The sequence below is a fragment of the Paenibacillus jiangxiensis genome, assembly GCF_046098255.1.
Lineage (GTDB): Bacteria > Bacillota > Bacilli > Paenibacillales > Paenibacillaceae > Paenibacillus > Paenibacillus jiagnxiensis.
This window is the reverse complement of record NZ_JBJURI010000019.1, coordinates 1-115,343: the sequence shown is the minus strand read 5'-3', so window position 1 is coordinate 115,343 and position 115,343 is coordinate 1. Positions and strand designations below refer to the sequence as shown.

Genomic DNA, 115,343 nt, shown 5'->3' with positions numbered 1-115,343 from the left:
GTATTCTGGACTTCAACCTAAGCTATGTGTTTATGGGCATCCTGGTATTTGTTGGGCTGGGAGGTATGGCTGCAGCAATGGACAGCAGGCCGGTAAAACGGCTTTCTCTAAAGCCTGCCGCTTTCAGACCACTGTACAGCGGGGTCATTGGAATTGTAGCGATCATCCTTGTATTCACTGGTTTACGCTTTATTCAATCAAGTAATGCATCCATGGAAGCCAGACAGGTTGCTCGTACGAGCCAATCTTTTGATCAGATTCAGGCAGCAGCTAATGAGGATTTATCCATCCGACCGACGCATCCGGATTCACTGATCCTGCTATCATCGCTATATCAAGCGGCATATAAGCAAACTAAGGACGAACAGTTTTATGCGGCTGATGAAGACTTGTTGCAGCGAGGCTTAAAAGCGGAGCCTTTTAATAAAAGTATGACTTCTAATCTAATGTCTCACTATCAGTTAAAGAACGACAACGAGAAGGCTTTTGAGATCCTGCAGGACAAGATTTCGAACTATAAATGGGATATTACGTGGTACAGCAATCTCATCCAACAGGCCTTTACTTTAGGCTATCAAGCGAGAGAACAGAGTGATACTGCGAAACAGCAGCAGTACTTTGAAGCAGGCTTGAACGCATACCAACAAGTGCTGGATGGAATTGCACATATCAACTCTTTACCTAAGAGCATTATGATTGCAAAGCAGTTTAATGTGACGCCTGAAATTGCCTTAAATACAGGCAAAATTCAGTTTATGTCCAATAAACCTGCCGAAGCGGTAGCGACCTTGCAGCCTCTTCTGAACGAAGATCTGAGTAACGCTACAAATAAAGAAATCGCCCGCTATTACGTCGCCGCCACCCAGAAGCAAGGACAGGTAGATCAGGCTTGGTATGACAAGCTAATTCAAGGCGATGCAAATGAAAAACAGCAGGTTGATGATTTGGTTACACTAAAGCTTCAATAAATGTGGAACATAAGAAAAACATCTTTCAAGCTACTTCACAGAAGACAAGAAAAAGGTCTCTCCCTAAGGAGTGACCTTTTTCGCTTGATCCACTTTCTCAATAATCCGTTTCATATAATCAAGGACATCATCCTTCAGTTCATTGTGCTTGAGTGCATAATGAATAGTGGTTTCAATGAAGCCTAATTTTTCCCCTACATCATGTCGATTTCCGTCAAATTCATAACCAAGGATCGGGCTATGTTCTCCTAATTCTCCCAAAGCATCTGTAAGCTGAATTTCACCGTTTACTCCCGTTTTTTGCTGCCCGAGCAATTCGAAAATATCTGGAGTCAAAATGTATCGTCCCATAATAGCCAAATTCGATTTCGCATCCTCCTCTTTTGGTTTCTCCACCAACCGTTTCGCTTCGACGATTTTATCTTCGAGAGAAGTGCCTTCCACGATACCGTAACGGTTTACTTCGTTCCAAGGAACCTGCTTGACCCCTACCACAGCGCGCTGATAGCGGTCAAAGACGTCCATCATCTGCTTGAGGCAGGGAACATCGGATTCAACGATATCGTCCCCAAGGAGGACGGCAAAAGGCTCATCTCCGATAAACTTCCGGGCACACCAGATTGCATGACCCAGTCCTTTCGGTTCCTTTTGGCGTATGTAATGAATATCTGCCATCTCAGAAGGCTTGCGCACCTCATCCAGCAGCTTCCACTTTTCTTTCTCAGCCAAGTTGTACTCAAGTTCAAATGAGGAATCAAAATGGTCCTCAATTGCTCTTTTTCCTTTACCCGTAACAATAATAATATCCTCTATTCCCGAGGCAACAGCTTCCTCAATAATGTATTGAATGGTCGGCTTATCAACAATGGGAAGCATTTCTTTAGGCATCGCTTTGGTTGCGGGGAGAAATCGTGTACCCAGGCCAGCGGCTGGGATAATGGCTTTACGAATTTTCTTCATGTGACTGCTCCTTTGTCTCAATCCATATCAAGTTGTTAAGCATACATGGATCTATTATAGCAGGTATCTACTAGACTGTAGCAAATCATATTTAATACAGTAAATATCATAGAATAATTCTAAAAATATTAAGTGGATCTGAAGTTAAAAAAAGAACATCTGCCTCCTTAGCAGATGCTCTAATAAAATTTCACACTCTACTTCACCAGCTGTCCTCTCGTTACTCCAAGCTGGTTGGTGGCTTTCAGCGTCCTCCATACCTGGGTGCCGCTGATTTCGCCGCGCAAGGCGCGTTTGTAGAGGTCAATGACCTCGTGCACCTGTTCCGGCGTCTCTTCCAGGAACTCTACACGGAAGCGGGAGACACCAAGGTCCATGAAGTTGGACAGGTACTCGGCGCCGGACTGCTCGATGGCGTTGTAGACCGTGTTGCGGCAGCCCTCGTCTACGCGGACCGGATGGGACATGCCAATGCGGTCCTGCAGCGAGACGCGGTGCTCCTCACACGGACGGCCGCAGTTGGTGTAGTCCGTGCCTTCGCTCAGAAAGGTGCAGTAGACGCAATGCTCGGTATGGAACATCGGCAGATGCTGATGGATGACCACCTCCATTTTGTCCGTACGTGACCGTCCCAGCAGATCAACCATCTGCTGAATGTTCAGGTCATACGATGGCGTTACGGCGTCGCAGCCGGCCTCCAGGAAGAGGTCGACCGCCTTGTGGTTCGCGATATTCAGCGAGAAGTCGCCGATCAACTTCGGATGCTGCGCGTCCGGATTCTCGCGGCGGTGCTTCAGGTAGAAATAGAGCGCACCTGTGTTGCGCACCAGCACCGCATCCGGCTGAAGGCGCAGGATGTTGTTGTGGTAGCCGTTTTCGCCGGGCATATGGATGCGCGGCGTAACCAGCGCAATCTTGCGTCCAGCGGCGTGCACGGCTTCAACCGCTGCCGGGAACTGCTTGATGAACTCGAAGTCGGCGTAAATAAACTCCACGCCGGCTTCGAGCGCAGCCTCCACCTGCGGGAGGCTGCGGCACAGCGCGGTCAGCTCCGCCTGACCGCGGGCCACCGGCGCTGCCGGCACGGCCGCATCGCCGTATACCTGGGCCGCCCGTTTCACATAAACCGGCGGCTTTGGCCGTTCGCCCGCGAGCTGTTCCACCGCCTTACGGCGGATGTTGTTAAGCTCGCGCATCGGCACGATGACGTCCCCATGCAGGTGGACGTCCAGTGCCTCAAGCTGGAACACGGTTCCGCCCAGACGGCCGAATTGCTCTTCGAGCAGCTCGGCAGTCATGGGACGCTTCTGGGCGATCTCCAGTTCCAGCTCGGAATCGATGCGGACCGTTGTGCCTTTCTGCACGTCGGTCCACCATGTCGTCAAAGGCTGGCCGGGATGGCCTACAGCCTTCACATGCACCGGGAAGACGCGGTACGGCTTCTCCGTCTCGAATGTCTGGCGCAGGCGCTTATCCAGCGCCGGGTCGTTCGTCTTCCAGATGCGGTCGCCGACATGAAGACGGCGCAGGTCTACATCGTTCCGGCCTGGCACGATATCGATCACCCAGCCTTCGCCGGCTTCGCCTTCCACCTTGACGCCTTTGCGGCGAATGTCGTAAACGCGTCCGCCTTCTTCCTTCTTCGTTGGATCACCGGCATCAAATACGATGCCGTCCCCACGCTTGAGCGGTGCCTCAATCCGGCATACGACAGCATCGCGCAGAATCTTCTCCACACGTCCGAGATAAACGCCGCGGCTTTTCGGGAACGTTCCGTCCACCAGTTTTTTATTGTTGGTTCCGTCCAGGAAACCGTGTGTAAAACCACGCGAGAAGCTCTGCTGCAGCTCGCGGATTTCTTCTTTGCTCGGCTTTGTATTGTCACCATCGAAGTACCGGTCAATCGCCTTGCGGTATTTGCTGACCACGTTAGCTACATATTCAGGCGACTTCAGTCGTCCTTCAATTTTAAAGGAGGTTACACCAGCCTCGATCAGCTCCGGCATAATATCGATCGCTGCCAAATCCTTCGGCGATAGCAAATAAGCCACGTCTCCCATCGGCTTCTGCTCGCCATCGACCATCAGATCATACGGCAGGCGGCACGCCTGTGCGCACTCGCCGCGATTGGCTGACCGTCCGCCCCACATTTCAGAGGTCAGACATTGGCCCGAGTAAGAGACGCACAGTGCCCCATGCACGAAAACCTCCATCGGCAGCCTTGCCTGCTCACCGATTTTCTGGATCTGCTTCAGATTATTCTCCCGTCCAAGCACAACCCGCTCCATATTAAACGGCTTCGTAAATTCCACCGCCTCTGGAGAAGTGATGGTCATCTGTGTGGACCCGTGAATCGGGAAATCCGGCGAGATCTCGCGGATCATTTTCACAAGGCCCAGGTCCTGCACAATCACCGCGTCCACGCCCGCATCGATACAAGCATCAATAAGCTCCTTGGCGTCCTCCATTTCATTCTCAAAAACGAGGATATTAAAGGTCAAAAAGCCCTTGGCCCCATAGCTGTGCAGGAATGCCATAATCTCCGGCAGCTCATCCATCCGGAAGTTATTGGCGCGTGCCCGGGCATTAAACTTCTCTACACCGAAAAAAATCGCATCCGCCCCGTTGGCCACGGCCGCCCGCATGCAGTCCCAGTCACCCGCCGGGGCCAGCAGCTCCACGTCTTCTCTTCGCAATTGCTGTCTATCCATAAAATCCTCCCTGATCGGCGCCTGCTGCGCCCGAATTTCTTGTTTTTAAGTTTACTGTTTCATATAAAGAAAAACGTCTATCGACGTACTTTTCAAAGTATCTAAAAAAGAACGATGTACAGCAGGAATGTGCTGCCTCATCTTTCATTTTGTACAAATCAGCGACATTATAACTAATCTAGTGTACCAGACTGTGCTGCTTCCTTCTACTCTTTCCAGACATTCCTTTCAGAAAATTTGCAGCTGGAATGAGTATCTGGAGAGAGAATAGTTTCGAAAAAGGATAGTGCATTCCTATATCCCCGAAATTCTTCCGCTATAGACACAATTGATAATTAGGGGCAAGAGTTATTGAAGGAATGGTTCGTTCCCAGAACGTCTATCAACTTGCAAAAAAGGACCTCATCCCCCACTTAACTGTGGAATTCGAGGTCCTTGCACTTATTTATTAATAGAGTTATTCCCGTACCGTACAAAACACTTTTGGGACAGCCTCAGCCTAAGTCGTACAACAGCACTATTTATAATGTTAATCGACGAACTTGAACGAATTTAATGCGGAATTCAGCGCAAGCGACTGTGCCGCCGTATTGTTCGCATCATTCAGCGTCGTGGACAGAATATAGGTGGCACCGTTATGCTCCAGCAAAATTTGGTGGCCGGTATAGCTGATGCCGTTATCCGTTTGATGGAAGGTGAACGAAACGGCCGGTGTTCCGGCAAAGTTGATGTCTTTCACTTCCTCGGCTTTCAAGTTCGTGTGATTTTCCCCTTCGTTGTCATAGAAATCCTTAAGCTGGGATACCGTCATTTCATACGGTTGGTCTTCATCAATTCGGATGGAGAAACTGCCGCCGAGGAACTGGTATTCAACATCCGCGGACTCAAAGCGTTCGCTCACTGGCGTCCAGTAGGCCGGTATGTCCACCGAATATCCGTAAGCCTGTGATATTTTACGGTCAGATTTCGTCTTATCTGTCAGATACACGTCCTCTTCGAGCTGGCCGAAGTTGGAGGAAACCACACTGAAGTCGATGTCCATATTGCGAACCAGCAGCTCAAACTGATCCTGCCCTTTGCCGTCATTGTCCGGGAACGAGTATTCCGCAAGGTAGCGGTAACTGTTCTCCTGGAGCATTACATCGTACTCTTTCACCCAGCCGTTCCCGAAATTGTAACGGTATTCATGGATTAAAGCGTTCTTGCCTGCCACTTCCAGCGGATATGTTTTCTTGACCTCATAAGCGGAGGATGTATATGAATCCTTCAACCAGGACTGCAGCTGCGTTACCCATTCTTCCAAAGAAGAGCCCTGCGGGGCCGAGGTTACTGTAAGCTTGAGCTTGGAACCGTCCCGGCCCTCATACAGCATGCTGCTGTTGTCCCCCGTCCAGCCGGCCGGAATTTTCAAGGCAATGCCGTAATCGCTGTTATATACATCCTTCATGCCGCCTTCAATGGTGGAAATATCCTTAATGGCCTTGTCATTCGCGTCAAAGGAGGTTTTGAACGAATTCAGAAGCCCCGCATACTTATTGAGATCCTTGTAGTTGGCGGCGGTTGAATCGGTAAGATATACAACATATACCTGCCCATGGTCATAGTACTGCCTGTTCTCCCAGAGTGAACCGTCCCCATCCTTCGTTATGACGCGTGCATAAGGCACATCCGCATCCGGATAGGCTTTGCGGTCAATAATCGTCTCGCCGGTTTCCTTTGCGTTCTGCACGAGCTGCTGAAGCAGGTCATCTGCATCATACGGAACCGGCTGCGGGGCGGCATGCACCTCCATATAATAGGTGCCGTCCTCGCTCATGAAGGTGGCGACACTTTCGTCTTCGCCGCTTTGGCCAATCATCAGTCCTGTCGGATAGCTCATCGACCAATTGTAATAGCTGTTGCCGACCTTTGTCTTCCCTTCATCGTTATCGATTGTCGGAACCTCCGGCTCTGCCGCTGCTCCGCCCGCGCTGGCCTCCATGCGGACAACGAGGCTGCCGCCGCCCATTTTCAGGCTGCCGCCCAGGCCTTCCGCCACAGGTCGCAGCGGTACCATGAGCGTACCGCTGCTCATTTCCGGTGCTGCAGGCAGTTTAATCTTCTGGCCGTCTACCCATGCCGTCCGGCTGCCGATCGTCATTGTGACCGTATGAGGGCCGCTCATCACCTTGACCACATCGCTTTGCTCAAGACGAATTTGACTGTTAAAGGCTTTCTTGAACACACCGACAGGCACCATCGTCGTGCCGTTCTTGGTATATGGTTTTGCAATGGCAATATTTTGGCCGTTAAGCACGGCTTTCGTGCTTCCAGTCTGCAGGCGAAGCTCAGCTAACTCACCATCCGCCGCAGCAGGCAGCACCGGAAAGAGCAGACTCAGGGCAGTCAGACCGACTACAAGCCTGCGGGCAATTTTCTTTTGGAATGGATTCATGCTCTTACCCCTATAAATGCATATTTTTAGTACATTCAGTGAACTGGCAATACGCTTCATTCGGCAGGCCCGGAGGATTCAGCCATCGCCGCCTCCAGCATACTGCCGTCGTCTCTGCTCAGCTTCAGCTTGCGTTCAACGATATCCCCGTCTGATTGCATGAGGAGTGTAACGGTCTGGCCTGGCTGAAAGCTCTTCATCAGCTCATTGATATCAATGATGGACGTCATACGTTTTCCGTTGATGCTGTAGAGCTCATCGCCCTCGGCAATCTGCGCCTGCCGCGCTTCCGCTGAAGCGACCCCCTTCACGGTAAGCGGATCGTCTGTCGGAAGGCCAACGATAGCGGACCAGCTTTCCTCAAGCTCCAAGCCAAGGCTTGCCCGCCGTACCTCCCCGTATTTAAAAAATTGGTTGATGACATATTTAACCGTATCTGCCGGGATCGAGAAGCCCATATTCTCAATGCCTACTGCGGAAAATTTCATCGTATTAATGCCGACGACCTGCCCTTTCAGGTTGACCAGCGGTCCGCCGCTGTTGCCAGGGTTAATGGCCGTATCCGTCTGAATCAGCTTGTAAGAGGCGTTGACCCCGCGATTCAGCCCGCTAACGACGCCCGTTGTCGCTGAGTTACGCAGGGAAAAAGAGATCGGTGTCCCGATGGCGATCACCTGCTCCCCGACCTGCAGCTGCGCGGTAGAATTCGCAAACACCGCCGGCTTAAGATTGTTTGCGCTAATCTTGATTACAGCCAAATCGCTGACCGGATCGCTAAAGCGTTCCGTAATGCCATAGGTTTTGCCGTCGGATGTGACAACCAGCACTTCGTCCAGTCCGTCAATAACATGCGCGTTCGTCACGATCCACCCGTTGCTCTTGATAATAACGCCGGTGCCGTGAGCCAGATTGTAGCGGTCGCCGCCGGAAGAAGCATCCGAAGAAGCCGGACGGCCGATAATGCCAACCACTGAGGGCGAAACCTTTTCTACAACCTGTGGAATCGTACCGGTAGACAATGTATAAGTCCCGCTGGCTCCGTTGTAAGTGCCGCTTGTCCCCAGCGCTTTATTGAGGTCATTTACATTGACATAAATAGAGCCGTTGATCTTTTGCGCCTTTAACGCCTTTTCGCCCGCTGCCGCAGCCTCCGTACCGCTGCTGCCCAGAAGTACAACTGCCCCCAGACCTGCAGCGAGCCAAGCATTCCCCTTTGTTCTCATACTTCACCTGTTTCCTCTCTCACCGCCATGCCTGATATTCAGCACTTGCGGCCTGACTATGTATCTAGGTTTATACTAATCTATTTTACCGTAAAATTCTCCTCAATTTCTTTACAGATGCACATCTGTGAAAGAGCAAGAATAGATTGGTATAGATAGTATGAAATTACCATAAAATTGACATGAAAAACAAATCAAAATAGTCCTATTTTTTTGATTTAGCGGAAGTTTTTCTTGAGATATTAGGAAGGTTATTCAAGGAGGTTTTTCACGTTCCAATATCTTTAAAAAGCCCGCAGCCACCCTTATTCCTTTAGTGACTGCGGGAGGAACCTGATGCTGCGTTTACCCTGCACAATGATAGCTTTGTAATCTATTACTCCAGACTCTCCAGTCTACGAATCTTTCTCTATAACTGGTGGCAGAATCTTGATAAAATCCAGAACAAGGCTGTCGCTTCCAGAGGTTCTGCTAATCAGCGCATAGCCTTCAGGAATTTTAAATGCCAAATCCCCATCATACACAACCCGGAAGTACGGATCCTCACGATAATGCGTAGAGGCCTGCCATTTGGCTTTTCCTCGTGCATCCAGCCCTGTAATGACGATGCCATGCATGGTCAGCCCGCTTTCGCTGTCAATGATGTCATATTGATCCTCTATGCGGACCAACGTCTGGTCATCGGGGATATAGGCAGTGTCTGCGCCATATTCCGGAGACAAGCTCACTGGCTGAAACCGGTGATTGAACACAAGTGTCTGCTTAACATGTTTCTTCTTTCCCCGTTCGAACTCTCCGGTTACAGCAATCCGGCCATCATTCAGCTTTTGTATTCCCGATATCTTCATAGCGTTGCCAAGCTTCAGACTTATCCTGTTCTGCTCTTTGCCGTACACATCTGCCAGAACGACCGCGGGACCACGTCCACCACGCCCGCCGGTCTGGTTCAACACCATGGTATAACTGCTCCCATTGCCAATAAGCCAGCCTTTTTCTATATGGCGCGTCACTTTATGCCAAAGAAATTTGCCTTCCCGATCATATTTGCTGACCGCGAACTCATCCGCTGACTCATCAAGCGAGGAGACCAGAAATCCGCCGTCCTGCAAAGGCTCCAGACCGATTCGGGTATCCGTGCTGCTGCCGAAGAGTTCTTCCGTTTGCAGGGGATATGACCACTCGGTATCCCCTCGGCGATCCGTACGAATCGCGAACAGTTCCCTGTCTGACTGCTCATTTATATAATCTGCCAGCCACAGCTGTCCTCCGTCAGCAGTTTCACGCTGTATGCCTCTGCCTGACCTGGAGCCGGCTTGCTTGTTCAATGTGATAAAATGTGTCCACAACGGTTCAAGCTCGGTGTCCAGTTTGTTATATGTCACTTTAAGAACACTGGACGCTTCGTCATTCTCCATCTGGAGAATAGCAAAACCTCCGCCTGAGACAGGCTGAATGTAATTTTGCTCATAGCCCTCATCGTCGAAAGGGCCGATTGCAGTGCTTGTTGCAATTTCAGCTTCCAGCGGTACGCCTGCCGCCGCTCCTGCCATACCTGACAGCGTGGTCGAAGACCCGATTACCAGCACCGACAGCGCAACTCCGGACAAAAGCTTCATCCATTTCTTCCCTCGGCCAGCTGCTCCATAAAAGTTCAACTTCGCTACCATCCTTTCCGTATGTACCGTCCAATTGACAGCTGTTAGTTTGCTCCCGGACACGCCGGAAGCCCTGTGTCCGATCCGATGCCTCTCTATATTCCATACGGCGAAGCTTCTCTCCTGCATGACCAGCAGCCCTTTTACCGTTAATTTTAGGCCTATTGTCACTCCTCCAAAAGCATATACGTTGTCCGGATACATATATATGTATGCGAAAAAATCGCAGACATGAAATTATTTACCCTTCTCCCTGGCCGCCAAAACGTCTTTTTTGCAAAAAGAAAAACCCTGTATAACCCGGACCGGTTTCCGTTCGAGTATAACAGGGTGACAGTCAATATTATGGGTTCACTCAGCCAAGCTCGGCCGCGAGCAACGCTTTACTTCTTTCCGTATCCCGTTCCAGCACAGGCTTCAGGTATTTGCCGGTATAGGAGGCTTCTACCTGCACCAGTTCCTCAGGCGTACCTGTAGCTAAAATGGTGCCGCCTCCGCTGCCGCCTTCCGGCCCCAGGTCGATCAGATAGTCCGCCGTCTTGATGACATCAAGGTTATGCTCAATGACCAGAACGGTTTCTCCCGAATCCACCAGGCGGTGCAGCACCTTGAGCAGACGGTCTATATCGTCCACATGCAGTCCCGTAGTCGGCTCGTCCAGTATATAAATCGTTCTGCCGGTGCTTCGTCTATAAAGCTCGGAAGCCAGTTTTACCCGCTGCGCCTCTCCTCCGGACAGGGTTGTCGCCGGCTGGCCCAGCGTAACATAACCGAGACCGACATCCAGCAAGGTTTGGATTTTACGGTGTATTTTAGGGATATTCTCAAAAAACTTGGTCGCATCCTCGACGGTCATTTCAAGAATATCCGCGATGCTTTTGTTCTTGTATTTCACTTCAAGCGTCTCGCGGTTGTACCGTTTGCCTTTGCAGACCTCACAAGGGACATACACGTCAGGCAGGAAGTGCATTTCAATCTTGATAATGCCGTCCCCTTTGCATGCTTCACAGCGTCCGCCTTTAATGTTGAAGCTAAAGCGGCCTTTTTTGTATCCACGCACCTTCGCTTCATTGGTCTGTGAGAACAGATCGCGGATATCGTCAAAAACACCGGTGTAGGTTGCCGGATTGGAGCGCGGCGTGCGCCCGATCGGAGACTGGTCGATATCAATCACCTTGTCGAGGTGCTCCAGCCCACGGATTTCCTTGTACTGTCCAGGACGTACCCGCGCTCTGTTCAGGTCACGGGCCAGTGTTTTGTATAAAATCTCGTTAACAAGCGTAGATTTGCCGGAGCCGGATACGCCCGTTACCGCAGAGAATACCCCGAGTGGAATCTTGACGTTGACGTTCTTCAGGTTGTTCTCCTTGGCTCCCCGTATCTCCAGCCACTTATCCGACGGCTTGCGTCGTTCCGGATTCACCGGAATGAATTTGCGTCCGCTGAGATACTGGCCTGTCAACGAGTTGGGATCGTTCATGATTTCTTCCGGTGAGCCCTGTGCGATAACCTGTCCACCGTGGATGCCTGCTCCCGGACCGATATCAATAATGTAATCGGCGGCAAACATCGTATCCTCGTCATGCTCAACGACGATCAGCGTATTGCCAAGGTTGCGCATATGCTCAAGCGTCTGGATCAGCCGGTCATTGTCACGCTGATGGAGTCCGATGCTGGGCTCGTCCAAAATGTAAAGCACACCCATCAGACTGGAACCAATCTGGGTAGCAAGCCGGATGCGCTGTGCCTCTCCCCCTGACAGCGTGCCTGCAGCACGGCTCATTGTGAGATAATCAAGCCCCACATTGACCAGGAAGCCCAGGCGGCTGTTGATTTCTTTCAGGATCAGATTGGCGATGGACCGTTCCTTCTCGCTGAGATCCAGCTTTTCAAAGAAACTGCGGGCTTCTCCGATCGAAAGGTTCGTGACATAAGCCATATTTTGCTCGTTGATGGTCACCGCAAGGCTCTCCTTCTTGAGCCGGTGTCCCTTACAGGTGCCACAGGGCTTGGATCCCATGAAGCCTTCGATGAATTCACGAATCCCCTCGGAAGCCGTCTCACGATAGCGCCGCTCCAGATTAGGGATAATCCCCTCGAAGGCAACGTACGCCTCCTTGCGCTGACCAAAGTCATTCTCGTAAACAAAGCGGACCTTCTCTTTGCCAGAGCCATACAGAATAATGCTCATCTGCCCTTGGGTCAGCTCGCTGACCGGCACGTCCTGTGGAATGTCGAAGTGCTCGCAGACCGATTTAAGAAACTGCGGATAATAATTGGAAGTGCCTCCGCTCCAAGCTTCAAATGCCCCCTCCTCGACGCTCTTACGCGGATCGGGAATGAGCAGCTCCGGATCGACGATCATCTTGACACCGAGTCCGTCGCAGTCAGGGCATGCTCCGAACGGGCTGTTGAACGAAAACATCCGCGGCGCAAGCTCTTCGATACTGAAGCCACAAATCGGGCAGGCAAAATTGGAGCTGAAGCGCAGCTCCTCCTGTCCCATAATGTCAACCAGCAATTGACCGCCGGACAGCTTCAGCGCTGTTTCGATAGAATCCGCGAGCCGAGCCTGTACGTCCTCTTTGACGACGATCCGGTCGACAACCACTTCGATCGTATGCTTTTTATTTTTCTCCAGTTCGATTTGCTCCGAAAGATCCCTCAGCTCGCCGTCCACGCGAACGCGAACAAAACCCTGCTTGGCAATTTCGGTGAACAGGCTTTTATGTTCTCCTTTACGGCCGGATATGACCGGTGCCAGAATCTGCAGGCGCGTTTTCTCAGGATATTGCATGATCCGGTCCACCATCTGCTCAACCGTCTGGGAGGTGATTTCAATACCGTGTTCCGGACAATGCGGCCGGCCGATCCGCGCAAAAAGCAGGCGCAAATAATCATAAATCTCCGTTACTGTGCCTACTGTCGAACGCGGATTGCGGCTCGTCGTCTTCTGGTCAATGGAGATGGCCGGGGACAGCCCGTCGATGGAATCCACATCCGGCTTCTCCATCTGCCCCAAAAACTGGCGGGCATACGCCGACAAGGACTCAACGTAGCGCCGCTGCCCCTCAGCGTAAATCGTATCGAAGGCAAGCGATGATTTACCCGAACCGCTCAGCCCGGTCAGCACGACAAACTTGTCGCGCGGAATGGTGACATCGATGTTCTTCAGATTATGTGCCCTCGCACCTTTGATGATGATGCTTTCATTCGCCAAAAGTTTCATCTCCCTTTTATACAGCACATTCCGGCCATTAAGCCGGACTGGCAGTCCGGAACAGCCGCTGCTTTATGTAAAGGGAACGACCAGGAATAGCGGCCGTTCCCATCAAAATAATAAACAGATCTGCATCTGCTGATATCCTAGCGCAGTGATTCCTTACTCCGCTTGCAGCTCCAGCAGGGCGTCGCGCAGCTCCGCCGCACGTTCGAACTGCAGGTTCTTCGCGGCTTCCTTCATCTCTGCCTCAAGACGCTGGATAAGCGACTGCCGTTCCTTCTTCGACATCTTGCCCGAAGGGCCGGGAAGATAATCATTGCGGGACTCAGCAACCTTCGTCGCTTCGATGACATCTCTGACCTTCTTGCGGATCGTCTGTGGAGTGATACCATGCTCCTCATTGAATTGGATCTGGGTTTCCCGCCGTCTGGCCGTTTCCTTGATAGCCCTGTCCATAGAATCCGTCACCTTGTCGCCGTACATGATGACAAGGCCCTCGCTGTTGCGGGCCGCCCGGCCGATCGTCTGAATCAGGGAGCGGTCGGATCTCAGGAAGCCTTCCTTGTCCGCATCCAGAATGGCCACCAGGGAAACCTCGGGCAAGTCCAGCCCTTCCCGCAGCAGGTTGATGCCGACCAGCACGTCAAAGGTGCCGAGCCGCAGATCGCGCAGAATGGACATCCGCTCCAGCGTTTTGATCTCGGAGTGCATGTAGCGGACCTTGATTCCGACTTCCTTCAGATAATCGGTCAGGTCTTCCGCCATCTTCTTCGTCAGGGTCGTGACGAGCACCCTTTCATCCTTCTCGACCCGCGTACGGATTTCCCCGATCAGATCGTCAATCTGCCCTTTGGTCGGACGGACTTCAATTACAGGATCGAGAAGACCTGTAGGCCGGATGATCTGTTCAACCATAGTGTTGCATTTCTCCAACTCGTACGGTCCCGGTGTGGCAGATACATAGATAATCTGTTTTACCTTGTCTTCAAATTCCTCAAATTTGAGCGGCCGGTTATCCAGTGCGGAAGGCAGCCGGAAGCCGTGCTCCACCAGCACCGTCTTCCGGGCCCGGTCCCCGTTGTACATTGCGCGGATCTGGGGCAGCGTCACGTGGGATTCATCGATGACAATCAGCATGTCATCCGGAAAATAATCCATTAGTGTGTAAGGAGTTGCCCCCCGCTCACGGAACGTCAGCGGCCCCGAGTAGTTCTCGATGCCGGAACAGAAGCCGACCTCCTTCATCATTTCAATATCATAACGGGTGCGCTGCTCCAGCCGCTGCGCCTCAAGCAGCTTGCCTTCCGCCCGCAATAGGGCGAGACGTTCCTCCAGCTCCTGTTCAATGTTCACCAGCGCTACCCGCATTTTCTCTTCACGGGTAACGAAGTGAGATGCCGGGAAGATCGCCACATGCTCGCGTTCGCCCAGCAGCTCCCCTGTAAGCACATCAATCTCCGTAATGCGTTCAACTTCATCTCCGAACAGCTCGACCCGGATCGCATGCTCCCCCTGGGACGCCGGAAAAATCTCAATGACGTCTCCGCGCACACGGAAAGTACCCCGCACAAAATTAATGTCATTGCGCTGATATTGGATATCCACCAGCCTGGACAAAATTTCATTGCGGGGTTTCTCCATTCCTACGCGCAGGGACAGCAGCAAGCTGCCGTATTCCTCCGGAGAACCGAGACCGTAAATGCAGGAGACGCTCGCCACAATGATGACGTCACGACGTTCAAACAGCGAGCTGGTCGCCGAGTGCCGAAGCTTGTCGATCTCTTCATTGATACTTGAATCCTTCTCTATATAAGTGTCGGAAGACGGAATATACGCTTCCGGCTGGTAGTAGTCGTAGTAGCTCACAAAATAATCAACAGAGTTGTTCGGAAAAAACTCCTTAAACTCGCTTGCCAGTTGGGCAGCGAGTGTCTTGTTGTGCGCAATCACCAGCGTTGGCCTTTGCAGCTTGGCAATGGTCTGCGCAATCGTGAATGTTTTCCCTGTTCCTGTCGCACCAAGAAGCGTCTGATGCTTCTTCCCCTGGTGAATCCCTTCGACCAATTCAAAGATCGCCTTGGGCTGGTCGCCTTGGGGGGAAAACTCCGACTGAATTTCAAAAGTCTTGCTGCTGACAACAATATCGCTCATTGCCCTGCATCACCCTTATCGTCTAAAATGGAAGCACTGGAAACTGCAAATTTCGATTCAAAACATCTATAGTATTCAAAAGTATTCAAAAACAGACGGCATTTGCCGTTTAAAAACTATAGATTGTTGTTAATATCGTGTGAATGCAATCCTTCCGCATTCGAGGCAACCTCTTCTATGTCGATATTTCCCGAGAAATGAAACGGAAAATATATGTTGAATAAGAATGTTTGTTCCCGTACCATTATAACTCTTTCGGGTATGGGATGCAAACGTAAAGTCTGGATAGGAGTGAACATAGTTGGATATCACAATACTTCTTGGAATTGCTGCAGGCCTGGCCGCTCTGATCGGAGGTTTCATGCTGGAGGGCGGACATTTCTCCGGGCTGCTGCAGTGGACGGCCGCCCTGATCGTTTTTGGCGGAACAGCCGCGGCCGTCGTTATAAGCTATCCCGTCTCCAAGCTGCGTACTATACCGGAAGCGCTACGCATTGCTTTTGGAAAGGAGCCGCTGGACAAGGGCCAGCTTCTGGAAGATATTGTTGCGATGTCGGCGATTGCGCGCCGTTCGGGTGTGCTTGCGCTTGAGCGTTCGTCGATGGATCACCCCAACGAATTCCTCCGGGAGGGCATTCAGCTCGTCGTTGACGGTACGGATCAGGAACAGGTGAAAGAGATTCTGGAAGTGGGGCTTGACGCTGTGGAGCAAAGATATGAAGGGTACGCCAAAATATTCGATTCTGCAGGCGGATATGCGCCAACCATGGGAATTATCGGTACGGTCATGGGGCTGATTCATGTGCTGGGCAGCCTGACCGAGCCTTCCGAGCTGGGCCCTTCCATCGCGTTGGCTTTTACAGCTACCTTATATGGAGTGGCCAGCGCCAACCTGATCTTCCTGCCTATCGCATCCAAGATTCGGGCGCGCGGCGAGGATGAACTTAGTACACTGGAGATGCTGATGCAGGGAATTATCGCGGTGCAAAACGGCGAGAACCCGCAGCTTGTGCGCAAAAAGCTGGAGTTCCACCACCGTCCGGACAGACGGGCGATTCCGCCCACCGACTCCAAGGAGGCCCTGAATGAGAGCACGCGCTAGCCGCCGGCGCCGCGGTCAGGAGCCCGGAAGCAGAGACCGTTGGCTGATCACTTACGCCGATCTGATTACTCTGCTGCTTATATTTTTTGTCATGATGTTTGCTATGAGCCGGCTGGATACGACAAAATACGATGATATCACGCAGGCCCTGCAGAATACGTTCCATACAGGGGATTCCATACTTGAAATGGGCTCAGGCCTGACCGGTAAGGCGGACGTAAACACAACACGCAATCCTCCATCTGATACGGAAAACAAGGGAAGCGAGGGGACGGATACGCTCAGCCAGCGCGAGCTGGCTTTCAGGAAGCAGGAGCAGGAACTGCAAAACCTGATGGGGGTCATTCAGAAGTATGTGGAGGACAACAATCTCCAGAACCAGATTTTCGTTGCGGATGAGCCGCGCGGGATTTCCATTACACTGAGTGACCGTTTCCTGTTTGATTCGGGACGGGCGGCGCTTAAACCCGGCTCCGCTCCCACGTTGGCCAAACTCGCCAGCCTGTTCCGCAATCTGGACACTCCTGTAAGCATTGAAGGCCACACGGATAATACGCCTGTGGGAAGCGGCTCCGTCTACCGCGATAACTGGGATCTGTCAGGCGCACGCGCGCTGTCGGTGCTGCGGTTTTTCATCGACCGAGAGCAGCTTGACCCGGCACATTTCCAATATGCCGGGTATGCCGATACACGTCCCGTAGGAGATAACTCCACCGCCCCCGGACGCCAGAAGAACCGCCGCGTGGAGATCACCGTGCTGCGGCAGCTGCAGCAGTGAGATAAATGTAAGCCTCTGTATCCTGTCGAATGTCTGATGGATGCAGAGGTTTTTGATTTTGGCTCGCCATTTATATTAAGGTAGTTAAGTGTACAAGTTATTTGTGAGGAGGGATCTGATTGAGACGTCGTGCATTTGAGCGACCAACGGAGCATTATGATGAAAGCGTATCCCATATTGATGAGCAGATTTGCTCGCTGTTAATGCAGCGCAAGGAAATTGCAAACAATCAACCTGGTTACCCGCCGTTCGAGGTTATTGCTAAATGGGCGGATTCCTACGAACTCTATGAAGACTTTCTTAAAATGCTATTCGGCGTATTGCTAAGTGAGGAACATTATAAACCGATTGTCGAGCCGGCCGGATTCATAAAGCTGATCCCTGTATTAAACTACAAGGAGCATGAGGAGTTCTTCTATACGATCAGCTCCGTACGACAGTACAGCAACGCCAGTGTCATAAACCTGGATATCGATTGGGACGAGACTAACGAGCTTCTTGGACACAGCAAGGAATTCAGCAACATTGAGCTGCACCTGCCGGAGCCATACAGCTGCCGTTTTCATAGTGGCGTAAGCAACGAAGGGCACGCTTCCTATAGCTATGTCGTATCTCCTCCACTGCCGGACGATCTTTCCGGTATCAGCTTTGTTTTTAGAAAGTTCAGTGATCCCTTCAAGCGTGAGACTGCGAGTTGTGAGATCGAGATCGTGATTAGAGACTGACTGATTAAGAAAGCATGGAAACCGCAGAGCAGCGGACCACAGCGCCCCTATTTAGTTCAAAAAGCGGCTCAGCAGCACATGAGTGGACCGTATAGCCTTTATTTGTAGAAAAACCACCTTGTACTGTAAGGATTTACTCCAATAAGGCCCCCTGAGTCCACATTCAATCGAATTAGCGCCTAATTGGTGGGAATAAAGTCTCCTCGGTCCAAAGACTTGGGGAGATTTCGCGTGAATAAGCGAATGGATTAATAGTAGGGACATGCACGCAGCAGCGGAGAGGACGAAGCGATTCCGAAAAAGCGGAGCGTTCGCCTTTGGCCCCGAATTTCTTCCTTGTAAATTATAATCCATAGAAATTTGGGGCCAACAGCGATTGTAGGAATGCTTCGTTCTCGGAGCGCCTTACAACAACAAAAAGGAGCGCCCAGGCCGGTCAAAGCCTGTTGGGACGCTCCTCCATCTTACAAATCCACCGGATTCTGCGCTCGTCCCGGCAGTCCTTCCACCGACTCCCGCGCTTTTCTGCGGCGGGCGCCGGTGCGCATGGCAATCACTTGATAGATCGAGGCTTGCCGTGTTGGCACCGACCAACCTTCATCAGCATCCGGTGCAAACACCAGCCCCAATTGATGATGGTCTCCTTCATACAGCCCTCGCTGCAGGAATTTGCTCTCCCCCCGCAGATTGCGGATCTCCAGTTTGCAGAACGCCGCATTTATCCGAAGAGCCTGATGCAGGTCCTCCCTGGACCGGATCAGCATACCATTCACCCGGTAGACAGATTCTCCTGCGATAATGTCAAGCTCGTCGGCAGGACTGCCCGGAAGCACAGCCAGGACACGCAGCCCTTCTTCCGGATGGACATACAGGGGACTGAGCTGGCTCTCCTCGAAGCTGTCAAACCAGACAAGCGCTTCATGTGCCAAAAAGGAGAAAAGCGCCGCAACCAGCATTAACGGGCTCCACCACCCAGCCAGCAGACTGAGCGCCAGCAGCACCAGGCTGTACAGGAGCAGCCGTTTGGCTGAGTTGGCAGCTTTATGGAGGGGCAGACGCCCGGTCGTTAACCCGCTAAAGCCGATGATCACGGGCAGTGCGGCGAGCATATACCCCGTCTGATCGCCGAACAGCGTTGGCCAGGGGAGCGTAAGCCCTCCCTCCTGCACGGGAACGAGCAGAAGCAGCGGCACAGGCCAATAATCCTCCATCCGGTAACCCCCAACCAATCTGCCGCGCTTGCCTTCAAAGTACATTGGAGTAGCCGACGTTCCGCGCTTCCAGAGAAGCAGCAGCGCTTCCGCTATATGCAGAACCGCAACCAGCAGCAGTAATGCGGGCATGTCCAGACCACGAATCACAGCTGCCACGTTCCCCAGCCACCCTTCAGGCTGCCAGCCGTCTGCCAAGCTAACGACAAACTGGACAACGCCGAGCATTCCTGCCGCATAAGCGAAGCACAGATAACGCACCCGCAGCAGCATGAGCAGGCCGGTGCATACCCATAAGCTGATTACAGCCCCTGTTGTGAGGTGAGCGCCAATGAACAATCCAATGGCCGAGACGAACAAACCTGCTGCCAGTCCGCTCCAGATCGTACGCCAGGTCTGTGGCCACCAGCCGTGCAGCCTCGTATGAAACAGCTTCCGCTCCAGCAGCATTTGCCGACGGTAGCCCAGGGCAACGACGATAATTGAAATATAATAAAACGGCTGCGTCAGCAGCTGCAAGCATGCATTTAATACGTTCCATCCCCATTGTGCAGCCCATTCCAAAAGCTATTCACTCCTCCCGCTGGTACCCTGTTCACAGACAGGTAATGGTTGTCTACCCTGATGTATGTACGGGACATATACGAAATCTACAAGAAAGGAGGCTGTTTCCAGCCTCCTGCTGCCTTATTTTGAATTCGACGCGCTTGCCGCAATTTCCTTCCGGATTTGTTGAATTCCACGCTTCAGCTGTGTATCGTTTTCCGGATTACGGATATTCTCAATCAGAGCGGCCTCAAGCTTGCTGGCCGTTTTTGCATCAATAGTTCCGCTAGCGGTCAGTCCCGCTTGTTTCTGGAATCCTTTGACGGCTTCTTCCGTCGGTTTATCGAAATAACCGTCCTCGCGGCCCGGATTGTAACCGAGGCCCTTCAGCATGATCTGCGCATTCTTCACATCCGTATTGTTCATGTTGTATTCAAGCAGCTTCTCTTTGCTGAGTGGTGCTACACTAAAGTATTCAGGCTGGGATACCGCAATATTCGGTGCGATGCCCTTCTCGTGAATCCAGGTGCCGTTAGGCGTCAGCCACTTGGCTATCGTAATTTTGAGCAGGCTTCCGTCGCCCATTTGCTTGTCATAGCTCGTCTGGACGGTGCCTTTGCCGAACGAGTTTTCACCGATCAGGGTAGCGCCCGCTGACTGCTGCAGAGCACCCGCCAAAATTTCAGAGGCGCTGGCGCTGCCTTTATTCATCAGAACAGTAACAGGATAAGGCTTGCTGGAGCCCTTGGAAAGTTCCTTCTCCCGCTTCTGGTTCTTGTCCTCCACCTGTACGATCGTTTTGCCCTTAGGCACAAACTGCTGCGCAATATCAATGACAACGGAAAGCACACCGCCCGGGTTGTTGCGCACGTCAATGACGAGACCCTTCATATTCTGCTTCTCCAGCTTCACCAGTTCTTCCTTGAACCGGTCTGCCGTATTCAGAGAGAACTGGGTAATTGTGATGACACCGACTCCATCCTTCTCCATATGGGCAGTGACGGTTTCCAGATCAATATCATCACGAACAATCTTGTATTCGAGCGGATCCGTCGATCCGCCCCGCTGGATCTTGATTTTTGCTTCGCTGCCCTTTGGCCCGCGGATTTTGGATACGGCATCATTCAGGTCAAGCCCTTCCAGTGATTCGCCGTTCACGGATAAAATAATGTCCTGTGCCCGCAGGCCCGCCTTCTCGGCCGGTGAGCCTTTGATCGGAGTGACGATGACGACCTTTCCATTCTCGGAAGAAACCTCGGCTCCGATTCCCGTAAAAGAGCCTTCGATCGATTCTTCGAATTGTGCAGCCGTTTCCTTGCCCATATAGGAAGAATACGGATCATCGAGCGCTTCCATCATGCCATTAATAGCACCGTCCACCAGCTTGGTCCTGTCGACATTTTTATAAAACTGCCCTTCGATCAATCCCATCGCGGTTTGAATTTTTTTCATATCATCCCGCTGTGAAGCATTCCCCGCAAGGCTGGCCAGCAAACCTTCACCCGGCTCGCTTCCTGCCCCCCCGGAATATCCTGTATAAGCAAAGGTCAACAGGCTGCCCCCAAGCAGTCCGATCACCATTAGCATTACCGCCGTGCTTTTTTTCAACACGAACCGTTCACCCGCCTTTGTATGTTTTTCCATGAAAACCATTCTTATATTATGTCTTATAGCCAGCGAAATAACCCCTAAAACTGTGCAGGCTATGGCGCAGCTAAAAAAAGGGCCGCTCTCCCATTATCCACTGATCGAACGGATATTTCAAATAAGCATACTTCTGGCGCAGGTTGAATATCCACCATTTTACAAACAAACCCTATTTATAACCGGTTAAGGGCTCACGGGTATAAATAGGGCTGCTTTTCATATTATAAATAATTCCACGGATTAACAGGCCTGTTGTTCTCGCGGACCTCAAAATGACAGTGCGGTCCGGTCGAGTTGCCCGTAGAGCCGACTTCCGCAATTTTCTCTCCACGTTTCACCGTCTGGCCTGTTCTAACGTTAATCCCGCCATTGCGAATATGGCCATACAGCGTCCATAAACCGTTGCCGTGGTCGATGACGACGGTATTGCCGTAGCCGCTCCACCACTCTGCCACGATAACCACACCGCCCTCAGCAGCATGAATGTCCGTTCCCTGAGGAGCTGCAAGGTCTATCCCTGTATGCATTTTACCGACCTGGCCGGTAATGGGGTGGGTACGGGGACCGAATCCGGATGACAGGCGGTAGCCACTGACCGGCATGGCCAAAACTCCGCTCCCTCCCATATAGGAGCTCGCTGCCGCCGTGCTGCCTGCCGAACGTTTGGCAGCCGCAGCCGCGGCTGCGGCCCGGGCTCTGGCTGCGCGGGCGGCTTGTTCAGCCTGCAGCTTATTCTTTTGCTGAAGCAGCGCAGAGCGTTTGCCCGCGATCTGAACGAGCATTTGATCAGATTCTTCCGAAATCTCATCAGCCTCAATGATCTGCTCATTATAATTCGCAATCAGACGCTGCTTTTCCGCTTCCTTGGCGTCAAGCTGTTTCTTCACGTCCTGCTTGATCACATACAGGCTCTTGGCATACGCATACTGAGCGTCCAGCTCTTTCTTCTTGCTGACGACAAGCGCTTTGTCCTTCTTATGCTCGTCCAGCAGAAACTGGTCCTGATCCACGATCGTTTTGATCGAATCGACCCGGGTAATAAAATCATTAAAGCTCGTGGATGACAAAAGCACATCCAGATAGGATACGGTGCCATCCGTATACATCAGACGCACACGGCTTTCCAGCGTTTTCTCACGCGCCGCAATCCGGTCGGTGGCCTCCTGGATTTCCCGCTTCGTCTTCCGCAGATTATCTTCCGTATTTTCTATATCCACAGCCACACGGGTAAGCTGCTCGCTCACATCGTTAAGCTGCTCCAAGACAAGCTTCAAATGTTGCAGCGCTTTATTCTTGTAATGCTGGGCTTTCTGCTTCTGGGCGGCAGCATCATCCTTCTGCTGTTTGGCCGATTGGGACTGGTTGTTCAGCTGGTTCAACTGCTTATTAATATCCGAAATACTGCCGGCTTGCACGTTGCCAGACTGGAAGACCAGCGCAGCCGTTAGGACTGCGGCCATAACAGAGACTGTTTTCTTCAACTTATACTCCCCATCCTTTGTTCAAAATGATGCCGGGACAAGCCCGCTAAAAATCGACAATGAGTACCTGCGACAGTATCTACAGCCCGCCACCGGCGGACATTATACCTTCAAAAATTTACGGATGGACAGCGTGCTGCCCAAAATGCCCACCAGGACACCGAGAATCAGCAGCAAACCGCCAAGCTGGAACCACAGCCCGCTGAGCGGCAGCAAACGGAACATGGCCAGTGATAAATCCTGGCTCATGCTTGCTTCCAGGCGGCTGTAGCCTATAAAAAGGATGGCTATCGTAACAAGCGATCCGATGGCGCCCAGAAGCGCCCCTTCTATAAAAAACGGCCAGCGGATAAAGAAGTTGGTCGCCCCTACAAGCTTCATAATGCCGATCTCGCGCCGCCGCGCCAAAATCGTGACACGAATAGTATTGGAAATCAGAAACACGGACATGAGACCGAGTCCGGCTACAAACACAAATCCGACATTGCGGATCAAACGGGTGATCTTGAACAGCGTTTCCACCGTACCTTCACCGTATCTGACCTTGAGGATCGGCTTCTCCGGATGCTTCTCATTCAGCGTCTCGATCTTCTTTGCAACGTTAGGAACGGTCGTGGGTTCGAATACCTCGATGACGATTTTGTCCGGAAGCGGGTTATTGTCCTTGTCAAAACCCTGCAGCAATTCTTCGCCGCCTTCTCCCATATCGTCTTTGAGCTCTTTCAGCCCCTGATCCTTTGGAACGAATTCGGTTTTGCTCACCTCGGGCATGGAGCCGATCTCCGTCATCAGCGTCCCTCTCAGGGAATCCTCCACATTCAGCTCCAAAAACACGTTAATACGAACCTGGCTGTCCGCCTCGTCGACAAGTGAATTGACGTTCAGCACAAGCAGAATGAACACGCCCAAAATGATAAGCGACACAATTATGGACGTAATGGATGCCACAGACATCCAGCCATTGCGGAATACGTTCTTGAATCCTTCCCGCATATGCCGCAAGAAGGTGTTATAAGTCATACCCGTATTCCCCTCTCACCTGGTCTCGCACGATATTGCCATGTTCAATTGCGATAACGCGCCTGCGCATGGAGTTCACGATATCTTTGTTGTGGGTCGCCATAATGATGGTCGTACCGCGAAAATTGATTTCATCCAGCAGCTGCATAATCTCCCACGAGGTCTCCGGATCCAGGTTGCCGGTAGGCTCGTCCGCTATGATGACGGAAGGATTGTTCACGATGGCGCGCGCGATGGCAACGCGCTGCTGCTCACCACCGGAGAGCTGCGATGGATCACGGCCCATCTTGTTCTTCAGACCGACCAACTCCAGCACTTCCGGAACCCGCTTGCGGATCAGGCGCTTCGGCGCTTCTATGACCTCCATCGCAAAAGCAACATTCTCATAGGCGGTCAGCTTCGGCAGCAGCCGGAAATCCTGAAATATAACACCGATGTTCCGGCGCACGTAAGGTATCTTGCGGGGTTTGAGCTTGCCGATGTTGAATCCGTTAACAGAAATTTGGCCCTTGGTAGGAACTTCTTCTCTATAAATAAGCTTCATAAACGTCGACTTGCCCGCACCCGACGGACCGACGAGATACACAAATTCATTGCGGTCAATTTTGACCGATACTCCTTGAAGCGCGTGGGTTCCGTTGGGATAGGTCTTCCACACGTCCTGCATTTCAATCACTTCATCACTTCCCGCTGTATTTTTGCACTGTTGACTGTACTTATGAAGAGACGCAACCGGCTATAAACAAAAAAACACCTAACCCAGATTATTTCGACAGCTTTCCTTTAAAACCTTTGCGAAAAGCTGAAATTTATCAAACTAAGTCTTATTGTAACAAATTTGTTACCTGTTGAGTAGACGGAATTTTGCCGTTTTTTGCATAATTCGTGACATGTGATTTTTCCAGAATTCGCACATATACATAGAATAAAAAAATTTCCGGCCAGGCCCGGAGATGTGCATGATGGGAGACCGGTGTATGAGAAAAGCACATTACATCATCATTGTTGTTTTGTCTGTTATACTGGCAGGTTCCCTGGTCTATGGGGGACTTCATTTATACGCCGACCGGAATATCGTGCCAGAAGGGGTGACGGTAGGGGGGCACAACGTCGGAGGCATGAAGCTGGATGAAGCGGCAGGTCGTGTCCGTTCGGATCTGCAGGCGCTGGAGGCCATACCGCTCGTGCTTGCCGATCAGGAGGCGGGTGCCCCGGATGTACGGATGACGCTTGGTGAAGCGGGTGTGACCTACAATGCGGATTACTTCCTGAAAGCCCTGGAAGGATTAAAGCAAGGGAATCTGCTGCAGCGGGCCCGGGCCCGCGCCTCCTTCCCCGACTCCTGGCATATTGAAGCCGTACGCAGCCCCGAAGTACTGAAAGAGAAGCTTAACGCCGAATGGGAGAAGTCGCGTTACGGTGAGGCGGTAAATGCCGTCCGGCGGATTGAAGCCGATGATACGGTGAAATACATCCCGGAAGTATCGGTCTATCGGATTCAATGGGCTGATCTGAATGCTGAACTGGACGAGTTGCTTCCAACCGATTTTTCCATACTGGAACAATCGGGCGCAAGCGGCATAGAGCTCACCATCCCCTTGGCCATCAAAGAACCTGAGACAACGGTAGAAGGCCTGAAAAAAGAAGGCATTGAGCGGCGGATTACCCGATTCACGACCAGCCTGCGCGGCAGCTCGGCAGGGCGGGTATACAATGTGGCATCGGCGGCGAGGGCCGTTGACGGCATGATCCTCGAGCCTGGCGGCATTTTCGATTACGGAAAAGTCATCGCCGCGGCGGAAAGCAAATACGGGTTCCGGGAAGCCCCCGTCATCGTCAATGGGCAGTTGCAGCCCGGCATCGGCGGCGGTATTTGCCAAGTGTCAAGCACGGTTTATAATGCAGCTTTGCGGACAGGCCTTGAAATTGTAGAGCGCCGCAATCACTCTCTGCCTGTCAGCTATCTGCCCAAAGGACTGGATGCCACCTACGCCACCGGCTCCATTAACTTCCGCTTCAGAAACAACACGGGCAAGCACCTGCTGCTGCGGGCCGGCGTCCGGGATGGTGTGCTGACCGTCAAGTTTTTCGGCACCTTCCCTCCCAATGTCTCCTACCGGCTCGAATCGCGGACCATTGAGGTACTGAGCCCACAGGTAAGCTATGTAAACAGCGGTCTTCCGGGCAGCGGGCAGCAGCTGATCCAGGCGGGCAAGCCCGGTTATATTGTCGATACATACCGGATAAAGCTGATTGAGGGTAAACCCGTCGAGAAGGTCAGGATTTCACGCGACACGTATAAGGCGCAAAAGCGGATCATCGCCGTCGGCAGCGGAAACGGGAAACCCGCACCCAATACCGAGAGACAGCACCCCTCCGGCGACCAACTGATTGAGGATGGCGTTCGTGGAGGAGCCTCGAAATGAGCGACAAGAAAGCCGGGCTTTCAAGACCCGGCTTTCGTTATACCTTTTCAAAATATCCTTTCAAACTGGGACAGCATAACCTTGCTTTAATGGTTGGTTTTACTCATCAGTACTGCCATCGTCAGCGTTGTCGCTGTCATCCTCATCATCGGCTGTACTGTCCCCATCATCCGCAGAAGTATTGCCATCCTCATCTTCGTCGGCCACTGTAATTTCAACCGCCGTGCTTTCATTGCCGTCAGCATCTTCAGCAATGACCGTCAATACTGCCCCCTCCGTCACTGCCGATACGGTGATATCAAACTGTCCTTCGTCATCCGCTGTTCCGCTGCCAAGCAGCGTGTCATTTTCAGAATACACACGGACTGTCGCATCAGGATCAGCCGTACCAGTAATGCTGAGATCTCCGCTTTCCACAGTATCTACATCCGGCGCCGTCACTGTTGTATCCGCAGTATCTTCGCTGTCATCGGCAGACGTATCATCCGTATCGGCAGAAGTATCCGTGTCCTCCGCAGGCTGGCTATCCGTGTCTGCATTAGTGTCTTCGCCCATCTCTGTGCTGTCCGTGTCCTCTATATTTGCCGGCGGAATCACGGAATTCTCATTTTCGCTGTAAGTATCATCGATAACGCTTCCTGTATTTTCATCAGGAGCTATGATATTGTCCGTGTCGTCCATCGTATATCCGGAAGCCGCATCCAGCAGCACTACCGCCTCAGCGCGTGTTAATGGCTTCTCGGGTTTAAAGGTGCCGTCCGGATATCCGTTCATATATCCCGAATCGATAACCGCCGCTACACTGCCTTTGCTCCAGGAAGCGATCTTATCATAGTCGGAGAAGCCACTCAGGGAGCTTGCCGAACGTGGTGTCAGGCCATTAACCTTGGCAATAATCGCCGCAGCCTCCTGGCGCGTCACCTTTTCATTTGGACGGATCGTGCCGTCAGAATAACCGCTGAGGTAACCGGCCTGTGCGGCGGACATCATGGCATTATATGCCCAGCCGCCCGCAGAGAGATCGGAAAAGGCTGAACCTCCTCCGTATGTCGAAACCGTTACCGACGAAGCAGGCAGGATAAAAGTGCGGTTAACAAGTGAAATGAACTCAGCACGGGTGATGCTTGCGTCAGGTTTTACCGTCCCGTCATTGTAACCACTGAGGTAGCCTATCGCCACCCAGCGCTTGACCTGATCACCGGCCCAGTGTGCGCTCAGGTTTTCAGTTGCCGCAGATGCGCTGCTGAATGCGCTCAGTACCAGTCCGGCTCCGAGCGTTCCTGTCAATACTTTGCGAAAATGCTTTCCCATTCCTTTTACATCCTCCTTTTGGATTTGGTTTGCGAGAATGCCTCAATCCTTTTTAAACCAATTTAGCAGATTTCCAATCTCCGAAAACCCTTTATTCTGAAAATGATTCGATCATACCATTCCCGTGAACCAGCTAAAATCCATATAGATACCGGGACTTAAGATGCTATTTTCAGCCTCGCTGAACCCTGATGAAGCCATGCAAATTTCTTTTCCCATTGAATTTACTAGGGTTTTTAATTTCATATTTGCGCAATTTCATGATCTGTCAAAAATCGAATTCCCTCAGGACACCGATCATGAAATCCGCTAAAATAGTCCATGTAAACGCTTATCCATTTGACAAAATAACCTTAATTATGAGGAGGATCTACTTTAATGGCGCTGATTGAATGCCGGTTTTACTCGGAAACGCTTGGGCTGAGCACATCCATGACGGTCATTCTGCCGCAGCAGACCCGCTCCCAGATCGGACTGCAAAATGCGGAAGGACACGGACCCCATCCCACCCTTTATTTGCTGCACGGTCTATCTGACGATGATTCCATCTGGCTGCGCCGCACCTCCATTGAAAGGTATGTCGCCCCGCTGGGAATTGCGGTCGTGATGCCCCAGGTCCACCGCAGCTTTTATACGGATATGGCTGAAGGTAGCGCATACTGGACATTTATTAGCGAAGAGCTGCCTCAGCTCGCCCGGTCTTTCTTTCCGCTCTCCGGCAAGCGGGAGCACAACTTTGTGGCCGGTCTGTCCATGGGCGGGTACGGCGCATTCAAGCTTGCGCTGCGGAACCCGGACAAGTTCGCTGCAGCAGCCAGCCTGTCAGGCGCTCTGGATTTGCAAAAAACGCGGACCTCACCGCAGCTGAGTGTCATTGAAGCCGCGGAATGGGACCGGATCTTCGGCAAAACTCCCATCCAGGGCACGGATAACGACCTGTTTGAGCTGCTGACTCGCCTTGACCGGGCAGAGGGTGAGAAGCCGCTGCTCTACCAGTGCTGCGGAACGGAGGATTTTTTGTATCAGGAGAATTTGAACTTCCGGGAGGCTTGCAGGAAGACGAGCCTTAAGCTTACTTATGAGGAAGGCCCAGGGGAGCATGAATGGGGCTATTGGGATGCCAAAATACAGGACGTGCTGGCATGGCTGCCTTTGAGACACCAATAGAGTGGTGCACCTGCAAAAGGCTGATACATCTGCGACTGATTTTATCGAACAGTGCGAAATATGGGAAACCCTTTCTGGCAAAGGGCTTCCTTTTTTTGCCCAAAAATGAACATTCTTTATCAAAACGAAATAAAAATTAAAAATAAACTATTGATTGGTAATCAATAGAAGCTTATATTCATACATAAAGAAATATAAAAGCGGAATTATATTTCGTTTGGAAAACGAATAGGAAAGGAATCTGACATGAGAACTATGGATGAACAGGATCAACCTCTGCTCGACACGATCGACCGCAAAATCATTTCCATCCTGCATCAAAACGCCCGCATCTCCTATACGGACCTTGGCAAGGAAATCGGCCTTTCCCGTGTCGCCGTGCAGACCCGCATTCAGGCGCTGATGGATAACGGTGTTATTGAGCGTTTTACAGCCGTCATTAATCCTGAGAAAATCGGCATTTCGGTGTCGGCTTTTTTTAACGTCGAGGTGGAGCCGAAGCATCTGCAGCAGGTGGCGGAAATTCTTGCCGAGGAGCCCGCAGTCACAAGCCTGTACCACATGACAGGCCCAAGCAAGCTGCATATGCACGGCTTGTTTGCCAATCATCAGGAGATGGAGCTTTTTCTGAAGGAAAAGCTGTACTCCCTGCCGGGCATTACCGGAGTGGATTGCCAGGTGCTGATTCAGCGCTACAAGAGCCGTATGGGCATGCGCTTATAAAAGGACAAGGAAGGAATCTGTAAAACCATGAGATCATCAGGAAAAACCTACTGGAATTTGTCTGCCGCCATGATCCGCACCGGCATTCTCGGTTACGGGGGCGGTCCCTCTGTCATTCCGCTGATCCGTTACGAAGCGGTCACCCGCTACAAATGGCTGGAGGACGACGAATTCGGAGAGACATTGGCGATTGCCAACGCCCTGCCCGGACCAATTGCCACCAAAATGGCAGCCTACCTCGGTTACCGGCAAAAAGGCGTGCTCGGCGCTATCATTGCAGTTCTCGCGCATATTTTGCCAAGCTCCATTGCCATGATTGCACTGCTGTCGGCTGTTCAGTTTCTGAGCACCTCGAAGGTCGTGGCAGGCATGATTGCGGCAGTCACCCCGGTCGTAGCGGTGATGCTCGGGACGATGGCTTACGAATTCGGGGAAAAGGCCGTCAAGGGGCTGGGTAAATATGTGGGAGTTGCCTTTTTTACCGTTTCCCTGCTGCTTCTTCAGGTCATTGAAATTCATCCGGCCATTGTAATCGTCCTGTTTCTCGCCTATGGCGCCGTGCATTTCCGGCTGGTTGCGAAGCTGAAGGCCCGCCGCAAGGAGAAGGAGGATGCCCAATGATGGAATGGCTGCAGCTGCTGCTCGGATTTTTTATTGCCAATGTTCTGGGATATGGCGGAGGCCCAGCTTCCATTCCATTGATGTATGAGGAAATCGTGCCCCGCTATCATTGGCTTGATGATCAGGCATTCTCCAACATGCTGGCGCTTGGCAACGCCCTGCCCGGGCCGATAGCCACCAAAATCGCCGCCTTTGTGGGCTATGATGTGTCCGGCTGGTTCGGCGGATTGATCGCACTGGCCGCCACCATAGTCCCTTCGGCTGCCGCGCTCATCATCCTGCTGCGCATCATGGCCAAGTATCGGCAGTCTCCCGTAGTCAAGGGCATGACGCTGCTCGTGCAGCCGGTTATCGCGGTGATGATGGCCGTGCTCACCTGGCAGATGGGGGCTACCTCATTTGCTTCCATTGGTATTTGGCAGACACTCGGCATTGCCGCTGTAGCCTTCTGGGCCATGAATCTGCGCAAGATTCATCCTGCGCTGGTGATTGTAGCAGCATTCGTGTACGGCGGTTTGGTGCTGTCGCACATGGTGTAGATTGAACCCCATATTCTAGATTGAAGCCATAGTCTAGATTGAAGCCATGACCTGGACTGAAGCTGGTGTCTGGATTTGAAACTGAACCGAAGATGCCTTGGGACCTCACAGCCTTTATTTGTGAACTTTTGTGCTCTCAGACGAGGTTCGCGGACCGTAGAGGCCTTATTAGCCGAAAATAGTTTCTACGCAGCACTAGCGTTGCAACAAATCTGACAAAGATACATTTTCTAACCGCAAAACTATTCTAACGGATGCCACAGCCGCTATTGGCTCCAAGAACGTTGATTTCAAATTATAGCGGTTGCCATGGAGCTTATTTCGCTTGACTGGAGCATTTTCGCCTAGATTAAGGAAAATAACATGGATCACGACCGTTAAAATTTGAAAAGGTCTTTTTTTCGTAAAATAGAAGCTGCTACACCCGTTAGATTTCCGGCTGGCGCACGATCGGCTCGAAACCTGAGCTTTTGCGGGAAATCTGAAAAGGATCAGGGCTACAAGTTGTCTTGCGCAAGAGTTAATGCAACGCTAGTGTCTGAGCAGCAGATTTTTGTATAAATAGCTGCGCCTCTGTCCGCATGCCAAAAGGTCAGTCTGTCCACGTTCCAAAGCTAAACCTGCCTCAATAGAAAAAGGAAGAAGCCCAAGGTGCCAAACTGAACTTTGACCCTACAGGCTTCTTCCTTGTTTGCTTCAACTATTATCCTCTAACTGTTATGCTTCTACATTACCCCGGCGAAGCTCCAGCCATTGGACTGTAGCCTGCAGCGTCTTCTCGCTGCGCGCAATCGCATCCGCAACCTGCGTTGTAGCGGTTCCGCCGTATACATTGCGGGCGTTCACCACTGCTTCCGGCTGCAGCACGGCATAAATACGGTCGTCAAACAGCTCGGAGAACTGCTTGAACTCTTCCAAAGTCAGGTCGAGCAGGTATTTACCGTTCTGAATGCAGTACAGTACCGTCTTGCCTATGACCTCATGTGCCTGGCGGAAAGGAAGTCCCTTGCCGACCAGAAAATCCGCGATATCCGTCGCATTGGAGAAGTCCTGGTTGACCGCCTGCCGCATGCGTCCTTTGTTGATCTTCATGGTGGCGATCATCGGTGCAAACAGCTGCAACGCACCTTCCAGCGTCGCTACCGTATCGAACATGCCTTCCTTGTCTTCCTGCATGTCCTTGTTGTAGGCCAGTGGCAAAGACTTCAGCACGGTCAGCAGCCCTATCAGATTGCCGTAGACACGGCCGGTCTTGCCGCGCACCAGCTCGGGCACGTCCGGATTTTTCTTCTGCGGCATGATGCTGCTGCCTGTGCAGAACGCGTCGTCCAGCTCGATAAAGCTGAATTCCGTGCTGCTCCACAGCACCAGCTCTTCGCTGAGCCGGGACAGATGGGTCATGATCAGTGATGCCGCAGCCAGGAACTCCACGATAAAGTCGCGGTCGCTTACCGCATCCAGGCTGTTCTCGTATACACCGTCAAAGCCGAGCTGCTCGGCCACAAAATGGCGGTCGATCGGAAAGGTCGTTCCGGCCAGCGCGCCTGCGCCCAAAGGCAGGATGTTGATCCGCTTGTAGCTGTCCTTCAGACGGTCGATGTCCCGCTCGAACATGGATACATAAGCCATCAGATGATGGGCGAACAGAATCGGCTGTGCCCGCTGCAAATGCGTGTAACCAGGCACAATCGTATCCAGATTGTCCTTCGCCTGGGCAATCAGCGCCTCTTGAACGGCATGCAGCATACCGACAAGATCTACCAGACGGTTGCGCAAGTACAGATGCATGTCTGTCGCCACCTGATCGTTGCGGCTGCGGCCCGTATGCAGCTTGCCGCCGACCGGACCGATTTCTTCGATCAGGTTCTTCTCGATGTTCATGTGGATGTCCTCATCCGATACGGAGAATTCAATCTCTCCCTTGCGGATGCGCTCCAGTACCTTTTGCAGGCCTGCTTTAATGGTCTCGGCATCCTCCTGCGGCACGATCCCGCATTTGCCCAGCATCGTGACATGGGCCAGACTGCCCTGAATATCCTCCTCAGCCAGCGCTTTGTCAAAGTTGATGGAAGCTGTATACTCTTCCACGAGCTTGTTGGTCTGTTTCGTAAAACGTCCGCCCCACAGCTTGCTCATTTCTGCTGTCCCCTCTCTCGCGGTACGGGCCGCCCCTGTCACCGGACAAGGACGGCCCGCACTTTTTGAATATTGTGTGCAATAAGTTCTGCCTTATTTATTCTGATTTACACCCGAATATACTTTCAAGCGGAGTGCGTTCAGGCGGATAAAGCCCGTTGCGTCCCCTTGATCATAAGCCTGGGTAGGATCGGCTTCCATAGTGGCGATGTCCGGATTGTAGAGGCTGACCGGACTCTTCACGCCAGCGCCGATCACATTGCCTTTATACAGCTTCACGCGTACCGTACCTGTTACATTCTTCTGGCTTTCCGTAACCAAGGCCTGCAACGCCAGGCGCTCCGGAGCAAACCAGAAGCCGTTATACACCAGCGTGCTGTATCTTGTGATCAGGCTGTCACGCAAATTCATAACTTCGCGGTCGACTGTGATGGACTCCATTTTGCGGTGCGCCGTGAACAGGATCGTGCCACCCGGCGTCTCGTATACACCGCGGCTCTTCATGCCGACGAAACGGTTCTCCACCATGTCGACACGGCCGATACCGTGCTTGCCGCCCAGCTCGTTCAGCTTTTCCATGACCTGCAGCGGGTTCAGCTGCTCTCCGTTCAGCGCCACGCAGTTGCCTTGCTCAAATTCCAGCTCCAGATATTCAGGTGTATCCGGAGCATCCTCAGGATCATTGCTCAGCAGGAACATATCCTTGTTCTCCGGCGTGCTCGGATCAAACCACGGGTCCTCCAGCATGCCGCTTTCGTAGCTGATATGCAGCAGGTTGCGGTCAGTGGAATACGGCTTCGCTGCAGAAGCAGTCACGGGAATGCCGTGCTTTTCCGCATAAGCGATCATTTCCGCCCGGCCCGGGAACTGGTTGCGGAACTCCTCCAGCCGCCAAGGCGCAATGACCTTGATGTCCGGCGTCAGCGCTGCCGCGTTCAGCTCGAAACGCACCTGGTCGTTGCCTTTGCCAGTAGCACCATGCGCAATGGCTGTCGCGCCTTCCGCCTGGGCAATTTCCACCATCCGCTTAGCGATCAGCGGACGCGCGATGCTTGTACCGAGAAGATATTGGCCTTCATATAATGCACCTGCCTGGAACATCGGATAAATGAAGTCTTTCGCAAACTCGTCGCGCAGGTCATCGATGTATACCTTGGATGCGCCGGTAGCCAGCGCTTTTTCCTCCAGCCCGTCAAGTTCCTCCTTCTGGCCGATATCCGCCGTGAATGCAATAATCTCCGCGTCATAGGTTTCCTTCAGCCATTTCAGGATGACCGACGTATCCAAACCTCCGGAATACGCCAGTACGATTTTTTCTTTTGCCATTGCGCCGCTTCCTCCCTGTGAATCCATATTCATCTCATTTATATTTCATTAAGTATATTGTTCATATGCTTTACTGTTAAGCCATTAAAGCAACGAGCAGCGCCTTTTGCGCGTGCAGCCGGTTTTCCGCCTCATCGAAAACAACGGAATTCGGGCCATCGATGACCCCTGCCGTCACTTCTTCCCCACGGTGCGCCGGCAGGCAGTGCATGAACAGATAGTCCGGCTTTGCCAGCTTGACCAGCTCTTCATTTACCTGATACTCTGCAAACGCCGCCTCACGCTGCTTCTGCTCCTCCTCGAAGCCCATGCTTGCCCATACGTCCGTATAGATGACATCGGCGTCCTTGACCGCCTCCTGCGGGCTGGCTGTAACCACGATCTCGCTGCCTGTCTCTTTGGCAATCTGCTTGCATTCCGCCACGATGTTTTTGTCCGGCTCATAACCGGCAGGACTGGCGACGGACACATGCATGCCCAATTTGGCTCCGCCGATCATCAGAGAGTGCGCCATGTTGTTGCCGTCCCCGATATAGGCCACCTTCAAGCCTTTGAGCTTGCCTTTCTTTTCATAGACTGTCTGGTAATCCGCCAGCACCTGGCACGGATGCGCCAGATCGCTCAGACCGTTGATGACAGGCACCGTAGCGTAACGCGCCAGATCGGTGACATTGTTATGACCGAACGTACGGATCATGATGCCGTCCAGATAGCGGGACATCACCTGCGCCATATCGCTGATCGGCTCGCCCCGGCCGAGCTGGATGTCATTTTTGCTCAGGAAGAGCGCATGACCTCCCAGCTGATACATCCCCACTTCGAAGGACACGCGGGTGCGTGTCGAGGATTTTTCAAAAATCATTCCCAGCGTCTTGCCCTGCAACGGTTGATACACTTCTCCGTTCTTCTGCTTGCGCTTGAGCTCCACCGCCAGATCGATCAGGTATTGAATTTCCTCGGTTGTAAAATCGTTCAGCTCTATAAAATCCCGCCCTTTCAGGTCGAGCTTCAGCTTATCTTCGGTTTGGCTCATGAGAGGGTCTCCTTTCAATATGGGTAAAATGAGGTGCAGCGCCTGTCCGCAGCTTCACGCCTGCTCCGGTTTATTTTTTCACAGCCGTATGCTCTTCAATGACTTCCGCGAGTATATCTACTGCCTGGTCGATCTCTTCTTTCGTTACATAGAGGTTAGGCAGAAAGCGGACGACATTCGGCCCCGCTGTCACAAACAGCAATCCCTTCCGCTGTCCGGCCAGCACCAGTTCGCCTACCGGCTCCGTGCATTCAATGCCGATAAGCAGCCCCTTGCCCCGCACTTCTTTGACAAATGGACTATCGCCCAGACGGCTGTTCAAACGCTCCATAAGGTATTCGCCCATTTCCGCCGCCCGGTCTGCCAGCTTCTCGCCAACGATGATTTCCACCGTCGCATTGACTGCTGCCATGGCAAGTGGTGTGCCGCCGAACGTCGATCCGTGGCTGCCCGCCGTGAAGGCTTCCCGCAGATGGCCTTTGCCCAGCATCGCTCCGACGGAGAAACCGCTGCCTACCCCTTTGGCAATGGTGAAAATGTCAGGCTCAATACCATAATGCTCATAGGCAAACAATTTGCCGGTACGTCCCATGCCGGTCTGAATTTCGTCAACGATCAGCAGCAGCCCGTTCTCGCGGCACAGCTCCACGATGTAATCCACAAAATCCGATTCCACCGGATACACGCCGCCTTCGGCCTGGATCATTTCCAGCATCACGGCTGCTGTTACATCGCTGACCGCGGCTTTTAGAGCTTCTTTGTCATGCAGCGGTACGCTTTTGAAGCCAGCCGGCAAAGGCAGGAAGCCTTCCTTCACCTTATCCTGTCCGGTAGCCGTCAATGTCGCGAGTGTCCGTCCGTGAAAAGACTGCGTAAACGTGATAACCTCATATCTTCCGTTCTGCTTCACCTTCTGATGGTAGCGGCGCGCCAGCTTGATGGCCGCTTCATTCGCTTCCGCCCCGCTGTTGCAGAAAAACACTGCATCCGCGCAGCTATTTGCCGTCAGCAATTGTGCGGCTTGCTCCTGGCCCGGAATGTGAAACAGATTCGATACATGCCACAGTGTATCAATTTGCTGCTTCAGACGCTCGGCCACCGCTTGTGGCGCATGGCCCAGATTGGTCACCGCCAGGCCGCACATGAAATCAAGGTAGCGTTTTCCTTGGTCGTCCCACAGCCAGCTGCCTTCTCCTTTGACAAGGCTCAGCGGATACCTTGCATACGTGGGAAACAAAGCGCTCTCCTGTCCTTTGCCTGCCGCCATTTCCTTCACTGCGGCTCCGCCTGCGGTCACATTGTGCCCGTTACTCATATTCTTCACGCTCCTGTTCATGCCGGCGCTGGGCCGGATCCATTTTTCATTCAAAAATCGGACTACATTCTGGCTATTCTAGTTCCTATATTTTCTCCGTTCAGCACACGGCTGAGCACCTGCGGCTCCGTTCCGTCCACAATGACCACCTCGCGGACTTCGCCTTGAATGCACGCAATGGCTGCCCGCACCTTCGGAATCATGCCGCCGTAAATTTCCCCCGTACTGATCATATCCTCAATCTCCTGCACCGTAACCGATGGCAGCACCTTCTTGACGCCATTCACATTACGCATAATGCCGGGCACATCTGTCACCACGATCATCCTGCTTACCCCGATATGGGATGCCACCGCCCCCGCCGCTGTATCGGCGTTGATGTTATAGCGCTGGCCCCCAGCATCAATCCCGACCGGCGCGATGACCGGCATGTAACCCATCTCCACTACGCCGCCGATCAGCTCCGCGTTGACCGCTGTCACATTCCCGACCCAGCCAACCTCTGCGCTATTGGCGACTGGTCGTGCCTGAATCAGAAGGCCGTCCGCGCCGGAGAGCCCGACAGCCTTGCCTCCGCACATCATGATGCGGCGTACAATCTGCTTGTTGATGCTGCCCGCAAGCACCATTTCCACGACGTCCAGCACCTCTTCCGTCGTACGGCGCAGTCCGTTCACGAACTCTGTTTCAATGCCGAGCTTCGTCAGTGTATCGGAAATGGCCGGACCGCCGCCATGTACAATGACCGGCTGCCTGCCGTCCCGCTGCAGGTGCACCAGATCGTCGAAGAAGGAATCCGGCAGTGCCGCCAGCGTGCTGCCTCCGCATTTCATAACAAAGCTGGAGCGCAGCTGTTCCGGCGCTGCCTGAGCTATTTTGTCCGTTGAGGTATTCATGGCAAGCCTCCTCTACCCACTCGTATATATAAATGCCCCTTACGTCACCGCTTACGTCCGATAAGCCGCGTTGATTCGCACATAGTCATAGGTCAAATCGCATCCCCACGCGGTAGCGACACCATCGCCGTTGTGCAGATCTACAACGATTCGCACTGTGTCCCCACGCAAATAACCCAAGGCTTCTTCTTCATCAAACGCCACCGGGCGCGAGCCTCTCAGCACAACAATATCGCCGAGCCGAATATCGACAGTCTCCGGGTTGACCGGCTCTCCTGCACGACCCACGGCGGCGATAATCCGTCCCCAGTTGGCATCCGCCCCAAACACGGCTGACTTGACGAGACTGGAGCCGATGACGGTCTTCGCGATGGCTCTGGCCGACAGGTCACTGACTGCGCCGCTCACGGATACCTCGACCAGCTTCGTTGCTCCTTCGCCATCCCGGGCAATACTCTGCGCCAGCACACGGCAGACATAGGTGAATGCTTCAGCAAATGCTTCCCATTCCGGATGCTCCGCGTTCAGCTCCTTGTTGCCTGCCAGCCCGCTTGCCATGGCGACCAGCATATCGTTCGTGCTCGTATCACCGTCTACGGTAATCATATTGAACGTCACGTCCGTCGCCTGCTTCAGCAGCTGCTGCAAGGACGCCTGCTCCACGGCCGCATCACAGGTCATAAAGGCAAGCATGGTCGCCATATTGGGATGGATCATGCCCGAGCCTTTGGCGGCACCGGCGATATGAACGGTAACCCCGTCGATAACGAGCGAAACGCACGCTTCCTTTTTTACCAGGTCTGTTGTCAAAATAGCCTGTGAGAAGGCTTCCGCCCCATCACGGCCGCCGTTGATTTGCTCCGGCAGCGCTTGGATACCCGCGTGCACCGCGTCCATCTTCAGCAACTCGCCAATGACGCCGGTGGACGCCACGGCCACGTCGCTTTCCGCCACGCCTAGCTCCCGCGCCGCCGCGGCACGCATCGCATAGGCGTCTTCCTCGCCTTGCTGCCCTGTGCAGGCATTGGCATTGCCGCTGTTGACGACGACCGCCTGCAGCCTTCCGTCGGCCAAACTTTCACGTGTCACCTTCAACGGTGCCGCCTGAATCAGGTTGGTGGTGTACACAGCCGCTGCCGTTGCTGGCACCTCGCAGCGGATCGCCCCCAGATCGTTGCGGTCTGTCTTTTTCAACCCGCAGTGCAGCCCGCCTGCGCTGAAGCCGCGCGGCGTAACAATTGAGCCCTCGCTCACGATATCAAACGTTTGTTTCCCCATATCTGTGTCCCCCCGTATCCGTGTTACGGATAGACCGGCGTCAAGCCGAGCCCGAGGTTTTCCTCCCATCCCATCATGAGATTCATATTTTGAATAGCCTGGCCTGCCGCGCCTTTGACGACATTGTCGATGACCGAAATGATCGTCACCCTGTTCGTCCTCTCGTCCGCAGCAAAACCGATATCGCAATAGTTGGAGCCGGTTACTTCCTTCGTCGCTGGCCATATACCGGCATTTCGGACACGCACAAACGGCCGTCCTTTGTAGTACTCCCTATATAGATCAACCAGGTCCTGATCGGTGTAACTTCCGTTCATCGTCGCATACATGGTGCTCATAATGCCGCGCGTCATCGGCACCAGCTGGGTGGTGAAGGTGACCGTCACCGGCTCTCCCGTCACATCGCCAAGCACCTGCTCAATTTCCGGTATATGCTGATGTTTGTTCACTTTATACGCTTTGAAATTTTCATTGATTTCCGCGAAATGCGTCATCAGGCTGGTACCGCGGCCTGCGCCGGAGACGCCGGATTTCGCATCGATAATGATGCTGCGGTGGTCAATCCAGCCTGCCTTGAGCGCCGGAATCAGCCCCAGAAGAGTAGCCGTCGGATAACATCCCGGGTTGGAAATGAAAGGCACGTCTGCGGCACGGTCGCCGTACACCTCAGCCAGCCCGTATACAGCCTGTTCCAGATAAGAGGCGGGAGCAGCCGGCTTCTTGTACCATTGTTCGTACGAAGCGCCGTCCTTCAGCCTGAAATCCCCTGACAGGTCCACGACCTTCAGACCCGCGTCGAGCAGCTGCGGAACCAGCTGTGTGCTTACGCCCGACGGCGTTGCGGTAAATACAAGATCAGCCCTGGCGGCAATCTCCTCCACCACGACTCCGTCCAGATCATGAACTATAATATCCGTCAAATGCGGGAAGCCTTCGCTAATGGGCGTTCCGCTGCTGGAGGATGAAATCACCGAAACAATTTCCGCTTGCGGATGATGCTGTAAAAAACGAATCAGTTCCACCCCGCCGTAGCCGGTGGAACCGACGATTGCCACTTTCAATTTGCTGTTCAAGACTGCTCCCCCATTCCGCTCTGCTTTGAGATGTGTATTATTATACATCCGTATTCATATAAATACAACCATTCCATGTTAAGTTTATACGCTGCCGATGCTATAATAAAACTGCGTTTGGCAAAAGGTATTTTTGCGATTATAGGATTGTTCAGCTCTGCGGAAAATTTGTAATTAACTATTACTACTCTAAAGAGAATGACTTGAAAAAAATAAGAAAACGAGGGTCCGTATGAATAACTCTACGCGCATGCAGGAGCTCATCACGCTGAAAACCATCGCCGAAACCTTGAATCATTCCAGCACCCTGCAGCCGATGCTGCAAAACGTGCTCGGGCAGCTATTGGATTTAACCGGGCTGACGACAGGGTGGATTTTCCTGATGGACGCCTCGCATGAATATGAATTTGTTGCCGACCGGAATCTGCCGCCTGCCCTGACCTACAGAGACAAGCAGCCCATGAAATGCGGCACCTGCTGGTGCGTGGACAAATACTGGGGCGGACGGCTGCATAATGCCGTTAACATCCTGAACTGCAAGCGGCTTGAAGACGCCGAGGAGCAGCGGACAGCCGACACCGGGGGAATCACCCATCACGCCACCGTTCCGCTGCGTTCCGCAGAACGCAGCTACGGGCTGATGAACGTAGCCGCCCCCGGCAAAAACCATTTTACGGACAGCGAGCTGGCTCTCCTGCAGTCCGTGGCGCTGCAGATCGGCGGCGCACTGGAGCGCATCCGGCTGTTTGAGGCGGAGCAGCGCCGGGCGCTGCTGTTCAGCAAGGCGGGCGAATTCGGAGGCGAGCTGGCAAAAATGGCGGCAGGCGCAGGTACAAGGCTGTGCCTGGTGGCTGACCGCGTAACCCGGCTGATCGGCGAGACATTCCCCGACTGGCCGGTTGCCGCGCTGTTCGAGCCGGAAGAGGGCGGCTATGCCCTGCACAGCTTATATGCGGGCAGCGGCCTGTCCCGCGAAAGCATCCCGGCCGACGAGCGGCTGTTTCCCCTGCTGATGAAGGGCGCAGCATCCAGTCGGCCCGTGCGCGCCTCGGCCGCCGAGCTGGCCGGGCTGCGCCGGGTGGCAGGCGACAATGGAACGCAGCTGAAGGCCGCCTTTGCAGCAGCCGTTCCGTCCTGGTGCCAACAGCAGGCTGTGCTGATTGTCGGATGCAGCAGCAAAGAAGATGAAGCCGCGCAGGTCGACGCCGTTGTGATCGAGGCCGTTGCGGAGCATATTACCGTCACGCTGGAGCGGGTGAAGCTGGAGGAGCAGCAGCGGCTGCTGACCCGCCTGGAGGAGCGCAACCGTCTGGCAAGGGATTTGCATGACTCCGTCAGCCAGCTGTTATTCTCCCTGTCGCTGACAGCCAAGGGTGTGGAGGGCATGCTTACCGGGGAGAACGATGGACCGGCGGCCGCTGCTGTCCGCGACATGCGCCAGCTGTCGCAGACCGCCCTGCAGGAGATGCGCAGCCTCATCAAGCAGCTGCGGCCCGCAGGCCTTGAAGCCGGCTTGCTGGCTGCGCTGCAGGAATATGGAGCCATGCTGAGACTGGAGGTTCATGCGGAGATGGAGGGCGTCAGCCAGCTTCCCTCACAAGTCGAGGAAACGCTCTGGCGCATCGGACAGGAAGCTTTGAACAATGTCGTCAAGCATGCGGGGACCGGTGCGGCCGACATAAAGCTCCGTCTGCTGACGGACCGTGCGGTACTGCGTATTGAAGATCGGGGACGCGGCGGAGCATTGGAGCGGCCGCTCACCGGGGGCGCACATTACGGTCTGGCCAACATGAGGCACCGGGCAGAGCTGCTGGGGGGGAGCTGTACGATTGCGAGCAGCCCCGGAAACGGAACTGTTGTGGAAGCTGTCATTCCCCTGAATGGGTTTTCGCGATAAAAATTAAGATAACGGAAGGAGCCCAGATTATGATCAAACTGCTGCTGGCCGACGACCATGCCATGGTGCGCAAAGGGCTGCAGGTCTTCTTGTCTACCCAGCCGGATATTGAAGTGGTCGGGGAGGCTTCCAACGGAACGGAGACGCTGGAGCAGGCTGCCCTTCTGCACCCCGATGTGATCCTGATGGACCTGAACATGCCGGTGATGGACGGCATCGCGGCGACCCGTGAGCTGAGGGCGGCGCATCCGGAGATCAAAGTGATCGTCATGACCTCTTTCAATGACAGAGCCCATGTGCTGCCTGCCGTCCAGGCCGGCGTTAAAGGATACTTGCTGAAAGATATCGAGCCCTCCGACCTGGCGGATGCCATCCGCAGGGTACATCAAGGGAAGGTTGAGTTGCACCCCGACGCGGCGGGAGAGCTGATGAGGCTGATGTCTTCCCCGGATGCCCAGGGACTGATAGGAGTTTCAGGTGTACCGGAAACAACTCCTTCATATCATGCGGGGGAAGAGGGGAACGTTGAAGTACTGCGCGAAGGCCGTAGTCACATAACAGGCGAACCCACTTATTCCCACCTGGAGCGGCTGACTCCACGAGAGCGTGAGGTGCTCGACCTGATCGCCTGCGGATTAAACAACCGCGAGATTGCGGAGAAGCTGATCATTACGGAAAAAACAGTCAAAACCCATGTCAGCCACCTGCTCGACAAGCTGGAGCTTGCCGACAGGACGCAGGCGGCCATTTTTGCATTAAAAAACGGAACCGGCAGTTAGAACGCACGCCCATTTCGTCTCATACCAAAGTTGCAGACGCTCAGCCTAACGGCTGAGTGTTTTTGCCATGCAAAGATACATCCCGCTGCCGACGCTCCCGACGCGCCAATAAGGTAAGATGCCAATAGAAACAACACACGAAATTGGTATTCAGACCAAATCCAAGGAGGAATTCCCTATGAATATTGTCATTCTTACAGGAAGCAACCGTAAAAACGCAGCCAGCAGCGGGCTGGCGGAATACGCTGCAGCCATTATGCGCGAGTCGGGACATACAGTGCATCTTATCCATCTGTATAATACGCCACTCCCGCTTTATTCTCCCGAAGCGGAGAACTTGCAGCATCCCGGTGTAGAACAGCTGCTGCAGGCATTTGGGCAGGCTGACGCCATCATGCTGACCACGCCGGAGTATCACGGCAGCATCAGCGGTGTGCTCAAAAATGCGCTCGACTACCTCGGACAGGCGCAGTTCAAAGGCAAGGCCGTCCTAACCGCCAGTACGGCCGGAGGCGCGGTCGGCATCAGCTCGCTGCTGCAGCTGCAGGCCATCGTCCGCAATCTGCACGGCGTAAACTCCCCAGAATGGATATCTATCGGCGGCAGCCTGCGCAGCCGGTTTGAAGGTGTGACCGGCTTCCGGACCGGCATGCATGATCCAGCCTCGGAATCGGATGAACGCATTTTTAGCACCGTCGGGTCTTTCCTGCGGCTGGCCGAGGGTCTGCGCAGCGGACAAGGCACTGCCGCAGACACATCCTTGTCCGGCTGAACCAGATAAAACGCTCTTTATAAAGGGAGGTGCCCACATGCTCTACCAGATACGCTCCATCCACCCTCTGGCCTGGACCATTATGATCGGCACGGTATGCAGCCGGATGGCGATGTCCATGAGCCTGCCGTTCCTGGCCATTTACCTGACGCAGTCGCTAGGGGCCTCCCCTTCACAAACCGGCTTTGTTACCGCCGTCAGCTCTCTCGCGGGCCTGGCCGCCAGCTTTTGGGGCGGCTACGCCGCCGACCGGCTCGGCCGTAAAACAGTGCTGCTGCTCTCCGCCTGCGGCTGGGCCGCCGTATTCGCCGGCTTCGCCGCAGCGGATCAGCTGTGGATGTTCTTCGCCGTCAACGCGCTGAACGGGGTATGCCGTTCGGTATTCGAGCCGGCGTCACGCGCTCTGCTGTCCGATGTTACCCCGCCGGAGCAGCGGCATCTGGTGTTCAACATGCGTTATGCGGCCATTAACGCCGGGTTCATGCTGGGACCTCTGATCGGTATCCGGTTTGGAGCTGCAGGTTCAGCCTCATTGTTTCTCATTCCATGTCTGGTCTACCTTTTATACGGAGCGGTACTGGCTGTTCAGTTCAGAAGGCACTCGCCGTCAGAATCGGCACCAGGCGCAAGCGGAGAAGAACATGCCTTTCCGGGAATGCTTGCTGCCCTGCGTATAACCAGCGCCGACAAACTGTTTATGCTTCTGCTTTTCGGCTCGCTGCTGACCAATATCGGCTTCGGTCAATTCAGCACAACGCTGCCCCAGCATTTAACCATGAGCCCGTATGTAGAGAATGGCCCTGCGCTTTATGGTTACATGTTAACCCTGAACGCCGTCACCGTTCTTGTCGTGCAGTATCCTGTCATGCGCTGTGCCCGCTATTTGCCCCCCATGCTGCTCTTGATGGCAGGCAGTGTGTTCGTGTCCGGCAGCATGCTGATGTTCGGCCTGTTCACCTCATTTGGGTGGCTGCTGCTTGGCGTATTGATTTATTCCATCGGAGAAGTGCTTGTCTTCACGTTGTCGGATACACTGGTTGACAAGCTGGCCCCAAAGGATCTGCGGGCCACCTACTTCGGCGTTATGGGCTTGTCGAACACTGGCTATATGCTGGGGCCACTGCTGGGTGGTCTCCTGCTGGACGCCTTTGGCACCGACCGCGCACCACTCGTCTTCAGCTTGATCGCCTGCACCTCCACGTGTGGTCTGCCCTTTCTGTTCGTCGCCTACCGAAAATGGCAGCGCCCTTTAACAGGCCCCAAGCAGGAAATCCATTCTGCCCGTTAGCTTTCTCTTTTAAAACCTTTGCCCAGCACTTCGTACGTATTGCCAATAATCACAAACGCATCCGGGTCTACGGATCTGACGAGTGTTTTGAGCCGGGTGACTTCGTTCTGCCCCACCACAACCATCAGCACCGGACGGTCCTCCTGCGTGAAGCCGCCACGGCCCGCCAGCTCAGTCAGGCCCCGGTCCAGATCCACCAGAATGGCTTTAGCCATATTCTCTTTATGATTAGAAATAATGTATGCCACCTTGGAATAACCAAGCCCCATTTCCACCGCATCAATGACTTTACCTGTGACGTAGAGGCCGATGAGGGCATACAACGCGTTTTCCGGTGAAAGAGCAAAGCCCGCCAGTACAATAACCGTCCCATCGAGCAGCACAACCGACAACGAAAAGCTGAAGCCCGTATATTTCTGAATGATCTGCGCCAAAATGCTCAACCCTCCGGTTGATCCCCGCCCCCTGAATACAATCCCCAGTCCCAGACCGACACCAATCCCGCCATATAATGAAGCGAGCAGCGGGTTCGTCGTTGGTACAGGCCAATTGCTTGTAAAATAGACAAACAGCGGCAGCAGCACACTTCCCAGCAGCGAACGAACGCCATACTGCCTGCCAAGCAGCAGCACTCCGGCAAAAAACAGCGGAATATTGAGCGCCCACTGTGTAAAAGCTGGTTCCAGCCCAAACCAGGCCTCCGCCAGAATCGACAGGCCGGACACTCCGCCGGAAGCAATCCGGCTCGGCAGCAGAAACATATTAAAAGCCAGTGCTGTGATAAAGGAGCCCAAAACAATCAAAATGACATCCAACACATTTCGCATTGGCCCTGATGCAGGAATCCTTTCTGCGATTCGTTTTCTCCGTTCAGATGGTGAATAAGATGAAGACATCGTTCAATTTCTCCTTTTAACACGTTTATCGTTATATTCGTTGTTACCCCATGGCCGCCAAAGAATACATGTACAGCAGCAGACAGGGGTGTACCTGATTTTAAGCAAAAAAATTCCTACACAAAGTGTACTCAAAAAACATACACCTCGTGTAGGAAGGGTTGGATTATTCGGTTTCCACCTTGATTTGGCTGCGCAGGTAACCGTCGATAAATGCATCGAGGTCTCCGTCCATCACTGCGCCTACGTTTCCTGTTTCAACATTGGTGCGGTGATCCTTTACCATGCTATAGGGATGAAACACGTAGGAGCGAATCTGGCTGCCCCATGCAATATCCGACTGTTCTCCTCGGATTTCCGCCAGTTGCTGCTCTTGCTCTTCAATTTTGCGCTCATACAGCTTCGACCGCAGCATTGTCATGGCACGTTCACGGTTCTTGATCTGGGATCTTTCGTTCTGGCAGGTCACCACGATACCTGTCGGCAGGTGGGTGATCCGTACGGCCGAGTCGGTCGTATTGATGTGCTGGCCGCCAGCGCCGCTGGCACGGTACGTATCGATCTTCAGATCCTCCGTGCGGATTTCGATCTCCACGTCATCCGCAATCTCGGGCACGACGTCGCAGGATACGAACGATGTATGACGTCGTCCTGACGAGTCGAACGGGGAGATGCGCACCAGACGATGAACGCCCTTCTCCGCTTTCAAATAACCGTAGGCGTTAAAGCCTTTGATCAACAGCGTGACACTCTTGATACCCGCTTCATCTCCAGGCAGGTAGTCCAGCGTCTCCACCTTGAAGCCGCGCTTCTCGGCCCAGCGGGTATACATGCGGAGCAGCATTTGCCCCCAGTCCTGCGACTCGGTGCCGCCGGCGCCCGGATGCAGCTCCAGAATGGCGTTCGACTTGTCGTATGGCTGGTTCAGCAGCAGCTGCAGCTCGAATTCCTCCAGCCTGGCGACCAATGCGGACACGCTGCCCGTGACCTCTGCCGCCAGTTCCGCATCGCCTTCTTCATCAGCCAGCTCCACCATCATGGATGCATCCTCGTATTCCTTACGGAGCTCCTCATACTGGTCGACAGAGGATTTGACCGCATTCATTTCGGCAATAATGCCCTGTGCCTTCTCATTGTCATCCCAAAAATCAGGGGCCGCCATCTTCTCCTCAAAGTTGGCGATCATCTCCTGCTTCAGATCTAAGTCAAAGAGACCCCCTAAGATTTGTTAGTTTCTTGCTTATTTCGCGCAAATCATGCTTTACACTTGGATCGATCATTCCGCAAAACTCCTTCTCATGAAATGAGCCCCCGGGTAGCAGCCGGGAGTGAACGCCGCATATCCATGCGTCTTCATTCCCGCTGCTCTCCAAGGAGCCGTATGTCCGCCTGGCAGCAGCTAGCAGCTTATGATGCACAAGCTGCAAGCCAAGCTGATTATTCTATATATACTTATGCTATCCCAAAGTCCCGGTCGCCTTAAGATTTGTTGGCTCTCCGGGCTGCTCTGTTCTGCTTCGGTGTTGCAGGCTCTCCGCTGGTGGACATCTTCTTCTCATCCACAACCGCCTGACGCTCCTGGTTCGATTCGATTTTCGCTTTCATCACGTAAGTCGAAACCTCTTCCTGGATGCTGGCGATCATTTCATGGAACATCTCAAAGCCTTCGAACTGGTATTCACGCAGCGGATCGGTACCGCCATAAGCGCGAAGGTGGATACCCTGACGAAGCTGATCCATGGCATCGATATGGTCCATCCACTTGCTGTCTACCGCACGCAGCACGATAACCTTCTCGAATTCGCGGACCATTTCCTCGCCGATCTCTGCTTCACGGGCGTTGTACTTGGCTGCAACTTTCTCGAACAGCAGCTCGACAATCTCTTCCTTCTCTTTGCCCCAGAGATCGTCACGGCTCACTGCGCCTTCTTCCAACAGCTTGCCGTTAACATAATCGGCTACTTCTTCAAGCTCCCAGTTTTCAGGAATCTCGTCTCCACAGTGCGCTTCAACTATACGCTCGATGGTAGGCTTGATCATGTCGAATACAATCTCTTTGATATTCTCCGACTCCAGCACTTCACGGCGCTGCTTGTAAATAATCTCCCGCTGCTGGTTCATGACATCGTCATACTGCAGCACGACTTTGCGGAGGTCAAAGTTGTTGCCTTCCACCCGCTTCTGGGCGGATTCGATCGCACGTGTAATCATACGGCTTTCGATTGGTTGGTCTTCCTCAAAGCCGAGGCGCTCCATCATATTCAGCACGTTGTCGGCACCGAAGCGCTTCATCAGCTCGTCGCCGAGAGACAGGTAAAACTGCGTTGACCCCGGGTCGCCTTGACGGCCCGCACGACCGCGCAGCTGATTGTCAATCCGGCGGGATTCGTGGCGCTCCGTACCGATGATATGAAGTCCGCCGAGCTCCGCTACGCCTTCACCCAGCATGATATCCGTACCGCGGCCGGCCATGTTCGTCGCAATCGTTACCGAGCCGGCTTCGCCCGCACGAGAAATAATTTCAGCTTCCTCCGCATGGTATTTCGCGTTCAGCACCTTGTGCTTCACGCCTTTGCGCTTCAACATTTCGGACAGCAGCTCTGAGTTCTCGATGGAAACCGTACCGACAAGCACAGGCTGCTGCTTCTGGTGGCGCTCCAAAATTTCATCAACAACCGCCTTGAATTTGCCTTTCACGCTCTTGTAAACAACGTCCGGCATATCCACACGCTGGTTCGGACGGTTGGTCGGAATCTGCAGCACCTCAAGCCCGTAAATTTTCTTAAACTCTTCTTCCTCGGTTTTGGCCGTACCGGTCATGCCCGCCAGCTTGCGGTACATACGGAAATAATTCTGGAAGGTAATGGTCGCCAGTGTCATGCTCTCGTTCTGTACGCCGATGGCTTCCTTCGCTTCAATCGCCTGGTGCAGACCGTCGCTGTAGCGGCGGCCGGCCATCAGGCGGCCCGTGAATTCATCAACGATGACAACCTCATCCTCGGTCACCACATAATCCACGTCGCGGCGCATGATTACATTCGCCTTCAACGCTTGTACGACGTGATGGTTAATCGTCACGTTCCCTTGATCGTACAAATTTTCCAGACCGAAGAAGTTTTCCGCCTTGGACACACCGTTCTCCGTCAGCGCGACCGATTTCACCTTCACGTCAACCGTGTAATCCTCTTCAACCGCCAGCGTCTTCACAAAACGGTCAGCTGCAAAATACAGCTCCGTCGATTTCTGCGCCTGACCCGAGATGATCAGCGGCGTCCGCGCCTCGTCAACCAGAATGGAATCCACTTCGTCAATAATACAAAACTGAAGAGGGCGTTGAACCATCTGCTCCTTGTACAGCACCATGTTATCTCGCAGATAGTCAAAGCCGAATTCATTGTTCGTTCCGTACGTAATATCACAGGCGTACGCATGCTGCTTGGCACCATGATCCATACCATTCAGGTTCAGACCGACCGTCATGCCAAGAAACTCGTAAATCTGCCCCATTTCCGCGCTGTCACGCTGGGCCAGGTAATCGTTGACCGTAACCACGTGCACACCTTTTCCTGCAAGAGCGTTCAGGTATACAGGCAGAGTACCGACCAGCGTCTTCCCTTCACCTGTCTTCATCTCGGCAATTTTGCCTTCATGCAGCGCCATCCCGCCCAACATCTGAACGTCATAATGGCGTTTACCCAGCACGCGTTTGGACGCTTCACGCACGGTAGCATATGCTTCAGGCAGAAGCTCGTCCAGTGCCGCTCCCTGCTCCAGGCGGCCGCGGAATTCCTCCGTCTTTCCTTTCAGTTGTTCATCGGTAAGAGCCTCGAAGTCCGGCTCCATCTTATTGATCAGGTCAACCGTCTTCATCAGACGCTTGACGTCCCGTTCATTCGTGTCTCCAAATATCTTCTTAACTATGCCTAGCATGGCTTACCCCTTTCGCGCAAAACAATTGATGGAATCAATTTCACAAACAAAAGGGTCCATGAAAATGAAATTGATTCATACCTTTCAGCTTGCCATTTTCAGAAAAAAAGTCTTTGGATAAATTGTAACAGTTTGTGGGAGTTGCCGCAACACACATGGACTGGGCAATATCTGCAAAATCCACTTCCTTTCATTGTAAAAGAAAGCTTCAGCTCCGCTGAAAACTTATACTTTCTTTAATCTAAAATTAAAGACGAAGCGGGTACAAATTAGGTTTCGTATTTATCGCTCTTTATCGTGTGCTTGTAATAACAGAAAAACGTCTATCAATGCACTTTCTATAAGAAGCCAGACCGCATTTACGCGTTTAGCGGAAATTTTTCTTGCAATTACAGAATCGTTCGGCTCCGCTGAAAATTCAAAAAATCTATAGTCTAAAAAAAGCCCCCGCCCAGGCAAACGCCTGAAACAAGGGCTTGTTTATATTCTTGGTCATGGCGGTTCATTCGCACCCGGTGAAGCGGTCATTCTTGCTCGATCAGACCATACTTCCCATCATTGCGTTTATAAACCACATTTACTTCCTGATTTTCAATGTTGGAGAACACAAAGAAATTATGTCCGATCATGTTCATCTGCAGGATGGCTTCCTCCACATCCATCGGCTTCAATAAAAAGCGTTTGGTGCGGACCACTTCCAGCTCATCGCTCTGCTCATCCTCTACAGCCTCGGGTACCTCCACTTCCGCAGCCGGCTGCTCCACGAACAGCGACTTCAACCCGCCTTCCTGGCGGAACTTGCGGTTCAGCTTGGTTTTGTGCTTGCGAATCTGGCGTTCCAGCTTGTCCGCTACCGCGTCAATGGACGCGTACATGTCTTCGCTTCTGTCTTCGGCCCGGAGCAGTACCCCCGGCAAAGGAATGGTTACTTCCACGGTGCGCAGCCCTCTTGTCGTGCTTAAGGTGACACTTCCATCAAATGTTGGCGGTGCATCGAAATACTTCTCAAGCCTGCTGAATTTCTTCTCAACATACTCTCTCAAAGCGTCAGTAACATCGATCTGTTGACCTCGAACGGTTAAGTTCATATGGCACGCCTCCTTTGCTCCTTCAGTATACCATAATTGTTAAGCGGGAGTAAAAACCGGGACAGGCATTTGCGGAAAATTGTTAACGCGCCTCCCTTCTGAGATTAAGCGGCCACAATCCACTAACGTTCAGGATTTAGTAGGATTGCCTGACTTGCAAGTTTATAATAACAACCCAAACTGAATCGGCACTGAGAGGTAACTGAAAGAATTCAAAGACTGGAAATAGCTGCGAAGTCAATTTTCGTATTAGCGCATTCTCTTTTTATCTACCTAAAAAAATCTAGCTCGGAAAGTATCAATGCCGCTTTCCCATCTACGTTACACTGCGAAAGTTAATCTTACAGAGGGGGATTCATACCAGATATACAAGTCATCGCTATATGACAAGCATAACGTCTATTGATGGGTTTTCAAAAGAGAGGGGGACGCGTGAAGAAAATCAAACAATCTGAGAGAATCTTCTGTTTCCTTCATTAAAATGCGCAGTATGCTATCTTTTTCGCACACACGAAAAATCTAATTCTAGCGGATTCTGTAATCTTCCAAAAAAAAACCCGGAATCAAAGATTCCAGGGTTTATGCTAGCGTTTTCTCAATTGCTAACCATCTTACCGATTATGTAGGTCGGCTAGGCCGGGATGATTATAATTTGATTACGTTAGCTGCTTGCGGTCCACGAGCGCCTTCAACGATGTCGAATTCAACGTCTTGTCCCTCTTCCAAGGTTTTGAAGCCTTCAGATTGGATTGCGGAGAAGTGTACGAATACGTCGCCACCTTCTGCAGTCTCGATGAACCCGTAACCTTTTTCTGCGTTGAACCATTTAACTTTACCTTGCATGCACTAACATTCCCTTCGTCATCAAATGAAGTGAAGCTCTCGCTCACAATTCCGACTATACCACCCAAGCTTATCCATTGTCAATTGGAAATGTAAATGATTTTATACATTATTTTTCCACTGGTAAATTGACTAGAATTAAGTCGTAATGGTCCGATCCGATTCTGAACTTGAGCTATTGATTATCTATTAAACCTGTTTGATTCTACTGAATCACACTTTGAAAATTTTTCTAAAAAAACTAGCGTATTCGAGGCACGACTCTCATCCCTGAGAGGAAACTCCGGATGACTCCTATATTTCGTTACTGCAAAAAACGGAGGCCTTCGGGACGGCACCTCTCCTAAATTATTTATACAATACACTCAGACGAAGCACTCTGCAATTTGTTTTCGAGTATCCCACGATATTCCGCACGCAAACATCATCAGAGTTCCGAAGTCACTCAGTTCTTGAGTCAGAAGACTCATATGACCCATCTTATAAAAAAATTTTCTTTTAAGAAAATCTAATTTGTATTCTCATTGATACATGGTCGCTTATAGGTCTCAAGGGCATTTTCGTATCGGTTTATGACGACCGTTTTTTCGACACCTTTTGCGGATCTCCTCTCCTTGCCAATGTCTTCCAGGTAATTTGTCAAATAATCTGCTGAATCTGCATGTTAAGTAATTCCGATATTCGCAATTATACATTTCCAGCTCGGAGAAAGCGGCCGTTACTAGGAGTTGTGCAAAAAGCGAACAGCTGTAGAACGAGTCAACACTTATCTGAAAAAGTCTTTTAATTGAACAATATCTGCCATCGAAGCAAACTGGCTAAAGTGAGCTTTCAATTATCCTGCTTAAATATATGCCTTTAAAAATCATCACTATGCAATTAATTCAACCATAAAAAAACCCAAATACTCACACAATAATTACATATCAGAAAAATTTTGTCTAGACATTGCATTTATTCAATCCTACTATTTAATTCATCAAACAATTAAGTAAGGAGAATGTCATGTGATCAGATTTTCTTTTAAAGTAACAAGTATTACCTTAGGAATACTTCTATTTGCTACATTTGTTCTTTCGAATTCGAGCGCCTTTGCTGCGAAAGTTGGAGAACGCTTAGCCGCCCCTGAAGCTGGTTGGACTAGATTTGACGATAGATCACCAGAACTATTATATGGCGATGATTGGGTTAAAATAAACGATGCAGAGGATTATAATAAAACCGTTTTAGGTGCTGTTCATAATAAACCAAATGTAATTAATTTTAAATTTGAAGGAACTAAGATTAGGCTAATTATTAATATGTCAGACTCATATACAAAAAAAGTGGGGATTAGTATTGACGGAAACATAGAGTACTTTACCGCTTATAGAGAATCATGGTCTCATCAAAGATTAGGTTATGAAAAGTTGGGTTTGGAAAGAGGAGTACATGAAGTTAAAATTTGGACTGAAGAACCGTCAAAGAACCGTGTAGTATATGATTATCGTTTTGATGCTATCGACGTAGATTCGGACGGTAAGCTTATTGATTATTACGCGCCAACCAAACTTCTAGCTGTACCAGGTGATAGTCAAGTGGTATTAAAATGGGATCAGGTTTCTGATGCTGATAGTTATACACTTAAGTATGGTACTGAGCCAGGAAAATATTCGGAAACTATAGAAGTTACAAAGGATGTTTATGGGAACTTTGTTGTTCCCAATTTAACAAATGGCATTACATACTATTTTGTAGTCAATGCTAAGGTAAATGGTATTGAATCTGAATTTTCGAATGAAGCTTCAGCGACCCCATTCGGAGATGAACAACCTGATCCATCAACACCCGAAGAACCAGGCTCTGAAAATCCTGGAACTGAGGAACCGACAGCACCTGAGGTTCCCTCAGGAGACAGAGCAATCCTTGTTGTAACTATGGTTAATGGACTGGAAAAAGAATATGACCTACCCATGTCCGAAGTAAACTCGTTTATTAACTGGTATGATAAAAAGGATGCTGGCAACGGTTCTTCAAAGCACGCCATTAATAAACATGATAACAACATCGGACCATTTAACAGCCGGGTCGATTACGTTATCTTCAATAATATTCTGACTTTCGAAGTCAACGCATATAATTAAGTGATTTGAACAGCTTCTGCTTGAGCAGGAGCTGTTTTATATTTAGTGGTATAGCCAATTGAGTCCGCGAAGCGTGGGAAACAAAAAACACCTGCTATGCAGGTGGTGTAGCAAGTGCTTATAATTGAAACTCCTCCTCGTCATCAGGATTGGCATATAGCCAGTACCGACTCCGGAAATGGTAACGACTATCATTCTAGCTTCTTGTCCGTCCACATCATGACACCGAGGTATACCCTTTTGCCTTCCCGTTCTTCACAGATAGACCGCCCTGTTTGGCGATCATCAACCATTCTTCCGGTGACTCCCGGTGCAGGTTGCACTTGACAATGAAATCGACGTTTTGGGCCAGGCATGCGTTCAAATTCTCGGCAGCATCATTACCGGCATCCATGCGCACGAACAGGGGCAAATCCATGGTCCGGCGAGCATAATCCAGACTATGGGAGATAAATGCAGCCGCTTCTTTTTGAACGAGGGTGCTGCCTTCGCACAGATCTCTTTGTTAAGCTTCTATTTTTTTAATTCCTCAATACGCTTTGCAAGCAAAGCATACCACTCATCAATATTCTTTAATACAGTCTTACGATCCGTACAGTAATCTAGATAACGATCGTCCATACAAAAACGATAGGTTTCATCGAGAATTTGCAGCAGCTCTTCCTTACTTGAAAAATCTTTGTAAAAACAATCTATAGAAATCTTCATAAGCCAAAATGTTTTATCACATAGATTCACGTACATATTTTGCAAAACACCTGCATTTTTACTTATCTCCATACCTGCCATAATCTCAAAGAAGCCATTATGCTGGGCTAAACGACTTTCAACTGTCGCATATGCAGGCACATCTGCACTGCTGTTAACCATAACAATGTACTCGGTTTCCATTTTTTCAGGCAATCCTTCTCGAACCAATACCAAAGAAGTCGAATGTACAGTACCATACTGGCACATCAACAATTCCCAGCACATATGCGGATAAATCAAAGTCGTCACATTTCCACTAACATACAGGTCGTCAATTCGTTCAATGACCTTGTTTTGCATCAGCATTTCATTGTTAAGAATTAAACCCGACATATAATTAGATCTGAGCATGAACTTGTACAACGCTTCTTCACCGGCAGTGGCTGATTCATCATGGAAAGCCGCTTGAGTTGTGGTACTGGTTTTCACCAAAGCTGTATTAGGCTCCGATTGCAAAAAAGATATAATCTTTTCCAGTACCTGCGGGTCAACAAGATCTTCATCGCTTAGCAGCAAAACAAATTTGCCCGAAGCTACCCTGCAGACATTTACAACGTTTGCATAGAAACCCTGATTCTCTTCGAACTCAAAATACGTAACTCTGCTGTCTGGGAGGTCCTTAATCTCTTCATAAAATGGAACCGTGGCATTCCGTGTACCATTATTTGAAATCACGATCTCCAATTCATAATCATACGCAGTATTTAGCGATTGTATTACATTCTCCAAAGCTCTGTGTCCCCGATTATAGGTCGGGATGCAGATGCTTAGCAGTACGTTATCTCGCCGTTTATTCTGTGGCTGCAATCGCCAACGGTGTAAATGTTGAATATAGCTCTCAGCCTTTTGAATATCTGCGGAATAACTGACGATGTTACGTGGCAAATAGTTCTCATGAGTTTCAAAATATTGTTTCAATTCAAGGTAAGAAGCAAACACCTCAAGCTCACTTAATTTTTCATTAAGTCCTCCTTGCAGGGTAGAAAGGAACTTATCGTATTCTTCAACTATGGCGAAGCATTCCAGATGTTCATCAACGATATCAGTTACATTCGACAACACATTTCCAACCCCATATTTCTCCACGTAAAGATATGAAGCGGACAGATCAATCGTTCCTCTTTTAACGTCTTGCTCCGGCTTCAGCTCAAACAATACAAACGATTCTTCTATCGTTTTTTTGCTTTTATGGTAGAGGTAATACTTATTTTCAACTTCAGTAGGGATTAAATAGTAGGGTAACTCAGAGAACAGTTTGGGAGAATTAACCGTACGCAGCAATGAAATATTGGTATTATAGTTTTGTTCGAACTCAGCCATGTTAGGCAAAATAAAAGCCTGGTAAATCAATTCATCGATCTCACTGGAGTACTTCGCCTTTTGAGCAAGTTTAAAAACGCCGATCGCCTGATCATAATGTCCTAAATTGAACAATATTTCACCAAACGTTTTATAGAAAGATGACTTTTCATCTGCTGAGTGCTTCTTAGGCGAGCTTACAATACTTTCATGAATCCGGATAAGGTGAGATAGTGCCTGTCCTACCTCACCTGCTTCAATAAATGACAAAATTCGCTGTAGTTCTAATGGTTCCATCATTAAACCCCTTTTTCTATAGTATCGAATCTTCTCATTACGTTTTGCATCGTTTCTCTAATCCCCAGAGCAAACGGAGTAAAGGTAATCTTTCCAATATCCTGCTCTAATTCGACAAGATCCGCTACCAGATGCATGACCTGATTTTTTCCATAAGGTATAGCGCCAAAAACAGGCTCTTGTTTTGGCATAACAACGTTATGCACTTCTTCAATAAATGTTTTTAATTTTCTGCCTTCTCCACTGCCAATACAATAAGTCTTAAAGTGTTTTCCGCAAATTGCCAATCGATATAAAATATGCGCTGCATCTTTACTGTATAAGAAATCCCAAATTTGTTCCCCCTGAGTGAACAACAACGCTTCTTGGGACAACATTTTTTTGATTGTACTAATAACCATTGTACGTTCATCATCATAAGGACCGTAAACACTTAAAATTCGCGTCCAAATGTGCTTTATCTGCAACTGCTCGCACAAAATTCTGCTTAGTTGGCCTGCACATAGTTTAGCAATCCCATATCCAGTTTCCGGGAACGCTGGCGTATGGGATGTAAGAGGCATTTCGGATCGGCCATATTCAGCTTGAGAACCTGCGCCGATGAATGTATGACAGCCCAAACGCTTAGCCAAGCGTACCGCATCCAACGTATAGGTTACATTTTGGTTTTGAGTGTATACGTCGTTACGACTCTCTCCAATCGTGCTCGCCCATGCAAAATGATAAAACACATCATATTGATCTAGCAGTTCAAGTGCCGCATATTCATCCAAATCTGCTTCAATGATATGAAGCAAAGGATCTTGTGGCATATAAGCCAGACCTGGAGAACTTTTACGGCAAATGGCCAACACCTCAATCTGCTTGTCAATACACAATTGAATGAGTGCCATGCCAATTGCTCCGGTGGGTCCGGTAATGACCATTTTCATCATGTATACAGTCCTTTTGAATGCAATTACGGCAGCCGGTTCTTACTGAACTAACTGCCTTTTTATTTCGATCATGTATGGCATTTTGGTTACTTGAATTTATTGCTTTCATATTCTTCACGAGACAAAAACGGATACATATCATCAATCGGTGGGGATACAATTTTCCCGTCCGGCAGCACTTTAGAGGACAGCTTAGGTTCAAAATTCTGCTCAGGATCAAGCATTACTTCACAAATCATTGGGCCTTTGCTAGCCAAGAATATCTCTAATGCAGCAGCAATGCCGTCAATATGCTCTATTTTGATATATGGAACATCATAAGCATAGGAGAGCTTCTCCAGATTAGGGAAACTGATTCCGTTACCTTCTGAAACTCCAACAAGCGGCGGATTAAATAGGTTATTTTGCGTTTGCCTGATTGAATGGTAGCCATTATTGTTCAAGATGATAATTTTCACATTCAACTGGTTGTACACAGCAGTTTGCAGTTCTTGAATATTCATTTGAAAACTGCCATCTCCATCTAGACAGATGACTCGTTTTCCTTTAACAGCAACCGCTGCACCGAGAGCTGCCGGGAAGCCATACCCCATCGAAGCACAACCGGAGTTCGTAAATAGCCGCTGTCCTTTTTTGATTATCGCTGCTTGGAAGGTGACCACACATGCCGTTCCGTTACCTGCAATCACATAATCTTCTTCTTCCAGCTTGTCAAACAATTCATCTATAAATACATATGGATTAATCGGCGATTTTTTCTCATAATAACGCGACAGCACTGCAGGATACTTGGCATTAATTTGTCGACACCATGATAGCCACCCCTCATGTTGTGTAAAGTCATTAGCGGAAGCTGCATGATTTAAGGCGGACATGACGTCTTTAACATTGGCATGGATCGGCAGATCGGGCGAAATTGTTGGTTTTCTCAGCTCATTCGCATCGATATCAACAATCATTTTATATGCTTGTTGTGCAAAAGATTTGTAGTTATAGCTTATCTGCCTGATATTCAGACGCGATCCCAAAACGAACAGTACGTCACTATTTTCTACAATGAAGTTCCCGCCACGGGTACCTACTGTACCAGGCCGTCCACAAAACAACCGATGCTCGTCCCACAATAGATCATGTGAGTTCCACGCGGTTACGACCGGAATGTTCAATTTATCGATCAATTCCAGAAATACGGAATACGCATCCCCTAGACGAACACCGCTGCCAGCCAAGATGACAGGCCGATCCGCATGCTTAAGCTTCTCAATAATGATTTCAGTTAAGGATTCGTCATATCGCGGGGTTTCTTGCATGTCCAATTCATCCGGGTCAAATCCTGTTAGTTCATCCACTTCTACCAACTCAGCCTGAATATCGAGTGGAATATCAAGCCAAACAGGACCTCCCCGGCCATTCTGGCATAGAAACCAAGCTTTCTCCAAGTGATACTTAATCTCTTGCGCTCCTGTTATCATGTGCGCATATTTCGTCATCGTTTGCACACAATCCGCGATGTTAAATTCCTGGTCCCCTAATTGTCTTAACGGTACGTCAGTAGACCAAATTGTTGTCTCCCGTTTCACTTGTCCCGAGACGACAAACATTGGAATCGAATCCAACCACCCCCCAAGCACTCCGGTCAATGTATTGGTGCCGCCCGGACCGCTTGTTACACAGATTGGTGCAATTTTCCCTGTCAGTCGAGTATAGCCTTCTGCAGCAATTGCGCTTCCTTGCTCATGATGGTTGTAGATACACGTTAAATCTGGATGGTGGCCAAAGGAGTCATTTAAATGCATGGCTCCCCCACCTGTTATCGTAAAGAGATGTTCAACGCCCTTTTTCACAAAAAAGTCAGCAACATAATCTGAAACTTTGATTTTCACGTTAAATCTACCCCATTTAAAGTATGATCGTAGGATTGCTCAAGCCCATCGCCTGAATCTCAGCCACAATTTCTTGGCTAAATAGTGCGGAACTAATAATTATCGTTCCTTCGTAAGACACATCGATCAACCAGCTAGGTGCTGCAATCGGTGCTTGGTCCATCATCTTGCCTTGTTTGCTTCGGTCTTTATCAATAAAACAGCAGATATTGCATGCTTCCAGCACAGTTTCACTCAGCAAGCGTAATGTATTCTGACCAGCTCCCCATACTACACACGGTTCCTTCGATCGACTCAATTCAGCAAGTTTCTCGTTGATCTGTGAGTAATTTGAAGCGCTAAGGTGAGTAAGAATTGATGTTTTAGCTGAATCGTCAAACTGTAAGATGTAGGGTTGGAAAGAAGCACTTTTTCTAAAGATCGTATATACTGCAGGATACATGCGATTTTTGGCAACAGGAATTTCAATTTGCCTGGAATCGACATAGTCAAACGATTGCTGTAGAAATAGATTCTTAAGGGAAACATCCGTAAAATGATTAATGTGCTCCACATCAAAGTAGTAGTATGGGACGACATAGTAATTCCCGTACTGCGCAGCATTCGGTGTCTCGATATAAACCAAACCATCTTCACTCAGGTAGTTCGAAATTACGGTTACAGCTTGTTCCACATCGTACAAATGTTCGAACACATGCGATACAATCACGAGATCATATTTCTGCCCTTTGTCTAACAAAACATTAGCAAACAGATCACCCTGGACCGCCTGAATATTATGATCTAGCATAAAGGATACGCATTTCAGCGAGGGATCAAGTCCCGTGACATTCTTATAGCCATGTTCTTTCAAATAACTGAGCAGCCCACCATTCGCACAGCCAATGTCCAGAATGACAGAGGTCGGATTCAGAAAAGGAGCGACTCGATTTAGGACCATTTCATATCGTGCCAGATCAGAATCTGAGAAACTTCCAGACGATACTTCTTCATCTTCATATTTAGACAAATTCGTATAGTATTGATTATAATCACACTGATTTGCACTCGTTTCTGCATAAGTAAATCCGCAATGGGTACACACGACAACATCATATTGATGAGGTAAAACATGATATTGAGGCAAGTCAAACTTTTGATGATGCATCACTTCAACATCAGTATGATGGCATACCGAACACGCTCTTGTCGCTGATTTAAGCATCCACAACCAACCTTTCATCTTGCTATCACAATCAATAACTGACTTTGCAAAATCACTGCTGCGCTCCTCATGATAAAAATAAAGCCGCACTTCATTTCTATCATGAGGAGCGCCCTTACCAAGATTGGTAAAGTACGCTCGACTCACTACTTGTTTTGAACACAATACAACACCGTTTCCAGAGCCGACTGCGAGTAATGCCTAAAGTAAAGGTTATAATCAGGGTTCATTTTGAGCACCGTTTTGGGTAAATTCCAAAGATCTTCAGCTTTATGATAACAAGCAATGGCGAGTTTGGGGCGATTGGTGCTGAGCTGCTCCGCTGCGCCTATCAATGCTTGTTCTTCCGCCCCTTCAATATCTAATTTGATAAAAGTCACTTTCTGTTTAATGGTTGAGTCAATGGCTGTCGCATCAATCGTATGCCTGCCTTCACTGCTAATCGATCCATCAAGTCCCCCCGTGAGATTAAATGATAGCTGTGTGTCATGAGAAAACAGGCCTTTTGGGTGGTAAGTAATGTTGGGATATTTTTCTAAATCCAACTTTGCCGTATTCATTAGCTGCTCATCAGGCTCAAAGATGTGGATTTCTTTGTAATGTCCAGCAACCTTCTCAATAAAGGCTTTGGTGGTATCACCAGAATAGCCTCCACCATCGATAAATACTTCTTGATCGCCCAATTTAACAATATCATCTTCAAAGTAATGATTTTCCGAGCCGTACTCCAGTTCATGAAAATTGAAACTTATTCTGCTTTCAAGAAGATTGCAAAGGGTGTCTTTCGATACATCATCACTTAACAGCAAATAAAGGGAAATATATCTAAGTTTATTATCGGCAATGTCCTTATGCATATTGACGAATACAGGTTCGTTCACAAAAACTTCTGGATTGAATAGATGCAGGATATTAAAAGGAATCGAATTGAGATAGCCATGTTCTAGAAGCTGCCTGTGAATCTCTCCCAAATAAGTGGTAGAGGCAATAATAATGGTTTCGTGCTTTTTGCATGCATCCAGAGCAAAAATTGTTTTTCCTTTATATGTTTTCCCTTGTTTCTTCGCATCGTTATCAATAAATCCTAAAACTTCAATGTTAGCAGCATGGCATTGATCATAGATTTTTTCACCAAGCTTCTGGGCACCAAATATATATACTTGCTTTAAATTACGGAGCAGATGCTGATACGGATCTAAGATGCCATTAGTTAACTGCCTTTCATTTTGCATTTCCTTTACATCTTGCAGCACCGAGGGTAATGCAAACAACTCAGGCACCGATTGAATATCCCTTATTACAATACAGTCATCATGCTGGAGAATACATTGATCGATCAAGACAGGTACACATCCATGCTGTAAAGCAAGCTCAATGTCACTTTTATAAGAGTCGCCTACAATCATGATGTTCTCATAGCTGATACCAGAGTCTCTCACGAATTCATCCAACATGTATGTTGAAGGTTTTCCGAGCACAAGGTCGACCCTTCTTTGAATGGCCTCTTCTACCTGCTGAACAACTTGCCCACAGCCTGTTGCGATACTACCAGAGCCATCCGGATAGGATAAATCGAGGTTGCAAGCAATGATCAGACTATCGGACTTTCGAGCAATCTCTCGAATGACGGCTAAGTCTTTTTCTATAATTTCATGTGTCATACCAATTACAACACAGCTAACAGACGCATCCGAAGCAATAGCAATTCCCTGTAAGGCTAATTCTGATTTAAGGGCATCTGTCCCAAGACAATATACACTTGAAATCTGATGCTGAGCTAAATAGTTCCCGGTTACTGACGCCGAGGTATAAATGCTTGAAAGATCCACCTCAATTCCGAACCCATTTAGTTTTTGTTTGATCTGCTCTCTGGTTTTCGTAGAATTATTAGTCAAAAAGGCAACTTGCTTCTGCTGGGCCCGAACGCAATCTACCGTTTGTTTCGCTCCGCTGACCAATTGATCGCCGACATACACCGTGCCGTCTAGGTCAAATAAAACAGCTTGAATCGAATCCACGTTCCACCTCTTTGCTTCTTAATTTCCAAAAGTCCTGCTTACACTTTTTGATAGTGGGACTTGGTGATAAACTCTGTGTCAATCAACAAACTCAAGCGATTGAGGCTGTTCTTCGTATCTTGGTTAATTTCTGCTGCTTTTTGTTTCGTGAAGCTGTATTCCATTTTAGGATTCACATAATCAGGCTGATCAGAGGTCGAGTAGCCATCAAATCCTGCTAAAAATACCTTTTCGATCGGGAACTGGTTCAGCAGCTTTAACAGCATAATTAAGGGATTATCATAAAACTGAGCTTGCTCGTCCATCAAAGAACTAAACTGCAAAGTGAAGTCAAATCGATCCGCTTTGGGTGAAACATTCGAAGTCCCGATTAATTCCAAATCGAAATCCAGGACCTTCAGTTTGGATGAAAGCTCAACATATCTTCTGGAATTACTAATAAATAGGTAATCAATATCAAAGAAGTCTGGCAGGAAGTTTACCGCCACAACAACAGGCTTTTCACGTTTGATAAATGCTTGAATGTATTCAGCTTCTTTTTGAATTGAAGTGCCTGAACCAATTAACAACACTTTCTTTCCAGCCCACAGCTGAGAGAGTTTCAGCAGGTTTTCCTGATCATTGCAGATAATCGTTTGATTTTGCAAATAAAGCTCTTCAATATGAGACTTATCAAACGACAATTTCCTGTCTTGTGAAATACCGCCTAGAATCTCGTAAATTGAAGCAACAGAGAGTGTTCGTTTCGCCATCAAAAAATCCGTATAGCTCGGATGGCATTTTTGCAGTGCCGAAATAAAGTAGCTAAGTGAATAACCCCAACGGGTTTGTCCATACAATGGAAGAATCGAAGTAACAATGGCCTCTAAAATATGCTCCATATTGTATCGCAGCTGTATATGATCGTTGATGTACATAGCCAACAATTCAATTGGCGCATTGCCTGCCCCTTTGCCCATCCCGTACAAGGTTCCATCCACAATTAATTCGCGCCGTACTGGCGGATTTTCCAGAAGTGAAATGCAGTTGGCATAGGCGAGTTGAAAGTTATTATGAGAATGATAGCCTAACCGAATATCAGGATGAAGCCGTTCATCTGCCAGCTGGAAATAGTGATTCAACTGTTCTTTATGTAACAAACCATACGTATCCACTACCGAAAAACCATAAGGCTCCAGCTCGTTGACCAGCTTAATCAGCTGCAAAATCTCTTCATCCGAATAGCTTGTAATCGAAACCGCTTGGACAAATACATCATAGCCCAACCTCTTCACTTCGCCACAAAATGCCAATGCACCAATCATTTTTTCTTTTTTGAAGATGACACGAATCCCATCCATATAGCTTTCGCTGGCAAGCTGAAGATCCTCAACATCACACGTTCCAAAATCAATCATGCCTACAATTTTTGCTTGATGTCTTTGCAGTTTTTCAAAGCTCTGGTTTACAGCGCTCCCATTCGGGAAAATAGAGCGGTTTTTATCATATATCCTGGCATTATTAATGAAGCCAACTTCAATAATATCAATATTCGCTCTTACCAACCGATCGAAAATATTAATGATATGATCGTAACCAAATTCCCAATCGTTCAGGAATCCACCATCACGCAGCGTGCAATCTAACAACTTAATATTGGACATCGCAACCTTCCCTTTCGTTCTCGTAGTCTTCAATCTGCTTTAGACATAAATCGTACGATTTCAACGGATCGGCAAGGTACCACTCCAGAATCTTTTGGACCGTTTGCTCTAGACCCCATATTGGTTTCCAATGCAACGAGCTTTTCGATTTCTCAATATTGAGCTGCAAAAAATTTGTCTCATGCTCCGCAGAACGGATAACAGTCACTTGCGGAAAAGAACCAGGAGCTTGCATTCGGAACGTATCGATCAGACGGGAAACAGATACTGCATCCTCGGATCTAGGCCCAAAATTCCATGCTCCATTCCACTTCACATTTTCGGTGTATAGTTTCTCTGCCAACAGCAAGTAACCGTATAGTGGTTCGAGCACATGCTGCCATGGCCGTACAGACTCCGGATTTCGCACAACAATGTCTTGTTTATGCAAAATAGCACGCATCAAATCCGGCACCAGACGATCCTTAGCCCAATCACCGCCTCCAATTACATTGCCTGCCCGAGCAGTGGCAACCGCAACGCCATGCTCAGCATAATTGTCAGGGCTAAAAAAAGACTGAACATAGGACGAGGTGACCAGTTCTGAACAAGCCTTACTATTGGAATAAGGATCATAGCCGCCCAACCGATCCGATTCTATGTACCCTACAAGGCTCTCCTGATTCGCATAAACTTTATCAGTAGTTACATTCACAATTGCGCGCACTGAGCGACACGAACGGACAGCTTCGAGCAAATGTACAGCTCCCATCACATTCGTCTCATATGTTTTTACCGGATTTTGATAAGACGCCTTTACCAGTGGTTGTGCCGCGAGATGAAAGACTACATCGGGTTGAAAATCATACACAGCAGTACTTAATGCAAACAGATCTCGAATATCCCCAATCTGCGAGTCCAACCGTAATCCAACTTGTGCGATTTCAAACAGCGACAAAGTATGATCTGGCGCTAGTGCATACCCCTTCACTTGTGCACCTAAATGGTGCAACCACAATGATAGCCACGACCCTTTAAATCCGGTATGTCCGGTTACAAAAACTTTTTTGCCCTTCCAAAAGCTTTTATTCATCTACTTCCACACCTTCCAAGCCGGATTCCCCGTCTCCCATTCCTTCTCCAAAAATCTATTATCTCTCAGTGTGTCCATAGGCTGCCAAAAACCAGTATGTTTAAAAGCTTGCAGCTGCTCATTCATCGCAAGTCTTTTTAAGGGGCCCTCTTCAAAGACCGTATGATCCCCTTCAATGTAATCAATCACTTCTGGATTGAGTACAAAAAAACCGCCATTGATCCATCCGCCATCGCCTTTCGGCTTTTCTTTAAATCCGAGAACAGTTGAGGCCCCGCCCAAATCAAGTGCGCCAAAGCGTCCGTTCGGTTGTACCGTTGTCACCGTCGCAAGCTTGCCATGACTACGATGAAACTCGACCAATTTCTGAATATTAACATCCGATACCCCGTCTCCGTAGGTCAGCATAAACGGCTCGTTATTTAAATATTCCTTCACTCTCTTCAAACGGCCGCCTGTCATCGTTTCTAAACCGGTATTGACCAGAGTCACTTTCCAGGGTTCTGCGTGGATTTGATGAATCATTTGTTGATTGGTCTCGAAATCGAAGGTGACGTCTGATTCATGTAAAAAATAATGGGCAAAATATTCCTTGATGATGTACCCTTTGTAGCCTAAGCAGATAATGAAATCATTAAATCCATAGTGGGAATAAATCTTCAAAATATGCCATAAAATTGGCTTGCCGCCAATCTCGATCATCGGTTTAGGTTTTAAATGAGACTCCTCACTGATCCGCGTCCCAAAGCCACCAGCCAGAATAACGACTTTCATAAGTCCTCCTGCTTACAGTCTCGCGTATTCAACAGCGTCTATTATTTTTTCACTCATATATTCAATCTTCTCGTCGTTCAGTCCTGGATAAACTCCGACCAAAAACGTATCATGCATAATTTTATCGGTATTCTTCAGATCACCGACCACACGGTAATGCACACCTTGAAAAGCCGGCTGCTTAGTGATATTTCCGGCAAACAGCATCCGCGTCTGGATATGATGCTCTTCCAAAAACTGCGTCATTTTTTGTCTGGACAACTTATTCCCATCACGGATCGTCAAAATAAATCCGAACCAACTAGGTTCGCTACTGGGTGTTGCTGCGGGCAGAATCAGATCATTTTCCAGTTCTTTTAGTTTGGCATGCAGAAGGTCAAAATGATGATTTCTTTTCTCCACAAAACCAGACAGTTTTTTGAGCTGCTCCAGTCCGATCGCTGCCTGCATATCCGTAACCTTTAAGTTGTAGCCAAGGTGTGAATACGTATATTTATGGTCATACCCCTCTGGCAAATCGCCAAGCTGCCAGCCAAACCGCTTGCGGCATGTGTTATCACAGCCCGAGGGACACCAGCAGTCCCTCCCCCAATCTCTAAAGGATTCTATAATCATTTTAAGTTTGGGATTGTTGGTATAAACCGCGCCTCCCTCTCCCATCGTAATGTGATGTGGAGGATAAAAGCTGGATGTTCCAATATGTCCAATGGTTCCCGTTAATTTCCCATCATACCTAGCACCCAAAGCATCGCAATTGTCTTCAATCACCCAAAGTTGATGCTTCTCTGCAAACTGCATGACCGTTTTCAGATTAAACGGATTTCCCATTGTATGGGCAATCATGATCGCCTTTGTACGTTCTGATACAGCTGCTTCAAGCAGGGAGGCATCGATGTTGTAGGTACCCAACTCAACATCTACAAATACAGGCACCAACCCATTTTGTATAATTGGAGCGACAGTTGTCGGGAATCCAGCCGCAACGGTAATCACTTCATCTCCCGCCAACAGGCGACGGTCGCCCAACTTCGGAGAAGTCAGCGCAGACACTGCAAGCAGGTTGGCTGAAGAACCCGAGTTTGTTAAAAGAGCATATTTGACACCCAGATATTTAGCAAATTCTATTTCAAACTGCTTGGAAAACCGTCCAGTAGTCAACCAAAAATCAAGTGAGGCATCTATTAATGCGAGCATTTCCTTCTCATCGTAAATCTTGCCCGAGTAGGGAATTTTCGTCTTTCCTGCCTGAAAAGGCTTCTGCTGATGGAATAATGTATAGAATTCATTCACCTGCGAGAAAATGCGTTGTCGCTTCGCTTTTTCCAACTCGGTAAGCGAAATCATATCAGCTGTCATAACTGCATGATCTTGAAACGATTGCCGTTCAATCTCGCACATCGTTGAAAGGTCGATTGCCTGTCCACATACATTTGCGATCATCAGACTGTATGTTTGTATCTCTAAGATGACAGCAGTTTGATTATCATAGTGAATGATCTGGCCTACTTTAAACATATGAGTCTCCTTTATATTGCAGCCACATTCTGAAATTCTATCTCAACGTTGATCGTACGATATGGATTACTTCCTCCAGCTCTTCATCGGTCATCTTCGTATCCGAAGGCAAGCAAAGCCCTTGCGCAAAAATACGAGCTGACACATCCTCGCCTTCACCATGGGCAAAGTACGCATTGTCCTTAAAGAGCGGTTGCAAATGAAGCGGCTTCCAAACCGGACGGGATTCGATATTATGATCCGCCAATGCATCAATGATCGCTTCTGGCTGAACCGTGCACAACTCAGGATCAATCGTCAACACCGAAAGCCAGTGCGTGGCACAGCCTGTGAACTGCTCACTATGCACCTGAACACCGGCAATCCAATTAAGCTCTCTGGCATAGCGATCCCGAATCTCACGTTTACGCGCAATCCGCTCCTCCAGCACTTCCATCTGTCCACGCCCGATACCCGCAAGTACATTGCTCATGCGATAATTGTAGCCCATCTCACTATGCTGATAGTGTCTGGCCTGATCTCTTGCTTGAGTCGCCCAGAACCTTGCTTTCTCCAGTGCAGCCGTATCTTCCGAGATCAGCATTCCTCCACCGGAAGTCGTAATAATTTTGTTGCCATTGAAGGAAAAGATGCCGAACTTGCCAAATGTCCCGCTCATTTGCCCTTGATAGGACGCACCAAGTGACTCTGCAGCATCCTCCACAATTGGAACATCATACTGCTCGCAAATTCGTACAATTGGTTCATAGTCTGCACTTTGTCCATACAGATTCACGACAACCACGGCCTTCGGTTTTTGGCCTTGGGCCGTATAATAAGCAAGCGCTCGCTCCAGCGCTCTCGGAGACATATTCCAACTGTACGGCTCGGAGTCGATAAATGCAGGAGTGGCTCCTTGATATAAAATCGGGTTTGCGCTAGCAATAAACGTCAACGAAGCGCACAAAACAAGGTCACCGCCCCCTACACCTAACAAACGCAGAGCCAAATGAATCGCAGAAGTTCCAGAGTCCAGCGCCAATGCACCTGCTGCACCGACATAATCCGCTACTGTTTTCTCAAACGCGTCCACATTCGCTCCCAGTGGAGCAATCCAATTGGTGTCAAACGCTTCCTGAATATAGTGTTTTTCCCTTATCCCCATATGAGGAGAGGCCAAATAAATCCGCTTAGTCCGCATCATGTCGCTCCTTCCGCTGTACGATCCTGGCTGGGCACCCAACAGCCACCACGCCGGGAGGAAGATCCTTAATCACTGTGGTGCCAGCTCCTACTATGGTATATCGGCCAATACGTATTCCCGGAATAGAGCAAGCCCCAATTCCGATATGAACAGATTTTTCCACATGGACATTTCCTGCCAGATGAACTCCTGGAGATATGTGAACGTAATCCCCGATCCGACTATCGTGGTCGATTGTTGCAGCGGTGTTAATAATTGCATGCTTACCGATGTGAACATCCGCTTGCAGGATTGCACCTGCCATCACCACTGTCCCTGCTCCAACCACAACTCCTGAGCCCAAACAAGCTGACGGATGAACAATCGTAGCAAAGCACACGTCTAGACTCTCTAATTGTTTCACGATTTCCTGTCGTACAGTTCCGTCACCAATCGCTACAATCCAAGCTGCATCAGCATGAGTGGAACAAATCGAGGTTAAATCCTGACGACCTCCCAAATAGGGAATACCCCTCCATATTGATTCGGTCCATCGGTCATCAACAACTCCGCAGACTTCCATATTTGCAGTTTTAGCCGCGTCCATTACGACTTTGGCATGCCCACCTGCTCCAAATAAGAGTACTTTCATGAGGTGGTTTCCTTCTTTCTCAATAGGTCATCGTTTTTTGAATCCAACGCTGCGTAATCGACATATCCCGCAAAATTTTCACAATTGCGGCAGACGTCTCCGGATGTTCATAAACATTTTGCAGAGACTGCAACTGGCGCATATACACGGTTGAATGAATCGTTTGCAGAGCCTTAGCCAACGCCTCCACGCTTTCCTCGATATCCACGACATTGGCCGAGCGCTCCCGTCCCGACTGTCGGCTGCCTATATTGATCACAGGTGTATTGAAGGACGCTGCTTCAATGATCCCAGACGATGAATTGCCAATCAGAGCCTCAGTATGTCTGAGCAAAGTGAGATAATCCAAAGGGGCGAAGCTCGTCACCGTCACTAATTTTGGAAATTTCCCCAGACGCTCATAAACAGATGAAATCTGCTCAGTTCCGGCATCTGCATTGGGACGAATGGCGATCACCTTTTTTCTCTGCTGCAACAGAAGGCACAGCATCTTTTCCAGGAATTGAATCGTAACTGTCTCTGTGGTGACCGGATGGTAGATAAAAAGATAGTAAGATTCAGATTCTCCCAAGTTATACCGTTCCAGAACCTCCGGTAATGAAGGCAATGTCGCGCGACGAATCGTCTCGATACGGGGAGCCCCCACCGTATGAATGCGCCATTCATCTTCCCCCATGCGGCGTAACCGCACCGCACTCCCTTTGGTAGCCGCCAGATGCAGGTGAGCCAGCTTGCTGATTGCGTGGCGGACGGATTCATCAATCGTACCAGAGACTTCCCCGCCATGCAGATGCGCGACCAGAATATTAAGATGTGACGCAGCAATCGCGGCAGCCAGCATCTCTCCGCGATCCCCCAGCAGTAAAACCACATCAGGTTTAGCCTGCTCAAAAGCTTGAGTCATCCCTAATATCCCCATTGCAATCGATCGCGCCATATTCCCGTGTGTAGCACCCTGAAAAAGCGAATCTACCCGATAGTCTACTGTGAAACCATCCTGTTCAATCTGCTGTATGGTATAACCGTATTGGGGCGAGAGATGCATACCTGTCGCCAGGATCAGCAGCTCCAGCTGTTCATCCGCACGAATGGCCTCCATCACAGGCTGATAGATGCCATAGTCCGCCCGGGTTCCTGTGATCACCATCACCTTTTTCATTGCACATCATCCCAACTGAAGAGTTCCTCTTCTTGCATATCCCGGTTCGCTGTACGTCCAATCAACGAATAATAATGCTTCGGTGCCAGCCCTGTACCCGGACGCTTCACCGTTAAGTCTGACGGTTCCAGTACTTTGCCCGCCATGATCTTGCACGCTGCTACGACACTTTTACGCGCCACCGCCCGTGTGTTAGCCTCGGACGGCATACAACGCTTCACTCCATCTCCCCAAGCCCGCTCCAGGCGTCTCAGCGAGCTCACCAGATGTGCCAATTCCTGCGGCTCCAGTGATGCCTTATGATCCGGACCAGGCAGTGTACGATCCAGCGTAAAATGCTTCTCTATCACTTGTGCACCAAATGCAGCAGCTGCGAGAGAAATCTCGATTCCTTCCGTATGATCGGAGTAGCCCGTCGTCCGCTCAAAGGTCTGCTGCAAAGTTTGAATCGCAGCAAGATTCACATCCTCCAGTGGAGCCGGGTAGTCTGATGTGCAATGCAACAGGACGACCGGGCAGTCCGACAGCGCATCTAGCGATTCCTGGATTTCCGCCAGATCTGCCATTCCTGTCGAGAGCAGTACCGGACGGCGATAGCGATTCAACTGATGCAGAAAGGGGATATTATTCATATCCCCCGATCCAATCTTGAACGCTTCAACACCAATCGAGTCGAGAAATTCAGCACTCTGCTCATCAAAAGGTGTCGACAGAAAGTCGATCCCCTTCTGCGCACAGTAGTTTTTCAGTTCCACAAAATCTTCAAAACGGAGCTCCAATTTTTTTAGCATCTCCAATTGACTCTCGGTCGAAGCCGTGTTCTCTGTCTGATATTCTGCCTTCTGTGCTTGGCGCGTCACTAGCCTTTCACTCACAAACGTCTGGAACTTCACAGCATCTGCGCCGGCCCCTACCGCCTGGTCTATGCAAGCCAATGCCCGCTGCAGCGATCCATTATGATTAACCCCGACCTCCGCTATCACATACACCGAATGCGCCTGAGTCCAGTCAGGATTTGTAGGTGCAAATAAACGTGTGATACTCATCGGCTACTCTCTCCATTTCTCATTTGTATTGCTGCAGAACCCACTCTGCCAAGCGAAAATCCCAAAGTGTATCGATATCAACAGAACGTTCAGCAGGCATGATAAATCCTTGATTGGACGAACCCACGATCTCCCCATGTTCCATCAGAAGATCGCGTTTCATCAGATAGATGGCTCCATTCAGTTCATAAAGTTCTGTTAGATCCTGACGTCGTGCATGGGATTCTGCCTCGAGGTAAGGGCTCAGTTGCCTCGCATCACTCCGTTTGCGCAGGAGATACGGATGGGTTCGTGCGGGAGCGATACTCTGCAAGGAATCTGCGCCACTATAAACGAATTGTTTCATAGCCTCTCGGATATCCGTAGCTGTGCGAAGCGGGGAAGTTGGCTGCAACAGCAAGATGTAATCGTAATGCTGCCCGTTCTCCTCATAATACTGAACCGCATGACGAAGGACATCAATGCTCTTCGCTTCATCCGTAGCCAGCTCAGCCGGACGTAAAAAAGGAACCTCGGCACCAGCATCCCTCGCAATATTCGCCGTCGCTTCATCATCAGTCGATACGACCACTTGCGTGACACAACCGCTCTCTGCCGCTGCTTCGATCGAATATACAATTAGTGGTTTCCCGTTCAACGGACGGATATTTTTCCCCGGCAACCCTTTCGATCCGCTTCGTGCGGGAATCACGGCAAGACACGTCAGTTTGTCTTCAATGATAGAGAGTGCACTCATCAGCGTACCCTCACTGTTCTTCGGCCCAAAGTGCCGAAAGCCAGGTTATTCATTTCAAGCATTTCTCTTAGCGGCTCCTTGTGCAGCTGCGGAGCAGTATGAGAAGAATACTCCTGATGGGGGGCTGGCAGAAACCCCTCATAGTACGGTCGATCGGTATCAAACACCGTCGGGATAATATACATCGTCTCGTTCTCAACGGCACGTTCCGACTCATCCAACGTCATCAATTCTTCATAGAGTTTCTCCCCTGGACGGGCACCTATCTCTTCGATCTGTCCGGAGTATCTCAATCCTGTCTCCTGTTCATAAGATTCGATCAGACATTCCGCCAAGTCCGTAATTTTGAGAATCGGCATTTTCAGCACGAACACCTCGCCGCCCTTTGCGTATTTCGCAGCATTCAATACCAGCTCAGCGGCCTGAGGAATTGACATCATAAAGCGTGTCATCTCACGATGAGTTACTGTTACCGGCTGCCCATGCTGAATCTGATCACGGAAAAGAGGGATGACCGAACCTCGCGATCCCATCACATTGCCAAAACGAACACAAGCAAAAATGGTAGACTTGCTGCCTTTATAAAAATTAGCAGCAGATATCAAGCGCTCTGATAGCAGCTTCGTAGCGCCCATCGTGTTGGTCGGATTCACGACTTTATCAGTACTAATCGAGATGACTTTCTTTACGTTATTCTCCAACGCAGCCTCAATCAGGTTCTGCACGCCGATGACATTCGTCTTGACCGCTTCCATCGGGTTGTACTCACATGCAGGCACATGCTTAAGCGCAGCAGCATGGAAAATGTAATCCACTTCCTCCATCGCATAGCTGAGACGCTGCTTGTCACGAATATCCCCAATCAGATAACGAATATTCGAATATTCCTTCAATTCATGCTGTATATTGAACTGCTTGCTTTCATCCCGACTGTAGATTCGAATTGCCTTGGGATTGTAGGCCAGTACTTGCCGAACAATCTCGCTTCCGATCGATCCTGTGCCACCAGTAACAAGTACAATCTTATCTGTAAACATAGTAACCCTCCGGCTTAAACCCTTTGTAGAATTATGGTGTTCCAAAAAGTCAGGTGTTTATTATTGAAAGCGTGTTATCTATTCTTTTCAGACTTTCCCCAAGTAGTTCATCCAGATTGGGCAGCTGCTCTTCCAATTCATTTAGAAGCTGGCCGAGATAATCTCGCAGATAACCAGCTTTGGAGATGATATTTTGTTCCACTACAATCGTAGGAAGCTTCTGATCAAAGCGGGCTAGCTGCAATGGAATTAAAGATTCAAAAATAGGTGCGAACCACTCCCGATTTGCGATTTTACCCCATTGCTCTTCAATATCAAAAATAACATTGTGGCACTTTAGCGGTTTCGTTCTGCTTAATCCCTCAATCAAATTCACCATTTTTCGAACAGCTCTAATTTCATTCTTCACTTCGAGCAAATCCCATTTTACATACTCTACTCTATCTTTCACCTTTTGGATTTGATCTCGGTTCAAATCTATTGGGTTTAACGACATCCACTGTTCGATGAGATCCTTTTCGATAACCTCACTCTGGACTTCTTCATAGATACGATCTATAGGACGAAAAGGAGCGCCTTCAATTACAGCCCCATGTCGAGTGGAATTATAAAATTGAATCTGCCCATTATGTTTAATTAGTGCTTCTATCGATTCTTTCATCGACATAAAGCTTGCATCGGTAGCATTCATACCACCCTGCACATTTTCGACTTGCTTGATCGCTTTTTGCAGCATTTCCGCTTTAGAATCCTCAGAGAAATGCTCCACTCCATCGCTATATACCTTTTGTCCCGGAAAAGATAAATCCTGACCCGCAAATACCACTCTGGTTGCTCCTAGAATGATGGCAGCTTGGATAGCAGTTCCGGCCACAGAAGGTGTAGGAAGCATGAACAGGCTCCCCCTATTAACCTGCAGAAAATATTGCGAAATTTGGTCATTTTCCATAATACTGAATATTTTATTTTCTTTTTTTTGCTCTGAAATTCCATAATACGATGAAGATGTAAAAAGCAATGTAGGCTCTAATGCCGCGCTATTCGAGAAAATTCGACTATTCACTTCATGCCCATCCATAATAACACACAAATGTGGCTTAATCTGATGCTTTATCAATGCCTGCACACTTGATCCAGCAGCAACGATAATTGCATGTTCTGACATTTTTCTGATCCATTCTATATCCTCTGTCAACGAAGGTCCCGACGATACTATAATCGCTGTTGAATCTTTAAATGCATTATACATTCGTTCAATGGAATGGCATGTAAAAGATTCAGGCAAATGGTAGAGATAGTTTTGAGTCCATTCGTTTCTGAAGCGATTCTCGATAAATTTGTTGGAATGGAAATCATTTTTGTAGGTAATAAACTTTTCCTTTATATCCTGAAGTACACTCATTTTATTTTCCAAAAAACCACGCAAACCAATAAAAGCAAGTTTTTCCTGCATGTAGCTGCTCAGTAAATGAAACAGTGTCTTCAACTGGTCTTCGCCAACAGCAATCCAGTATAAATTGGACTGCTCCAATAAAAAGCTAATATCATAATGCGTCAACACTTCATAAAATAAAGCTTCGTCAGGTTCATATATAAATAACCAACGATCCGGAAACTGCTCTAATAAGTCTGCAATGCTCACCCCATGCCCAAAGCCGTATACAAAAACGATTTTCGATCCCTCGATGATCTCATGTACCGCTTGAAGCCATTCTTCATCTCTTTCAACCCGTTCATACATAACTTGCCTTAGTGACTGTGACTCTTCAACCGTACTCATATTTTTAAATTTTTCAATTATATGAGGAAATCTTTCCTTCAAAACATTCAGGTTAGCTTGATTCATAATCCTCCACCTATCTGTTTAGCTCTCATATGAGTTATATCGGCCTTTCATTGTAAAAAATGAAGTTAAATAGCAAAAGCATCGGTCTATGACCGATGCTTTTGCTATTCATTAATTGCGATAGTCAATAAACGACCCGCCTATTGTATAGGAACGCTGGTAGGCACTTTGTTGGGAACGGATGTTACCACGCCGCTCTAACCATTCAGCAGCTTCCTGCTTAATCTCCTGCATTCGTTCCACAATGACCTTTTCATTATGCAGCATCTCTTGAATGCGCCTTCTAAGATCATCCGTTATTGCCGATTGGAAAGGTTCCATCTGTTTGACAATCTCGTCTCGCTGCTCTACAAATTCAATTAATTGATTCTCATCCAGCTCTTTAACGTGAGCTATAATTCTTTGACCTAACTGTACATACTTTGCGATCAGATTCTCCAATTGCTGGTGATCTGTCATAAGGCAAAGCCTGCACCTAGTGATTTACTGGCTTCTACCCAAGCTTCCCGCAGCTCTTTCAAGTGCTCCAATACTTCTAGAGCCGGCTCCGCTTTCTTTTGCACGTTTGCTTCAATTAATAAGCGCAGCATATATTCATAGATTGCAACCAGGTTCTGAGCTATAGGATAGTCAAAGTTAAGAGAGGATATCAATTCGTGAACTATGGCCTGTGCCTTCACCAAATTCCGGTTGACAAGCTCATAATTCTTCTGCTCAATTCCCTCGATACCAGCCTGCACAAAACGAATAGCCCCATCGTATAGCATAATTAACAATTTGGGTTTTGAGGCGGTCTGAGCCTGAGTTTGCTGGTATTTCTGGTACGGAGAATTAATCAAGGCGGCACCCTCCTATTACATATTAGACAGAGCAGATGATGTGCTATTATACTTATTAATAGCCGTTTCCATAGCTGCAAACTTCTTGTAATAATTTGCTTCTTTTATATTTAGTTTAGAGGTCATATCGGTAATGCTAATATCCAACAATCTGAGCTGTTCTCCCATACTACTGGTGGCATTAAATGAACTGGTAAGTTCAGTGCTAACTTTAGAGGTTCCAGCTGTAGTCGCCAAAGAATCCAATGCTTTATTGCTTATCTTCCGCAAGCGCGAAAATAATCCGTCAGATTCATCGTAGTCATTCTTAACATATGATGTGGAGTAATTTTTACCAAGTAAATCACTTACGATATCCGGATTCTCCTCAATAGCCGACCTTAATTTATCTGTATCAAGAATCAGCTTTCCTCTTGTCTCATATGTCCCCGTAGTGATTCCGATATTCGTTAAATTAATTTCATCAGTTGTTTTCGATCCAATGGTGATAGAGCTATCCAATTTAACGGATTGAACCATGGCTGTCCGCATATCTGAGATTGCTCCAGTGAGGATGCTGTCACGCTTGAGCATCCCGCTCTTCGCTTTTTCTTCCCATAATTTGATTTCATTCTCAGACATATCACTCTTTTGATCGGCGGTCAACGGTGCATATTTCGAATACCGCTCTTCGTTTACTTTTCCGTTTAAGAAGGACATTAGTTCATTGTACGAATCCACAAAAGATTGAACCGTCTCAACGATCTTATCAACATCTTTAGTTACTTCTACCCGGGTTGTCTGGCCGTTGCTCAAAGAATTAAGCGTGATATCCACACCATTAACCGTAAATGTATTAGAAGATTTACTAACCGCCAAGCCGTTGATATTTACGGTCGCATCATTACCTCCGGATAGCTGAGCATTCAGCTTTAAACCATTCGTAAAGATGTCCCCGCTAAGCGTGATATTATTTGAGGCGGCTCCGGTCGTTTTGCTTGTAATAGAGACGTTTCCTGTATTCGAGTCATAAATAGCGGTAACTCCGGCTTTGGTATTGGAGTTTATTTTTTTCACGAAGGAATCCAGCGTTTCTGTTTCGGCATCAATTTCAATATCCGCTCCATTAATCTGAACTTTCACCTTTCCGGAGCCTGAAATACCTGAGTCCGTAATATCAGATAGAAGCACTTTACCCCAATCCGTTTCCGCCCCAGTCTTTGTGGGCGCTGTAGAGGATTTGGTAGAAGCTGCTTTCGCCAATTGCGTAACTTCAATCTCCATATTTCCTGCGGCAGCAGTAGTTGCTTTTGCCGTAACTGCTGTAGTATTTCCGCTAACATTCGATTTCTGGGCGTTTAGCGCAGATAATTTACTGAAAGTATCATTAATTTTGGTTTGTGCAAATGTAACAAATTTCACACTTGTTTCACGATAGCTGTCACGTTTCCACTCCAGCAATTGTTTTTTCTGATTAAGCTTATCCAGTGGAGCCTTCTCTGCGGTCATCAACTTTTTTACTACTGCATCGATGTCCATTCCTGAAGCTAATCCTGTAATCCTGGTAGTTGCCAATTACATTTCCCCCTTTTGGCTATACTTTCTTGTCTACTATAAGACCTGCAAATTCCATCATCTTAGCGGCTACGTCCAGCAATTTTTCCGGTGGGACCTCGCGAATAACCTCTCCTGTGCCTTTATTCAACACCTTAATCATTACAGAATGTGTCTCTTTGTGGATAGAAAATTCGAGCGTTCTCTGCGGCCCTTGAATCGCTTGAATAGCCCTATTCAGCTCTTCAATCTTCTTTTCTTGAGCTTCAGCAGAATTCATATGTGAAGTCATGCTTACAGAGAGTGAAGAGGTTATTTCAGACGAAATGTTCGTCGCTTTCAGGTCTCCTGCTGATGAAACAGGAGCATGCGGGATCACATTCTTCGTTAGTGGCACTGCAGCTTTTAACAGATCCATCAAAGTCCTCCATTCACATGTGGGAATCTTAATCCTCTCTTGAAACTCACTACTTTATATATCGGCACTGTTCCTGGAAACTTTTATGCTTGGGCAACAAAAAAAGTCCTGTATCAAAATACAGGACTTTAAGAATGAAGAACAAATTAACGAAGCAAGGACAGAACGCCTTGTGGAGCCGAGTTTGCTTGAGACAGCATGGATTGGGAAGCTTGCAGCAGAATATTGTTCTTGGACAGAGCAACCATTTCTTTAGCCATGTCTGTATCACGAATACGGGATTCGGAAGCAGTCAGGTTCTCAACAGTGGTTCCCAAGTTGTTGGAAGTATACTCCAGACGGTTTTGTACAGCACCAATCTTAGCACGCTGTTTTGCTACGGACTCAATTGCTTTAGTTGCACTAGCCAGGGTAACGTTAGACTTCAGACCTTTGAAGTCCGTAGTCGTCAGACCGCTGATCGTGATTTGAAACTTATTATCGTCAGCCTGAATCTTGATGCTGGAAGTAATTTTGATTCCGTTGAAGTTAGTGTTGGAAGTAATCGCATCAATTTGCGCACCCAGTTGACCAAGCTCCATTTTGATGTTTGACTTATCACTAGCTTGATATGTCTCGTTAGAGGATTGAACCAACAGCTCTTTCATACGAGTCAGCATCGCAGATACTTCGTTCATTGCACCCTCAGCAGTTTGAGCGAAGGAAATACCGTCTTGCACGTTACGTTGAGCTTGTTCCAGACCGCGGATTTGACCGCGCATTTTTTCGGAGATGGAGAGACCGGCAGCATCGTCAGCTGCACGGTTGATACGCAAACCGGAAGACAGCTTCTCCATATTTTTGCTAGCAGCTGCGTTGTTCAGACCCATATTGCGGTGTGTATTAAGTGCAGGCAAGTTGTGATTGATAATCATTGAAAGTTTCCTCCCTGAAATGGTATATGTCCCACATCCATGTGGTATCAGCGTCTTCACAGGTCGGCCGCCCTGAAGAATTATCGCTCTAAATTATATATCGACTGCCTCGATAAGTTTTTTTATAGCTCAAGCTGATTTTTTAATTTTATTTTCGTTTTTATAGGCACCAGTTTTTGGAGTTATTCTTCTTCATTATTAGTACCCCGTATAGCATCAAGGCCATCCATATGAAGTATTGCATTTTGAATAGCTTGCAAGTCCATTACGGCATCCTGGTTGTTCTGCTGAATGGCCTCAAAGATTTCCCTTCTGTAAATATCGATATCCTTTGGGGCCGAAATCCCGATTTTCACATTCTCCCCTTCGACAGACAGTACCGTGATGACAATGTTATTTTGAATAACAATGGACTCGCCTTTCTTCCGCGATAGTACGAGCATCAGCCTTCACCGTCCTTCCTGTCTGATCCTGCCGTATTCCATAAGGGATGCTTCGTTGTATAAGATGTATTTTGGAGTATAATCTGCTTTCCGGCGTGCTTCTCAGTATTAAAAATTATTGGAGCCAACAGATTAACAGTAGTAAGCGACCGCTGGCTGTGCCATGTTACAATACAACGGACAGCTACTTGACTCTCATCTTGAATGCTCAGCTCTTCTGTAATCTCCCCGGACAGTTCAAACTCGTAGTCGGCATGAAAATCAAACGGATTGACCGTAATAAAAGATACGGCTGGCTGGTCAACCGCGCTTAATAAGCTAAATATTTCATTATGTTCCTGCAAATAAAATTCATGCAGTTCTTCAAAGCCGGGCAAGCCCTTTGGAAAGTGAAAAATATCAGATTTGACGCTGGCAGCTTGTTTTGTATCCTGTGTAGGGGTCACTTTATGGTTCCTCCTTTGATTAGCAAAAAAGCTACGGACTTTCTGTCCGCAGCTAAACTATACCCATAAAATAGCTGGTACTAACTCATAAAATCCATAAGTGTGGGCTGCATGATTTGTGCCGACGACTTTAAAGCTGCCTGATATATAGTCTGGGCAGATGTGGCCTGGATCATCAGGCTAGCGATATCTGCATCTTCTGTTTTGGATTGCAGTGTCGTGAGGTTCAGGTTCCGGTCGTCTAGACGGGACTGAACCAGTTCAATCCGGTTGGTACGTGCTCCCACCTCGGAAAGACCAGCTTGCATTTTTACGGATCTGGATTCAATTTTGTCGGATTGTGCACCAATATCCTCGTAATCGCCTCTTGTTAAAGCATCCGTTAGGTCATCCATGATTTTAAAAATATTGTCATCTTCAGTCGCAGTCCCGAAGAAATCGCTGCCTGATGTGTTCACCTGAAATTTGGACTGGTCCCCGACCGCATATTCTACCGGGTTGGTGTCCGGTGTGATCTGGGAATATTCAGTGACGGTTGCAGAAAGTTCGTATGGAGGCTGATCATAATTTTGCCCGTTAAAAATGTACTTGCCCCGGATTTGGCTGTTGCCGATATTCGTCATCTGCTCTTTCAACTCTTCAACTTCAAGCTTGATCGCATCCAGGCCGGACTGAGGAACCGTGCCGCTCGAAGCTTGCACTGTAAGCTCCTTCAAACGCTTCATAACATCAGATGCCTGCTGCATAGTGGAATCCGTAAAATCCAGCCAGCTCAGGGCCGCATCCGAGTTTGTCTGGAACTGCTCGTTTGAAGCCAGCTCGGCACGATAACGAAGCGCATAGGTCACACCTACCGGGTCATCGGAAGGCTTGTTCAGCTTGCGGCCGGTCGAAATCTGGTTTTCCATTTTGCTCATGTTACTGTAATTGCGGTTCAGGTTGCTGAGCGTTTGCATTGTGGTCATCCCTTGCGTTACACGAATAGGCATGTCCTACCTCCTATGCTAAAAAAGCTAATTAAAGACCTACACGGCCTGTGCTGTTAATCAGTTTATCCAGCAGCTGATCGAATGTGGTCATGAATCGGGAAGCCGCGCTGTAGGCATGCTGAAATTTGATCAGGTTGGTCATTTCCTCATCCAGCGACACTCCGCTGACCGATTGACGGTTCAGATCCACCTGGTCGGTGAGGAGCTGTCCATTTTTAGCCTGCCTGTCCGCCTCTTCCGTTTGAACTCCGAGCTGCCCCACAATGGCACTGAAAAAGTCGTCCGTTGTTGTCGGCTTGGACATGGAAGTCCCGAAATCAAACGGAACACTTTTCAGGTTCGCCATAGCCAGCGCCAGACCATTATTGCCGACCACTACGGCTTCATCTGTTGTTCCTGTATCATTCACACGCAGGGAAGAAGCAATCTTATTCGGGTCGCTTTGAATATCCGGATTTAGCGTGATATTACCGGCTGTAATTGGACCTCCATCCGTGGAAGTGAAGAAGAGACCGCCCTTCTGCGGTGTCGTACCACTCAGTGTATAACCCAGTTGATGCAATCCATTGATCCCTGCCACAGTCACCTTCAAATCCGCCGTAAGCGTTCTGTTCCCGTTAGCATTGGAATAGGTTACAGGTGCTCCGTCAGGGCCTGTATTCAACACCGTTCCCTCAGGAAGCACGGTTCCAGCCGGCAAGGTAATTTCTATATTTCCATTTGCCAGCGTGTTGGCCAACTGGTTCATCTGCGCCTTGTAATCCACCACATATTTGTCGCGGGACATGAACATACCGTAAATTTCTCCGCCTGTCAGCGTGCCGCCGTCATAAGCAGCTTTAAGCGTATCGGCTGTAGGCGCTGTCACCTGCGTTCCCGTTACAGCAATCTGTCCTGCAACAGTAATCTGATACCCGGTATCCAGTTGGGTCACTGTCACATTAGCCAGCTTGGAAAGCTGGTCCACCGCATAATCACGCTGGTCATACAGATCGTTAGGGTTATCCCCCAGCCCTTCCAGCTTGGTGATGTTGCCATTTAAATCCGCAATGGTTTGCAGAAGGGAATTCACTTCCGTAGTTTTCAGGGCAATGTTGCTGGTCAGGTCACTGGACAGCGCGTTTAATTGCTTATCAACCTGGTTCATAGCATCGGTTAATGCCAACGTAGTTTCTTTTACAATTTTACGGTTGGTCACATCCTGAGGGTCCTGGCTCAAATCGGACCATGCATTCCAGAAGTTGTCCAGTACCTTTCGGATTCCCGTATCAGAAGGTTCATTCATAATGGTTTCAAGCTTATCTAAAGTGTCATACCGGATGCTCCATGCACCAAGAGAGGTATTCTCGTTACGGTACTGATTATCCAGAAATGATTGTCTGACCCGTTCTATCGCGTTGAATTGAACCCCGGTTCCCAGCTGGCCGCGAACCACCGAGCGGTTCATTCCGATGGCTTCCATCGGCTCGGACGCTTGCATTTTGACTACTTGTCGTGTGTAACCGGCTGTGTTGGCATTAGCTATGTTATGTCCTGTTGTATTTAATGCAGCCGTTTGGGTGTTTAAGCTCCTCTTGGATGTTTCTATCCCATGAAAAGTTGAGGCCATATCGTTTTCCTCCAGTCAGGCACGTGTATCAAAAAGGCCGAGGCGTCCGCCGGGAACCTGCTTCTCGGCCGGATGCTTATAGGTCACTTCTGATTCCGAGTAATAGGACATGCTTTCAATAGAAAAATCAATGTAAGAAATAGCTTGCTGTATAAGCTGCTGATTGAGATCATTCAGCTCCTTCAGCTCCTTTAAGGTAGATCCGAGCACGGACTGGATCTGAAGCAGCTTCTGCTTATCTTCCTGATCAAAAACGAGTCGTGATAATTCTCTGATCGTAAGATTCAACCTCGACTTAATGCCGCGGTCCTGCAGGAATAAATGAACATGCTCTACCCGCTCCTGTTCAAGCTGTTCAATCCTTTTGGACACTTTGGATTCCCGTGTCATCACAGCAATTAATGGGTCCACTTGGTTTTTGATCAGAGCCTCTTTCTTCTCAAGGCCCAGCTCAATTAACTGCAGATGTGCCTCGTTTAACCGTTCAAGTGTTCCGAGCAGCTGTGTTAATGGCATCTGCATTCACCTAGTTATCAGCGTTCTGCTTGAAGAACGGCATCAGCTTCTCGGCAATTTTGTCTGCATCCACTTTGTAGGTGCCTGAAGCGACTTGCTGCTTCAATTCCTGAATTTTTTTGGCACGGTCCGTGTTGCTGCTGCGCTGCAGCATTTCCATGGCCTCTGCGGAGAAGCTTACTTCGTCCTTGCGCGGGCTTTTCTTCTGGCTTTCCTGAATATTGGATTCAATATTGCGTTGATATGGATTAATGGCGCCGATGCGGTTGGGCTCGTTAATTTTCATAACCTTAACCTCCACCTTCCTTGTGTTTCAGAATACTAATTTATCAAGAAAATTGAAAAAACCGATAAGCTCTAATTAAGATTATCGGCGGTTTACAAATCATTTTGAATAGCGTGAAGTGTTTTTAATTCCACTGTACTAGAAAGTTCGCTTCTTGTCGATAGCGCTATAGGTAGACGAGCCCATGTTGTTACCATGGTCCCGTTCGTTCTCGTTGCGTGCCGCCTCCGACAGTTCCTTCGTAAGTCGCGTTCTGCAGGAATCGCACATGTGTCCATCACGAATCAGAGTTCCGCACACTTCGCACGGATACATCATGTTGGGCGCATTTGCAATGGAAATACGTCCTTCGCGGATAAATTTGGTGATTTGTTTGATGCTCACTTCCGTGGCCGCAGACAGCTCCTGAATGTTGGCACCCTTGTTCTCACGCAGGTACTGCACACATATTTCATATTCTCTCTCAATATCTTTAATACAATTTTGGCATAATTCCCGGATATTAATCACATACAGCTTGCCGCAGCGAGGACAGTTGTCGATATTCATCCCGCTCATAGCTCCTCTCATTTCCGACACACGCAACTCTAGTACTTCTAGATTACATGATATTCGGGTGATTCGTCTAGTGGGGCTTTACCGTTCTCAGCGTATTTTTGCGTGAACGTGCATTTTTCTTCCCTTACGTAAATATATCGGCAATCCGCTGCAGCAATTTTAATCACCAGTAATTTGGACCTTGCCCTGGTAAGCTCATAAGCTGCATCAGGACCTTGCCCAGGTAAGACCATAAACATCGATGTTCAGCCCAATTGCCCCGGCTTCGCCGCACAGCACACGGCTGCACGCCTCCAGCGTGCTCCCTGTTGTGTAAATATCATCAACCAGCAGAACGCGCAGCGGCTCGTTTGCCGTTAGAGTACCCTTGCGACGCTCCATCGCTTTCAGCAGCTGGACCCGGATACCGGGAAAGGCTGAGAAGGCGGACTTCATGGATTCATTTCGCTCGCTGCGGGATTTAAAGCTTTGTTTGCCGGTATCCCGGTTCCTGACAAGCAGCGGACAAAAGGAAACATGACTACTCGCAGCCAGGAGCACAGCCAGTCTCTCCGCCTGGTTAAAACCGCGCTCCGCCAATCTTGCCTCACTTACCGGCACACAGGTAATCAGATCGGCCTGCCACCGCTCTACCTTGCGCTCATTCCGTTTCTTGCTGAAGGTACGGGAGAAGCCTGCGGCTGCAAGGTGAGGGGAACGGGTTCGGACCGTAAGCTCTGTCTGCATTGCCTTATAAGCCCTGTCCAGCATAGCAGCCAGTAAAGGCTCATAGGCTTCTTCTCCTCTATATTTGTACCAAGAAATCCATTCCTTCATCTCGGCGGTATAGGCAACAGCACTGCGGTTGCAGACAAATGCCCTGGTCGCCCGGCCAAGCCGGGAACAATCCGGACAGCCGACCGGGCGGCCGCAACAGGTGCAGCGGATTCTGCCGATCCAGGGAATACGCTGTGCGCATCGGTTACATATTCCGAGCAACCCCGAGTTTAATACAGCACGGCTCCCACAGGTAAGACAATGTTCGACCGGGGGCTTGAGCAGTTCTTGCAACTGGCGAGCAAGAGACGTCAAAGACAAAGTCATTTTCATACCTCCTTTTAAAATTACGGACACCCATACCGCTTCGCGACACCACTGATGAATGAATATTTTGTCGCTAAGCCACTTGAATTTTCAGGACAGAAAAAAGCAACAGCATAGTCTCACCTTAAGTAACCAAGTTTTGATGCCAGCCTATTCATGGTACGGATATGAGCGATCGCCTGTTTTTGCCCTTTGGTCCATTCAGGTGAGACAAAAACAACCTTCCCCTTGGGATCATCCTTGGACCGCCCTGCCCGGCCAGCCATCTGTACCAGCGAGGCCTCATCGAACAATGAGTCATTGGCATCCATGATATAAACATCGCTCCGGGGAACTGTGACTCCACGCTCCAATATCGTCGTTGTAACCAGCAGCCGGATCTCCGTGTTCCGGAAGCTGCTGACTTTGGCGCTCCGCTCTGGGTCCTGGGAGGAGGTGCCTGCTACCTTGATCTGCGGGAAGCAGCTGGCCAGCATCTGTACCAACGGATCAATCTGTGAAATACGAGTCACAAACAAAAACACCTGCGCGCCTCGATCAAGGGATTCGTGAAGTCTGGAGAGCAGGGAGGAAGGAAGCTTCCGCTGCTGCAGGCAGCGGCTTACGGATGCCCCTACGAGTCTGACCGGAACAGGCAGCGGGTGACGGTGAAAGCGTACCGGTACCCTGACATGGGCCAGCTTGCCCTGCTTGGCTTCCCGCTGCAGCGCGGGAGGCGGCGTTGCCGACAGGTAAATAAATTTGCCCTCCGGAAGACATGCCTGCTCAGCCGCATATGCAAGCATGGGATCATTGTGATAGGGAAACGCATCGAGTTCATCGATGATAACGAGGTCAAAGGCCTGATGGAACCTTAACAATTGATGCGTTGTGGCCAGTGTCAGCTGTCCTTTTTTCCAGCGCTCTGGGCTGCCTCCATACAAGAGAGCCAAGTTAATATCGGGAAAAGCTTTGGACAGCCGGGGCGCAAGCTCCAGTACGACATCGCGGCGCGGGGATGCCACAAGTGCGCTCCCTCCCCGGCGGATTACATCATCCAGCAGCGGGAAGATCATCTCTGTCTTGCCGGCGCCCGTTACGGCCCAGAGCAGGAAGCGGCGGTTGGCATGAGGGCGATGCCCGGAGCCCGCTGTTTCTCCCGGCGGCCTGCCGACGCCGGGACGGTGCAGCCGCTGCAGCCACGTGGGCGCAGCGGAGCCTGCGGCCGCGCCCGCAGCCGGCGCGGCCAGAAAGCGCAGCGCCGCCTCGGCGGCGGCCCGCTGCGCCGGGCTGAGCCCCCACCGCTCCAGCGTGGGGGCGGGCACACCGCCGGCCTGGCTGCGCAAGGCCGGCCCGGCCGCTGCTGCTGCATGGAGCAGCAGCGAACAGGCACGGCTGCGCCCCAGCGCGAGGCAGGCCTCGCAGTAGGCGCAGCCCGCCAGCCCGCACGAGGCGCATGCCGTGCGGGCCTTGGCTGCGCTGCCGCAGCGCAGGCAGCGCAGCTCTTGCCGCCGCGCGCTTCGCGAGCGCGGCGCAGTCAGGCCGGCGGCAAAGCCGAGCCGGCCCTGGAGGTGTGCAAGCTGCGCGGGGGCGCGCCAGCTTGCGGTTAACGCTGGCGCTGCCTCCGTCAGCAGCGCCTCCAGCTCGGGTACGAGCAGCTTCCGGCCGGCCAGCAGCCCGGCAAGCTCGTCCGCCCCTCGCTGCAGCTTCTCGCGGACCGGCTCTCCGCTTCCGCTTTCCCCCTTCCCATCGAAGCCTGGACTGTCATTCCGGCCATCTGCCCTCTTCAACAGCCTTGCTCCTTCCAGCACGGGCTCGCGGCCGGAGGATCGCTCGGCCGTGAGCTCCTCGCGCAGCTGGGCAGCAACATACTTCACCCATCCTCGCAGCGTCCAGGAATCCATCTCCGGCAGGCTGCGAAAGCCCTCGCACAGCTTAAACGCCCACGGAAGCGGATATGCTGCACCCAGCAGAATCATCTCCGCCTCTTCGTCAGATCCTCCTTCCCTCTGCCTGGCTTCTCTCCACATGCGATCTACCCCCAGATCCAGAGATAGGTTTATCTCCCAGCCTTTACGACCACGCAGCACATAAACAGCCACCTTCATGCTTCCGCCCCTTTCCACATTTTTAACGCACAAAAAAAAGCACACACCGGCCCGCAGGCATCGGCGTGTGCTTCACGCATTTTCAGCAAAATTAAGGTTTATAATATGAATCATTAAGCAGCTAACTTTTTCAACAACTAAATTATTTTTATTATACACATGTTCCGCTTCCCAAATCCAGCACATTTCCCCTGGAAACTCAGCTGATACTATAACTTCATTAATTCCTGTGACCTTTCATTCCCCTGCCCTGTCTAATTACTGTAAATCAATACAAATACAGCTTAACCATAAAGGTGGTGAAAACGAGTGATCGCAGAAAAGGAAATTACTGCCGCGCAGCAGGGTGACCGAGAGGCCTTTATCAAAGTAATTCAAAGCATCGAGCAGGCGCTGTATAATACAGCCCGCTCTATCGTCAAAAAAGAGGAAGACGTTGCCGATGCGCTGCAGGAGACCATTTTAAAAGCCTATAAATCCATTTCAACGCTGCGAGAGCCTGCTTATTTCAAAACCTGGATCTTCCGGATTTTGATTAATGAATGCAACACCCTTCTATCGAAACGGAACCGCAGCGTCGCTGTTGCCGACTTCCCTGACGCTGGCGCTTCATCCCAATCCTATGAACAGGTGGAGCTAAGGGAAAGCTGTCGACCGGCTGGAACCGCAGCAGCGTATTGTGATCGTCCTGCATTATTTTCAGGATCTACCACTCAAACAGATTGCCGATATGCTCGATTTATCCGAAGGCGCCGTGAAGACTCGCCTGTACCGTGCGAGAAATTCCTTGCTTCAGGAACTGCAGCCAATTAAGAAAGGAAGGGTTAATTATGAATCACTTTGATCTGGAAAAACAATTAAAAACGTACAAGGAGTCTGATGCGAGCATGTCTCCACTCGTTCGGGCACGGCTGAATGAGGTATACGCTTCTATAGCTGATTCACCCACCAAACCAGCCAAGCGTCCGCTCCGGACATGGAAGCATCGTACGATGTTTGCCGCCACTGCAGCAACAGTGTTAGGCATCGCCGTTTTCGCTTCCGGTTTTGTTTCCCCGGTTATGGCACAGTCCATCAGAAGCATTCCCCTGATTGGCACTATATTTGAAAGTGTCGGGCAGGAATTCGGGATTCAGCGAGCAGTGGACAGTGGCCTGTATTCCACGGCTGATAGTACAGTTTCTTATCAGGATATCCGGCTGAATGTCACGGAAACGGTCTTTGACGGAGAACGGGCTTTATTTACGCTTCAGGTGTCTTCCCCTTATCTCAAAGACGGTATTCTTAGTAATGGCGGCGAAGATATTGAACTGAAGAACGCCGTCCATAATTTTAACCTTAAAATCAATGGCAAAGTGGTCGGCGAGAGCGGCTTTTACTTTGGAGGAGGGGAAGAACATCCGAACACACTGATTCTGGAGCAACCGCTCGATTCTGCTTCCGTTTCCAGCCTGCCGGATTCCGTTAAAGGAGAGCTTACCGTTATGCTGGAAGGCATCGACCATGAATTTAAACTGGATGTCCCACTCACAAAATCCGAAAAAGATATTGTACACCTGAATCCCAAACAGAAACTAACCAATGACAGCCTGTCATTCACCCTGTCAGAGGTAGATGTCACTCCAATTACAACAAATGTGAAATATTCATTAAGCATGCTTGGAAAAACAAAGCTTAACGAGGACGAAGAGTCGGCTATTATGCGTTACCGGGTTGCCGTTTATGATGACAAAGGAAATCTGCTGCAAGGTTTGAACGGGGAAAGCATGCTGGAAAACAACGAAAAAGGCAATAAAGCAGATTCGGAGCACAATTTTGCTTCAGCTCAGCAGCGTCCAGCGTATCTGATATTCAAGCTCTTCAACACAGATGATCATGATGCGTTCCCTTATACTACAATTAAAGACAGCCAATTTGTAGACGGAATGAGCATAAAAGTCGATATACCCTCCAAATAGACTGCCATTCACAACTACCAGGTTTAAAGGTCCCGGAGCCTCCGGGGCCTTTTCTTTATATGTTCCATCCTCTGCGGAACCCTATTTCTGGAGCACCGCTTTATAGCAAAAAAGCACCCCCTCATGCCGATTGGCAAAAAGTGTGCTCCACTCAGTCACTGCATTCATCTATAACTTTTAAAATCATATCGAAAGTCCCTACGATTCAGCGGACAAGCGGAATCTTGTCGGTAGGCTTCATCGTTCTCAGATCAAGCACCGCCTGGGCTTCTCCAGCCTCTGGCTCAATCGCGGGCGATCCCGAAGTTAAAGACCCTGGGATCACAGCCAACTCAAATCCGCCTGTTCGGCCAAGCCGTTCCAAAATACCCACCGTGTGGTCCTCAGACTGATCATCTATGACCGATATGTGCAGGGATCGGTTCAGCAAATAGGAATATGCCGCCAGTACTCTGACTACCCATTCCACCCACAGCTCATGGTTGGAAGTAATCAGGATATAATGAATGCGCCGTTTATCAGGGCGCTTCCGATGTCCTGTCTGCAATTCGGCTGCATGCCGTATATAAAGCAAACGAACCACGGCGGCCGCCAGACCGTACACAAGCAAAATCCATGCCAGTTGAATTGCCATGGAAGCCCCACCTCCTCATAGCGACAATATATGCCGGTACGAGGGTAGGAGTGACAGCCTTAGCAGCCTTGCCGGTTACAGGGTAACCCAACCATACTTGATGGAGTTGATTACCGCTTGGGTACGGTCGTCGACCTCCATCTTCTGCAAAATGCTGCTGACGTGGTTTTTCACTGTTTTCTCACTGATAAAGAGATATTCGCCGATCATCTTGTTGCTCTTGCCTTCTGCCATCAGACGAAGTACTTCAGCTTCACGGCGTGTCAGCGGGTTGTTCTCGCCAGCCACAAATTTCACGCCCGCTTCAGCGGAATGTCCTTCAGCCATGGCACCAGTTTCATTCAGATAGGTCATACGGCGCAGCTGCTGTATCAGCTTGCCGGTCACCTTCGGATGAATAAACGCATAGCCTTCATGGACGGAACGGATCGCATTGATCAGAGATTCCGCCTCCATATCCTTCAGCAGGTAGCCATTGGCTCCTTTACGGAGTGTCTCAAAAACATAGCTTTCATCATCATGAATCGACAGAATGATCACTTTCACTTCCGGGAACATCTCGCGCAGCTTCTCGGTAGCCTCTACACCGTTCTCCACAGGCATGTTAATATCCATGAGCACGATGTCCGGTTTCTCCTCATTGCAAAACTCGAGCACTTGAATGCCGTCACCGCATTCCCCGATAACCTCTATATCCTCTTCCATATTCAAAATACGCTTCAGTCCCTCACGAAACAGCTGATGATCATCAGCCAGGAGGACCTTAATTGCTGCAGCTCCACTGTCATGGTTTTCCATCCTGTTACTCCTTTCCCTTCTCCACGTTGGTCGGGATATGAATGACGATCTTCGTCCCCTGGTTCTCCGCGGACTCGATCTCCATTCTCCCTTCGAGCAGTTCAACCCTTTCTCGCATGCCAATCAAGCCAAAATGATTGTGATCTTTGCCCTTTTGTTCGAATAACTCAGGTTTGAATCCCAGTCCGTTATCCTGCACAACGATTTTAACCAACTGTGCCTGGTATGTGATCTCTACCAGCACATGAGTTGGATAGGCATGTTTTGCGGCATTGGTGAGGCCTTCTTGGATCAAACGGTAAATGGCCGCTTCCATCGCGGAAGAGAGACGGTGCTCCTTCCCCCTCGTTTCAAAGATCGCTCTGATTTTCGTCTTTTCCTCAAAATCCTGAACATACTTCCGGAGGGTAGGAATAAGCCCCAAATCATCCAGCGCCATCGGACGCAAATTGAAAATAACCTTGCGCATTTCTTCGAGGCTGGAACGGACCTGTCTCTTCAAATCTATTATTTCGTCCTGTACCATCTTGAATTCCTGCTTAGCAATCATTCTTTCTACAATTTCCGTCCTAAGCACTAGATGAGCGAGCAGTTGCGCAGGTCCGTCGTGTATTTCACGCGAAATGCGTTTGCGTTCTTCTTCCTGGGCCAAAATAATTTTCAAACCAATAAGCTGTCGATTCTTGGCAGATTCGATAATCCGGGTTACCTGACCCAGCTCTCCTGATAAATATTCCAGCACCACGCCCATTTGCGATCCGATCGTTTCCGCGCGCTCCACAGATGCCTCAACGCTCTTCGCCCGCTTCTGGAGATCATCCCTTCTCGCCTTGAGGTACATCTCCTTCTCGCGGTAGATCATCAGGTCGAGCTGAAGCTGTGTAGCCTTTTCATAAGCCGTTTTAATATCCTCTTCCGTATAGCGGACAAAATCCCGGCTGACTTCCGTCAGCCGGATCCGCGAGCGCCGGTAGTTCATCTCCAGCTGATCGACCTTCTCGATCGTCTCGGCCGTTTCCTTAAGAACCGCCTGCAATTCCTGGTTCAAATTAATGAGCTCGGACCGTGCCGAATCCAGCACTTCGAACATTTGGTACTTGCTCTTCTCCATCACCTGGATGGCGTTCTTGATGACTCGGTCTATGACATCGGCTTGAAAATCCACGAATTTTAATCTCCAATCCTAGCTTTTCAGGTATATATCATACCATATCATGATTGGATCGTAACGGTCTTAGTTTTTTGTTCCCATTTTACAGTAAGTCCGAGCTGCTCAGATACAAGTCTAAGCGGGACTAAAGTCCTACCCTCTAATACCAGAGGTGCTACATCTGCATTTTTGCGTTTCCCATTCAGGACAAATTGCTTGTCACCTACGGTAAGATCCATCAGCACTCCGCCGCGGATGACCGTCACACGCTGCGCGGAGCCGTTCCACTGAGCCTGTCCGCCAAACGCATCCAGAATGTATTTAATTGGCACATAAGTAGAGCCATCACGGGTAATCGGCGCGGCGTCGATTGCCGTCTTGTTTCCGTTCACGGTCATGGACTTGCTGCCGATGCTCATCTGGGCCGTTCCGGTTTTGAGGCCTTTACCGCTTATCGTTCCGGGAGCATTTAGCGCGATGTTATCAAACGCTACGGTTCCTGTTTTGGCCCGTTCATCCTGTCCCTCTTCCACGTTGACAACATAGAGACGCTTCAGCTTCGCAGGATAAGCAATGTCCAGGCCGCTCAGATCCGCACTCAGCGACTTCCAGCCGTTCCAGTCAATCGCCTTGGCAAGGTCTACATAAACCGTGTCACCGTCGGCATCCGTAATCTCGGCACGGAGCCAGTTAAGACTCTTGTCCCCAAGCACATCCATGGAGATACCTGTTGCCGGGCTTTGAATAGTCTTGCCAGAGGTGCCGTTCAGTTGCGCATAAGCATACATTTTGCCGGAACCGCCTGTCATGTCGTAGTCCAGCTGGAGCACCTTCGAGCCCGCTTTCTCGCCGCTGCCAGTCGTAATGGCTGCCGAGCCGGTCACTCCCTGGGCGTTCGTGGTAAAGCTCACATCGTAGCCAGCATTTTCAAAGTCCTCCCACATGCTGCTTCCGCCGTCCGCTGTCAGGGTAACCACCGTGCTGAAGCCATCATAACGGCCGATGGCATATCCGGCGTCAGCTCCGGAATCCACTGAAGATACAGTCAGCTCGTTCCCCTTCACGCTGCCTTTAAATCCGATAAATTCCCATTTCAGCGCGTCAGCGGAAATACTTACATTCTGTCCGTCCGTTGTCTTCGCCGTCACCGGAATGGAAATGGTCGTTCCTTTGCTGAGGGAGCCTGTACCGCTGCCGGCCGTCAGAGAAGAAATGCTGTCAGCCCCCAGTACAGTTACTTTCATGGTCGCTTTAGCAGAGCCGCTCTTGGCAGTCAGGGTTGCCGTGCCAGGCTTCACGCCCTTGACTGTACCGCCGCTAGCCGCAACTACCGCTGGATTGCTTGACGACCAGGTAACGGTCGCATTTCCAATGTTATATGGGTTGTAGTACGTGTCATAACCTTTCAGCGTATAGCTTCCGGTTTGGCCAATTAGCAGCGTTTTGCTTCCGCCGACCGTGAAGCCCTTCAGTGTTCCTTGCGGAGCTTCCGAATAAACACCGACTCCGTTGACAATGCTGCGCTGCTCTGTACCGTATTCGGTGTTGAACGTCAGATCAGCCTCGGTATTGCCCAGGTCGCGGGTAACCATCGTTGTCGAGCCGCCGCCGTCCAGATTCATGCCTTTCCATACGCCGATGCTGGTCATGAACGACTGCAGTTCGTTCAGCGACATGCCGGCACTGCTGCCGTTCTTTTCTACAGCGATCAAATAGGCATACCGATTATCCTTGGAATACCCTATAGCCGTGCGGGCGCGGGTTCCCCCGATACTGGATACGCTGCGGGAGAAGGAAGATGCCTTGCCCTCATTAACCAAAATGGTATGGCCGCCGATCATCATTTGCAGGGTTGAAGGATCGATATCTTTGCCGGTGGATTTAACGCGCAGCTTATAATCTGTCGTAATCGACTGGCCTACGGCCAGATGCTGCTTGACAAAATCGGCCGCCTTGCCGTGTGTGCGCAATATATAGCCGTTCTCCGGCACCGCAATCGGCAGCGCGGCATTCTCCGCGATTTGGGTAATGACCCCGTTCTCAACGAGAACCTCTGTCGGAGTCGTTGAACTGTTAGCCGGCCGTTCTAGCGCTTTCCAAGCGGATGTGTAGATATAGGCAGCATTCGAGTGGCTGTAGCTGCTGCCAGTCGTCTCAGGTGTATAGGCAGCCTTATTAAGGCCGGCCAGTTCAAACGAGGAGCCGTCTTCCGCAGTAACGGTGCCTTCAAATGTAAACTGCTCAACCATAGGAGTGCCGTCCTTCGTCACGGCAAAAGCATACATACCCGACAGATCGGAAGGGGTAGACATCAGTTCTCCGTCGGATACCTGTCCGCCGATCGGCGCGCCTTCGCGAGAGGTGTTGAAATAATCCCCGTTAACTCCCGCCACAGCCCCGGTTTCTTTGGCCATGCCTTCCGTGCTTTGCCGTGTCGTGAACTGCCCTCCTTTGCCTGTCATGACATCCAGCTTTACATACTGGTTGTTAAGATCAACACGAACGACATCCGCTAATGCCGTTCCCGAGGAGGTACTATACCGGTATTTCATCAAAATAGCCCCCGAAGTGAGGATTTCCTCCCCAAGCTTGACCGCGGAGGCGGCGCTGGCCACCGAACCTCCTGTCCAATTTAACGGCACAAAGCCGCCCGTTCCTATGACCGGCCCAATCCACAATATGCCTGCAAGCGATATAATCGCCCATTTTCTTCCTCGGCCTGTCCCGTTGTCCGTTTGTTTGGTGCGACGCAAAACCATTTGGATTTTAACTCTCCCATCTGCATGCTTATTTAAATAGAAAAATATTGGTATGGATAGCAGTCTCAAAATTGTTGCCCTAGTTATAATAGACTAAAAAATTAGCAAAAAGTTACGGAATCTCGCGAATTTCCTGGTTTAATGTCTATCCGGGTTCAATCCCGCCCACTTATTGACAGGTGCATGGCCTCCTTCTATAATCAACTTGAACTAATGAGTTCAAATTATACTAATTGGTTTAAATGTTTGTTTATTTTAGGGGAGGATGTAGTTGAGAATGAGCAAAAATAAAATTCCACTCTTACTGTCAGCCATACTGGTCATCACTGTCGTTGCAGCCGGTTGTTCAGCGGAACAGCCCGCTTCGGATGCCGCAGCCGATGCCAGCGCCAGCGGAACCGCTGTAAATACGATGGTTGTCAAAAAAGAACCGCTGAACACGGTGTATGACCTTTCCGGCACACTGCAGGCCTACGAGGAGCGGGCCATTTCTTTTGAAATCGGCGGACGGGTCGCAGCGGCCTCCCTTGCAGCAGGAGCTTCAGTCAGCAAGGGCAGCATCCTTGCCCAACTGGATCAAGCGGATTACCGGCTCCAACTTGCACAAGCGGACGCCTCCATTCAAGAGGCACAGGCAGCAGTAACGAATGCGGAAGCAGGCATCCGTTCGGCGGGTTCTTCACTCGCATCGGCTGAGGCCCAGGTTGAAAGCGCCGAAGCCAACGTACGCAAAGTACATAAGGGTGCACGGGAACAGGAGAGAGCACAGGCTCAGGCTGCTGTAGGCAAGGCACAAAGCGCTTATGACAAAGCCAAGGCCGATGCCGACCGCATTCGTAAGCTGTATGAAGCAGGAGCGGCTTCCGCCTCGGAGAACGAGAGTGCCCAGCTTCAGCTGGTCAGTGCCGAGAAGGATCTGGAGACCGCCCGTGAGTCGTTCTCTCTGCTGCAGGAAGGAGCCACTGCTGAAGATACGGATGCTGCCAATGCCACGCTGAAGGAAGCACTTGCAGGCAAGTCCAGCGCCTCCGCAGCGCAGTTGCAGGCCCAGTCCTCCAAAGAACAGGCTGCCGCAGGTTATGAAAAGGCAAAGGTTGCCAAGGAGCAGGCGGAACTGGCCCTGTCCCGCACAACGCTGTCGGCACCTTTTAACGGCGCCGTACTGGAGAAGCTAATCGAGCCCGGAGAGCTGGTCTCTTCCGGTCAGACCGTCTACCGGATCGGCAGCATTGACCGGTTGAAGGTGCTGCTCCCTGTTCCGGACAGTGAAATTCAGGATTGGAAAAAGGGGCAGCAGGTTGCCATCAGTCTGTATGGTGAAACCCGGACCGCGACGGTGTCCGCCATCTACGCCTCTACTAATGCAAGCACCGGGACGATCAACGTCGAGGTTGTCATTCCGAATTCATCACATGACTGGCTGCCGGGACAGGTTGTAAAAGCCGCGCGTGAGCTGTCAGACAAACAGGGAGTTCTGGTCCCAGTTGAAGCGGTGATTCAGACTGGAGATCAGCCTTATGTATTCAAGGAGGTTGAAGGCAAAGCCGTCAAAACAAATGTCGAGTTGGGCGGACAAATGACTGACAATAAGCTGCAGATTGTCTCGGGGCTCAGCGAGGGGGACCGCATCGTAACGAAAGGCGCCGCCTCTCTCTTTAACGGGGATGCGCTCCGGGAAACAGGAGGCGGCAGCGAATGATCGCGTATTTCGTGAAAAAACGCAAAATTACGATCCTTTTCTTCCTGATGGCCGTTCTTGTCGGGGCGTTCAGCTTCATGCAGCTCCCCCGTCAGGAAATGCCGGATGTCGTCGTCAGACAGGCTATGGTAACCACCATTTACCCTGGGGCTGCGCCGCAGAAGGTCGAGCAGACGGTCACCAAAAAACTGGAGCAGCGAATCAAGGAGGTTAAAGGAGTGGGCAACATAACTTCGACCTCCGCAAACGGATTTTCGTCCATTCTGGTTGAAACCGAGGGTGACGCCAAGCCGGAAACCGTCTGGGACGAAATGCGCAAGAAAGTGCAGGACGCCCAATCCGACCTGCCGGAGGATGCCGAGGTGCCTGTGATTAACGATAATCTTGCCAGCTCCTTTATCGGCTCCTATGCCATCATGGCGGACTCCCGAGATTCCCTGTATAACCTGAACAGCTTGATGACAAGCTGGGAGGATCAGCTTGGAGCGCTTGATGGCGTTTCCGATGTGACGATTTCCGGCCTGCCGGATCAAGAGGTCAAGATTGCGATCGACACACAGAAGCTCCAGCAGTACCAGCTGCCCTGGGGGCGGGTTGTGCAGGCCGTTCAAGCCCGCATGGATCTGGTTCCGACCGGTGATGTGGAATTTAATGACCGAACCTACCAGCTTATCGTAAAAGAAGCCTCAGACCCGCAGGAGCTGAGCAGGCTCCTGATCACCCGCACAGAATCGGGATCCCCTGTGTATCTGAGTGATATAGGAACCGTTCAGCTCACTCATGCCGATGCGGATGTTTATGCATACGCGGAAGGCAAACCGGCTATCCGCATTTCACTCGGCGCAGAGACGGGTACGGACATTCGAACGATGAACGAGAGGGTCAACGCCAAACTTGCCGAGTTGCAAAAAACACTCCCTGAAGATGTGAAATTCGTTACCCTGTTTGCACAGAAGGACAATGTCGATGAAATCTTCGCCGACCTGTCCCGTGAAACACTTATGGCGATCGCAGCCGTAATCCTCATCTGTACCTTGGGATTAAACCTGCTGACTTCTTCATTTGTCGCTTTGGCTATCCCCGTCTCGGTGGCTATTGCCATGATCTTTCTTCCGATGCTTGGGGTCACCCTTAACCAAATTTCCGTGGTCGGGCTGATCATCGTGCTCGGCATTCTGGTGGACGACGCCGTCGTCGTGAATGACAATATCGAGCGCAGGTTAACGGATTTGGGAGAATCCCCGGCCGAGGCAGCCGTGAACGGTACCAAGGAGGTGGCGGTATCGATATTGACGGCCACGCTCGCGACCATTTCGGCATTTATGCCTCTGATGTTCCTCAGCGGGGATGTCGGCGCGTTCATCAAACCGATCCCGGTCGTGATTTCGTTGGCCATGCTGGCCTCCATGCTCATGTCCCTGGCCATCATCCCCATTTTTCGGGAATGGTACGAAACACGCAGACCCCGCAAGCGCAAGGATAAAACAGCCAAACCAGCCGGGCTGCTGGGCCATCAAATTCAGAGCCTGACTCATCTCTACTCCGGTAGAATCATGACTAAAGTGGTGAAAAGGCCGCTGTTTACCGGCCTCGCCGGGCTGCTCATTGGGACAGCCGCCTACGGTCTTGTGCTGTTTACGCCGATTGAGCTTTTCCCAGAAGCTGAGGACCCGCATATAACCATCAAGATTACGATGCCTGTCGGGACTTCGCTCTCGGAAACGGACCGTGTGGTACAGGAAATCGCCGGTTGGGTAAAGCAGCAGCCGGAAACTGAGAAGGTAGCCTTTGCCGCTGGAGGCGGCGCGCCGCAGCTTTACAGTGACCTGGATGGTAGCACTGCTTCAAAAGAAGGAGACATTTATGGTCAGATTACCGTTGTTGGCAAAGAACACAGCTTTGACCTCGACAAGACACCTGAAGCCTGGAGCAGGCATTTTGATGAATACTATCCGGGAATTACGATTACAGAAAGTATTCCACGCCTCGGAATCCCTGTTGGCAAGCCTGTATCTGTTCGCATTTCCGGCCCGGAAACCGGGGAGCTGCAGGCACTTACCCAGCAGGTGCGGGAGTCCATAGCTTCTATAGACGGTACGACAGGAATTACGGATGACATGGGGATCGAGCGCTACGCCCTGAACCTTGAGGTCAATCAGCAGGCTATGGACCAGTACCAGGTCAGCTATGCCGACTTGACCCAAACGCTGCTGTTGCTGAATGAGGGGCTGGACGCAAGCCAGTTTGATACCGGCTCGGAGCTGATTGACATCAAGGTGTATCTGAATCAGGACAATACAGACCCGAATGTGCTGCTTCAGCAGCTTAGTGTGACCAACACCTCCGGCACGCAAATTCCGTTGTCGCAGCTTGTACAGGTCAAACCATCCTTTGCCATCCAGCAGATCAGTCATTATAATCTGGAGCGGACGGTTACCGTTGAGGCGGATCTGGATGGGCGGACGGCCACGGATGCTGCTGCGGATGTGCAAACAAAGCTAGCGAAAATTTCATTCCCGGAGGGATACTCCTGGGAGATCGGCGGCGAAACCTCGGATCAGAACGAAATTTTTGCCGATTTGGGCACACTGTCGATTATTGTTGTCTTTTTGATTTTAATTTTGATTACGATCCAGTTCTATTCCATTGCGATTCCGCTGATTATTATGACAACCGTCTACCTGGCAGCCGCAGGCGGGATTCTTGGAATATTCCTGACAGGTATGCCGATTGGCTTCATGAGCATTATGGGCATCATTGCACTTGCCGGCATCGTTGTGCGGAACGGCATCGTGATGATTGAATTTATCGAGGATGCCCGCCATGAGGGTGCAGAGCTTGAAGATGCGGTTATACAGGCGACAGCCGCCCGTTTCCGGCCGATTTTGCTGACGTCACTCACCGCCATTGTGGGGATGATCCCGATCGCGCTGCTGGGCAGCCTGCTTTTCAAGCCGCTCGCGTATGCCATTATTTTCGGCCTGCTGTTCTCTACACTCCTGACATTGTTTGTGGTACCATCTCTTTATATGCTGATGGCTAAATACAAGCTAAGACGCAAGCATCTCAAGGAAAAGAGAGCCATTGCGGAGCTTGATGCTTCTGACACTAGGTATCTGCAGCAGTAAAGTATCGACTAGGTATCGCGGGGAGGAATACAAACTTGGATAACAAGAGAGATGATATTGTACAGGCGGCCATTCGGCTCTTCTCCAAAAAGGGCTTTGCTGCGACCTCTGTCGAAGAAATAGCCAAAGAAAGCGGGATGGCCAAGGCTTCCTTCTATAAATATTTTCAGGGGAAGCATGAGCTGCCTTTGGCTATTTGCTTCAAAATGGAAGAGGAAATCGGGAAAGATATTAAAGCTTTGTACAGCCAGACAGGACTCTCATCCAGGGATAAGCTTCTTCGGTTAATTAAAATCTATCTGAATAACATTATCGGCAATAAAGTTTATCTTCTGATTATTACCGAACCGTTCCCGGCCAATACCCATGATGAGCCGACAAACGAGGCTTTACAGGAACATGAGAAACGGATCTTTTTGTGGATTCGCGATTGTCTGCTTGATGTGTACGGCCCCGATGTGGAAGGACATATCTGGGATATCACATTTATTTTAATGAGCGTAACCTTTGAATATATCCGGGTGTTCGAAGAGCGCATGGAACAGAAAAGTATCGACAAGCTGGCAGACTTTTTACTTTATATCACCGATTCTCTGATTGCAGGAGTGCGTCAGCAGAGCGAACCCCCCAGCTTCTTATGGGGATTGGAGGCCTGGTTTACCAGCAGTAGAGGACCTGACCCTCTCCAGGAAGGGAAAAAAATTGCCAGCTTGCTCGAAAAATTGGAAGCGAAGCTTATGCGCTTAAGCTTGGGAGATAGCAATAAGCAGGAGTTTCTGGACATTATCAGCCAGTTGAGGAAGGAGACCTCAGCGGACGATGCCTCTACTGGGCTGCTTAAGGCGCTGCTGTCGTACCTGGAGCAACTGGATGAGCTAAAGGAAGATTGTGCGAAGCTGAGAGATTTGTTGGATTTGTGAGAATAATAAAGACGACTGAGCACATTCAGTCGTCTTTTTATTTGAATAATATGAGTAAAGTTAATTGTATTAAAGTCCGGCTTGTTCCTTAAGGACCTCAGCCTTATCGACACGCTCCCATGGCAGATCCAGATCTGTACGGCCAAAGTGCCCATAAGCAGCTGTTTGCTTGTAGATCGGACGACGCAGATCCAACATGCGGATAATGCCTGCAGGACGAAGGTCAAAGTTGTTGCGGATTAGCTCAACCAGCTTATCGTCGCTGATTTTTCCTGTTCCGTAAGTATCCACGTTAATGGAGACCGGTGTTGCCACACCAATCGCATAAGCAAGCTGAATTTCGACTTTATCGGCCAGACCTGCTGCGACGAGGTTCTTGGCAACATAACGCGCTGCATACGCTGCAGAACGGTCAACTTTTGTCGGATCTTTACCGGAGAAAGCTCCACCGCCATGGCGTGCATAGCCACCATAGGTGTCTACAATAATTTTGCGGCCAGTCAGGCCTGCATCTCCTTGCGGTCCGCCAATAACGAAACGGCCGGTTGGATTAATGTAATATTTTGTTTGATCATCGAGCAATTCTGCAGGTACTACCGGCAAAATAACGTGCTCTTTGATATCCTTTTGAATTTGCTCCAGGGTGGCTTCCTCTGCATGCTGTGTGGATACGACAATCGTGTCGATACGTACCGGCTTGCCGTCTTCGTACTCCACAGTGACCTGAGTTTTTCCATCCGGACGCAGGTAGTTCAAAGCACCGTTCTTGCGAACCTCAGAGAGACGGCGCGCAATGCGGTGAGACATGGCGATTGGCAGAGGCATGAGTTCAGGCGTCTCGTTTGTTGCAAAACCGAACATCAGGCCTTGGTCACCTGCGCCGATGTTTTCCGTCTCCTTGTCCATCTCGGCGGGATCACGGCTTTCCAAGGCAGCATTTACCCCTTGAGCAATGTCGGGAGACTGTTCGTTCAAAGAAGTAAGTACTGCGCATGTGTTATAGTCAAAACCATATTTAGCCCGTGTATAACCAATTTCCTTTACAGTATTGCGTACAATAGATGGGATATCTACATATTCCGACTTTGTGCTGATTTCCCCAATGACCAGAACCAGCCCTGTAGCTACTGATACCTCACATGCTACACGTGCATTTGGATCATTAGCAAGGAATGCGTCCAAAACAGCGTCCGAAATCTGGTCACAGATTTTATCCGGATGGCCTTCCGTTACGGATTCGGACGTAAAAAGGTGACGGCCCTTTACAGACATGAATATTAAACCTCCCGCTAGAGAAATAATGATTATGGCATACATATTTAATGTCGTACAGCATATGCACTCATATGCCCAGCAGTGCCCAGTACAATTATCCGTATTCAAAAAATGAACCTTTTCCGAGTGGAAAAGGTTGCACAAGCCTCAACTGCCATATTAGCGCATTTGAGATATGGTGTCAATTGAATTGAAACTAAGGATCACAATAAGTTCTTTATCAGCAATGAAGTGTTTGTTACATTAGACCAAGCCTTGATAACTCACCTTCTGCACTTTGAATCAAACGCTTGGTAATTTGCCCTCCAACGGACCCGTTTTCACGGGAAGTTAAATTGCGCCACTCAACTGTACCCGCACCTGGTAAAGCCGAACCCAATTCCCCTGCAAATTCAGTATCAGATGATCCATTCGCCGAGCCTGCATATAAAGGGTTGTGTACAGGCAATCCTAATTCCGCAGCAATTTCATATTTCATTTCCTGCAGCATGCCCCTGCTTGCAGGCACGATATGATTCCGACGTTTTCCCGGCATTTGTGCCACCTCCATACAAGTGTAGTATGGATATTTTGCCGAGAACGAGCAGTATTCAGCCATGTACTTATTGCTAAATAAGGCAAATGAAATCAAGAAAATGAGGTCTACAAGAAACTGAAATCTAATGATTTCTTTTTTACTGAACTGAATAGCCTCCACGAACCATGACTGTTACGTTATAAGTCTGCCCTTCTTGCACCTGTATCCCTCTGCCGTCACGTGGGAAAGATAACAGATGATTTTTCTTTACCGCTTGATTATGGAATATTTCTGTTCCATCTGTAATATCAATGGCCCCGCTGGCATCCATACTATAGACAACAGCATAGCCATTACGAACGATGAACTCTGCACCCGCTTTGGCAATAAGCTTTTTACCTGGTTTTAGTTCGACTACCTTAACTTCATTATTGGCAGCAGTTGTAGTGTCAGTAGGTGCGCTCGCAGATGGAACGGTTGTCTTTGTTGCCTCATCTTTCTTATCTGACGTTGTATTGCTACCACTCGACAGAACATTTCCCCCAAGTGCTTTGGCGATCTGTTCATCTACGTAGCTCTTGGTTACGACCGGATCATCTGCCGTTCCCGGCTGTCCCCCGCCGGAAGCGCCGTTTGCCGAATTATTCAGCACCGTTCCCGCCAGAATACCTCCGCCAACCAGAATGACTGCCAATGCTGCTTTATAACCGGATTTCATGTTTTGCCTCCCGCACATTTCAAATAAAACTCTTAATCTATTAGATAATTAACCTTATCATAATAGGTTTGTATAAAGAGGACAAGAAAAAAATCCCCTGCAATAGGGGATTTTTTTCTGAGTGCTCCGGGTTAACCTTGTGTACCAGCTCCGGCAAGCCATGGCTTCTCATAAGCCATTTTGGCGTTATCGAGATTAGTCACAAGAGTTGTCATTTGTTGTTTCAGAGATTCAAGCTGAAGCTCTGCTTGGAACACTTCATATTCTGTGGACATGCCAAGCTCAAAACGCTTTTTCGTCATATCAAGAGCACTTTGTGCGCTTGTCATGGAAGCTTGCAGTTGTGCATATTGTGTTTCGAGAGTCTTAATCTGATCATAGGTCTGCCGAACTGCATCTTCTAATTGTTTTTTGGCATCTGCTGCGCTGATTTTTTTCAAATCAACATTTATTTCTTTGTTTTCAAAAGCGTTATCGGTAGCTCCAGTAAAGTTAAAATAATTAATATCTAGTTCAGCTTGCTCGATCCCCCGCTCCGCCATCCATACGGTAGGGCTATCAGCCTGAACACGTCCAACGTGGGCTTCTACGTCATCCTCAAACACTTCAAACTTAGGGATATCCGTCACTTCGTATTTTTGGTCAGCTTTATAACCAATTAATGCATTTAAGGATCGGTAAGCATCATCCAAACTTTTAGCTGCTACCTCTTGTGCAGCCTTTTGTTGTGTCAGTGTATTTTGAGCTTGGGTTACATCATAGTCACTGGCCATTTGGTTGTCCCGCTTAGTCTGTGCGATACGCAGCTTCCACTCCGCATCAGCTACATTCAGATCGGCAATACGTTTTTTCTCAATAGCATCAATGATCCCATTATATTTATTTTTGACCTGAAGACCGGCGCCATCCTTCTCAGTCTGCAATTTCTTTTGGGATATAGAATAGTTAATTTGCTGTTGGCTATAATTATTGAACGCCGCATTAGCTGCATCATTGGTTCCGTTGCGTGGAGGGATAAAGTCGATATCATCTGCAGCATCCTCCAAGCTGTTGTTTAGTGCCTTAAGGGACGCTTCCTGTGACTTGATAGAATTACTGTTGCTAACCGCAAGCGCTACTGCATCTTTATAAGCAAGCGGTTCTGTATTCGTTTCATAAGTGGCATACGTGCTTGTAACAGCAGTTTCAAGCGGATTAAGGCTGTTTTGAGCAGCAGGTGAGTTTTGATCAGTAGTTGTGGTTTGAGCTGTTTCAATCTTTACCGTCGAAGCTGCTGCATCCCAATTTACTTTGGCGCCTAACGATTCACCGACAAAACGCAGCGGGACATAGGTTGAGCCATTTATTGCCTTAGCGGGTGTAGCCAAAGCAATGGATTGCCCATTTTTATAAGCAGTGGTGCTGTTAATACGAAACTCAAGTGTGTCCGAACCTTTAGCCGCAGTAATTTTGTGGTTCGCTTCGTCGTAGCTTACTTGAGCACCAAGAGATTCAAAAATGGCCCGAAATGGAACCAAAGTTACATTATGATTTAATACAGGCTGCTGAGTATAAGATTGGGTCACTCCATTAATGACTACCTTAATGTTGTTAGCCGCTGCAGCAGAACCTATGCCAGATACAACTGAGGATAGTAATACCGTGGACAATAAAGCCGAGCCTAGTCGTTTCATATCAAGGAATACCTCCAAATCTAAATAAAGAATAAGGAATGAAGAAAGTATAAAACCACATCATATTGTGCATATTATTGAAAAAAGGGTTCCATAAAGGAACCCCTTTCTCATTATTAAAATGTGCTAAGAACTAATTACTTTTGGGAAACTGTAACTGTTTTAGCAGTTGCGTCGTAGTTAACAGTTGCTCCCAGAGCTTGTGCTACGAAAGTCATAGGCAGCATTGTGCGGTTGTTCTTAGTAACTGCTTTAACGTCCATAGTGATTACAGTACCGTTAATAGTCAGTTTGTTAGTGTTCAGTTTGATTTGTGCTACGCGGTCACCCTTGATCAGAGTTACTGTAGAAGTAGCTTTATCAAACAGAATGTCTTTAGGACCTACACCCAGAGCGTCAGCAACGTAACGAACTGGCAGGTAAGTACGAGAGTTCTCAATGTAAGGAGCAACGTCAGCCGTTTTGGTTTCACCGTTAACAGTGTAAGAAGTGCTGTTGATTGTGAATACAGTCGACAAGTTTTGATCGTTAGGAGCTGGAGTCGAAACAGTTGCGATTGCTACTTTAGCAGCTGCATCGTTGTCAGCCCATTTCGTGTAAGCTTCAGTTTCAGAAACTGCGCTACCACGAACGTCCAGAGTGATGTCGCCTTCTGGAACAGTACGATCCAGATCAATAGTTACGCCAGATACAGTGATTGTGCTAGCAGCAGTGCTGTCAGAATCAACTGTGAACAGCACTCTGTTATCGTCAGAAGCTCTTCTTACGTTGGAGATCTTAGCATCGCCGGAAGTTACTTCAACTTTTGGAGTAGAAGTGAAGTATACACCGTTTGGCAGATCCAGAATCACTGTGCCGTCATCTTCCAGTGCCTCAGCTTGGCCTTCAGTCAGCGTGAAGCTGGAAGCTGTTTGACCAGTAGCACCGATGATTACGTTAGGCTTGCTGGATGCTGCTGCAGTGATAGGAGCTACTGCTTTAGCAACAACTACTTCACCTTCAACACCGGCGTTGCCGCCAACAGTAACTTTCACATCACCTGTGAAGTTGCTAGCCAGTGCCAGTTCCAGATCTTCAAATTCCAGAGTTGCTTCGTCAGTGTCGCTGCTGCTTCTTGTAACTGTGTACTTCGCTGTACGACGATCTGTACCAGTGTAACCAGCAAATTTCAGTGTAACACCTTCGTCTTTGATTGTTTCTTTTCCACCAGGAGCTTCAAGGTTACGGTAGTCCGGAGCAGCCGCATCTGTATAAACCGCTTTATAAACAGGCTGCCATGCTGCGCCTTCTGGCAGTGTCAGTTCAAGTGTACGGCCGTTAACCAAGCTCTCGCCAATAGTTTCAGTCAACTTAATATCTGCTACTTCTTGCTCATCTTTACCTGCAGTGATTGTTGGAGCATCAGCTGCAGAAAGTGTGCTGCCATAGTCGCCGTAAGTACCGATTTTAGCGCTGCTTACGTTAGTGCTTGTTTTACCGGAAATACTAGCATTAATGTCGCCAGTTTTCACTGAACTGGAGTCATCAACTTCAAAATCGAAAGGAATTTCGAATTTGGTTGCTTTTGTAGATGCAGCGCCATCATACGTAATTACCAATTCACGGCCATTATCGCCGTTCGGATTAAATTTCAGACCTTTAGGATCAGCATCACCGTAGATGACATCAACGTCATCGCGAAGAGATGTCCAAGAATATCCGCTAGGAAGCTTGATTTTCACTTCTGTCTTAGTTGAGAATGCACCAGCTTTTGGCTCTTCCAGAACGATTTTTGGAGTGAATCTGTTGTTGGAAGTATCCAAGCTTGAGAATGCCAGGTTCAGATCATCAGAGTCGGTGATTTTAGCAACCGTTGCTTTACCAGCTGGGAATACACTAGATGGCGAAGTTTCAAATGAAACTTCAGCATCATCGTTTTCGCCCTCATCAACCCAGATTTTACCCAGACGCAATGTGAAGGTAGCAGGGTCTCCAGTAACCTCTTTCGTAGGACCATTGTAGATTACTTCGATACGATCCGAATCTTTCAAACGTGCTGTGAAATCACTTTGCACAAGGCCCGCTGGTTTAGTCAAAGAAATACCGTTGTCAGCACCTGTAATTGGGAAAGACTTGAAGTTGTAAACTGTGCTCCCGATTGTGTTGTAAGTATCACCAGTTACATTGGTTTTAGCTTGTTCATTAGTCGCAATATCATAATCCAATTTAATTGCGACGGAATCACCTTTTACAAGTGTAGTTCCTTCAGGAATTGTAAATGTTACAGAACCCATTGCGGCAACTCCATTGTCGCTAACAGTTGGAGTGTTAGTAGGCTTAATTTCTCCGCCGCCAGCAGCGTGGATAGCAGTTGGAGCAGTCAGTGCTGCTACAGGTGCTGCTACGCCAGCAACCAGAGTTGCAGTAGCAAGCACGTTGATCATTTTCTTGTTAAACTTTGTCATAACCTTTTTTTCTCCTCCTTGAATATCATGCAATACAATATTCTTTTCTTTGTGTCGGATCTTGTCACTCATCAGTCGTTACACCTCCTTTCCGAGCTCTCATAACCCTTATAAAATGATATCTGTGACAATATCACAGAAGCTTGGAATCAAGATAATAAAGAAAGCGTACATATCACAACTTACTCCAGTATTATACAATGTCATTACAATGTCGTAAAGAATTTTTTTATCACTTTTTGTCTTTTCGAGATTGTAACCCCTCTGCATCATACTCACACAATTAGACGTGGTGAGTTTCTAAAAAGTTGCGTCCTTTTAAAAAAAGTTTTTGATTTTTTTAAAAAATATGTACTCGCCTTCTTACAGTCATAATTATACTCCCTAGCCTTATCTAGCGTCATCCAACAATTATTCCCTTCCTCTCCTAATATCTACAAATAGGAGGTGCAGAATGATGCGTATTGGGGTTAAAACGCACCATCCTGCCCAGGAGAGGTAAAGCACATACAAAGTACAACAAATCAGCAATCTGCTAATTACTCCAACATTACATGCCTCATATCAACATATGCCAAGCAGGCAGCTATTATTCTACTGTTTTACAACAGTTACCTGCGCACCGTCAGTAAGCATGCTTGCGCCCTTCACAACGATCTGCTGGCCTTCTGAGAGCCCTTCAGTCACTTCTACCTGTTCTGCGCTCTCTTCTCCAGTCTGAATCTTCACTTGTTTGGCGACATTTCCTTCTATTATATATACGAATTTTTCGCCAGCTTTTTCAGAAACAGCTGCCTGTGGAATAAGCAGACCTTCTGCTGCCCCGGACTGGATATACACATTGGCGACCATGCCCGCTTTAAGCGTATTAGAAGGATTCTCTATAGAGATTTCAACAGGGTAAGCCTTCAGATCCTGATCCATGACAGAGTTGATGGCAGTGACCTTGGCGTTAATATTCTTTTCCAGGGAAGGGATACCAACTGTAACAGAGGAACCAACCTTGACGTTCATCATTTCAGACTCAGCCAAATTCACCTTCACAAGGATCGGATTCGTATTCGCAATCGTAACAACAGATGATTGTGAGCTCACAATCTGCCCAACATTTCCGTTGAAAGCCGAAATCGTTCCGGACATAGGAGCCTTCACCGTTGCGTCGGCCAACTGGCTGCGAGCTGTCTCAAGGGCAGAACGCGACTGTTCAACATTAGCCTGGGCTACATCCACACCGGCGCTTTTACGGGCCAGCTCAAGTGATTTCAAGGAGTTTTGGTATGTCGTTTGAGCACTTTCTAATGAAGATTGTGCGTTGCTCAGCGTCAGCTTGGCATTATCCAGCGCGCTTTGCGCCTGTCTTGCAGTTGTCTGTGCCTGCTCCAGCTCGGTCTGGGATACAGCACCTGCCGCAAACAACTGCTGTGTGCGGTTCAGGTTGTTCTGCGCATCCCGCAGTGAGCTCTCGGCATCTTTAATGGAGTTATTCGCCTGATCTATGGAGCTTTGCTGCTGAACAAGGGCAGCCTTCGCCTGATCAACGCTGGATTCCGACTGCTGCACCGACTGGTCAGAGCTGCTTTGAGCCTGTTTCAGATTGGCAAGAGCAACGTTGTAGGATTCCTGGGACTGCTTGATGCTGTCCCGGATATCCTTTTGATCAAGGGTAAACAATACCTGCCCCTTGCTTACAGTCTGACCGATTTTCAAATTGATGCTCTGAATCGTACCGTTAATTTTCGGAGCTACCTGAACGGTTTTATTGGGAGCCAGAGTACCGACAACACCTGCCTGTGCTTCTATGCTGCCTCTCGTTACTTTGCCGACTTCAACAGACACGGCCGTTTGCTCAGCTGGCGCGGCCGCAGGGGGTTCAGCCCCCCCCGAGCAGCCGGTCAGCGCAATGGACAAGGCCAGAGCCGAGGCCGATAACAATACTGCGCTTTTTTTATTCATGGTTTTCCCACCTCACTATGTCCTTCATTATCTATTAGACCTGCACATTGCCTTGCTGAAGCTTCCCCTGCTTCTTTGCTTCTCTTTTCTGCTGGCGTTTCAACTTGCGGTTATTGCGTCTAATTGTAATATTATCAAACAAAATATATACGACAGGAATCAGAATCAACGTAATGACCGACGCGAAAGAAAGACCAAATACAACGACAACTGCCATAGGCGCCATAGACTCGTTCGCCGGGTCACTGGAAAGCACCATTGGCAACAGGGCAAGAACCGTCGCAAGCGTAGTCATCAGGATTGGCCGCAGCCGTTCAGAAGCCGCGTGCAGTATCGCCTTGTCCCTTTCCACCCCTTCTTTACGAAGTTGAATAACAAAGTCAATCAATACAATCGCATTGTTAACAACAAGTCCGGCGAGCATGATATATCCGACAAAGGCCATAACACTCAACGCAGTCCCTGTCAAAACCAGTCCCAGAACAACACCTATAAAAGTCGGCGGGATCGAGAACATGATGATAAACGGCGTAAACAAAGATTCAAATTGCCCGGCCATAACCATGTAAATCAGAACTACGGACAGTAAAAGCGCAATGCCGAGACTTACAAAAGACTCCATCATCTGTTCCGCTTCCCCGCCGCCTGTATCTGCCGAATAACCTTCAGGCATCGACAGATTATTCAACAGCTTGGTTACGTCCTGATTGACACTAACCGTATCTCTGCCATCAATATCAGCCGTAACTTCAACTTGACGGGTCTGATTTTCACGAGTAATCGTGACAGGAACTTCAATCCGTTTCAAACTCGCAATAGAAGATAGTGGTACATCAAAGCCCTGTGCAGTGGTAATCCGTAAAGTTTCAAGATAAGAGAAATCCTCCTTGAACTGCTTAGGCATAGAAATCTCTACATCAATCTGATCGTCCCCAGTACTATAGGTCGTAGCAACCGAGCCATTAAAGGTAGTCCGCAGCGCCGATAGTATCTGTGATGTAGACAACCCATATTGTGCTGCCAACTGACGATTAACGGTCACCTGGTATTCTTCACGCGCTTCGTCCAAAGTACTTTTAACGTTAACCGTTCCCTCAATATTGCTAACCTCTTTGACAAGCTGATCCGAAAGCTCGCGCAGCACTTCCATATCGTCGCCTTTGAGATTGATTTGTACAGGTGAACCGCTTGAGAATCCTTGAGCAGCGCTAAGAGTTACATCTGCATCCGGAATATTGGTGATCTTCTCCCTGAGCTCCGATACGACTTGGTCCGTTGAACGAGAGCGCTCATCAACAAGCGTGACACTCAATGTGGCCGCATTTGTCGGATTGCTGAAGCTAAATCCTCCCGCCGAACCGACCGTTGCCGTCATCTTCTCCAGCTCAGGGATATTCATAACTTCTTTCTCAATTTGCTGAACGGCGCTGTTGGTTTCCTCCAGCTTGGTTCCGTCCGGCATTTCCAGCGATATACTGAATTCTCCCAAATCTTGAGACGGGATAAACTCAGACTTAACCATTGGGGTCAACGCGCCTGCACCTACAAACATAAGAATGGTTATCGCAAGCACACTTTTTCTGTGATGGATACTCCATTCCAACGTCTTGCTGTAACCATTTTTGAACTTTTCGAACCCGATATTAAACCATACGATTGGGTTGAAACCACGGTAATTGCCCGAGGTATAAACCGACTCGTCCGGAAGCTGCGGCAGCCAGCGTGAGCTGAGCATCGGAACAATCAGCAAGGAAACAAGCAATGCTGCAATGTGTGAAAAAATAACCGTTAAAGCGAGTGGCTTGAAGAGCTCACCTGCAATTCCATCTACGAAAACAATTGGCAGGAAAACAACAATCTGTGCAAGCGCCGATGCCATAACGGCATTACCAACCTGCTTGGAACCTTCAATGGCACCCTGCAGCATGCTTTTTCCTTCATGCCTCTGTCTGAAAATATTCTCAATGATAACGACCGCAAAGTCTACAAAGGAACCAAGTCCCAGAAGCAAACCACTGAGCGAGATAACATTGATGGTCTGGTCCGTGAAATACATCATTAAGAATGTCGCTACAAATGAAATCGGAATAACGATGGCTGCAATGATCGTTGAACGAACGCTGTTCAGGAACAGCAAAAGGACGATAGCTGCAATCACAAGACCGAGTATAGCATGTTCCACCAACAGGTGGACTGAATCGCTGACAGGCTCGGAAGAATCCGTAACCAGCTCAAGCTTGGTGCCTTCAGGAAGCTCCTGCCGGATCGAATCCAGACGTTCTTTTACGGCATTCGCAATTTGCAGTGTGTTGCCGCCGGATGCTTTAGTAACTCCAATATTGATACTCGGTTGCCCGTTGTATGTGGAAATAGAAGTTACATCAGAGTAAGAATCCTCTACTGTAGCAATATCTTTAAGCTTAACGGTCCCCGAACCCGCTGAAATCGGGATTTCCTTCATTTCTGAAACAGCCTGATATTCGCCATCAACACGTATTTGAACCTCAGTGCTGCCCTTGGTCACTGCTCCGGCCGAACCTGATTGGTTATTGGCCGCCAGCGCCTGGCTTACCTGATCCAGGGTAATTCCGTAGCTTTCCAATTTAGCAGGATCCAAATGAATGCGAATCAGTCTGTCTTGTCCACCTGTCACACTTACGGATGCCACACCCGCTATTCTTTCAAGCTGGGGCTGAATCACATCTTCCGCGATAGGCTGTAATGAATTAACATCCTGCTCCCCTGTGAATGCAAGATTGATAATAGGGGTCGCATTTAAATCAAGCTTCAAGATTCTAGGGGAATTGGCCGAATCAGGTAAAGAGTCCCTAACCCCATCCAAGCTATCCCTGATATCCAATGTAGCCTGATCCAGATCTACCCCCCAATTGAATTGGATCATGACCATGGATGAACCTTCCTGCGATTGAGAACTGATCGTATCTACGTTCTCTACCGACGCAAGGTTGCCTTCAATCGGCTTACTCACCAATTCTTCTACTTCAGATGGCGTTGCCCCTGGTATGCTTGTGACAACAGCAACAACAGGAAACTCTAGCTCCGGCATCTGTTCAACAGGCAACTTTTGAACAAATATACCGCCCCCGATCAATAAAGCCACGATCAGCATAAAGACGGTTACGGGCCGGCGTATTGAAAACTGTGACATCTCCTCACTCCCCATATGATCTCTATATAAGTATAGATTGCCATACCTTCGATACTACGCTCTTTCAAGCAAAGAGGTTTCAGGTTGGCAGGCAAAATTTATATATTTTTTTAGAACCATTACAATTTGAAATAAATGCTCAAAACTAGGCCCTTGCCACCTATTATGGCATAGTTCGCTCAGCCTAGTCAAATACCTCTAATTAGCAAAAGCACCCCTATCTTGCTGCATAAATTATGGAAGCATTTATGCAGCAAGAGGGATGCATTCTCAAACTTTTCTTCAAACTATATGCTTGTTTATATTACATCTTTGGCAGTTTCTTAGTAGATGCCATTACCTTCGCCACAATAATTGCCGCATCACCGCGGAGAGTAAAGGACTTAGGATTGAAATTATTTCCCTTGCTCGCATCCTTAGCATCAACAGGAGAGCCTGTAATGAACCCTTTCTGAGCAATTGCCAATACGGATGCAGCGGCATAATAGTCGATATCCTTATAATCCTTGAAGTACTTGGACAATCCTTTGTCAATCGTTGCCCGATTCGTTTGCAGCTTGAGATTCAAAGCTTTGGCGATAATCACAGCCGCATCCTGGCGTGTTATGTTGCTTTCCGGATCAAATACACCAGGCTGAATGCCTTTAACGATCCCCGCTCTTGCTGCTGTTTCAACATAACGGAAATCCCAAAGATTGTTGGTATAGCTTCTCGAAACATCATTGAAAGACAGATCTCCCTGGTAGTTGAAAGGAAGCTGCTGTGCTTTAACGATCATTTCCGTAAATTCCGCACGTGTAATGTTGATATCCGGTTTGAAACCAACGGAAGGATCCTCCGGATTCATAATTCCCTTCGCAAACATCGCTTCAATATAGTTCCGTGCATATGGATGGCTGATAACATCAGTGTAGGTTTCACCCAGTTTGGCTGCGACATAGTAACCGAATCGGTCAAAAGGAACTGTTATGGTGTTCTTCTTGTCATTCACAACCCCACCGATATTTTCCCACTGCTCTGTCTCAGGGTTAAAATAAAGCACCGTAATAAGCTTGCCGGCATCCTTCGTCACACTTGTATTATAAGTCAGCGTCAGTTGTCCGCGCTTGGCAGGTACAAGTTCATTTTGCGTATCGCGGTTATAGAAGTTTTTCACCGGTGAAGTAGGCGATAGCTGATACGGATCCAAACCATACGTTATCGGGTCATAAGCTTCTGTCTGCAAATCATCGGCTACCCCAGGATCGATCCAGAATACCGGACTGGATTTCTCAAATTTATTAGGGAACTGCCCGATGAAATATTGAGCCCCTGATTCGAATGCTTGATCAATCTGATCCAGTTGGGAATCATCGAGATAATCATACCGGTCCACCACACCGTCTTCACTGTTGGCAATGGCAAACAGCAAATCATGGTTGGAGAAGACCTGATTTTTGAACCGCTCAGGCACAAAATAGTCATTGCGGATAAGACTTGTTTTCGACGGGAATTTCAGTTGAAGAGCACCCTCAAAAACTTTATGGGAATTCTTCATGGTTTCCATATACTGCGCCCCAGGAATATTCGTCGGCACGTATTTCACCGTAACCTCATCCTTCAGCACCTGGTCACCGACAGTGACTTCAATCGGAATTTTATTATCTTTATTTGCTTTTAAGCCTTTTACAACGTATCTGTAAGCTGACGGGTATTCTATAGTTCCATCATAGTTAGCATCAAAATCAACCTTCTCGGCAGGCTGTTTATTGATTTTAACCCCGGTAGCGTTAGGAGCACTAACGACCACTTCCACAAAATTCTGGTTGATCAGATTCCGGTCCGGCAGCGGACGAACAATCTGGTAGGAAGAGGTTGCAAAATTGATCTCTAACCGATATGTGGCGGCTGGTCCACCATCTCCAGCATTGTACAGCGTAAAGTTATACACGAGTGTAGATCCGTCCTGCGGAATTTCCTGACCAAACAGGACAAAGCTGAAATTTTCTTCTTTTGGATGATAATACACTACCAAATCCTGAACTTGAGATTCGCCGCCATTATAATTCTTCTGCGGAGAACCATCGGAATGGAAGCGATTCGACAGAGTCCATTTCAGCGGAGCCCCTTTATTAAAATCCTTATTTGAAGATTCGATTTTCAGGATATAATCTTTTTTTCTATCACCTACTGAACTTAGTTCACCGTCAACGTTCTGTTCATCATTACCCAAGTCAATAAAATCAAACGTTCCGAAAAGGTTCATCTTCGATACCGTTGTGGTATATTTCCCGTCACTTCCCGTAAAGTTAGGATCTGCTTTCGTTGGTGCGATATCCTTGTAGTCCGGAGTCCCTCCATCTCCACTTTTAAAGGTAAATGGAATAATCCCTTGCACGCCTACAGGAATCAAAGGCACATTGGTCGTTGTGATGTTAATTTTCATCGTTTTTTCATACTCATCCGAATTGGACTTGTACACAAACCGGATGGTGTTGGAGCCTATCACCAGTGCATTGGCCGCTGCAGACGTGTCACTCGCTACGAACTTAGCTGGACTGTCATCTGCTTTGAGAGCAATCTTAGCATTATTCACATACAGGAATACTGTTTGACCAGGATCGCCATATTTGATATCACTTTCAGAAGCCACATTGAACAATTGACCCTTAAAATCGCCGACAGCCTTGAGCTTAAGCTCGTTAGCCTTGTCAGGACTGTTGGTATCAATCTTGATTTGCTGACCGTCATAAACACTGTCGAATTGCACATAAGGGCCATACAGCATATTGATTTTAAGCGCTTTGGTTTCGAGCTCCTCATTACCGCTCTTCAATTGCAGGTTGATTACTTTAGTCGTGCTTGGCAGAGAGCTTACCTTGATAATGAAACGCTTGACACTGGTTGACACACCGTTAATAGTTCGGTTTACATCTTCGGAAGCCACCTCACTTATTGCAACATTAGCATCGCCCGAGACAATAGTTGTGTCCGCCTTCGCATTGATAACCTGAACTTCAATCCCCGCTGGTACCGAATTAATATTGGTAGTGGTATCAAGCATAGAGCTTCCGGTAAGCTTCAACGCATCAGCCGGTTCCTTAATGTTGCTGTTGTATCCTTGCAGATAATTTACACCGTATATAAACGGTTTTGTATTATTGCGAAGCGTGAAATACAGACTGCTGTCGCCTGCCAAACCCCCAATACTCAGATTTAACCTGACCTTGGAGTCAAAAACTGCAGTATTAGGAATTGGAACCTGGAATGGCACCATCACATAACCTGCCGCTTCCTGCGAATATTGGGCTTTGTTCACAGTTACTGTGCCTGTGTCCCTTACTCCCCCTGAAAGCCCTGAGATATCGTAATTTATAGCTACACTGTCAGGAGCAGTTCCTGTAAAAGGAACCACTGCAGTGCCGTGCATCACGATGTTATTGGTGTCAGGAACGCTAAAATCCGGCGTTGTCGACAAGTCTGCTGAGGTTAACTTCGTATTATTAGTCACGTGCTCTAAATACGTATTGTAGAAAGTAGGCTCGCCATTATAAAACGTAATCTGGCGGGTAGTTGTAACAGACTGATCATCGTTGGTAGCAGTGATAGTCAGTGTGTTATTGCCTTTATTCACAACTACAGTACCAGCCGTAAACTTGTAGTCACTTGAGCTCGAAACATTATAACTCCATGATTTCCCATTTGCCGAAATGATTACTTTCGAAGCATTAACGGCAAAACCGGAAACCACGATTTGTGCGGAAGAGTCACCTTTATTCGTGTTGTTTGCCATGAGAACTGCCGGCTTATCTTCGGGCAGCGCAACCTTTGTTCCGTTCAGAGTTGCACTGAGATCCGATAATGTCGGACCGTTGCGGTATTCAATATAAATGGTGTCAGATACGTTGGATGACCCTTTTTTGCCGCTGATCACAATTTTATTGAGACCGGAAAACAGCTTCACATTTAAAATGCGCAGCTCTGTTCCATCGGGATAAATACTCCCGGTCTGCCCTACATTAGAGCTGACTTCATTGTACGTGGAACCATTTTTTGATAATTGATACACACTGTATGAAATCGTATCTTCATCAACGTTATTGAAGGAACCCTCCAGATCAACGCGTTCAGTGGTAACCACACGCGCATCTGCAACGTCATATTTCTCCGAAGGAAAAATGAAGTAGGTTCCCGATGCGGCTTCCGCCGTACCCATCCAAGCCGTCGGCACCAAGGTTACCAATAAGGCGACCGTCAGCAACATGGAAAGCATTTTTTTCAACTTGATTGTCCTCCTTTGATTCTGCCGTACCTTTTTGGCACGTAATGAGTGCATAATTATTTTATCGGTCGGAGGTATCCAATTTTTTAGGCTTTCCCTAAAAAAGGGAAAAACCTTGTAACGGCGCGGCTTCACAGCATCTCCTTTAACAAGGAAATAAAACAACAAAGAGGGTGTCCCAAAAGTAAACTTTGGAACACCCTCATCAGTAAAATAGGATGGTATTCGAAAGAAATTAAGGGG

The 115,343-nt window shown here is 49.2% G+C and carries 87 protein-coding genes and 1 pseudogene (1 of these 88 running past the window's edge); 20 read left to right on the top strand and 68 right to left on the bottom strand.

Annotated features, from left to right (window positions below; genetic code table 11):
* Positions 1-968: the final stretch of an O-antigen ligase family protein gene (locus ACI1P2_RS18510; RefSeq protein ID WP_355321333.1), read on the top strand. It extends 1,495 nt beyond the left edge of the window; 968 of the gene's 2,463 nt are visible here — the last part of the coding sequence; the start codon falls outside the window, past its left edge; the stop codon is at positions 966-968.
* Positions 969-1,031: 63 nt separating this feature from the next.
* Here ACI1P2_RS18510 and galU read toward each other — a convergent pair whose 3' ends face one another.
* From galU to uvrB, 7 genes are all read right to left on the bottom strand, one after another.
* Complete coding sequence (galU, locus tag ACI1P2_RS18505; protein WP_355321332.1) at positions 1,032-1,928, bottom strand: UTP--glucose-1-phosphate uridylyltransferase GalU; 897 nt, start codon at positions 1,926-1,928, stop codon at positions 1,032-1,034.
* 197 nt (positions 1,929-2,125) lie between these two features.
* Positions 2,126-4,639 (bottom strand): U32 family peptidase, encoded by a 2,514-nt coding sequence (locus ACI1P2_RS18500; protein WP_355321331.1) that lies wholly within the window; start codon positions 4,637-4,639, stop codon positions 2,126-2,128.
* 529 nt (positions 4,640-5,168) lie between these two features.
* Positions 5,169-7,073: a stalk domain-containing protein gene (locus ACI1P2_RS18495; protein ID WP_355321330.1), complete on the bottom strand. Its 1,905-nt coding sequence runs from the start codon at positions 7,071-7,073 to the stop codon at positions 5,169-5,171.
* 56 nt (positions 7,074-7,129) lie between these two features.
* Positions 7,130-8,296 (bottom strand): S1C family serine protease, encoded by a 1,167-nt coding sequence (locus tag ACI1P2_RS18490; protein ID WP_355321329.1) that lies wholly within the window; start codon positions 8,294-8,296, stop codon positions 7,130-7,132.
* A gap of 395 nt (positions 8,297-8,691) precedes the next feature.
* Positions 8,692-10,122: a hypothetical protein gene (locus tag ACI1P2_RS18485; protein ID WP_355321328.1), complete on the bottom strand. Its 1,431-nt coding sequence runs from the start codon at positions 10,120-10,122 to the stop codon at positions 8,692-8,694.
* A 184-nt stretch (positions 10,123-10,306) separates the two neighbouring features.
* Entirely contained in the window at positions 10,307-13,171 is a 2,865-nt protein-coding gene (uvrA, locus tag ACI1P2_RS18480; RefSeq protein WP_355321327.1) for an excinuclease ABC subunit UvrA, read from the bottom strand.
* Between the two features lie 162 nt (positions 13,172-13,333).
* Positions 13,334-15,325 (bottom strand): excinuclease ABC subunit UvrB, encoded by a 1,992-nt coding sequence (uvrB, locus tag ACI1P2_RS18475; protein WP_355321326.1) that lies wholly within the window; start codon positions 15,323-15,325, stop codon positions 13,334-13,336.
* Positions 15,326-15,626: 301 nt separating this feature from the next.
* On the opposite strand from uvrB, the gene ACI1P2_RS18470 reads away from it, so the two are divergent.
* From ACI1P2_RS18470 to ACI1P2_RS18460, 3 genes are all read left to right on the top strand, one after another.
* A complete protein-coding gene (locus tag ACI1P2_RS18470; RefSeq protein WP_355321325.1) occupies positions 15,627-16,427 on the top strand; it encodes a flagellar motor protein in 801 nt (266 codons plus the stop codon).
* Positions 16,411-17,205: a flagellar motor protein MotB gene (locus ACI1P2_RS18465; RefSeq protein WP_355321324.1), complete on the top strand. Its 795-nt coding sequence runs from the start codon at positions 16,411-16,413 to the stop codon at positions 17,203-17,205. The genes ACI1P2_RS18470 and ACI1P2_RS18465 overlap by 17 nt, the downstream gene beginning before the upstream one ends.
* Before the next feature lie 119 nt (positions 17,206-17,324).
* Positions 17,325-17,930 carry a hypothetical protein gene (locus ACI1P2_RS18460; protein ID WP_355321323.1) on the top strand — a complete coding sequence of 202 codons (606 nt, stop codon included), beginning with the start codon at positions 17,325-17,327 and terminating at the stop codon, positions 17,928-17,930.
* 464 nt (positions 17,931-18,394) lie between these two features.
* Here the strand turns inward: ACI1P2_RS18460 and ACI1P2_RS18455 are convergent, their stop codons facing one another.
* The 5 genes from ACI1P2_RS18455 to ftsE form a co-directional block, all read right to left on the bottom strand.
* Positions 18,395-19,705: a serine protease gene (locus ACI1P2_RS18455; RefSeq protein ID WP_355321322.1), complete on the bottom strand. Its 1,311-nt coding sequence runs from the start codon at positions 19,703-19,705 to the stop codon at positions 18,395-18,397.
* A 123-nt stretch (positions 19,706-19,828) separates the two neighbouring features.
* The gene (locus ACI1P2_RS18450; RefSeq protein ID WP_355321382.1) at positions 19,829-21,298 is read right to left on the bottom strand and encodes a S41 family peptidase; all 1,470 of its coding nucleotides are present in this window, start codon (positions 21,296-21,298) and stop codon (positions 19,829-19,831) included.
* A 257-nt stretch (positions 21,299-21,555) separates the two neighbouring features.
* Complete coding sequence (locus ACI1P2_RS18445; protein ID WP_355321321.1) at positions 21,556-22,815, bottom strand: murein hydrolase activator EnvC family protein; 1,260 nt, start codon at positions 22,813-22,815, stop codon at positions 21,556-21,558.
* 102 nt (positions 22,816-22,917) lie between these two features.
* Positions 22,918-23,835 carry a permease-like cell division protein FtsX gene (gene ftsX, locus ACI1P2_RS18440; RefSeq protein WP_355321320.1) on the bottom strand — a complete coding sequence of 306 codons (918 nt, stop codon included), beginning with the start codon at positions 23,833-23,835 and terminating at the stop codon, positions 22,918-22,920.
* The gene (gene ftsE / locus ACI1P2_RS18435; protein ID WP_355321319.1) at positions 23,825-24,511 is read right to left on the bottom strand and encodes a cell division ATP-binding protein FtsE; all 687 of its coding nucleotides are present in this window, start codon (positions 24,509-24,511) and stop codon (positions 23,825-23,827) included. Before ftsE ends, ftsX begins: the two co-directional genes overlap by 11 nt.
* A gap of 301 nt (positions 24,512-24,812) precedes the next feature.
* Here ftsE and ACI1P2_RS18430 point away from each other — a divergent pair, with 301 nt between their 5' ends.
* Positions 24,813-26,261, top strand: a complete 1,449-nt coding sequence (locus ACI1P2_RS18430; RefSeq protein WP_355321318.1) for a VanW family protein — start codon at positions 24,813-24,815, stop codon at positions 26,259-26,261.
* Positions 26,262-26,360: 99 nt separating this feature from the next.
* On the opposite strand, the gene ACI1P2_RS18425 is transcribed toward ACI1P2_RS18430, so the two are convergent.
* Positions 26,361-27,572: an S-layer homology domain-containing protein gene (locus ACI1P2_RS18425; RefSeq protein WP_355321317.1), complete on the bottom strand. Its 1,212-nt coding sequence runs from the start codon at positions 27,570-27,572 to the stop codon at positions 26,361-26,363.
* Between the two features lie 378 nt (positions 27,573-27,950).
* Between ACI1P2_RS18425 and ACI1P2_RS18420 the strand changes: the two genes are divergently transcribed.
* The 4 genes from ACI1P2_RS18420 to ACI1P2_RS18405 all read left to right on the top strand — a co-directional run bounded on the left by ACI1P2_RS18420 (position 27,951) and on the right by ACI1P2_RS18405 (position 30,622).
* Complete coding sequence (locus ACI1P2_RS18420) at positions 27,951-28,739, top strand: alpha/beta hydrolase (RefSeq protein WP_355321316.1); 789 nt, start codon at positions 27,951-27,953, stop codon at positions 28,737-28,739.
* A gap of 246 nt (positions 28,740-28,985) precedes the next feature.
* Positions 28,986-29,462, top strand: coding sequence for an Lrp/AsnC family transcriptional regulator (locus ACI1P2_RS18415; RefSeq protein ID WP_355321315.1), 477 nt, complete (start codon positions 28,986-28,988; stop codon positions 29,460-29,462).
* A gap of 27 nt (positions 29,463-29,489) precedes the next feature.
* Positions 29,490-30,083 (top strand): chromate transporter, encoded by a 594-nt coding sequence (locus tag ACI1P2_RS18410; RefSeq protein WP_355321314.1) that lies wholly within the window; start codon positions 29,490-29,492, stop codon positions 30,081-30,083.
* A complete protein-coding gene (locus tag ACI1P2_RS18405; protein WP_355321313.1) occupies positions 30,080-30,622 on the top strand; it encodes a chromate transporter in 543 nt (180 codons plus the stop codon). Before ACI1P2_RS18410 ends, ACI1P2_RS18405 begins: the two co-directional genes overlap by 4 nt.
* A 717-nt stretch (positions 30,623-31,339) precedes the next feature.
* Here ACI1P2_RS18405 and argH read toward each other — a convergent pair.
* From argH to argC, 7 genes are all read right to left on the bottom strand, one after another.
* The gene (gene argH / locus ACI1P2_RS18400) at positions 31,340-32,758 is read right to left on the bottom strand and encodes an argininosuccinate lyase (protein ID WP_355321312.1); all 1,419 of its coding nucleotides are present in this window, start codon (positions 32,756-32,758) and stop codon (positions 31,340-31,342) included.
* A 93-nt stretch (positions 32,759-32,851) separates the two neighbouring features.
* Positions 32,852-34,084 (bottom strand): argininosuccinate synthase, encoded by a 1,233-nt coding sequence (locus ACI1P2_RS18395; RefSeq protein ID WP_355321311.1) that lies wholly within the window; start codon positions 34,082-34,084, stop codon positions 32,852-32,854.
* Positions 34,085-34,160: 76 nt separating this feature from the next.
* Positions 34,161-35,117 (bottom strand): ornithine carbamoyltransferase, encoded by a 957-nt coding sequence (gene argF / locus ACI1P2_RS18390; RefSeq protein ID WP_355321310.1) that lies wholly within the window; start codon positions 35,115-35,117, stop codon positions 34,161-34,163.
* A 70-nt stretch (positions 35,118-35,187) separates the two neighbouring features.
* Entirely contained in the window at positions 35,188-36,384 is a 1,197-nt protein-coding gene (locus tag ACI1P2_RS18385) for an acetylornithine transaminase (protein ID WP_355321380.1), read from the bottom strand.
* 110 nt (positions 36,385-36,494) lie between these two features.
* Positions 36,495-37,328, bottom strand: a complete 834-nt coding sequence (argB, locus tag ACI1P2_RS18380; RefSeq protein ID WP_355321309.1) for an acetylglutamate kinase — start codon at positions 37,326-37,328, stop codon at positions 36,495-36,497.
* Between the two features lie 51 nt (positions 37,329-37,379).
* Entirely contained in the window at positions 37,380-38,606 is a 1,227-nt protein-coding gene (gene argJ, locus ACI1P2_RS18375) for a bifunctional glutamate N-acetyltransferase/amino-acid acetyltransferase ArgJ (protein ID WP_355321308.1), read from the bottom strand.
* Between the two features lie 23 nt (positions 38,607-38,629).
* A complete protein-coding gene (gene argC / locus ACI1P2_RS18370) occupies positions 38,630-39,679 on the bottom strand; it encodes an N-acetyl-gamma-glutamyl-phosphate reductase (protein ID WP_355321307.1) in 1,050 nt (349 codons plus the stop codon).
* 232 nt (positions 39,680-39,911) lie between these two features.
* Between argC and ACI1P2_RS18365 the strand changes: the two genes are divergently transcribed.
* The 4 genes from ACI1P2_RS18365 (at position 39,912) to ACI1P2_RS18350 (ending at position 44,415) form a co-directional block, all read left to right on the top strand.
* A complete protein-coding gene (locus ACI1P2_RS18365; RefSeq protein ID WP_355321306.1) occupies positions 39,912-41,576 on the top strand; it encodes a GAF domain-containing sensor histidine kinase in 1,665 nt (554 codons plus the stop codon).
* Between the two features lie 29 nt (positions 41,577-41,605).
* Positions 41,606-42,355 carry a response regulator transcription factor gene (locus ACI1P2_RS18360; protein ID WP_355321305.1) on the top strand — a complete coding sequence of 250 codons (750 nt, stop codon included), beginning with the start codon at positions 41,606-41,608 and terminating at the stop codon, positions 42,353-42,355.
* Positions 42,356-42,533: 178 nt separating this feature from the next.
* Positions 42,534-43,127: an NADPH-dependent FMN reductase gene (locus ACI1P2_RS18355; protein ID WP_355321304.1), complete on the top strand. Its 594-nt coding sequence runs from the start codon at positions 42,534-42,536 to the stop codon at positions 43,125-43,127.
* 37 nt (positions 43,128-43,164) lie between these two features.
* Positions 43,165-44,415, top strand: coding sequence for an MDR family MFS transporter (locus tag ACI1P2_RS18350; protein WP_355321303.1), 1,251 nt, complete (start codon positions 43,165-43,167; stop codon positions 44,413-44,415).
* Here the strand turns inward: ACI1P2_RS18350 and ACI1P2_RS18345 are convergent.
* The 5 genes from ACI1P2_RS18345 to ACI1P2_RS18325 all read right to left on the bottom strand — a co-directional run bounded on the left by ACI1P2_RS18345 (position 44,412) and on the right by ACI1P2_RS18325 (position 51,172).
* Positions 44,412-45,311, bottom strand: coding sequence for a YitT family protein (locus tag ACI1P2_RS18345; RefSeq protein WP_355321302.1), 900 nt, complete (start codon positions 45,309-45,311; stop codon positions 44,412-44,414). The two genes, ACI1P2_RS18350 and ACI1P2_RS18345, sit on opposite strands and share 4 nt — an antisense overlap.
* Positions 45,312-45,477: 166 nt before the next feature.
* Positions 45,478-46,591 (bottom strand): peptide chain release factor 2 gene (gene prfB / locus ACI1P2_RS18340; protein WP_355321378.1). Its coding sequence is split into 2 segments (ribosomal slippage): positions 45,478-46,518 and positions 46,520-46,591, totalling 1,113 coding nucleotides; the frame shifts between segments, so codons are not numbered across the junction.
* Positions 46,592-46,790: 199 nt separating this feature from the next.
* Positions 46,791-49,241 (bottom strand): preprotein translocase subunit SecA, encoded by a 2,451-nt coding sequence (gene secA / locus ACI1P2_RS18335; protein ID WP_355321301.1) that lies wholly within the window; start codon positions 49,239-49,241, stop codon positions 46,791-46,793.
* 524 nt (positions 49,242-49,765) lie between these two features.
* Positions 49,766-50,329 (bottom strand): ribosome hibernation-promoting factor, HPF/YfiA family, encoded by a 564-nt coding sequence (hpf, locus tag ACI1P2_RS18330; RefSeq protein ID WP_355321300.1) that lies wholly within the window; start codon positions 50,327-50,329, stop codon positions 49,766-49,768.
* 645 nt (positions 50,330-50,974) lie between these two features.
* On the bottom strand, positions 50,975-51,172 hold the full coding sequence (locus ACI1P2_RS18325) for a cold shock domain-containing protein (protein WP_018887618.1): 198 nt from the start codon (positions 51,170-51,172) through the stop codon (positions 50,975-50,977).
* A 1,007-nt stretch (positions 51,173-52,179) separates the two neighbouring features.
* Here ACI1P2_RS18325 and ACI1P2_RS18320 point away from each other — a divergent pair.
* Positions 52,180-53,295 carry a fibronectin type III domain-containing protein gene (locus ACI1P2_RS18320; protein ID WP_355321299.1) on the top strand — a complete coding sequence of 372 codons (1,116 nt, stop codon included), beginning with the start codon at positions 52,180-52,182 and terminating at the stop codon, positions 53,293-53,295.
* Between the two features lie 217 nt (positions 53,296-53,512).
* Here ACI1P2_RS18320 and ACI1P2_RS18315 read toward each other — a convergent pair whose 3' ends face one another.
* The 31 genes from ACI1P2_RS18315 to ACI1P2_RS18165 form a co-directional block, all read right to left on the bottom strand.
* Complete coding sequence (locus tag ACI1P2_RS18315) at positions 53,513-53,713, bottom strand: hypothetical protein (protein WP_355321298.1); 201 nt, start codon at positions 53,711-53,713, stop codon at positions 53,513-53,515.
* Between the two features lie 95 nt (positions 53,714-53,808).
* A complete protein-coding gene (locus ACI1P2_RS18310) occupies positions 53,809-55,641 on the bottom strand; it encodes a glycosyltransferase family 2 protein (protein ID WP_355321297.1) in 1,833 nt (610 codons plus the stop codon).
* A 2-nt stretch (positions 55,642-55,643) separates the two neighbouring features.
* Complete coding sequence (locus ACI1P2_RS18305) at positions 55,644-56,576, bottom strand: NAD-dependent epimerase/dehydratase family protein (RefSeq protein WP_355321296.1); 933 nt, start codon at positions 56,574-56,576, stop codon at positions 55,644-55,646.
* Between the two features lie 86 nt (positions 56,577-56,662).
* Positions 56,663-58,459, bottom strand: a complete 1,797-nt coding sequence (locus tag ACI1P2_RS18300; RefSeq protein ID WP_355321295.1) for a thiamine pyrophosphate-binding protein — start codon at positions 58,457-58,459, stop codon at positions 56,663-56,665.
* Positions 58,460-58,475: 16 nt separating this feature from the next.
* The gene (locus ACI1P2_RS18295) at positions 58,476-59,810 is read right to left on the bottom strand and encodes a class I SAM-dependent methyltransferase (protein WP_355321294.1); all 1,335 of its coding nucleotides are present in this window, start codon (positions 59,808-59,810) and stop codon (positions 58,476-58,478) included.
* Positions 59,810-61,681 (bottom strand): HAD-IIA family hydrolase, encoded by a 1,872-nt coding sequence (locus ACI1P2_RS18290; protein WP_355321293.1) that lies wholly within the window; start codon positions 61,679-61,681, stop codon positions 59,810-59,812. Before ACI1P2_RS18290 ends, ACI1P2_RS18295 begins: the two co-directional genes overlap by 1 nt.
* Before the next feature lie 38 nt (positions 61,682-61,719).
* Positions 61,720-63,324: an aldolase catalytic domain-containing protein gene (locus ACI1P2_RS18285; RefSeq protein ID WP_355321292.1), complete on the bottom strand. Its 1,605-nt coding sequence runs from the start codon at positions 63,322-63,324 to the stop codon at positions 61,720-61,722.
* Complete coding sequence (gene rfbG, locus ACI1P2_RS18280) at positions 63,311-64,396, bottom strand: CDP-glucose 4,6-dehydratase (protein ID WP_355321291.1); 1,086 nt, start codon at positions 64,394-64,396, stop codon at positions 63,311-63,313. Before rfbG ends, ACI1P2_RS18285 begins: the two co-directional genes overlap by 14 nt.
* Positions 64,397-65,170: a glucose-1-phosphate cytidylyltransferase gene (gene rfbF, locus ACI1P2_RS18275; protein ID WP_355321290.1), complete on the bottom strand. Its 774-nt coding sequence runs from the start codon at positions 65,168-65,170 to the stop codon at positions 64,397-64,399.
* A gap of 12 nt (positions 65,171-65,182) precedes the next feature.
* Positions 65,183-66,685, bottom strand: coding sequence for a lipopolysaccharide biosynthesis protein RfbH (gene rfbH, locus ACI1P2_RS18270; protein WP_355321289.1), 1,503 nt, complete (start codon positions 66,683-66,685; stop codon positions 65,183-65,185).
* A 37-nt stretch (positions 66,686-66,722) separates the two neighbouring features.
* A complete protein-coding gene (locus ACI1P2_RS18265) occupies positions 66,723-67,868 on the bottom strand; it encodes a DegT/DnrJ/EryC1/StrS family aminotransferase (protein ID WP_355321288.1) in 1,146 nt (381 codons plus the stop codon).
* A complete protein-coding gene (locus ACI1P2_RS18260; protein WP_355321287.1) occupies positions 67,855-68,499 on the bottom strand; it encodes an acetyltransferase in 645 nt (214 codons plus the stop codon). Before ACI1P2_RS18260 ends, ACI1P2_RS18265 begins: the two co-directional genes overlap by 14 nt.
* A 19-nt stretch (positions 68,500-68,518) precedes the next feature.
* Positions 68,519-69,646 (bottom strand): UDP-N-acetylglucosamine 2-epimerase, encoded by a 1,128-nt coding sequence (gene neuC / locus ACI1P2_RS18255; RefSeq protein ID WP_355321376.1) that lies wholly within the window; start codon positions 69,644-69,646, stop codon positions 68,519-68,521.
* An 8-nt stretch (positions 69,647-69,654) separates the two neighbouring features.
* Positions 69,655-70,704: an N-acetylneuraminate synthase gene (gene neuB / locus ACI1P2_RS18250; RefSeq protein WP_355321286.1), complete on the bottom strand. Its 1,050-nt coding sequence runs from the start codon at positions 70,702-70,704 to the stop codon at positions 69,655-69,657.
* A gap of 19 nt (positions 70,705-70,723) precedes the next feature.
* Positions 70,724-71,440, bottom strand: coding sequence for an acylneuraminate cytidylyltransferase family protein (locus ACI1P2_RS18245; RefSeq protein WP_355321285.1), 717 nt, complete (start codon positions 71,438-71,440; stop codon positions 70,724-70,726).
* The gene (locus ACI1P2_RS18240) at positions 71,440-72,477 is read right to left on the bottom strand and encodes a UDP-N-acetylglucosamine 4,6-dehydratase family protein (RefSeq protein ID WP_355321284.1); all 1,038 of its coding nucleotides are present in this window, start codon (positions 72,475-72,477) and stop codon (positions 71,440-71,442) included. The genes ACI1P2_RS18245 and ACI1P2_RS18240 overlap by 1 nt, the downstream gene beginning before the upstream one ends.
* A 49-nt stretch (positions 72,478-72,526) precedes the next feature.
* The gene (locus ACI1P2_RS18235) at positions 72,527-74,323 is read right to left on the bottom strand and encodes a motility associated factor glycosyltransferase family protein (RefSeq protein WP_355321283.1); all 1,797 of its coding nucleotides are present in this window, start codon (positions 74,321-74,323) and stop codon (positions 72,527-72,529) included.
* Between the two features lie 111 nt (positions 74,324-74,434).
* Entirely contained in the window at positions 74,435-74,782 is a 348-nt protein-coding gene (locus tag ACI1P2_RS18230) for a hypothetical protein (RefSeq protein WP_355321282.1), read from the bottom strand.
* Positions 74,779-75,162 carry a flagellar export chaperone FliS gene (gene fliS / locus ACI1P2_RS18225; protein WP_355321281.1) on the bottom strand — a complete coding sequence of 128 codons (384 nt, stop codon included), beginning with the start codon at positions 75,160-75,162 and terminating at the stop codon, positions 74,779-74,781. The genes ACI1P2_RS18230 and fliS overlap by 4 nt, the downstream gene beginning before the upstream one ends.
* 15 nt (positions 75,163-75,177) lie before the next feature.
* Positions 75,178-76,716 carry a flagellar filament capping protein FliD gene (gene fliD / locus ACI1P2_RS18220; RefSeq protein WP_355321280.1) on the bottom strand — a complete coding sequence of 513 codons (1,539 nt, stop codon included), beginning with the start codon at positions 76,714-76,716 and terminating at the stop codon, positions 75,178-75,180.
* 19 nt (positions 76,717-76,735) lie between these two features.
* Positions 76,736-77,113, bottom strand: coding sequence for a flagellar protein FlaG (locus ACI1P2_RS18215; protein WP_355321279.1), 378 nt, complete (start codon positions 77,111-77,113; stop codon positions 76,736-76,738).
* Positions 77,114-77,259: 146 nt separating this feature from the next.
* A complete protein-coding gene (locus tag ACI1P2_RS18210; RefSeq protein ID WP_355321278.1) occupies positions 77,260-78,027 on the bottom strand; it encodes a flagellin N-terminal helical domain-containing protein in 768 nt (255 codons plus the stop codon).
* A 182-nt stretch (positions 78,028-78,209) separates the two neighbouring features.
* Positions 78,210-78,470 carry a carbon storage regulator CsrA gene (csrA, locus tag ACI1P2_RS18205; protein WP_355321277.1) on the bottom strand — a complete coding sequence of 87 codons (261 nt, stop codon included), beginning with the start codon at positions 78,468-78,470 and terminating at the stop codon, positions 78,210-78,212.
* Positions 78,470-78,916 (bottom strand): flagellar assembly protein FliW, encoded by a 447-nt coding sequence (locus tag ACI1P2_RS18200; protein WP_355321276.1) that lies wholly within the window; start codon positions 78,914-78,916, stop codon positions 78,470-78,472. The genes csrA and ACI1P2_RS18200 overlap by 1 nt, the downstream gene beginning before the upstream one ends.
* An 80-nt stretch (positions 78,917-78,996) precedes the next feature.
* Positions 78,997-79,905, bottom strand: a complete 909-nt coding sequence (flgL, locus tag ACI1P2_RS18195; RefSeq protein WP_355321275.1) for a flagellar hook-associated protein FlgL — start codon at positions 79,903-79,905, stop codon at positions 78,997-78,999.
* Between the two features lie 28 nt (positions 79,906-79,933).
* Positions 79,934-81,514: a flagellar hook-associated protein FlgK gene (gene flgK / locus ACI1P2_RS18190; protein ID WP_355321274.1), complete on the bottom strand. Its 1,581-nt coding sequence runs from the start codon at positions 81,512-81,514 to the stop codon at positions 79,934-79,936.
* A gap of 15 nt (positions 81,515-81,529) precedes the next feature.
* A complete protein-coding gene (locus tag ACI1P2_RS18185) occupies positions 81,530-82,030 on the bottom strand; it encodes a flagellar protein FlgN (RefSeq protein WP_355321273.1) in 501 nt (166 codons plus the stop codon).
* 10 nt (positions 82,031-82,040) lie between these two features.
* Positions 82,041-82,316 (bottom strand): flagellar biosynthesis anti-sigma factor FlgM, encoded by a 276-nt coding sequence (gene flgM, locus ACI1P2_RS18180; protein ID WP_355321272.1) that lies wholly within the window; start codon positions 82,314-82,316, stop codon positions 82,041-82,043.
* A gap of 138 nt (positions 82,317-82,454) precedes the next feature.
* On the bottom strand, positions 82,455-82,865 hold the full coding sequence (locus ACI1P2_RS18175) for a TIGR03826 family flagellar region protein (RefSeq protein WP_355321271.1): 411 nt from the start codon (positions 82,863-82,865) through the stop codon (positions 82,455-82,457).
* A gap of 216 nt (positions 82,866-83,081) precedes the next feature.
* Positions 83,082-83,957: a ComF family protein gene (locus ACI1P2_RS18170; RefSeq protein ID WP_355321270.1), complete on the bottom strand. Its 876-nt coding sequence runs from the start codon at positions 83,955-83,957 to the stop codon at positions 83,082-83,084.
* 119 nt (positions 83,958-84,076) lie between these two features.
* On the bottom strand, positions 84,077-86,044 hold the full coding sequence (locus ACI1P2_RS18165; protein ID WP_355321269.1) for a DEAD/DEAH box helicase: 1,968 nt from the start codon (positions 86,042-86,044) through the stop codon (positions 84,077-84,079).
* Between the two features lie 309 nt (positions 86,045-86,353).
* Between ACI1P2_RS18165 and ACI1P2_RS18160 the strand changes: the two are divergent.
* The 3 genes and pseudogenes from ACI1P2_RS18160 to ACI1P2_RS18150 form a co-directional block, all read left to right on the top strand.
* Positions 86,354-86,605 (top strand): annotated as a pseudogene (locus tag ACI1P2_RS18160) (sigma factor); the annotation flags it as partial.
* A gap of 118 nt (positions 86,606-86,723) precedes the next feature.
* Positions 86,724-86,888: an RNA polymerase sigma factor gene (locus tag ACI1P2_RS18155; RefSeq protein ID WP_355321268.1), complete on the top strand. Its 165-nt coding sequence runs from the start codon at positions 86,724-86,726 to the stop codon at positions 86,886-86,888.
* Positions 86,875-88,002 (top strand): DUF4179 domain-containing protein, encoded by a 1,128-nt coding sequence (locus ACI1P2_RS18150; protein ID WP_355321267.1) that lies wholly within the window; start codon positions 86,875-86,877, stop codon positions 88,000-88,002. Before ACI1P2_RS18155 ends, ACI1P2_RS18150 begins: the two co-directional genes overlap by 14 nt.
* A 205-nt stretch (positions 88,003-88,207) precedes the next feature.
* Here ACI1P2_RS18150 and ACI1P2_RS18145 read toward each other — a convergent pair whose 3' ends face one another.
* The 4 genes from ACI1P2_RS18145 to ACI1P2_RS18130 all read right to left on the bottom strand — a co-directional run bounded on the left by ACI1P2_RS18145 (position 88,208) and on the right by ACI1P2_RS18130 (position 93,343).
* Positions 88,208-88,636, bottom strand: a complete 429-nt coding sequence (locus tag ACI1P2_RS18145; RefSeq protein ID WP_355321266.1) for a hypothetical protein — start codon at positions 88,634-88,636, stop codon at positions 88,208-88,210.
* Between the two features lie 75 nt (positions 88,637-88,711).
* A complete protein-coding gene (locus tag ACI1P2_RS18140; RefSeq protein ID WP_355321265.1) occupies positions 88,712-89,434 on the bottom strand; it encodes a response regulator transcription factor in 723 nt (240 codons plus the stop codon).
* 4 nt (positions 89,435-89,438) lie between these two features.
* Positions 89,439-90,599: a sensor histidine kinase gene (locus ACI1P2_RS18135; protein WP_355321264.1), complete on the bottom strand. Its 1,161-nt coding sequence runs from the start codon at positions 90,597-90,599 to the stop codon at positions 89,439-89,441.
* Between the two features lie 47 nt (positions 90,600-90,646).
* Positions 90,647-93,343, bottom strand: a complete 2,697-nt coding sequence (locus ACI1P2_RS18130) for a stalk domain-containing protein (protein ID WP_355321263.1) — start codon at positions 93,341-93,343, stop codon at positions 90,647-90,649.
* Between the two features lie 277 nt (positions 93,344-93,620).
* Here ACI1P2_RS18130 and ACI1P2_RS18125 point away from each other — a divergent pair, with 277 nt between their 5' ends.
* Genes ACI1P2_RS18125 through ACI1P2_RS18115 form a run of 3 tightly spaced genes read left to right on the top strand, consistent with a single transcriptional unit; the run spans position 93,621 to position 99,090 of the window.
* Positions 93,621-95,042, top strand: coding sequence for an efflux RND transporter periplasmic adaptor subunit (locus ACI1P2_RS18125; protein WP_355321262.1), 1,422 nt, complete (start codon positions 93,621-93,623; stop codon positions 95,040-95,042).
* Entirely contained in the window at positions 95,039-98,170 is a 3,132-nt protein-coding gene (locus ACI1P2_RS18120) for an efflux RND transporter permease subunit (protein WP_355321261.1), read from the top strand. The genes ACI1P2_RS18125 and ACI1P2_RS18120 overlap by 4 nt, the downstream gene beginning before the upstream one ends.
* A 35-nt stretch (positions 98,171-98,205) precedes the next feature.
* Positions 98,206-99,090, top strand: a complete 885-nt coding sequence (locus ACI1P2_RS18115; protein WP_355321260.1) for a TetR/AcrR family transcriptional regulator — start codon at positions 98,206-98,208, stop codon at positions 99,088-99,090.
* 69 nt (positions 99,091-99,159) lie between these two features.
* Here the strand turns inward: ACI1P2_RS18115 and metK are convergent, their stop codons facing one another.
* From metK to ACI1P2_RS18075, 8 genes are all read right to left on the bottom strand, one after another.
* Positions 99,160-100,362 carry a methionine adenosyltransferase gene (gene metK / locus ACI1P2_RS18110; protein WP_355321259.1) on the bottom strand — a complete coding sequence of 401 codons (1,203 nt, stop codon included), beginning with the start codon at positions 100,360-100,362 and terminating at the stop codon, positions 99,160-99,162.
* A gap of 241 nt (positions 100,363-100,603) precedes the next feature.
* Positions 100,604-100,900: an alpha/beta-type small acid-soluble spore protein gene (locus ACI1P2_RS18105; RefSeq protein ID WP_355321374.1), complete on the bottom strand. Its 297-nt coding sequence runs from the start codon at positions 100,898-100,900 to the stop codon at positions 100,604-100,606.
* Positions 100,901-101,039: 139 nt separating this feature from the next.
* Entirely contained in the window at positions 101,040-101,600 is a 561-nt protein-coding gene (locus ACI1P2_RS18100) for a hypothetical protein (RefSeq protein WP_355321258.1), read from the bottom strand.
* A gap of 131 nt (positions 101,601-101,731) precedes the next feature.
* The gene (locus ACI1P2_RS18095) at positions 101,732-103,273 is read right to left on the bottom strand and encodes a stalk domain-containing protein (protein WP_355321257.1); all 1,542 of its coding nucleotides are present in this window, start codon (positions 103,271-103,273) and stop codon (positions 101,732-101,734) included.
* 137 nt (positions 103,274-103,410) lie between these two features.
* Positions 103,411-105,789: a copper amine oxidase N-terminal domain-containing protein gene (locus tag ACI1P2_RS18090; protein ID WP_355321256.1), complete on the bottom strand. Its 2,379-nt coding sequence runs from the start codon at positions 105,787-105,789 to the stop codon at positions 103,411-103,413.
* 522 nt (positions 105,790-106,311) lie between these two features.
* Complete coding sequence (locus ACI1P2_RS18085; RefSeq protein ID WP_355321255.1) at positions 106,312-107,670, bottom strand: efflux RND transporter periplasmic adaptor subunit; 1,359 nt, start codon at positions 107,668-107,670, stop codon at positions 106,312-106,314.
* Positions 107,671-107,704: 34 nt separating this feature from the next.
* Positions 107,705-110,839, bottom strand: a complete 3,135-nt coding sequence (locus ACI1P2_RS18080; RefSeq protein WP_355321254.1) for an efflux RND transporter permease subunit — start codon at positions 110,837-110,839, stop codon at positions 107,705-107,707.
* A 304-nt stretch (positions 110,840-111,143) separates the two neighbouring features.
* Positions 111,144-115,343 (bottom strand): S-layer homology domain-containing protein (locus tag ACI1P2_RS18075; RefSeq protein ID WP_355321253.1); only part of this gene is annotated, 4,200 nt, incomplete at its 5' end.

What these genes read in the sequence shown, in the direction of transcription:
- ACI1P2_RS18310 (WP_355321297.1), bottom strand. Translation starts at nt 55,641, where the DNA reads ATGGAACCATTAGAACTACAGCGAATTTTGTCATTTATTGAAGCAGGT.
- argF (WP_355321310.1), bottom strand. Translation starts at nt 35,117, where the DNA reads ATGAGCCAAACCGAAGATAAGCTGAAGCTCGACCTGAAAGGGCGGGAT.
- ACI1P2_RS18100 (WP_355321258.1), bottom strand. Translation starts at nt 101,600, where the DNA reads ATGAAATCCGGTTATAAAGCAGCATTGGCAGTCATTCTGGTTGGCGGA.
- ACI1P2_RS18350 (WP_355321303.1), top strand. Translation starts at nt 43,165, where the DNA reads ATGCTCTACCAGATACGCTCCATCCACCCTCTGGCCTGGACCATTATG.
- flgL (WP_355321275.1), bottom strand. Translation starts at nt 79,905, where the DNA reads ATGCCTATTCGTGTAACGCAAGGGATGACCACAATGCAAACGCTCAGC.
- argB (WP_355321309.1), bottom strand. Translation starts at nt 37,328, where the DNA reads ATGAATACCTCAACGGACAAAATAGCTCAGGCAGCGCCGGAACAGCTG.
- secA (WP_355321301.1), bottom strand. Translation starts at nt 49,241, where the DNA reads ATGCTAGGCATAGTTAAGAAGATATTTGGAGACACGAATGAACGGGAC.
- ACI1P2_RS18360 (WP_355321305.1), top strand. Translation starts at nt 41,606, where the DNA reads ATGATCAAACTGCTGCTGGCCGACGACCATGCCATGGTGCGCAAAGGG.
- ACI1P2_RS18215 (WP_355321279.1), bottom strand. Translation starts at nt 77,113, where the DNA reads ATGGATCTGTTAAAAGCTGCAGTGCCACTAACGAAGAATGTGATCCCG.
- rfbG (WP_355321291.1), bottom strand. Translation starts at nt 64,396, where the DNA reads ATGAATAAAAGCTTTTGGAAGGGCAAAAAAGTTTTTGTAACCGGACAT.
- ACI1P2_RS18405 (WP_355321313.1), top strand. Translation starts at nt 30,080, where the DNA reads ATGATGGAATGGCTGCAGCTGCTGCTCGGATTTTTTATTGCCAATGTT.
- uvrB (WP_355321326.1), bottom strand. Translation starts at nt 15,325, where the DNA reads ATGAGCGATATTGTTGTCAGCAGCAAGACTTTTGAAATTCAGTCGGAG.
- neuC (WP_355321376.1), bottom strand. Translation starts at nt 69,646, where the DNA reads ATGGTGATCACAGGAACCCGGGCGGACTATGGCATCTATCAGCCTGTG.
- ACI1P2_RS18415 (WP_355321315.1), top strand. Translation starts at nt 28,986, where the DNA reads ATGAGAACTATGGATGAACAGGATCAACCTCTGCTCGACACGATCGAC.
- ACI1P2_RS18385 (WP_355321380.1), bottom strand. Translation starts at nt 36,384, where the DNA reads ATGGCGGCAGGCAAAGGACAGGAGAGCGCTTTGTTTCCCACGTATGCA.
- ACI1P2_RS18125 (WP_355321262.1), top strand. Translation starts at nt 93,621, where the DNA reads ATGAGCAAAAATAAAATTCCACTCTTACTGTCAGCCATACTGGTCATC.
- ACI1P2_RS18355 (WP_355321304.1), top strand. Translation starts at nt 42,534, where the DNA reads ATGAATATTGTCATTCTTACAGGAAGCAACCGTAAAAACGCAGCCAGC.
- ACI1P2_RS18230 (WP_355321282.1), bottom strand. Translation starts at nt 74,782, where the DNA reads ATGACAGATCACCAGCAATTGGAGAATCTGATCGCAAAGTATGTACAG.
- ACI1P2_RS18245 (WP_355321285.1), bottom strand. Translation starts at nt 71,440, where the DNA reads ATGAGTGCACTCTCTATCATTGAAGACAAACTGACGTGTCTTGCCGTG.
- ACI1P2_RS18420 (WP_355321316.1), top strand. Translation starts at nt 27,951, where the DNA reads ATGGCGCTGATTGAATGCCGGTTTTACTCGGAAACGCTTGGGCTGAGC.
- ACI1P2_RS18130 (WP_355321263.1), bottom strand. Translation starts at nt 93,343, where the DNA reads ATGGTTTTGCGTCGCACCAAACAAACGGACAACGGGACAGGCCGAGGA.
- hpf (WP_355321300.1), bottom strand. Translation starts at nt 50,329, where the DNA reads ATGAACTTAACCGTTCGAGGTCAACAGATCGATGTTACTGACGCTTTG.
- csrA (WP_355321277.1), bottom strand. Translation starts at nt 78,470, where the DNA reads ATGCTCGTACTATCGCGGAAGAAAGGCGAGTCCATTGTTATTCAAAAT.
- ACI1P2_RS18395 (WP_355321311.1), bottom strand. Translation starts at nt 34,084, where the DNA reads ATGGCAAAAGAAAAAATCGTACTGGCGTATTCCGGAGGTTTGGATACG.
- ACI1P2_RS18260 (WP_355321287.1), bottom strand. Translation starts at nt 68,499, where the DNA reads ATGAAAGTACTCTTATTTGGAGCAGGTGGGCATGCCAAAGTCGTAATG.
- ACI1P2_RS18165 (WP_355321269.1), bottom strand. Translation starts at nt 86,044, where the DNA reads ATGAAGGTGGCTGTTTATGTGCTGCGTGGTCGTAAAGGCTGGGAGATA.
- rfbH (WP_355321289.1), bottom strand. Translation starts at nt 66,685, where the DNA reads ATGTTTAAAGTAGGCCAGATCATTCACTATGATAATCAAACTGCTGTC.
- argJ (WP_355321308.1), bottom strand. Translation starts at nt 38,606, where the DNA reads ATGGGGAAACAAACGTTTGATATCGTGAGCGAGGGCTCAATTGTTACG.
- ACI1P2_RS18080 (WP_355321254.1), bottom strand. Translation starts at nt 110,839, where the DNA reads ATGTCACAGTTTTCAATACGCCGGCCCGTAACCGTCTTTATGCTGATC.
- ACI1P2_RS18410 (WP_355321314.1), top strand. Translation starts at nt 29,490, where the DNA reads ATGAGATCATCAGGAAAAACCTACTGGAATTTGTCTGCCGCCATGATC.
- ACI1P2_RS18305 (WP_355321296.1), bottom strand. Translation starts at nt 56,576, where the DNA reads ATGATGAAAATGGTCATTACCGGACCCACCGGAGCAATTGGCATGGCA.
- ACI1P2_RS18465 (WP_355321324.1), top strand. Translation starts at nt 16,411, where the DNA reads ATGAGAGCACGCGCTAGCCGCCGGCGCCGCGGTCAGGAGCCCGGAAGC.
- ACI1P2_RS18500 (WP_355321331.1), bottom strand. Translation starts at nt 4,639, where the DNA reads ATGGATAGACAGCAATTGCGAAGAGAAGACGTGGAGCTGCTGGCCCCG.
- metK (WP_355321259.1), bottom strand. Translation starts at nt 100,362, where the DNA reads ATGTCTGTAAAGGGCCGTCACCTTTTTACGTCCGAATCCGTAACGGAA.
- ACI1P2_RS18090 (WP_355321256.1), bottom strand. Translation starts at nt 105,789, where the DNA reads ATGAGTGACAAGATCCGACACAAAGAAAAGAATATTGTATTGCATGAT.
- ACI1P2_RS18285 (WP_355321292.1), bottom strand. Translation starts at nt 63,324, where the DNA reads ATGTCCAATATTAAGTTGTTAGATTGCACGCTGCGTGATGGTGGATTC.
- ACI1P2_RS18235 (WP_355321283.1), bottom strand. Translation starts at nt 74,323, where the DNA reads ATGAATCAAGCTAACCTGAATGTTTTGAAGGAAAGATTTCCTCATATA.
- ACI1P2_RS18145 (WP_355321266.1), bottom strand. Translation starts at nt 88,636, where the DNA reads ATGGCAATTCAACTGGCATGGATTTTGCTTGTGTACGGTCTGGCGGCC.
- ACI1P2_RS18210 (WP_355321278.1), bottom strand. Translation starts at nt 78,027, where the DNA reads ATGATTATCAATCACAACTTGCCTGCACTTAATACACACCGCAATATG.
- ACI1P2_RS18170 (WP_355321270.1), bottom strand. Translation starts at nt 83,957, where the DNA reads ATGACTTTGTCTTTGACGTCTCTTGCTCGCCAGTTGCAAGAACTGCTC.
- flgK (WP_355321274.1), bottom strand. Translation starts at nt 81,514, where the DNA reads ATGGCCTCAACTTTTCATGGGATAGAAACATCCAAGAGGAGCTTAAAC.
- flgM (WP_355321272.1), bottom strand. Translation starts at nt 82,316, where the DNA reads ATGAAAATTAACGAGCCCAACCGCATCGGCGCCATTAATCCATATCAA.
- ACI1P2_RS18120 (WP_355321261.1), top strand. Translation starts at nt 95,039, where the DNA reads ATGATCGCGTATTTCGTGAAAAAACGCAAAATTACGATCCTTTTCTTC.
- ACI1P2_RS18490 (WP_355321329.1), bottom strand. Translation starts at nt 8,296, where the DNA reads ATGAGAACAAAGGGGAATGCTTGGCTCGCTGCAGGTCTGGGGGCAGTT.
- ACI1P2_RS18495 (WP_355321330.1), bottom strand. Translation starts at nt 7,073, where the DNA reads ATGAATCCATTCCAAAAGAAAATTGCCCGCAGGCTTGTAGTCGGTCTG.
- ACI1P2_RS18150 (WP_355321267.1), top strand. Translation starts at nt 86,875, where the DNA reads ATGAATCACTTTGATCTGGAAAAACAATTAAAAACGTACAAGGAGTCT.
- ACI1P2_RS18175 (WP_355321271.1), bottom strand. Translation starts at nt 82,865, where the DNA reads ATGAATATCGACAACTGTCCTCGCTGCGGCAAGCTGTATGTGATTAAT.
- ACI1P2_RS18140 (WP_355321265.1), bottom strand. Translation starts at nt 89,434, where the DNA reads ATGGAAAACCATGACAGTGGAGCTGCAGCAATTAAGGTCCTCCTGGCT.
- ACI1P2_RS18185 (WP_355321273.1), bottom strand. Translation starts at nt 82,030, where the DNA reads ATGCCATTAACACAGCTGCTCGGAACACTTGAACGGTTAAACGAGGCA.
- ACI1P2_RS18085 (WP_355321255.1), bottom strand. Translation starts at nt 107,670, where the DNA reads ATGAATAAAAAAAGCGCAGTATTGTTATCGGCCTCGGCTCTGGCCTTG.
- neuB (WP_355321286.1), bottom strand. Translation starts at nt 70,704, where the DNA reads ATGAGTATCACACGTTTATTTGCACCTACAAATCCTGACTGGACTCAG.
- ACI1P2_RS18315 (WP_355321298.1), bottom strand. Translation starts at nt 53,713, where the DNA reads ATGGATTTGCCCCTGTTCGTGCGCATGGATGCCGGTAATGATGCTGCC.
- ACI1P2_RS18325 (WP_018887618.1), bottom strand. Translation starts at nt 51,172, where the DNA reads ATGCAAGGTAAAGTTAAATGGTTCAACGCAGAAAAAGGTTACGGGTTC.
- rfbF (WP_355321290.1), bottom strand. Translation starts at nt 65,170, where the DNA reads ATGAAAGTCGTTATTCTGGCTGGTGGCTTTGGGACGCGGATCAGTGAG.
- ACI1P2_RS18345 (WP_355321302.1), bottom strand. Translation starts at nt 45,311, where the DNA reads ATGTCTTCATCTTATTCACCATCTGAACGGAGAAAACGAATCGCAGAA.
- galU (WP_355321332.1), bottom strand. Translation starts at nt 1,928, where the DNA reads ATGAAGAAAATTCGTAAAGCCATTATCCCAGCCGCTGGCCTGGGTACA.
- ACI1P2_RS18240 (WP_355321284.1), bottom strand. Translation starts at nt 72,477, where the DNA reads ATGTTTACAGATAAGATTGTACTTGTTACTGGTGGCACAGGATCGATC.
- ACI1P2_RS18365 (WP_355321306.1), top strand. Translation starts at nt 39,912, where the DNA reads ATGAATAACTCTACGCGCATGCAGGAGCTCATCACGCTGAAAACCATC.
- argH (WP_355321312.1), bottom strand. Translation starts at nt 32,758, where the DNA reads ATGAGCAAGCTGTGGGGCGGACGTTTTACGAAACAGACCAACAAGCTC.
- ACI1P2_RS18265 (WP_355321288.1), bottom strand. Translation starts at nt 67,868, where the DNA reads ATGATGCGGACTAAGCGGATTTATTTGGCCTCTCCTCATATGGGGATA.
- ACI1P2_RS18425 (WP_355321317.1), bottom strand. Translation starts at nt 27,572, where the DNA reads ATGGGAAAGCATTTTCGCAAAGTATTGACAGGAACGCTCGGAGCCGGA.
- ACI1P2_RS18095 (WP_355321257.1), bottom strand. Translation starts at nt 103,273, where the DNA reads ATGAAACGACTAGGCTCGGCTTTATTGTCCACGGTATTACTATCCTCA.
- ACI1P2_RS18430 (WP_355321318.1), top strand. Translation starts at nt 24,813, where the DNA reads ATGAGAAAAGCACATTACATCATCATTGTTGTTTTGTCTGTTATACTG.
- ACI1P2_RS18105 (WP_355321374.1), bottom strand. Translation starts at nt 100,900, where the DNA reads ATGCCGGGAAAACGTCGGAATCATATCGTGCCTGCAAGCAGGGGCATG.
- ftsX (WP_355321320.1), bottom strand. Translation starts at nt 23,835, where the DNA reads ATGACTTATAACACCTTCTTGCGGCATATGCGGGAAGGATTCAAGAAC.